This is a genomic window from Candidatus Paceibacterota bacterium (assembly GCA_035452965.1).
Lineage (GTDB): Bacteria > Verrucomicrobiota > Verrucomicrobiia > Limisphaerales > UBA8199 > UBA8199.
Window position 1 is genome coordinate 1 of record DAOTCE010000010.1, and the last position, 114829, is coordinate 114829.

General features: G+C 62.7%; 104 protein-coding genes, 1 tRNA gene and 1 pseudogene (1 of these 106 cut by a window edge). 45 read left to right on the plus strand and 61 right to left on the minus strand.

All coding sequences use genetic code 11. The features are described from left to right. Window positions 1-549 (minus strand): beta-propeller fold lactonase family protein (locus tag P5205_10095; GenBank protein ID HSA10706.1); only part of this gene is annotated, 549 nt, incomplete at its 3' end. A 132-nt stretch (window positions 550-681) separates the two neighbouring features. On the opposite strand from P5205_10095, the gene P5205_10100 reads away from it, so the two are divergent. Continuing rightward, a complete protein-coding gene (locus tag P5205_10100; protein ID HSA10707.1) occupies window positions 682-1818 on the plus strand; it encodes an N-acetyltransferase in 1137 nt (378 codons plus the stop codon). A gap of 131 nt (window positions 1819-1949) precedes the next feature. Further along, on the plus strand, window positions 1950-2537 hold the full coding sequence (locus tag P5205_10105) for a LysM peptidoglycan-binding domain-containing protein (GenBank protein HSA10708.1): 588 nt from the start codon (window positions 1950-1952) through the stop codon (window positions 2535-2537). A gap of 25 nt (window positions 2538-2562) precedes the next feature. Here the strand turns inward: P5205_10105 and P5205_10110 are convergent, their stop codons facing one another. Genes P5205_10110 through P5205_10125 form a run of 4 tightly spaced genes read right to left on the minus strand, consistent with a single transcriptional unit; the run spans window position 2563 to window position 5192 of the window. Next, a complete protein-coding gene (locus tag P5205_10110) occupies window positions 2563-3366 on the minus strand; it encodes an undecaprenyl-diphosphate phosphatase (protein HSA10709.1) in 804 nt (267 codons plus the stop codon). Between the two features lie 54 nt (window positions 3367-3420). Beyond that, a complete protein-coding gene (locus P5205_10115; GenBank protein HSA10710.1) occupies window positions 3421-3828 on the minus strand; it encodes a hypothetical protein in 408 nt (135 codons plus the stop codon). 12 nt (window positions 3829-3840) lie between these two features. Beyond that, on the minus strand, window positions 3841-4143 hold the full coding sequence (locus P5205_10120; protein ID HSA10711.1) for a hypothetical protein: 303 nt from the start codon (window positions 4141-4143) through the stop codon (window positions 3841-3843). Next, complete coding sequence (locus P5205_10125; protein HSA10712.1) at window positions 4131-5192, minus strand: response regulator; 1062 nt, start codon at window positions 5190-5192, stop codon at window positions 4131-4133. Before P5205_10125 ends, P5205_10120 begins: the two co-directional genes overlap by 13 nt. Window positions 5193-5740: 548 nt before the next feature. On the opposite strand from P5205_10125, the gene P5205_10130 reads away from it, so the two are divergent. From P5205_10130 to P5205_10140, 3 genes are read left to right on the plus strand one after another with little or no spacing between them, the layout of a single operon-like run. Beyond that, window positions 5741-7405 (plus strand): roadblock/LC7 domain-containing protein, encoded by a 1665-nt coding sequence (locus P5205_10130; GenBank protein HSA10713.1) that lies wholly within the window; start codon window positions 5741-5743, stop codon window positions 7403-7405. A gap of 4 nt (window positions 7406-7409) precedes the next feature. After that, window positions 7410-8024 (plus strand): ADP-ribosylation factor-like protein, encoded by a 615-nt coding sequence (locus P5205_10135; GenBank protein HSA10714.1) that lies wholly within the window; start codon window positions 7410-7412, stop codon window positions 8022-8024. Between the two features lies 1 nt (window position 8025). Beyond that, complete coding sequence (locus P5205_10140) at window positions 8026-8505, plus strand: roadblock/LC7 domain-containing protein (GenBank protein ID HSA10715.1); 480 nt, start codon at window positions 8026-8028, stop codon at window positions 8503-8505. Window positions 8506-9092: 587 nt separating this feature from the next. Here the strand turns inward: P5205_10140 and P5205_10145 are convergent. After that, window positions 9093-9758: pseudogene (locus tag P5205_10145) on the minus strand (DUF3387 domain-containing protein). Between the two features lie 559 nt (window positions 9759-10317). Here P5205_10145 and P5205_10150 point away from each other — a divergent pair. The 4 genes from P5205_10150 to P5205_10165 all read left to right on the plus strand — a co-directional run bounded on the left by P5205_10150 (window position 10318) and on the right by P5205_10165 (window position 13185). Continuing rightward, the gene (locus P5205_10150) at window positions 10318-10986 is read left to right on the plus strand and encodes a hypothetical protein (GenBank protein HSA10716.1); all 669 of its coding nucleotides are present in this window, start codon (window positions 10318-10320) and stop codon (window positions 10984-10986) included. Between the two features lie 85 nt (window positions 10987-11071). Then, window positions 11072-12019 (plus strand): DUF308 domain-containing protein, encoded by a 948-nt coding sequence (locus tag P5205_10155; GenBank protein ID HSA10717.1) that lies wholly within the window; start codon window positions 11072-11074, stop codon window positions 12017-12019. A gap of 17 nt (window positions 12020-12036) precedes the next feature. Beyond that, on the plus strand, window positions 12037-12366 hold the full coding sequence (locus tag P5205_10160; GenBank protein HSA10718.1) for a hypothetical protein: 330 nt from the start codon (window positions 12037-12039) through the stop codon (window positions 12364-12366). A 150-nt stretch (window positions 12367-12516) separates the two neighbouring features. Continuing rightward, a complete protein-coding gene (locus P5205_10165) occupies window positions 12517-13185 on the plus strand; it encodes a hypothetical protein (GenBank protein HSA10719.1) in 669 nt (222 codons plus the stop codon). Window positions 13186-13592: 407 nt separating this feature from the next. Here the strand turns inward: P5205_10165 and P5205_10170 are convergent, their stop codons facing one another. From P5205_10170 to P5205_10180, 3 genes are all read right to left on the minus strand, one after another. Next, window positions 13593-14318 (minus strand): GntR family transcriptional regulator, encoded by a 726-nt coding sequence (locus tag P5205_10170; GenBank protein ID HSA10720.1) that lies wholly within the window; start codon window positions 14316-14318, stop codon window positions 13593-13595. Window positions 14319-14388: 70 nt separating this feature from the next. Further along, a complete protein-coding gene (locus P5205_10175; protein HSA10721.1) occupies window positions 14389-17205 on the minus strand; it encodes an ATP-dependent DNA helicase in 2817 nt (938 codons plus the stop codon). Window positions 17206-17235: 30 nt separating this feature from the next. After that, window positions 17236-17916, minus strand: coding sequence for a DapH/DapD/GlmU-related protein (locus P5205_10180; protein ID HSA10722.1), 681 nt, complete (start codon window positions 17914-17916; stop codon window positions 17236-17238). A 275-nt stretch (window positions 17917-18191) separates the two neighbouring features. Here P5205_10180 and dnaN point away from each other — a divergent pair, with 275 nt between their 5' ends. Next, window positions 18192-19301 (plus strand): DNA polymerase III subunit beta, encoded by a 1110-nt coding sequence (dnaN, locus tag P5205_10185; protein ID HSA10723.1) that lies wholly within the window; start codon window positions 18192-18194, stop codon window positions 19299-19301. A 92-nt stretch (window positions 19302-19393) separates the two neighbouring features. On the opposite strand, the gene P5205_10190 is transcribed toward dnaN, so the two are convergent. The 4 genes from P5205_10190 to P5205_10205 form a co-directional block, all read right to left on the minus strand. Next, entirely contained in the window at window positions 19394-20197 is an 804-nt protein-coding gene (locus P5205_10190) for a PEP-CTERM sorting domain-containing protein (protein HSA10724.1), read from the minus strand. Window positions 20198-20730: 533 nt separating this feature from the next. Further along, window positions 20731-22452: an arginine--tRNA ligase gene (gene argS, locus P5205_10195; GenBank protein ID HSA10725.1), complete on the minus strand. Its 1722-nt coding sequence runs from the start codon at window positions 22450-22452 to the stop codon at window positions 20731-20733. Between the two features lie 113 nt (window positions 22453-22565). Further along, window positions 22566-23030 carry a PTS sugar transporter subunit IIA gene (locus P5205_10200; GenBank protein HSA10726.1) on the minus strand — a complete coding sequence of 155 codons (465 nt, stop codon included), beginning with the start codon at window positions 23028-23030 and terminating at the stop codon, window positions 22566-22568. A gap of 122 nt (window positions 23031-23152) precedes the next feature. Continuing rightward, entirely contained in the window at window positions 23153-23806 is a 654-nt protein-coding gene (locus P5205_10205) for a hypothetical protein (protein HSA10727.1), read from the minus strand. A gap of 92 nt (window positions 23807-23898) precedes the next feature. On the opposite strand from P5205_10205, the gene pyrE reads away from it, so the two are divergent. Both pyrE and P5205_10215 read left to right on the plus strand, forming a co-directional pair. Next, complete coding sequence (pyrE, locus tag P5205_10210) at window positions 23899-24465, plus strand: orotate phosphoribosyltransferase (GenBank protein ID HSA10728.1); 567 nt, start codon at window positions 23899-23901, stop codon at window positions 24463-24465. A gap of 326 nt (window positions 24466-24791) precedes the next feature. Next, window positions 24792-25019 (plus strand): hypothetical protein, encoded by a 228-nt coding sequence (locus P5205_10215; protein ID HSA10729.1) that lies wholly within the window; start codon window positions 24792-24794, stop codon window positions 25017-25019. Window positions 25020-25271: 252 nt separating this feature from the next. On the opposite strand, the gene P5205_10220 is transcribed toward P5205_10215, so the two are convergent. Then, window positions 25272-26156 (minus strand): TIM barrel protein, encoded by an 885-nt coding sequence (locus tag P5205_10220; GenBank protein ID HSA10730.1) that lies wholly within the window; start codon window positions 26154-26156, stop codon window positions 25272-25274. Between the two features lie 335 nt (window positions 26157-26491). Here P5205_10220 and P5205_10225 point away from each other — a divergent pair, with 335 nt between their 5' ends. From P5205_10225 to P5205_10260, 8 genes are all read left to right on the plus strand, one after another. Beyond that, the gene (locus P5205_10225; GenBank protein HSA10731.1) at window positions 26492-27634 is read left to right on the plus strand and encodes a hypothetical protein; all 1143 of its coding nucleotides are present in this window, start codon (window positions 26492-26494) and stop codon (window positions 27632-27634) included. Window positions 27635-27640: 6 nt separating this feature from the next. Further along, window positions 27641-29521: an SPFH domain-containing protein gene (locus P5205_10230; GenBank protein HSA10732.1), complete on the plus strand. Its 1881-nt coding sequence runs from the start codon at window positions 27641-27643 to the stop codon at window positions 29519-29521. A gap of 5 nt (window positions 29522-29526) precedes the next feature. Further along, entirely contained in the window at window positions 29527-30438 is a 912-nt protein-coding gene (locus tag P5205_10235) for a protease modulator HflC (protein HSA10733.1), read from the plus strand. A gap of 7 nt (window positions 30439-30445) precedes the next feature. Further along, window positions 30446-31543, plus strand: a complete 1098-nt coding sequence (locus P5205_10240) for a protease modulator HflK (GenBank protein HSA10734.1) — start codon at window positions 30446-30448, stop codon at window positions 31541-31543. Window positions 31544-31579: 36 nt separating this feature from the next. Beyond that, the gene (locus tag P5205_10245) at window positions 31580-33601 is read left to right on the plus strand and encodes a cation-translocating P-type ATPase (protein HSA10735.1); all 2022 of its coding nucleotides are present in this window, start codon (window positions 31580-31582) and stop codon (window positions 33599-33601) included. A gap of 80 nt (window positions 33602-33681) precedes the next feature. Continuing rightward, window positions 33682-34881, plus strand: a complete 1200-nt coding sequence (locus tag P5205_10250) for an ABC transporter ATP-binding protein (GenBank protein ID HSA10736.1) — start codon at window positions 33682-33684, stop codon at window positions 34879-34881. Between the two features lie 31 nt (window positions 34882-34912). Next, entirely contained in the window at window positions 34913-36292 is a 1380-nt protein-coding gene (locus P5205_10255) for a hypothetical protein (protein HSA10737.1), read from the plus strand. Then, the gene (locus P5205_10260) at window positions 36289-37812 is read left to right on the plus strand and encodes a hypothetical protein (GenBank protein HSA10738.1); all 1524 of its coding nucleotides are present in this window, start codon (window positions 36289-36291) and stop codon (window positions 37810-37812) included. The genes P5205_10255 and P5205_10260 overlap by 4 nt, the downstream gene beginning before the upstream one ends. 67 nt (window positions 37813-37879) lie before the next feature. Here P5205_10260 and lepB read toward each other — a convergent pair whose 3' ends face one another. From lepB to P5205_10280, 4 genes are all read right to left on the minus strand, one after another. Next, the gene (gene lepB, locus P5205_10265; GenBank protein HSA10739.1) at window positions 37880-38488 is read right to left on the minus strand and encodes a signal peptidase I; all 609 of its coding nucleotides are present in this window, start codon (window positions 38486-38488) and stop codon (window positions 37880-37882) included. Window positions 38489-38745: 257 nt separating this feature from the next. Beyond that, the gene (locus tag P5205_10270; GenBank protein ID HSA10740.1) at window positions 38746-39048 is read right to left on the minus strand and encodes a hypothetical protein; all 303 of its coding nucleotides are present in this window, start codon (window positions 39046-39048) and stop codon (window positions 38746-38748) included. Between the two features lie 179 nt (window positions 39049-39227). Next, entirely contained in the window at window positions 39228-39386 is a 159-nt protein-coding gene (locus tag P5205_10275) for a YqaE/Pmp3 family membrane protein (protein ID HSA10741.1), read from the minus strand. Between the two features lie 383 nt (window positions 39387-39769). After that, window positions 39770-39846 (minus strand) — tRNA-Asp (locus P5205_10280). A gap of 307 nt (window positions 39847-40153) precedes the next feature. Here P5205_10280 and P5205_10285 point away from each other — a divergent pair. From P5205_10285 to P5205_10305, 5 genes are read left to right on the plus strand one after another with little or no spacing between them, the layout of a single operon-like run. Beyond that, window positions 40154-40948, plus strand: coding sequence for a segregation/condensation protein A (locus P5205_10285; protein ID HSA10742.1), 795 nt, complete (start codon window positions 40154-40156; stop codon window positions 40946-40948). A 10-nt stretch (window positions 40949-40958) separates the two neighbouring features. After that, window positions 40959-41690, plus strand: coding sequence for an SMC-Scp complex subunit ScpB (gene scpB, locus P5205_10290; GenBank protein HSA10743.1), 732 nt, complete (start codon window positions 40959-40961; stop codon window positions 41688-41690). A 22-nt stretch (window positions 41691-41712) separates the two neighbouring features. Next, entirely contained in the window at window positions 41713-42774 is a 1062-nt protein-coding gene (gene pheA, locus P5205_10295) for a prephenate dehydratase (GenBank protein HSA10744.1), read from the plus strand. A 52-nt stretch (window positions 42775-42826) separates the two neighbouring features. Continuing rightward, a complete protein-coding gene (locus tag P5205_10300; GenBank protein ID HSA10745.1) occupies window positions 42827-43798 on the plus strand; it encodes a KpsF/GutQ family sugar-phosphate isomerase in 972 nt (323 codons plus the stop codon). Between the two features lie 43 nt (window positions 43799-43841). Next, entirely contained in the window at window positions 43842-44612 is a 771-nt protein-coding gene (locus tag P5205_10305; GenBank protein ID HSA10746.1) for a prolyl oligopeptidase family serine peptidase, read from the plus strand. A gap of 21 nt (window positions 44613-44633) precedes the next feature. Here the strand turns inward: P5205_10305 and trpS are convergent, their stop codons facing one another. After that, window positions 44634-45599, minus strand: a complete 966-nt coding sequence (gene trpS, locus P5205_10310; GenBank protein ID HSA10747.1) for a tryptophan--tRNA ligase — start codon at window positions 45597-45599, stop codon at window positions 44634-44636. 557 nt (window positions 45600-46156) lie between these two features. On the opposite strand from trpS, the gene P5205_10315 reads away from it, so the two are divergent. Continuing rightward, window positions 46157-47161, plus strand: a complete 1005-nt coding sequence (locus P5205_10315; protein ID HSA10748.1) for an aspartate-semialdehyde dehydrogenase — start codon at window positions 46157-46159, stop codon at window positions 47159-47161. A 1-nt stretch (window position 47162) separates the two neighbouring features. Here the strand turns inward: P5205_10315 and P5205_10320 are convergent, their stop codons facing one another. The 4 genes from P5205_10320 to P5205_10335 all read right to left on the minus strand — a co-directional run bounded on the left by P5205_10320 (window position 47163) and on the right by P5205_10335 (window position 50479). Continuing rightward, complete coding sequence (locus P5205_10320) at window positions 47163-47588, minus strand: biopolymer transporter ExbD (protein ID HSA10749.1); 426 nt, start codon at window positions 47586-47588, stop codon at window positions 47163-47165. Between the two features lie 32 nt (window positions 47589-47620). Beyond that, complete coding sequence (locus tag P5205_10325) at window positions 47621-48232, minus strand: MotA/TolQ/ExbB proton channel family protein (GenBank protein ID HSA10750.1); 612 nt, start codon at window positions 48230-48232, stop codon at window positions 47621-47623. A gap of 5 nt (window positions 48233-48237) precedes the next feature. Beyond that, complete coding sequence (locus tag P5205_10330) at window positions 48238-49233, minus strand: hypothetical protein (protein HSA10751.1); 996 nt, start codon at window positions 49231-49233, stop codon at window positions 48238-48240. Window positions 49234-49315: 82 nt separating this feature from the next. Beyond that, the gene (locus P5205_10335) at window positions 49316-50479 is read right to left on the minus strand and encodes a HEAT repeat domain-containing protein (GenBank protein HSA10752.1); all 1164 of its coding nucleotides are present in this window, start codon (window positions 50477-50479) and stop codon (window positions 49316-49318) included. Between the two features lie 221 nt (window positions 50480-50700). Between P5205_10335 and P5205_10340 the strand changes: the two genes are divergently transcribed. The 4 genes from P5205_10340 to P5205_10355 all read left to right on the plus strand — a co-directional run bounded on the left by P5205_10340 (window position 50701) and on the right by P5205_10355 (window position 55352). Then, window positions 50701-51606 carry a sugar phosphate isomerase/epimerase gene (locus P5205_10340; protein HSA10753.1) on the plus strand — a complete coding sequence of 302 codons (906 nt, stop codon included), beginning with the start codon at window positions 50701-50703 and terminating at the stop codon, window positions 51604-51606. A gap of 200 nt (window positions 51607-51806) precedes the next feature. Continuing rightward, window positions 51807-53351 (plus strand): sialate O-acetylesterase, encoded by a 1545-nt coding sequence (locus P5205_10345; protein ID HSA10754.1) that lies wholly within the window; start codon window positions 51807-51809, stop codon window positions 53349-53351. A 34-nt stretch (window positions 53352-53385) separates the two neighbouring features. Next, window positions 53386-54489, plus strand: a complete 1104-nt coding sequence (locus tag P5205_10350) for a DegT/DnrJ/EryC1/StrS family aminotransferase (protein ID HSA10755.1) — start codon at window positions 53386-53388, stop codon at window positions 54487-54489. Next, the gene (locus P5205_10355; protein HSA10756.1) at window positions 54474-55352 is read left to right on the plus strand and encodes an NAD-dependent epimerase/dehydratase family protein; all 879 of its coding nucleotides are present in this window, start codon (window positions 54474-54476) and stop codon (window positions 55350-55352) included. The genes P5205_10350 and P5205_10355 overlap by 16 nt, the downstream gene beginning before the upstream one ends. Window positions 55353-55413: 61 nt before the next feature. On the opposite strand, the gene P5205_10360 is transcribed toward P5205_10355, so the two are convergent. The 4 genes from P5205_10360 to P5205_10375 all read right to left on the minus strand — a co-directional run bounded on the left by P5205_10360 (window position 55414) and on the right by P5205_10375 (window position 64330). Further along, complete coding sequence (locus P5205_10360; GenBank protein HSA10757.1) at window positions 55414-57489, minus strand: immunoglobulin domain-containing protein; 2076 nt, start codon at window positions 57487-57489, stop codon at window positions 55414-55416. A 361-nt stretch (window positions 57490-57850) separates the two neighbouring features. Continuing rightward, window positions 57851-61015, minus strand: a complete 3165-nt coding sequence (locus tag P5205_10365; protein HSA10758.1) for a hypothetical protein — start codon at window positions 61013-61015, stop codon at window positions 57851-57853. A gap of 130 nt (window positions 61016-61145) precedes the next feature. Further along, complete coding sequence (locus P5205_10370) at window positions 61146-61958, minus strand: DUF1559 domain-containing protein (GenBank protein HSA10759.1); 813 nt, start codon at window positions 61956-61958, stop codon at window positions 61146-61148. Window positions 61959-62134: 176 nt separating this feature from the next. Beyond that, window positions 62135-64330 carry an immunoglobulin domain-containing protein gene (locus P5205_10375; GenBank protein ID HSA10760.1) on the minus strand — a complete coding sequence of 732 codons (2196 nt, stop codon included), beginning with the start codon at window positions 64328-64330 and terminating at the stop codon, window positions 62135-62137. 786 nt (window positions 64331-65116) lie between these two features. Here P5205_10375 and P5205_10380 point away from each other — a divergent pair. Then, window positions 65117-66271, plus strand: a complete 1155-nt coding sequence (locus P5205_10380; GenBank protein ID HSA10761.1) for a hypothetical protein — start codon at window positions 65117-65119, stop codon at window positions 66269-66271. A 73-nt stretch (window positions 66272-66344) separates the two neighbouring features. On the opposite strand, the gene P5205_10385 is transcribed toward P5205_10380, so the two are convergent. The 15 genes from P5205_10385 to P5205_10455 all read right to left on the minus strand — a co-directional run bounded on the left by P5205_10385 (window position 66345) and on the right by P5205_10455 (window position 82634). Then, window positions 66345-67574, minus strand: a complete 1230-nt coding sequence (locus P5205_10385; GenBank protein ID HSA10762.1) for a hypothetical protein — start codon at window positions 67572-67574, stop codon at window positions 66345-66347. A gap of 88 nt (window positions 67575-67662) precedes the next feature. Next, window positions 67663-69513 (minus strand): malto-oligosyltrehalose trehalohydrolase, encoded by a 1851-nt coding sequence (gene treZ / locus P5205_10390; GenBank protein ID HSA10763.1) that lies wholly within the window; start codon window positions 69511-69513, stop codon window positions 67663-67665. Further along, window positions 69510-72878: a maltose alpha-D-glucosyltransferase gene (gene treS, locus P5205_10395; protein ID HSA10764.1), complete on the minus strand. Its 3369-nt coding sequence runs from the start codon at window positions 72876-72878 to the stop codon at window positions 69510-69512. The genes treZ and treS overlap by 4 nt, the downstream gene beginning before the upstream one ends. Before the next feature lie 5 nt (window positions 72879-72883). Beyond that, window positions 72884-75130: a bifunctional alpha,alpha-trehalose-phosphate synthase (UDP-forming)/trehalose-phosphatase gene (locus tag P5205_10400; protein HSA10765.1), complete on the minus strand. Its 2247-nt coding sequence runs from the start codon at window positions 75128-75130 to the stop codon at window positions 72884-72886. Between the two features lie 238 nt (window positions 75131-75368). Next, complete coding sequence (locus P5205_10405) at window positions 75369-75716, minus strand: DUF883 domain-containing protein (GenBank protein ID HSA10766.1); 348 nt, start codon at window positions 75714-75716, stop codon at window positions 75369-75371. A gap of 192 nt (window positions 75717-75908) precedes the next feature. Further along, on the minus strand, window positions 75909-77015 hold the full coding sequence (arsB, locus tag P5205_10410; protein ID HSA10767.1) for an ACR3 family arsenite efflux transporter: 1107 nt from the start codon (window positions 77013-77015) through the stop codon (window positions 75909-75911). A gap of 7 nt (window positions 77016-77022) precedes the next feature. Continuing rightward, window positions 77023-77469 (minus strand): arsenate reductase ArsC, encoded by a 447-nt coding sequence (locus tag P5205_10415; GenBank protein ID HSA10768.1) that lies wholly within the window; start codon window positions 77467-77469, stop codon window positions 77023-77025. 15 nt (window positions 77470-77484) lie between these two features. After that, a complete protein-coding gene (locus P5205_10420) occupies window positions 77485-77886 on the minus strand; it encodes a putative zinc-binding protein (protein HSA10769.1) in 402 nt (133 codons plus the stop codon). Between the two features lie 20 nt (window positions 77887-77906). Then, a complete protein-coding gene (locus P5205_10425; GenBank protein HSA10770.1) occupies window positions 77907-78605 on the minus strand; it encodes a cytochrome c biogenesis protein CcdA in 699 nt (232 codons plus the stop codon). A gap of 8 nt (window positions 78606-78613) precedes the next feature. Beyond that, window positions 78614-79036 carry a thioredoxin family protein gene (locus P5205_10430; GenBank protein HSA10771.1) on the minus strand — a complete coding sequence of 141 codons (423 nt, stop codon included), beginning with the start codon at window positions 79034-79036 and terminating at the stop codon, window positions 78614-78616. A gap of 35 nt (window positions 79037-79071) precedes the next feature. Next, a complete protein-coding gene (locus P5205_10435) occupies window positions 79072-79332 on the minus strand; it encodes a thioredoxin family protein (protein HSA10772.1) in 261 nt (86 codons plus the stop codon). Between the two features lie 23 nt (window positions 79333-79355). After that, a complete protein-coding gene (locus P5205_10440) occupies window positions 79356-80684 on the minus strand; it encodes a permease (protein ID HSA10773.1) in 1329 nt (442 codons plus the stop codon). Between the two features lie 98 nt (window positions 80685-80782). Next, the gene (gene arsM / locus P5205_10445) at window positions 80783-81655 is read right to left on the minus strand and encodes an arsenite methyltransferase (GenBank protein HSA10774.1); all 873 of its coding nucleotides are present in this window, start codon (window positions 81653-81655) and stop codon (window positions 80783-80785) included. A gap of 8 nt (window positions 81656-81663) precedes the next feature. Continuing rightward, the gene (locus P5205_10450) at window positions 81664-82143 is read right to left on the minus strand and encodes a C-GCAxxG-C-C family protein (GenBank protein HSA10775.1); all 480 of its coding nucleotides are present in this window, start codon (window positions 82141-82143) and stop codon (window positions 81664-81666) included. A gap of 125 nt (window positions 82144-82268) precedes the next feature. Beyond that, window positions 82269-82634 (minus strand): metalloregulator ArsR/SmtB family transcription factor, encoded by a 366-nt coding sequence (locus P5205_10455; protein HSA10776.1) that lies wholly within the window; start codon window positions 82632-82634, stop codon window positions 82269-82271. Between the two features lie 536 nt (window positions 82635-83170). Here P5205_10455 and P5205_10460 point away from each other — a divergent pair. Then, window positions 83171-83596 carry a DUF2784 domain-containing protein gene (locus P5205_10460; GenBank protein HSA10777.1) on the plus strand — a complete coding sequence of 142 codons (426 nt, stop codon included), beginning with the start codon at window positions 83171-83173 and terminating at the stop codon, window positions 83594-83596. Between the two features lie 36 nt (window positions 83597-83632). Here P5205_10460 and P5205_10465 read toward each other — a convergent pair whose 3' ends face one another. From P5205_10465 to P5205_10475, 3 genes are all read right to left on the minus strand, one after another. Continuing rightward, entirely contained in the window at window positions 83633-84214 is a 582-nt protein-coding gene (locus P5205_10465; GenBank protein ID HSA10778.1) for a hypothetical protein, read from the minus strand. Between the two features lie 8 nt (window positions 84215-84222). Next, window positions 84223-85176, minus strand: a complete 954-nt coding sequence (locus P5205_10470) for an SDR family NAD(P)-dependent oxidoreductase (GenBank protein HSA10779.1) — start codon at window positions 85174-85176, stop codon at window positions 84223-84225. A 197-nt stretch (window positions 85177-85373) separates the two neighbouring features. Beyond that, window positions 85374-85550: a hypothetical protein gene (locus P5205_10475; GenBank protein ID HSA10780.1), complete on the minus strand. Its 177-nt coding sequence runs from the start codon at window positions 85548-85550 to the stop codon at window positions 85374-85376. 212 nt (window positions 85551-85762) lie between these two features. On the opposite strand from P5205_10475, the gene P5205_10480 reads away from it, so the two are divergent. Further along, the gene (locus P5205_10480; protein ID HSA10781.1) at window positions 85763-86953 is read left to right on the plus strand and encodes a sialidase family protein; all 1191 of its coding nucleotides are present in this window, start codon (window positions 85763-85765) and stop codon (window positions 86951-86953) included. Window positions 86954-87405: 452 nt separating this feature from the next. Here P5205_10480 and P5205_10485 read toward each other — a convergent pair whose 3' ends face one another. From P5205_10485 to acs, 8 genes are all read right to left on the minus strand, one after another. Continuing rightward, complete coding sequence (locus P5205_10485; protein ID HSA10782.1) at window positions 87406-88464, minus strand: hypothetical protein; 1059 nt, start codon at window positions 88462-88464, stop codon at window positions 87406-87408. Window positions 88465-88517: 53 nt separating this feature from the next. Continuing rightward, window positions 88518-88739 carry a type II toxin-antitoxin system HicA family toxin gene (locus tag P5205_10490; GenBank protein ID HSA10783.1) on the minus strand — a complete coding sequence of 74 codons (222 nt, stop codon included), beginning with the start codon at window positions 88737-88739 and terminating at the stop codon, window positions 88518-88520. Then, window positions 88736-88954 carry a type II toxin-antitoxin system HicB family antitoxin gene (locus P5205_10495; protein ID HSA10784.1) on the minus strand — a complete coding sequence of 73 codons (219 nt, stop codon included), beginning with the start codon at window positions 88952-88954 and terminating at the stop codon, window positions 88736-88738. The genes P5205_10490 and P5205_10495 overlap by 4 nt, the downstream gene beginning before the upstream one ends. 39 nt (window positions 88955-88993) lie before the next feature. Then, window positions 88994-89479, minus strand: coding sequence for a hypothetical protein (locus P5205_10500; protein ID HSA10785.1), 486 nt, complete (start codon window positions 89477-89479; stop codon window positions 88994-88996). Window positions 89480-89745: 266 nt separating this feature from the next. Continuing rightward, window positions 89746-91026 carry a hypothetical protein gene (locus tag P5205_10505; GenBank protein HSA10786.1) on the minus strand — a complete coding sequence of 427 codons (1281 nt, stop codon included), beginning with the start codon at window positions 91024-91026 and terminating at the stop codon, window positions 89746-89748. Between the two features lie 360 nt (window positions 91027-91386). Further along, window positions 91387-92241 carry an MnmC family methyltransferase gene (locus P5205_10510; GenBank protein HSA10787.1) on the minus strand — a complete coding sequence of 285 codons (855 nt, stop codon included), beginning with the start codon at window positions 92239-92241 and terminating at the stop codon, window positions 91387-91389. Window positions 92242-92312: 71 nt separating this feature from the next. After that, on the minus strand, window positions 92313-93518 hold the full coding sequence (locus P5205_10515) for a dipeptidase (protein ID HSA10788.1): 1206 nt from the start codon (window positions 93516-93518) through the stop codon (window positions 92313-92315). Window positions 93519-93652: 134 nt separating this feature from the next. Beyond that, entirely contained in the window at window positions 93653-95659 is a 2007-nt protein-coding gene (gene acs / locus P5205_10520) for an acetate--CoA ligase (protein ID HSA10789.1), read from the minus strand. A gap of 154 nt (window positions 95660-95813) precedes the next feature. On the opposite strand from acs, the gene P5205_10525 reads away from it, so the two are divergent. From P5205_10525 to P5205_10570, 10 genes are all read left to right on the plus strand, one after another. After that, complete coding sequence (locus P5205_10525; GenBank protein HSA10790.1) at window positions 95814-97145, plus strand: NAD(P)/FAD-dependent oxidoreductase; 1332 nt, start codon at window positions 95814-95816, stop codon at window positions 97143-97145. 99 nt (window positions 97146-97244) lie between these two features. Further along, a complete protein-coding gene (locus tag P5205_10530; protein HSA10791.1) occupies window positions 97245-98126 on the plus strand; it encodes a YicC family protein in 882 nt (293 codons plus the stop codon). Further along, the gene (gene gmk, locus P5205_10535) at window positions 98126-98818 is read left to right on the plus strand and encodes a guanylate kinase (GenBank protein HSA10792.1); all 693 of its coding nucleotides are present in this window, start codon (window positions 98126-98128) and stop codon (window positions 98816-98818) included. Before P5205_10530 ends, gmk begins: the two co-directional genes overlap by 1 nt. Before the next feature lie 5 nt (window positions 98819-98823). Beyond that, window positions 98824-99399 (plus strand): flavoprotein, encoded by a 576-nt coding sequence (locus tag P5205_10540; protein ID HSA10793.1) that lies wholly within the window; start codon window positions 98824-98826, stop codon window positions 99397-99399. A 44-nt stretch (window positions 99400-99443) separates the two neighbouring features. Continuing rightward, window positions 99444-101090, plus strand: coding sequence for a HAMP domain-containing sensor histidine kinase (locus P5205_10545; GenBank protein HSA10794.1), 1647 nt, complete (start codon window positions 99444-99446; stop codon window positions 101088-101090). Window positions 101091-101196: 106 nt separating this feature from the next. Continuing rightward, on the plus strand, window positions 101197-102627 hold the full coding sequence (locus tag P5205_10550) for a sigma-54 dependent transcriptional regulator (protein ID HSA10795.1): 1431 nt from the start codon (window positions 101197-101199) through the stop codon (window positions 102625-102627). After that, window positions 102624-103004 (plus strand): hypothetical protein, encoded by a 381-nt coding sequence (locus tag P5205_10555; protein ID HSA10796.1) that lies wholly within the window; start codon window positions 102624-102626, stop codon window positions 103002-103004. Before P5205_10550 ends, P5205_10555 begins: the two co-directional genes overlap by 4 nt. A 3-nt stretch (window positions 103005-103007) precedes the next feature. Then, window positions 103008-103874: a presqualene diphosphate synthase HpnD gene (gene hpnD / locus P5205_10560; protein HSA10797.1), complete on the plus strand. Its 867-nt coding sequence runs from the start codon at window positions 103008-103010 to the stop codon at window positions 103872-103874. Next, the gene (gene hpnK, locus P5205_10565; protein ID HSA10798.1) at window positions 103864-104712 is read left to right on the plus strand and encodes a hopanoid biosynthesis-associated protein HpnK; all 849 of its coding nucleotides are present in this window, start codon (window positions 103864-103866) and stop codon (window positions 104710-104712) included. Before hpnD ends, hpnK begins: the two co-directional genes overlap by 11 nt. A 1-nt stretch (window position 104713) precedes the next feature. Further along, window positions 104714-105148 carry an EamA family transporter gene (locus tag P5205_10570; protein HSA10799.1) on the plus strand — a complete coding sequence of 145 codons (435 nt, stop codon included), beginning with the start codon at window positions 104714-104716 and terminating at the stop codon, window positions 105146-105148. Here P5205_10570 and P5205_10575 read toward each other — a convergent pair. Genes P5205_10575 through P5205_10585 form a run of 3 tightly spaced genes read right to left on the minus strand, consistent with a single transcriptional unit; the run spans window position 105135 to window position 107721 of the window. Continuing rightward, window positions 105135-105782, minus strand: a complete 648-nt coding sequence (locus P5205_10575) for a hypothetical protein (protein ID HSA10800.1) — start codon at window positions 105780-105782, stop codon at window positions 105135-105137. The two genes, P5205_10570 and P5205_10575, sit on opposite strands and share 14 nt — an antisense overlap. Continuing rightward, on the minus strand, window positions 105779-106498 hold the full coding sequence (locus tag P5205_10580; GenBank protein HSA10801.1) for a ribonuclease H-like domain-containing protein: 720 nt from the start codon (window positions 106496-106498) through the stop codon (window positions 105779-105781). The genes P5205_10575 and P5205_10580 overlap by 4 nt, the downstream gene beginning before the upstream one ends. Continuing rightward, window positions 106498-107721, minus strand: coding sequence for a 2,3-bisphosphoglycerate-independent phosphoglycerate mutase (locus P5205_10585; GenBank protein HSA10802.1), 1224 nt, complete (start codon window positions 107719-107721; stop codon window positions 106498-106500). Before P5205_10585 ends, P5205_10580 begins: the two co-directional genes overlap by 1 nt. Window positions 107722-107813: 92 nt before the next feature. Between P5205_10585 and P5205_10590 the strand changes: the two genes are divergently transcribed. Next, window positions 107814-108965 (plus strand): ABC transporter ATP-binding protein, encoded by a 1152-nt coding sequence (locus P5205_10590; GenBank protein HSA10803.1) that lies wholly within the window; start codon window positions 107814-107816, stop codon window positions 108963-108965. Between the two features lie 35 nt (window positions 108966-109000). Here P5205_10590 and P5205_10595 read toward each other — a convergent pair whose 3' ends face one another. Beyond that, window positions 109001-109336, minus strand: coding sequence for an isoamylase early set domain-containing protein (locus P5205_10595; protein ID HSA10804.1), 336 nt, complete (start codon window positions 109334-109336; stop codon window positions 109001-109003). Between the two features lie 557 nt (window positions 109337-109893). On the opposite strand from P5205_10595, the gene P5205_10600 reads away from it, so the two are divergent. Then, on the plus strand, window positions 109894-110568 hold the full coding sequence (locus P5205_10600) for a YdcF family protein (GenBank protein HSA10805.1): 675 nt from the start codon (window positions 109894-109896) through the stop codon (window positions 110566-110568). 18 nt (window positions 110569-110586) lie between these two features. Here P5205_10600 and P5205_10605 read toward each other — a convergent pair whose 3' ends face one another. The 4 genes from P5205_10605 to sufC all read right to left on the minus strand — a co-directional run. Beyond that, entirely contained in the window at window positions 110587-112347 is a 1761-nt protein-coding gene (locus P5205_10605; protein ID HSA10806.1) for a GAF domain-containing protein, read from the minus strand. Next, window positions 112344-113471: an LptF/LptG family permease gene (locus P5205_10610; protein HSA10807.1), complete on the minus strand. Its 1128-nt coding sequence runs from the start codon at window positions 113469-113471 to the stop codon at window positions 112344-112346. Before P5205_10610 ends, P5205_10605 begins: the two co-directional genes overlap by 4 nt. A 207-nt stretch (window positions 113472-113678) precedes the next feature. Further along, entirely contained in the window at window positions 113679-114155 is a 477-nt protein-coding gene (locus tag P5205_10615; GenBank protein ID HSA10808.1) for a hypothetical protein, read from the minus strand. 184 nt (window positions 114156-114339) lie between these two features. Beyond that, window positions 114340-114829: the 3' portion of a Fe-S cluster assembly ATPase SufC gene (gene sufC / locus P5205_10620; GenBank protein HSA10809.1), read on the minus strand. It continues 269 nt past the right edge of the window; only the last 490 of its 759 coding nucleotides appear in the window; the start codon falls outside the window, past its right edge; it ends in the stop codon at window positions 114340-114342.

Consider the following 114829-nt stretch of genomic DNA (forward strand, 5'->3'; position numbering starts at 1 on the left):
AGGCCCGGCCTGGCGCTGGGGGTTCACGCTCGACCCTTGGTGTTGAATGACCGTTTGGGGCTCGGCCAACAGCCCCGTTTTCCGGATCGGCAGGGCAGCGATGCTGCCGCTGCCGTAATTGGCGACAAGGAGACATTGGCCGGATTGGTCCACAGCCAGATGACAAGGGCCCGCTCCACCCGAGGGTTGCTGATTCAGTAAGTTGAGTTGGCCGCCTGGCCGGTCAATGCTGTAGGCGCGGACCGTGCCCCCGCGCTTGCCTCCCGGGGCACTCGTTTCACCCACCGCATAGAGAAAGCGCCGGCTGGGATGCAGCGCCAGGAAACTGGGGTTGGGCGTTTCCGCCGCCAACACCGGGGCGGCGAGTTGGCCGGTGGCGGGATTGAAGCCCGCCACGTAAATACCTTTGCTCTGGGCGCCGGTGTAGGTGCCGATATAGACTAGCAGGGCGCCGGGAGCCGAAATCTTGCCGGCAAGCATGGCGGGAGTGTAGAAAAATCCAGCGGTGAGCACAGGCCAAATGAAAGAGAGGCGCAACAACAATTTCATGAGGGCAGAGAACACGATTCACGGGCATTTTCAACTCGGAAAGGGAAGGCTGTTGGTTTGATCCAGGCACCGGATTGCGTCACGTTCCACGCCGGCTGGCATCGGCTTGTCGGTTCAGCTACGCTGTCGCGCATGAGCAATGAGATTCAGATTGTGCCGCTCTCCCGGAATCCGCGGGACGTGCGACGCTTCCTGATGGTTAGCTATGGCATTTACCAAGATGATCCCAATTGGGTTGCCCCGCTGCTGGCCGATCTCAAGCAAGTGTTCAGTGACGCCAACCCTTTGTTCGCGCATGCCGTGATGCAGCTTTGGGTGGCCACTCGGGGTGGACAGGATGTGGGGCGCATTGCCGGCATCATTGATCACAACTACACCCGGGCGACGAAAGACCCGGCTGCGTTCTTTGGGTTCTTTGAATCGGCAGACGATGCAGCGGTCAGCCGCAGGCTATTTGAAACGGTTGCCGGATGGGCCCATCAAGCGGGGTTGCCGCGCCTGCTGGGGCCGATGAATCCCACCTCCAACGAAGAGTGCGGCTTGTTAATCAAGGGGTTTGATTCGCCGCCGGTCATCATGATGACCTACAATCCGCGCTACTATGTGCCGTTGGTGGAGGCCGCGGGCTTCTCCAAAGCCAAGGATTTGCTGGCGTTTCACATGGACTTGGCAAAGATCCCGATGGATCGCCTTAGCCGCATTGCCGCTAAGATCAAACAACGCAATCCGAACCTCGTCTTTCGGCCAGTCCGTCGCAAGACGTTGCAGGCGGACCTCGCGAAGGTAAAGGAGGTATATAACGCCGCCTGGGAGGATAACTGGGGCTTCGTGCCGATGACGGACGCAGAGGTGGATTTCATAGCCGCCCGCTTGAAGCCGCTGCTGATGGAAGGCTTGGTCTGGCTTGCCGAGGCAGGCCCGGAGCCGGTTGGATTCCTGTTAGCCATGCCGGATTACAATGTGGCGATCCAGCCTCTGCGTGGACGCCTCCTGACACCGAAGGTGTTCGGGTTCCTTCCCTATCTGTTTGGCTGGAAGTGCCCGCCCCGGACCCGGGTGATCACTTTGGGCATGAAGGAGAAGTATCGCTCCAAAGGGCTCGAATCGGCCCTGTTAATCGAAGGACTCAAAACAGGCATCGCGGCCGGCGTTCGCGAATCAGAGGCTTCCTGGATTCTGGAGGACAACGTGCTGATGTGCCGCGTGCTGGAGGCCATTGGCGGCCGAGTTTACAAGACCTACCGCCTCTACACTCGGGCGTTAACCTGATCCGTCTTGAGCCGATGGGTTGGGGCATAGCTGGCTATGGAACGTCCGCCCGCGGCAAGCCGGGCGTCCACCTTCTGTGCTGGCTCACTTTGCCCCTTGAACTTGGCCGAACCGCTTCCTATTTTCGGCGCATGAAACGGATTTGCTTACTGTTGGTGACACTGGCGTTGTGCGCCTCGCCCACTCTGCGCGCCCAGGATGCGGCGACGGAAGAACGTTTGAACAAGCTCAGTGGGAAAGTGGAAGACCTGATCGCCGCGCAGGAGGTCGCGAGGAAGCAAATCACCGATCTGGCCAGGGAATTAAATAGCCTGCGCGAGCAGTCCGCCAAACCCAGCACCACCTACGCCCGGCCAGAGGACTTGAACAGCCTGGCCGAGAAGGTCAGAGAAGTGGACCGCAAGCGGATGGAGGACGCCGAGAGGACACACGCCGAACTTCTGAGGCTCCGCAGAGTGTTGGAGGCACCGATAAGCACCCCCAGAAAGAGCACAAGCATCAAGTCGCCCAAAGACAGCACGGCCACCTCCCCAGTACCAGCGACATCCGACGGGGGTTTCGAATACATTATTAAGCCCGGGGATACCCTGGACGCCATTGTGCAGGCTTACAAGGAGAAGAACATCAAGGTCACGGTGAACCAGATAGTAAATGCTAACCCGGGGTTGAAGCCAGAGCGCATGCGGGTGGGACAGAAGATCTTCATCCCGGCGCCATAGCCATCAGCGCCCGGTTTTCAAGGGGTCAGCTCCAATCGCAATACACTCCAATTGCGATCAGGAGGGATAGGCCAATCCGGTACCAACCGAACGCGGTGAAGGTGTGTGTCTGCACATAACGCAGCAGCCATTTCACCGCGATGAAAGAGACGACGGCCGAGACGAGAAATCCGAGCAGCAACAGTCCCCAATGTTCCGGAGCCGCGCCGGGCGGCGGGTGGTGCAACGCCTTGAATATCTTCAGGCCGCCCGCCGCCAGCATGGTTGGGATTCCCACGATAAAACAGAATTCTGTCGCCGCGGGCCGCGCCAGGCCGAGCAACAGGCACAGCAGAATGGTCGTGCCTGAGCGCGACGCCCCAGGGAAGACGGCTGCTACAACCTGGCCGAATCCGACCGCAACAGCGACAGCCCAAGTCACCTCGTCCTGGAGGGTCTTGCGGCGCAACCAAACCTCGATGAGGACGAAACCAACGCCGCCGACCAGCAAAGCCCAGGCCACCGGCCGAAGTTCTTCCGGTAGCGTGAACCCCATCTTCTCCAGCAAGTAGCCAGGACCGCCCGTTAACAAACAGGCCAGTGCGAGCTTCAGGGCATAGTCTCGCGTGGCCCGCTCGCGCCAGCGGAACAGGAACTGGTGAAAGCGTTTATGAAACAGGGGGATCACCGCCAGCACCGCGCCGGACTGGATGACGACATTGAAGAGGTCGCTTTGTCGGATATGCAGCCAGTGCTCGGCGATCAGCAGGTGGCCGGTGGATGACACCGGCAGGAATTCCGTAATCCCTTCCACAATTCCCAACAGAATGACCGCAATCCAGTCTGGCATCGTGGGGTTAGACGACAAACCGCAGCCTAAGACAAGCCCAAAAGCAGGCGGGCGCTACTTCTTCTTCTTGCCGAACACGTTGCCGAGGGCAGACTTGGATGATTCCCCGCGCTGACGGGCCTTGAGCAGGCCGAGAATGGCGTGCCAGCTGATGTAGATCCGGTGCCACTGACTCTCCAGATTGCGCAGCGCGCCTTCGTTGATATCGCTGAGGTAGCGCAGCGATGGCGCCTCGGCAATCAGGGCGTGGATCTCCTCCCGGGTTGGGGAGGGGACTTCCACGGCCGCCAGGATCAACTCCAGTTCCTGCACCAGGACACTCTTGGTCTCCAGAAACTGGCTGTCTTCCTCCGGGCTGAATTTCTTGCCGCGCGCCAGGTTCACGAAGTTGTTGAACTGTTTCCAACACTCGATGTAGTTCTCCACTTGGTCCACCAGCTGATCCAGTCTTTGATTGCTCATACGATGGTGAGATTAACTTTGGGGCGAGGAAGGTGTCTTGGGGGTGAGGTAAACAATTAAGCCGCCCCGCAGCTCGCGAGCGGCAATCTTGAGGCTGGGATAGGTGATAACCAATTCGGCGAGAGGAAGTTGTGCCGCGGCTGCCTCGCCGAACGCCGCCTGGACTTTCCGGGCGATATCTTTCAGTGCGCTGGCCGGAAAGCTCGACGGCAGCGTGCTCGTCAGCACGCAGCCTAAGCGGTCCACCGTAAAGCTGCCGGAGGGCAGGCGCAGCACGCTGGGCGCGGGTTTGGTGAAGAGACTCAGCAGACCCATATCGCCAGGACTTTCTTCATCAACTCCCGCACCTGGCCTGAAGCCAGGGAAGGTCTCCAGCCGACACAAAACTCGGTTTCTTCCTGGCAAGCCAGGGTGACATGACGCTGCGGACCGAATCCCTCGACCTGGTCCAGCGGGCCTGCACCCAACCGATCCCCGAGTGAGCGGAAGCGCTCCAGGCTCTGCCGTGCCCACGCCGCCATGCGCTCCGGGTTCTCGAGTCCCCGCGCGAGTTCGTGGCCGCCGTGACCGGGCCTCATCGTCAGCACGAATTCAAGACCTTCGATTTGTGACAGTTGCGCCAGTGGGGACACAGCGGTCTCGGGCGCGTCCGCCGGCGTCACCCCGCCGCGCGATTCGTCCAGGACCTGCGCTGTTTCCAGCAGCAGGGCGTTGTAAGGCTTGAAAACCGTGCGGGGGCGGTTTGGTTCAGCGGGCAATATCTCGAAGTTGCCCGCTTTCCAGGACAGGATTCTCTGGAACGCTTCTTCCCCGCGCAGGTCGGCCGCTTCGGCGTCGAGCAGCTCGCCGCTCTGGATCCAGATCATGCCGGTCTGTGTGCCATTGGTGATCCGCAGCACGGACGAGCTCTGCGAAATGCACTCCAACTGAATGATGTCCATGAGGCTCTTGCTTTGCACCCCACGAAAGCCGGCCTCGTCCTCGCGGCCGAGCAAAGACTCGATGCACGTCGCGAACATTCTGGTTTCCTGCTCAGTAGAGGGCTTGTACCAGAAAAGGTCCGCGCCCAGGGCGTAGGCGCGGGAGCGTAACTGCTCGTCCAGTTCCGCCGTGAGCGCCACGGTGCGCATTTGCGGATACTTGCGGCGCACGATTGCCAGGACCTGCAGGCCGTCCATCTTCGGCATTCTCAGATCGCAAATCAGCAAATCGAACGGTTCCGCTTCCAACTTCGCCAGGGCGTGCGCTCCGGAGGACGCGCTCTGGATCTCAGGCCGGCTGGCCAACTGTGCCAGGAGGTCCCGGTACAAGTCCAGCAGGTCCGGGTTATCGTCCGTCAATAAGATCTTAGGGCGCCTAGCCATCGCTTCCTGCGTCAATCGCTACTTCCGTGCCGTTGTAAACTCAAGCTTGAAAAGCCAACAATATCCACCCCGGACAACAGCAAGGCCTATTCCCCATTGGCGCGAAACCTGAAGTTTCCTTGGTTCTCTGTGCGCCGGGGCCCCGGTTGCCAAGGGAGACAAGGAAACGGGGCGGGCGGGCGGAACACTCGCCCAATACCCAATAACCGGCATTAATAGGACAACTAGTCCATTGATGAGACAATCCCAGCACCAGTTTCGACCGCTTTCGCGCCCTGCGACCTGTTGAATGCTATCGAAGTCCAAGGATGGGAACGCCGCGCCCACTTTCGCGGTGGTGGTGGCATAGAAACTGCGCAAATCGCCTCCAGAAGCAGTTCAACCGGAATCAGAGACATGAATCGTGCGCCATCGAGCACCCAGGGCGGCTTGCCGTCCGTAACGCCCCGGCCACTGGCAGAACTCCTGCCGGACCGAGATCCGTCGGGCATCTCGCTTTGCGCCGGGGTTGAAACGGCGGACGTAACGTAAGTGCACTGACTCACTTCATGAAGTTCAACATCTTTAATCCCTTCGGCAATCTTCTCCGGAAGCTGGTTGAGGCCCCCGAACAGGCTCCGCCTGTGGAGGAGCCCCCGGTTGCCCCTGCGCCCAAGCGCTCGATCGTCATGGCGCCGCGGCCGGAGCCGTTCCCGTCCGCAAACAACCGCCACCATCAAAACGGCCGCGGAGTAGAACTTCCCTTGCAGCCCATCTTTGCCAGCCTGCCGCAGGAACTGCAGGGCCGGCTGGTGCAACCGGATGCCGGCGGCCTGACGATTTCAATCCCGCTGGAGAAGATCCTCGCTCAGCTCTCGCGCGGAGCGGTGCATATCTCCTTCGGCGAAATCCGGCAGGCGGCGCCCGACTTCTTCACTCCGGAAAATGATCGGGATCGAGTGGCCGTTCTGCTGCCCCTGGGGGAAATCCTCTCCCGGCTGAATCCCGCACTCATAAATCGCCGGCGCACGCAGAAGCAGATTGAAGTCCCTGCTGATATCGCCAGTCCTTTCGACCCGGGCAGCCGCAGTCTCATCTACTCGGTGGGACCGAGCAAACCACCCTCCGTCCCGGCACCTGGTCCCATGCCGCCTCCGCGCCAGGTTGCCGTTCCGGCGCCGAAGCCGGCCCCGGCGCCGGCCCGCGCGGGAATGACGTTCGTTCCCCCGCCCGCGCCCCCGACCGCCACACCGCCCCTGGCTCCCGCGACGACCTTTACCCTGCGCACCCCGCAGGAACCGGCCCCCAGTCCGACGCCCGTGGTTGTCCCTGCCCCCGCGGCCCCGGCGCCGATTCCATTCAGGCCCGCGGCCGATCCCAACCCCCTGTTGATCAACCTGACCTCGCTGGCCGAAGGTTGGCCCGAAGCTGTCCGCCAGGAACTGGTTCAACTGAATCTGGTGGATGCGCGCGTCGCTCTGCCGACTGAAATAGTCGAGCGCGCGCTCAAACAGGGCCGCGTCGTGTTCACCTGGCGAACCTTGCGTTCCTGGATCAAGCCTGCGCCTCTGCCCTCGCTTTCCGCCCATGACAGCGCCGCGCTGGAACTGCCGCTGAAAGTGGTGGCGCCCCTGTTCCTGGCCCGGAGGCAGGAGACCGGCAAAGCTCAGCAGAAGGTTGACATTGACAAGGACATTCCCGATGTGTTCTTCGGATTTCCTCAGCCGGCGTCCGACCTCGCCGCGGCCGGCCTGGGGGTCAGCACGTCGCCCCCCAAGCCGCAGGACACCAACTTCTACGTTTGGGACGACACCACCGACCGGGCGCGAGTCCAAGAGGACGAAACGAAGCGTGGCCCCACCCCAGGAACCAAGTTTGTCGCCAAGTACGCCACCCCCAATGAGGTCGTCTCGCGCGCAGCGGTGCTGGATGGAGTGACCGGCGTGCTCATTGCCCTGCCCGACGGTCTGATGGTGGCCAGCCGGCTGTCGCCCGACCTCAATGGCGATACCCTGGCAGCCTTCCTGCCCCAAATCTTTGGCAAGATCACGCAATGCACCAAGGAACTGCGCATGGGCGAACTCAACAACGTTGGGTTCACGGTCGGCAACGTTCCCTGGAAGATCTTCCGTGTGAACGCCATCTTCTTTGCCGCTTTCGGCCGCCCCGGCGAACCGCTGCCCACCGCGCAATTGTCCGCCCTCGCCGCCGAACTGGACCACAAACCGAAATAACTTTATGGCCATCATCAATCAAGCAACCAAAGAACTGCAGGTCAAAATCGTCTATTACGGCCCCGCCATGGGCGGCAAGACGACCAACCTCGTCCAGGTCCACGACCACGTGCAGACCGCGGCCGGCAACAAAGGCAAGCTCGTCTCCCTGGCGACCAGCTCCGACCGCACCCTCTTCTTCGACTTCCTGCCGATCGAAGCCATGTCCATCAAAGGCTTCAAGACCAAGTTCCAGCTCTACACGGTCCCCGGCCAGGTCATCTACAACACCACCCGCCAGCTGGTGCTGCGTGGTGTGGACGGCATCATCTTCGTCGCCGATTCCCAATACGAGAAGATGGCCGAAAACGTGGAGAGCTTCGCCAACCTGGAAGACAACCTCAAGTCCCTGCGGCTCAACTTCGCCGAAATCCCCTACGTTCTCCAGTACAATAAGCGCGACCTCCCCAACGTTGCCCCCATCCAGTACATGGAGTTCCTCCTGAACAACCGGGACATCCAGGTCCCCTCCTTCAGCGCCACCGCGCACAAATGCGAAGGCGTCTTCGAGGCGCTCAACATGATCACCCGCATGTTGCTGCACAAATTTGTCAGCCAGGGAACTCCGCAGTACGCATGACATGGCTTCGCTGCCTCAACTCATCGAGGAAGACATCGAGCGGCTCGACGACGAGCTGCGCGAACTGCTCGGCAAGAGCGACGCTACCACCGCGCTGATTATCGACAAAGGCGGCTTCCTGATCGCCAGCCAGGGCGACGCAAGGCAGTTTGACGTCACCACCATCGCCGCGCTGGCGTCCGGAGCCTACATGGCCACGCAAACCATTGCCGGGCTCGTCCACGAACCCAACTTCAACAGCGTCTATCAGCAGGGCGAAAAATTCAGCATGTTCGTCGTCTGCGTGGATGAGAACTGCCTCCTGCTTGTGGTCTTCAAAGCCCAGGTCAGCGTTGGCGCCGTGAAATACTTTGCCGCCCCCGCTGTGAAACGCATCGCCCTCCAATTGCAGCTTGCCCAGGAGCGCAACCCGGAAGGCGGGCTCGACCTCTCCGAACTCAATCTGGCCGACCCCAGCGACGTCTTTAAGCGCAAGGCCTGACCCGCCCACCCCCGGGCTCCCGGCAACACCCGCGGACCTCTCCGTATCCGCACCGTATCCGCACCGTATCCACACCGTAGGTTCAATGGCACAACCTGCTGTGGTCCAGCTACTTGCGCCAATTCACGACGCCGACCCGCACATCGGCTGCGCAACAACGGTTCCGGCAGCCGACGCACCGCCTGCGCCGACCGCGACACCGATAGCAATGCCTCCGCGCCGCCCGGCAAGGCCAAATGCGCGCCCCACGCCGATTAACCTCGAACGCCAGGGGCGGCTCAGACACCGGGCGAAGGGATGAAGGCGGCTGACTTTTAGAGCGTGTTTGAAAAATGAGCGTTCGGGAGGGCAAGCGTCCCCGCGAGCCCTGACTTCTCCCCTCTCCCCACGAGATTTGGGCTCACGAGCACGTTCGCCCTCCCCCAGGCGAATTTGCAAACACACCCTTGATCATTAATGGTTGAGCAAGCAGGAATATGAAGGCGCGCGCGAGCGGGATGCCGGAAGAGGCGTATTGGGAGACGCGGTTTGATGTGTGACTGATTGACGTTGCGACCCGGCAACGCCGCGGGGGACGGCGCGGGGACTCAACCGGCCCAATCGGCGCAGAGGAGTTCGGCCTGGGCCAGGACGGTCTGGGTGGCTTGTTCCTGCTTGTCCGGCGGGTAGTCGTAGTTGCGGAGAATGCGCTTCACCATGGCGCGGATTTTGGCGCGGACGGCTTCCTTGATGGTCCAGTCTATGGTGACGCTCTTGCGCACGCCTTTGACGAGGTCGCGGGCGATGGCTTTGAGGGTCGCATCGCCCAGCTCGGCGACCGCGCTGTCGTTGGTGCCGAGGGCGTCGTAGAAAGCCATTTCGGCTTCATTGAGCCCGAATGAGTTCGCCGAGCCGGCGTTTGTCCACTTCGGGCCGGGCGTAGTTCTTGGGCAGGACGCCTTTGAGGACCGGGTTTTCCCGCTCGATGAGGTCCATGGCGTCGTCAATGAGCTGGCCAATTTCGGGTTTCTTGGCGGACTTGTGGATTTCTCCTGCCAGCGAGCTTTCAGGGGCACCCAGAAGATGTTCTGGCCGGTGTATTCGTCGCGGTCCTCAAGGACGTAGCCGCGCTGGGACTCCTTTTTGACGAAGTATTCGCTCTTCGGGTTGGCGGTCTCGCGGAGGAGCCATTGGCGTCGCTCCTCGTAGGAGTCGGAGACGTATTTCAGGAAGATGAGGCCGAGAACGACGTGTTTGTATTCGGCGGCGTCCATGGCGCCGCGGAGGGTGTCGGCGGCTTTCCAGAGTTTCTCCTCGTACCCGATGTTGGCCTGGGTGTCGCCGTTGCGGGCGTTGGGCCTGGTGGGCTTGGCGTTAGTCATTGGCAGCGGGGGTGGGAAGCGGGTTGGTGTCCGCAGAGGACGCCTTATGGCCAAAGGTTAATGTCGCGACTGTGCCACCCATGACGTTAAGTCGCGCAATGATGGGATGGGGCGGGGAAAGTTGAAAGGGGAAAGTCGTTGGAGGAGGTGATGCTGGCCCGCCGCCGCGTGGCTTCGGCGCGGCAAGCGCAGTGAATAAGTCGGTGAATAAGTTTCTGTCCGCAGTTTTACGGGTAGGACAGCCTTTGTCCAACCCCCTCGTGTAAGGTTCCAGCATAATGAAAACTGGAAGCCTGCAAATCCGAAACGCTGGCTTGTTCGAGCACCCTCACACCAGACGGCACACTGGCAGGGAGAAAGTATTCCCGGAAAGGCCGGCACGTCATTGCCCTCGATAATCTAATCAGCACGCCGCCGGTCGCGGCGCCAATAGTGTTGTTCCCCACCGGAGATGAGAGAGAGTCTTCCAGGCAGGCTGCTGATCGCGCTTCTCCAGGCGCCGGCGGAGAAGATGGCGGCCATTGAGGAGATTCTCTACGCGGGAAAAGCCGGGATTCGAAGCGCGGAGGACGCCAGCGTGGCCCCGCGTTTTGCCTTCCGCAGAGCGGGCAGCCATTGGCGGGTGGTGTTTGCCGGGAATGCGGAGTTTTACATTGAGGACACGCTCGGGGCGCGCTACCTGGACTACCTGCTGCACCATCCGAACGAGCCTGTATCCGCTTTCGACCTGGAGGTCGCGATCCGGCCGGAAAAGGCGGGAGCGCGAGCGAAGGATTCGATTCAGGAGCAGACGGACCCGGAGGCGGCGAGGAGGTATTTGCGGGAGCTGAGCCGGCTGCGGGCGGAGCGCGAGGAGGACGCCGATAATGGCAGGCAGACTGAGGCTGAGCACAAGGCTAAAGAGATCGCGGCTCTGGAGGAGGCGCTTCGTGGCGGCGGCCTGGCTGGTGATGCCGGGGAGCGAGCCCGCAGCAATGTGAACAAGGCCCTGGCGCTGGTCCGCCGCCGATTGGCGCGAGGAGACAAGGCGGAAAGAGAGTTCGGCGCGCACGTCGGGCAGTTCGTAAGTGTCGGATACCAGTGCGTGTATGCGGCGCCGGGCGGCGGGTGCTGGGAGTGATTCCGCGGAAGAAGCGATCTGGGCAGCCAAAATACCCAAATGGGTAGCCTCACTACCCACCCAAGGAGTGGAAACGTAAGACATTATGAAAACAAAATCGCCAGCACGAACACGCCGGGCCGCGGACAAAGTCCAAGCGTCGGAGCGGGAACGACGGATCAACGCCGGGTGGCTCCGGCTCTGGAAAACCGTCTATCCCAGCATCCCGCCGCCCGTGGAAGTCCCAAAGCCGGCCCGCGGCGACAGCCGCGAAGCGCGGCGAGAGTCCAAGGTTCGGCGTTCGCCGGCAGAGCGCCCGGCCGCCATGGGTTACCTCTCACGATTCCTGTGCGCCGGGTTCGCCCTGACGCTCCTGGCCGCCGGTTGTGCCAGCCGCCCGCTCAAGGGCGGCAAAGCCGTCCTGACCCGGAAACCCGCGGGCCTTATCGAGCAGACGCTGGTGCAGTCCGAAAACCCGGCTCAGTCCACAAAGCAGGACCAGGCAAGCGTCAAGGTGCGGTCCTACACCGTGCCTGCGGGCTCGCGGTGGGAGGCGCCGCCCCTGGAGACGCCCGCGCCGGGCGTTGCCCTCACAAACGTCCAGGCCGTGGTGTTGAGCGCGCCGATGCCGGTGGTCGAGCGGGAGGAATCCCGCGCCCGCACGGAACTGGGCGCCGCGCAGAAAGACACCGCCCGGGAAATGGGCGCCAAGCTCGCCAGTCTCAAGGGCATTGTTTGGGTCGGGGCGGCACTCTTCGTGGCGGGCCTGGCGTCGCTCGTCTGGCCGCCGCTCAAGGCAGTCGTCGCCAGCGTGACGACCAGCGCGGCGCTGATGCTGGGCGGCCTGGCGCTCATGGTTCTGCCCACAATGGTGGCCGGCAATGAGCCGCTGATCCTGGGTGTGGTCGCCCTGGCCGTCGGCGGCTGGGCGCTGGCCCATCGTCACGGCTGCCTGCGGGGCATGGTGGCCGCCACCGGCACGGCGCGAACCACTGCTCCGCGCTCCGGGGATGGGGCTGCCGCAACGCCCGGCACCGGCACCGCGAACTCCTAATCCCATTTCACCTCCCTATGAGCACAAATCTCCATTCCCCAATCTCCGTTCCGCGCAGCATCTCCGGCGAGGGCTGGGCGGCCATCGCCGGCGCGGCCGGCTCGGCGTTCCTGCTGGCCAGGAAGCTCCTCGGCCCCAGGCCCGCCAAGCCGGAGCCAATGAGCCGGGCCGACTTCTACGCCGAGAGGCTCGACCTCCGCGAACGACTGCACGCCAACCACCTGGCCCTGCTGGAGAAGCTCGACGCTAATCACCGGGAGCTGCTGGCCGCTCTGGAGCGGCAGGGCGTCCGCATCAGCGCCCTTGAAGCGGGTGTCGCCCGCCTGGAAGAGCGCTCGAGGAAGTAGCCATGCCGCCCCTTGACCAAACGGGTCATGGCCATAGCGGCGCCGTGCAGAAGATTTTTGGCGCGCGCAGTTACGTTGGTCCGCGGCGGCTGGCCGCCGGGGGACCACGCGCGCCGTTCACAAAACACAACAGTAGTAAGGAATAGAATTATGAAGATAAAAGACGTTCCCCAAGTGGGAAAACTGGGCCTCACTGTGACCTGGCCGGGCCGCTATGGCCTGATCCGGAGACTGCTGGTGACTCCCCGCAACCCCCGCACCTCCGCGCAGCAGGTGATCCGGCAGAACCTGGCCACCCAGGCCGCTGCCTATGACCAGTTGACCGACGCGCAGCAGGAGGCGTGGATCGCCACCGCGGCGCAAATGCAGAGCAAGCCGACGCTGGGCCAGAGCGGCCCGCTCACCGGCCTGCAACTGTTCACCAAGCTGAACTGCGCTCTCCTGGCCATCGGCGCCCAACCCGTCACGACGCCTCCGGCAAAACCGTTGCTGGAGATCCTGCCGATTGACGGTTTGGAGATCACCAATGCCGCCGGAGTTGTCACCCTCCAGCTGCATACCACCGGCTCCCCGCCGGACGGCACGATGCTGCGCGCCTGCGCCCCGCTCAAGAGCGGCGCCCGGCGCGGTGACAATTACCGCCTCCTGGGCACACTGGGCAGCCCGTCGGGCAACTCCATCGCCATCACGAGCGCCTACACCACTCGCTTTGGCGTGCCCGCCGTGGGCAGCCGCGTGTTCGTGAGCGTGAATGCCAACATTGACGGATACCAGGGTATCCCGTTGGTGTTCTCCGCGCGAGTGCCCGCCGCGGCCTAGGATCAGTCCACCGGGAAACGTGGTCTGAACCAGTGGCAATCCCATCCCTCTCACTCCGAGGGGGAGGGTGCCCTGCAGGGCGGGTGAGGAGTTCACGGTAACAACATCGGGCCCCCAGAGCTGATACGGCCTGGGGGCCCCTTCATCGCCCTTCCATTAACTTTACCTTGGGCCGCGCTCGATGAGCGCGCCCTGACCTCCAAATCACTATGAAACTTATTCCTCCTGCCGACGAGCGTGGCCGCTGCGCGCTCAAACTTCGCCTGGAAAGACAACTCCGCCAAATGTTCGGTGGCTGCTGGCGCGTGGATATCATTCCCGGCCGCTACGGCTGGTACGCGCGCGCTGTGCCGCTGCGCCGCCGGGCGAAGCGGGCTCGGGCCGGCACAGATCAGAAAGAGCGGACGTTACCGCACAGCCTTGGCGGCGAAGCGGTACATGTCGCCCCGATATACGGCGTTCTCCATCTCGACAATCATGTCCTTGGCGCAGAATGAGGCCCCTTCAACCCGGAACGCGGGAATGGGCCGTTCCACCCGGAAGACCTTGAGCCATTCGCCATCCAGCACCACGGCGCTGAGCATCTGGTTGATCTCCGTCAGGTGGATGCCGTAATGCTTCGCGAAGACCTCGTAGAGCGACTGCTCCAGGTTGCGGCGCTGGATATCGGGGCAGAGGGTCAGTGAGATGTAACGCGTCTCCTGCATCATGGGGATGCCATCCGCCAACCGGAGGCGCTCGATCTCACAGAACGGCCCTTTGAGGGTGAACTGGCGCCCATTGATGGTCTGCGTATGGTTCCCTTCGCGCAGGTGGAAGCCAACAAGCCTGGTCGCCGGCTTGCGCCCGGCCTCGATCATGTTCCGCGTGAACCCGAATATGCGGTTGATGGCGCGCAGCACCGGGAAATCGCGAACGAAGGTGCCCTTGCCTTTGACGCGGGTAACCCAGCCTTCCTTCTCCAGCTCGTGCAGGACCTTGCGCGCGGTCGTGTTGCTGACGCGATAGCGCGCGATGATCTCGTTCTCCGAGGCCACGGGCGCGCCGGGCGCCAGCTCGCCCCGTTGTATGGCGCCGACGATCTTGCGGCGGATTTGAAAGTACTTGGGTGGACTGTATTTATCCGGAGCCACAGCGTTGAATCTCGTTATCCACGGCCATTAACCGCCGGGCGCGGCCGCTTGTCAAGGCGCGCCCCGAGGCTTACACGACCTCCACGGGGCACTTGGGCAGCGCGGCCACGAAGGCCTGGCCGTATTGCTTGGTGAGGATGCGGTTATCGAGGGCCACAATGATTCCCTGGTCGGTCCTGGTGCGAATGAGGCGGCCGACGCCCTGGCGAAACTTGAGAATGGCCTCCGGCAGCGAGAACTCGCGGAAGGAATCGCCCCCGCGGGCTTCGATGGCCTCGATCCGCGCTTCGATCAGCGGATGGTCCGGCACCGCGAAGGGCAGGCGGGTGATGATGACATTCGACAAGGCCTCGCCCGGCACGTCCACGCCCTGCCAGAAGCTGTCCGTGCCGAAGAGCACGGAGTCCACATCATCCTTGAACCTCTCCAGCATGACCGAGCGCGGGGTGCCCGTGCCCTGGACAAAGCAGGCGATGCCAACCCGGTCGAAGAACGGCTGCATCAGCTCGGCGACTTCCTGCATGAGCTTGAAGTTGGTGAACAGGACGAAGGCCTTGCCGTGGGTGAGCTTGACGAAATGCTCGATCCAGTGGATCAGGGCGTCGCGGTAGCCGTCGGCGCGCGGGTCGGGCATCTTGCCGACCACGTAGAGCTTCATCTGGCGCTCGTAATCGAAGGGCGTGCCAACCTGGAGCAGGGTGGCGGCTTCGGCGCCGACGCGATGGGCGAAGTAGAGTAGGGCAGGCGTCCCGCCTGCCTCCTGTTCCTTCACGAGCCCTGACTTTGAAGTTCTGATGGGCAGGCGGGACGCCTGCCCTACGCTCAGTCGGTATTCGCCGGCGCTCAGACCCGCTTTGGCGGGATTCTGCTGGATGTAAACAGCATACTTCTCCAGTTGGGCCGGATTGCGGACGATGCAGTCGAAGGATTCGTCTTGCCAGACTTTGCCTTTGCGCCCAAGGACCTCATTCAGCTTGTGAGCCGTAAATGATTTCCAGGAGTGCAGGATATCCTTCAGGAGATGGCCTTGCACCGGCTGGACCAGCACGTGCACATGGTTGGGCATGACGACGTAGCCTCGCAGGACGTAGCGCTCGCCTTCAAAGCAGCGCAGCGCTTGCTCAACTACTGCCGCTCGGTCCGGGTCGCGCAGCCAACAGGCGCCGTGCCCGGCGTCGAGCCACTGGTGGAAGCGTTCAGTGAAGCGCGCGTGGTAATCGGCCCGCTGCTCCCGGCTATGCGGTTCAGGATTGCGGCGATGCCAATCGTCGAGTTCCGCCTCCCATTGGCGCGCTTTGTCCTGTGGGATCGAGTCGCCCAGCCTGAAGGTGACAAAGTAAGTGCATCCCTCCTGCCGCCAGTGTGGAAGGTGCCGCGAGTAGATTCCGACCGGGGCTTCAGGGTCGAACGGAGCGAAAAGTAGGGCAGGCGTCCCGCCTGCCTTCTTCGGGATGGGCGTCTCCGCTGGTGCAGGCAGGCGGGACGCCTGCCCTACTTTAGTCGCCAAGGTGGCGCTGGTCATGATGATGGACGTGTCGCTGTCAAAAAGGCGGCGGCGCAGGTAATCGGCCACGTCAATCGGTGCGGCATTCAGCGCCAACGCCTTTTGCGCCCGCCCGCCGCGCTCGACCCAATACACAGAGTCCTGGGCGCTCTGGTTGAGAAACACCGCTATGGCTTCGCGCAGCTCCGCCAGCCGGCGGTTGCATTCCATGAGCTCATCCCCGATCTCCTTGTCCTCGCTGAGCTTGATCAGCTCGCTGACCGCCTCGCGCACGCGCTGGATGGGGAGGGTGACGCTGTCCTGCACCAGCTCAGGCTGGCGGATCCGCAGCTCGCTCCACTCCCGCCGGCGCGAGAGCGCCGCCGCCCCGCCGCCGAAGCTGCGCTTCCTGGCCTCCTGCTGCAGCTCGTCGCAGGCGCTTTCCACGTGGGCGAAAAAGCCGTCGGCCGCCTTGAGGAGGTCGGCGACGAGCTTGACCGCGGCGCCCTTGCGCAAGGTGGCGAGGAGACCCTTCTCGGTGCGGGGATTCCAAAGGCGGTGCAAGGCATAACGGACCTGGCCGCTGGACACACTCAGCCCGATGTGCCGGGAGGCCACATGCTCCATGTGGTGCGCCTCGTCGAAGATGACGAAGTCATTGCGAAACAGAATGCCGCCCTCCATTTCCTCCTCCAGGCCCCCGAGCAGCGTGAAGAACAGGGTGTGGTTGAGCACGACCACGTCCGAGGAGAGGATGCGGTTGCGCGCGCGCTGGAAGAAGCAAATGCCGTGTTCCTTCCCGAAATCGGACGGATACCCGCAGAGCTTGGGCGCGCACAGGCCGCGCTCGGAACAGACCTGGTCCCACACCTTCGGATCGGGCTCCACCTCGAAGTCCGAGAGGCTGCCGTCGGTGGTGGTCCTGGACCATTCGTGAATCCGCCGCAGCTCCTCACTCTCTGACGAGGTGAAAAGGTTGCCGGCCTGCTGGATGGCTTTGTGGAGGCGCCGGGTGCAGAGGTAATTGGCCCGCCCTTTCAGCATCGTGAAGCTGAATTTCACCGGGAGAATCTGCTCGAGCATGGGCAGGTCTTTCTCCGTGAGTTGCTCTTGCAGGTTAATAGTGTGTGTGCAGACCACCGCCTTCTTCCGGTGCGCCACGGCATACAGGATCGCCGGCACCAGGTAAGCCAGGCTCTTGCCGACACCCGTGCCGGCCTCGACCGCCAGGTGCTCGCCCTTTTCCAATGCCTGCGCCACGGCCACCGCCATTTCCTGCTGCTGCGGGCGAAACTCGAAGTTCCGGGACCGGGACAGGATGCCGTTGGGCGAGAATATCTCAGCGGTCTGCTGGACGAGGTCAATGCCGGACCCGGCCGGCTGGGGCTCAATGGTGCTGATCATTCGGAAGGAGGGCCCGGGGAACGCCCGCTGCTACCGTGGCCGGCGCACCACCACTTCCTGCGGCGCCTGGTTCTTCACGATCATGTTGGCCGGCAGGATGCCGCGCCAACTGGTGTTCGGATAGATGACCGAGCCGCGGCCGATGATGCTGCCGGGATTAAGCACAGCGTTGCAGCCGATGTCGGTGCGGTCGCCCACCAACGCGCCGAACTTGCGCAAGCCGGTGTCATAAGGGCGGCCATTTATGTCCACGGTAACGTTCTCGGACACGAGTTTGACGTTGGAAATGGCCACTCCGGCGCCCAAATGAGCCCGGTAACCGAGGATGGAGTCGCCGATATAGTTGAAATGCGGAGCGACTACGTCGTTGAACAGGAGGGAGTTCTTCACCTCGCAGGCATTGCCCACGATACAGTTGTCCCCGATGATCACCTGCTCGCGGATATAAGCGTTGTGGCGGATTTGGCAGTTGCGCCCAATAACGGCCGGCCCTCTGATCATGGCGCCGGACTCCACCAGCGTGCCTTCGCCAATGAACACCTGCTCGCCAATATGGGCCGTCCCAACCGAGCGATGGTGCAAACCGGGACAAAGGTTCGCCTCCAGGTAAGCCTGAATACGCTTCAGCGCGTCCCAGGCATATTCGCACCCGTCGAAGACGGCCGCATGCGCCGTCTGGGTGAGGTCGAACAAGTCCGCTGGCTTGAACATGCTGGCAACTTAGGCGAAAGCGCTGGAGCCGCAAATCATTTTGTCAACCACGTGGACAAGTTGCCCAACATTCAGTGGAACGAATGTGAACAGCCTGCGAGTAATGTGAACAACCAGACGAATCGCCTCTTTTTCACTGGCTTTGGCTGCCGCTTTCAGGTTTCCTGCTTGCATAAGTCATTGCCGTGACCTTGACTACGAGGGTTGTTTGCCTTATTCACAGCCTTTAATACGGATAGTATTTCAGGTACAAGAACAGATATATTAAGCACGCGATGAATCTAACGATCTCGAAGGAGCAAATCATTAACGGGCTGCAGGCCGTGCAGAACGTGGTGAGCACGCGCACCACGCTCCCGATACTGTCCAACGTGCTGTTGCGAGCCGAGGGCGAACGGCTGGAGTTCACTGCGACCGATCTGGATGTGACTGTCGCTTGCAGCGTCGAAGCCAAGGTGAAGAAGACAGGGGCTTCAACGGTTCCGGTTAAGAAGCTCTTTGGCATTGTGCGCGAATTGACCAACATGGAGATTGACCTGGAGGTGGACGAGAAGAACATCTGCACCATCCGGTCCGGCCCGTCATTCTACAAGATCAACGGCCTCAACGCGGACGAATTCCCGCCGCTGCCAAAGTTCAAGGAGGACAAAAAGGTCGTTTTGCCCCAGGAAACGCTCAAAGCCATGATGCGCAAGACCTCCTTTGCCATCTCCTATGACGAATCACGTTACGTCCTGAACGGCATTTACCTGAGTTTGAAGGACCACAAGATGACCATGGTGGCGACCGATGGGCGGCGCCTCGCCCTGGTTGACGAAGACCTGGATGTCGGGGAAAAAAGCCAAGGCGAGTTCATTGTCCCGGCCAAGACCGTCAACGAGCTGAACCGCCTGCTGCAGGAGAAGGGCGACGCTGAGATCCGCTACGCGGAGAACCAAGCCTCATTCAGCCTGAAAGATGAGAAAGGCGCCGCAATTCTGATTATCTCCAAGCTGATTGAGGGCAATTACCCCAACTACCGGCAGGTTATTCCGGCGGCAACCAAGGAGCGGGTGTCGCTGGCGCGGGAGGAATTCCTGCACGCGTTGCGGCGGGCCGAGATCATGACCAGCGAGAAGTCCAACTCGGTCAAATTGAGTTTCGGGAAGAACAAGCTGGAAATCACGGCCAATTCACCGGAAGTGGGCGAGGCCAAGGAGACCCTGGCGATCAACTACAAGGGACCGGAGATGGCCATTGCGTTCAATCCCAAATACCTCATTGACCCGCTGAACGCCTTGCCTAACGACGAGATCTTCCTGGAGCTCATTGACGAGCTCAGCCCGGGCGTGGTCAAAATCAACGGCCCCTTCCTCTACGTCGTGATGCCGATGCGGTTAAGCTGAGGCAAGGTAACGCGGGTTGATAGCAGCCCGAAAAGATGATAACGAAAAAGGCGCAGCTCCCGCTGCGCCTTTGCAGTTGTTGGAATAGCTGCCTACTTGCGGCGGCGGAGAACGGCTGAAGCCAGCAAAGCAAAGCCGCCCATCAGCGAAAGGCTTGTCGGTTCGGGGACTGGGGTAAAGGTGGTCACCTCCGAAAACGTCTTGCTCGCATTGAGGTCGTCAAGCGTCAGCGTTGGAGCATTCCCCGCGGTTCCTTGACGTAAATTGAGGGCAGCAATGTTCTCATTCTCTGGTGAGACGGTAGTCCAGTTCTTGGTCACGTATGCAGTGTTGTTGAGTTCCACGGCTAGGTCACTGAAGGGATTCACATATAAAGCACCCGTATCGTTTAGGGCACCAGCGACATTGTGATATGCCATAACCACACGGTAAGGAGCGTTAAAGCTCAACTCGGTCGTTCCGTAGACGGGAGTCCCACCTGTGCCAGAGGTTTCCACCCAGCCAAGGACATATCCTGAGCCGGAAGACTTCACGAAGAGGCGATCAAAGAACAAGCTGGTATTTCCAACGGTCGGTGTAAAATGCAGGAAATAGTCACCTGTGGCCTGGGCGGCTGAAACGTTGAGCGACAGACCGATGTAAAAGTTCTCTCCGTCGGCAAGCGTTGTTATACCACCAGGGAGCGCTGAGTAAGCATCCTGTCCGTTCGTAGTTAATGGCACCTGACCTGAGGAAACCTGTATCGGATTTACGACTGAAGTGCCGGTTATCGTCCAGCCCCCCTGGCCGAGCAGAGCACCATCAGGGAAGCTAAAAGTGTCCGAGAAAACGGGCGTTGCTTGGACAGCAACATTCACTGTCAGCAATACACAGCAAGAGCAAAGGATTTTCTTCATAGCTTAGATACGTTGGTTTTTGAACATCAACCTTTTCATTAAGGGCCGCCGTCAGAGTTATTGCAAGCAAAAAGTTATTTAATTCTTATTCACGGGGGCATCTCATCTTCTCGCAGGGGCGCCAACATTCCTGCCACCAACCCTACCGCTTCTCGGCCCCTGAGCCGACCGGACCATCGTCGCTGCTTCCCTTCCTTGGCAGGACCAGCCTATCCTTCAGTCTGAGTGCGATAGCCTGGATTGCGCCTGACACACCCGTCAGACACCGACCCGAGCCCAGCGATACCCCGGTGTGTATCCCATGGGGACCGCTCCCCATGGGATACACACGGGGGTCGCACCGTGGTCTGGCATGGGCTACACCGTGCAGGCGCGCCGCACTGTCCACTTTTGAGACAGTTGGGGAAGGGTGACAACCAAGGATCGGTGCGCTTTGTTCTGCGCAGCCTGCTGCGGTCGAATCTCGGAGAGACGGAAATGTCGGCGTTCCTCTGCAACAAACTGGGACGCGCCCCTTATTCACTAATTCACAATCACATCTGCTCGAGCGTCTCAATGCCCAGCACCTCCAGACCCTGTTTTAAGACGCGCCCGGTCAGATCGCAGAGGACCAGGCGGCTGGTGCGCTGTTCGGCTTCAGACTTGAGCACAGGACAGTTTTCGTAGAAAGCCGTGAAGTGCCCTGCCAGTTCGTAAAGGTAATTACAGAGGAAGTTGGGCCGGTAATCGTCGGCGACGGCTTCGAGGACGAGGCCGAAATTCAGCATGTGCCTGGCAAGAGCGAGCTCCTCGGGCGCGCTGAGAAGCAGGGGGCCAGGCGAGGCGCTTTGTTCCACATTGCCCTTTCGGAAGATGCTGCGGATGCGGGCATAGGCGTATTGGAGGTAAGGGGCGGTGTTGCCGTTGAGCGCCAGAAGTTTGTCCCAACTGAACACGTAATCCCCCTGGCGGTTGGGAAGAAGATCGGCGTATTTGAGCGCGCCAAGGCCGACCACCCGGGCGATTTCACGGCGCTCGGCTTCGGGAAGTGCGGGGTTCTTGGCGGAGACGGCTGTTAATGCCCGTTCCTGGGCTTCGTCGAGGAGGTTGGTGAGCTTGACCGTCTCGCCGGATCGCGTCTTAAAGGGCTTGCCGTCGTCGCCCAGGATGGAGCCGAACCAGACATGGGCGAGCTTGGTCCTGGCTTCAGGATGCCAGCGGCGGAAGGCGGCGAAGAGTTGCTGGAAATGAAGCTGCTGCCGTGCATCGGTGACATAGACGACCTCGTCCGGATGCCAGGTTTCGAGGCGATACGCCAGGGTGGCGAGGTCGGTCGTGGTGTAGTTGAAGGCCCCATCACTCTTTTGGATCAAAGCGGGGTGCTCCTTCAGCTGGGGGATGTCGTCAAAGAAGACAGCCAGCGCGCCCTCGCTCTGGCGGGCGATGCCCTTGTCGCGTAGCTCCTGCACCAGGGGCTGGAGGCGCGGATGGTAAAAGCTCTCGCCGAGGGTGTGGTCAAATCGCACGCCGAGGCGCTCGTAAATGGCGTCGAACTGAGCGCGGGACAGGGCGATCATTTCGCGCCAGATGCGGAGGTTCTCCTCGTCGCCCTGCTGCAATTTGACCAATTCGCGGCGGGCTTCATCGAGGGCGGCGGGATGGTCTTTGCACTCGGCGGCGGCCTGTTTGTAGAGGCGCTCCATCTCTGAGATGGGGTCGGCTTTTAGCGCGGCGGCGTTCAGGCCGCGCTTCCAGCCGGCCAGCAGCATGCCAAATTGAGTGCCCCAGTCGCCGAGGTGATTGTCGGTAACCACCTTGTGGCCCAGCAGGCGGAGGGTGCGCGCCAGGGCATCGCCCAGAATGGTCGAGCGGATGTGGCCGACGTGCATCGCCTTGGCGACGTTGGGGGAGCTGAAATCAACGACAATGGTGCGCGGCTGCGAGGCGGGCTGGAAGAACAGCGGTTCGCCGCGGGCGGCGGCCTCCAGAGGCTGGGCCAGTGCGGCGGGTTTGAGACGGAAGTTAAGGAAGCCCGCGCCGGCAACGTCCACGGATTCACAGATGTCGCCGACCTGGAGCTTGGGGAGAACATCGGACGCCAGTTGGCGCGGGTTCATCCTCCGGGCCTTGGCGAGCGACATGAGGGCATTGGTCTGGTAATCGCCAAACTTCGGGTCGGGGCAGGGGCGGACAAGGACCGTGGCAAGGTCGGCGTCGGGCAAGAGGGTGTGGACCGCCTGCTGGAGGCGCTGCTCGATAAGTTTGCAAGGCAACACGGGTTGGGACAGCGAGAGAGGTTACAAGGTTGGGGAATTACCGGGGTGCCAGGCTGGAATGGCGCAAGCGTGGGCCGCGCCATGCCCGGCCAGCCCGGAGAGAGGCAAGCCCGCTAATGCTTGCTCTCGTGGCGGATGGTTTTGAGCATGGCGTCCGCATCGGGGGCTTGCTCGAGGGCCTGACGAAACTCTGCTTTGTGCAGAAGCTTGGCGATGTTGGCCAGCGTGTGAAGATGCTTCTGGAACTGGCCTTGCGGCACGAGGAAGAGCATGACAAGCCGCACGGGCTGATTGTCGAGGGCGTCGAAGTTCACTCCTTTGCCAGAACGACCCAGTGCGCCAACCACCTCCTCGATCAGATCAGTGGACGCGTGCGGGATCCCGATGCCAAACCCGATGCCGGTGCTCATGGAGGATTCGCGCTTTTTAACCACGGCGACGATGGCCTCGCGATGCTCGGGGCGGATCTTGGCGGTCGCCACCAGATTATCAATCAGCTCATCAATGGCCTCCCAACGGGTGGTGGCCTGCAGATCAGTGATGATCTGCTCTTTACTTAGAATGTCGCCTAGTTCCATAGCTACGAACTCAGTCCGTTTGCCCATTTCGCCTGAAGCGGGCTTACAATTCAAGTGGGAATTCGCCGTGAATTCGCCTTCACCCAACGCCGCGAGATCGGGCTCCCGCGCGCAACGGGGCTTCAGATTACTCCCGTGAGGCGATGGAGCACCTCCGCGGTGCAATCCCACCACCAACGGAACGCAGTCGGCACGCCCAGCTTTGGCACCAGCAGCGGAATGCCCACCAGCAACACAACCACGTTCCCAAGGAAAATTACGGCCGCGGAGAACAGGTAACCCTGGTCGCTAATGTCGGATTGGCTGTGTTTGAGGATGTGCCAGGTCAGTGTGACGTGGAAAGCATAAGCGGCTCCGAGCAGCAGATGAAACCAAACGAGGTAATGCTGCCAGTTCCATAGCCAATGCCCGCCGAGAAAGACCAGCATGACCAGGACCGCATACACGGGAAAGAAGTAAGGCGCCAGCGCGATGGCGAAATTGCTCCTGGTAACGACCACGTGGCCGCCGCTGGCTGAGGCCCGGAACCTTTTGACTCTGCCGCCGAACAGCCAGGTCCACAGGACGTGGGTGAATTCATGCCCGAGGATATAAACCCACATCGGCTTGGGCAGCAGAACATAGATAGTTCCCCAGCTTGCAGCCCCGGCCAGGAAGGGCACCCAGGTGGTATCGGCGTCACCAGTGGCCCGCAGAACCAGCCATAAGGCCCACGCGGCGCCGACGCACACCGGCAACAACAGAATCGCAACGATGGTCTTGCACCATTTCGGCACGCGCGCAATTCAACCACAGACCAACCCAAATGAACACGGCTAAGAAATCACTTTGCACTTTGCAGGCTGACCGCGCCTTTTACCATCCGGGCATGACTGGAAACGAAGTTCTGCAAATCTTCCGTGACAGCGGCGCGCTGCTGGAAGGGCATTTCGTCCTGCGCAGCGGACTCCACAGCCGGCGGTACTTTCAGTGCGCGCTGGCCTTGCAGCAAATGCCTGTCGTCGAGCGACTTGGCGGCGAACTGGCGCGGAAGGCGGGCTCGCTGGGCGCGGCGACCGTCGTCTCGCCGGCGATGGGCGGCCTGGTGCTGGGCCAGGAAGTGGCGCGCCAGCTTGGGCTTCGCTTCATCTTCGTGGAGAAGGAACAGGGCAAGCTGGCGCTGCGGCGCGGTTTCAAGATTGCGGCCGGCGAGAAAATCCTGGTCGTGGAGGATGTGATCACCAAAGGCGGGCGAGTTCAGGAGACCCTGGACATCGTGCGCGCTCATGGCGGGCAGGTTGTGGGAATTGCCATGGCCGTGGACCGTTCCGGCGGCGCGGTCAAGTTCGGCGTCCCGATGTTCAGCCTGGTTTCCATGGAAGTGGAAGCATTCGACCCCAGCCGGCTGCCCCCCGATCTGGCGGCTATTCCCGCTGTCAAACCGGGCAGCGTGTAGCCAGCGGGCCCGGAGCACTTGCAACAGCTTGACGAATGAGCGATATTAGATCGGTTCTGGCGGACGTGACGTCTCGACGGAGTCCCCTCCAACTCCGTCAACTTCGCGGGGTCTCCCCGACTCCGCCCCCTCCCTGGCGTCCGCCGCCAGGACCCCTTGGTTGCTGGAAGCGTTATTTTCACGCAAGCTGAGTGAAATTCATGTCGCCCAGCAAGTCGGAACATTTGAAACGGCCCGTTTTTGGCCCAAAACAGGCCTAAAACAGCACTGGCACTGGCGATGCTTTAGGAATTTGCAGCGGAACTGCGCAAAACTTTCAGATTCGCATGAGAACACTTTTGCGGAACAAGTTGACCGGGCTTTACTTCCAGGGTCCTGACAAATGGACCAGCGACCCAGTGGAAGCACTTGATTTCAAGATGATTGATCGGGCGATCAAGTTCATCGAGACCTGGCGGCTGCGGGACATGGAGCTGGCCTTTGGCTTCAAAGGCATGAGGCGTGTGACGGGAGTTCCAGTCGAGAAGATCGCCCTCAAGTACTCAGAGGGATAAAAAAACCCCACCATTGCCGTGTAGGACCTTGCTGCGGAACCTGGTTGCAACATTTGGAACAAGCGGGCTGCTTTCGACTTCCAGTAAAGGCATGCCGGCCACAACCTCAGCTTCAAGTTCCTCTTAAGCGTTCAACTTACGGTTCGAGTTCTTGGTCGCTGATCACGCGCAGGGCAGGGTAAATCCTGCTCCGAGCCTGTTAAAGAACACACTTTCCTATGGCCGCAGCATCCGTGCCATTCTCAACTGCAATTACCACTTGCGGGCCGTGCCGTAACCACGAACGAAACCGATGCACTGGCCGACCTCGGGCGTGGAATTGTCCCAGTGGTGTTCGTACTCAATGGAAATATTACCGGCGAATCGCTGGGCCTGGAGTTCATTGAGCAGCGCGGGCACGTCGGCAACTCCGCTGCCAAAGGGCACATCGTGGGCGCCGGGCCCCATTTCGTTCAAGTCTTTCAGGTGGCTGCTGACAATCCGCCCTTTGAGAATGCGCAGGCAATCCACCGGGTTGAGATGCGAGCGAACCCAATGGCCGCTGTCGGCGCAGGCGCCGATGCGCGCGTCGCGGTCCTTAACCAGAGACAGGACGTAATTAGGGTCCCACATGCGGTAATTGGGGTTGTTGGGCTGCTTGGGGTGGTTGTGGAACGCGACTTTAATGTCATATTCTTTGACAAGCTTCTCGATGGTGTCGATTGCGTCCACCGATTCGGTTGTGATGGCGCACAGGCCCAGTTTTTTGGCGAATTCAAAAATCTTGCGCGCTTCGGCTTCGTCTTTGGGCATGCCCACCACGCCGTAGTTGACCGCCGTGACCTTGGCCGCGGCGAGCTTGGCCTTGACCTTCTCAATCGTCTCGCCCGCCGCATTGTGATCCCACTTCACATTAGGCTCCTCCTTGCTGAGTTTCTGCCCGGGGTAGAACTCGATGACCCGGCCACCCGCCTGGGCGGTCTTCTCAATCGCTTCAAACACCGTGAACCGATTGAAGGTATACGCCTGGCAGCCAATAAAGAACCCGCCAATCTTGCAGTCTTCGGGAATCTGGTTCCCCGCGCGCAGCGTGAGGGGCGCGGCGATACCAGTAACCATGCAGCACAAACCGAGTAGTAGAAGTTGCTTTAGTCTCATAGGCACACAATTAAGTCCCGCCCGACTGGGAACGCAATGCCAATCGAAGGCGACCCCCACCACACCTTCAGCCCAAACTAGGTCTCCCACCCAAACCCCTCCGTATCCTAACCGTATCCACACCGTATCCACACCGTAGGTTCAAGTGCGTAACACATTGGTTTCGTTTCATTTACACCAAAGGGCCTCCAATGACCGCCAACAGCCCGGGATTCGCCAGGTGTGCAGCCAAACGCACAGTTTTCAGGCGGCCGGAAGCAGGGCACTATGCGCCGGACCTAAAACAAGTTGTTTTAATGCGCCTGTTGACTAGATTGGCAGGTCCAACCATGTAGATGCGGCAGTTTGTCACCATAGCGACCAACGCGTTTATGGAACTGGTCCGGCAGCCGGTGTTCCTGCTGCTGATGACCAGTTCCGCGGTATTTGAGATCTTCCTGGCCACGCCCTACTACTTTGCCTTCGGAGACGAGCCCCGGTTGGTCAAAAACAGCACGCTGGCCCTGATGCTGCTGGCGGGCCTGCTGGGCGCGGTTCTGTGCGCTTCGGCCTCCCTGGCGCGGGAGATTCGCACTGGCACCGCCCTGGCCGTCCTGTCCAAGCCGGTCGGCCGCGCCCGGTTCCTGCTCGCCAAGTACACCGGCCTGATCTCGGCGCTGGCAGTGCTGACCTACGTGAACCTGGTGGCTGCGCTGCTGGCAAGCCGGATGGCCTTCGACGCTTACGGTTCGACCGACCTGTTCGCCTGGGGCCTCTTTGCGCTGGCCCTGGTGGTGGCCTATGCGCTGGGCGGCTTCAGCAACTTCTTCCTCCGGCGGCCGTTTGTTTCGGACGCCGTCTTCAGCCTGGTGGTGATGGTGACGGTGGCCTTTGTGGTGATTAACTTCTTCGATCAGCACGGCGAACCGCGCGCGTTCGGCACCAATGTGGATTGGCGGCTCATTCCGGCGTCGGTGCTCATTCTCTTTGCGCTCTGGATCCTGGCCAGCATCGCGCTGGCCTGCTCGACGCGGCTGGACATCATCCCCACCCTGGCAATCTGCTCGTCGGTCTTTCTCCTCGGCATCATGTCCGACTACCTTCTGGGCCGGCGGGCGGTGCCGGTTTGGCAGCAGGATGTGACAGAGGAGCTGCGCAGCCCCCGTTGGACGCTGAGCCAGAAAGCCCTGCTCAAGGAAACCAGTGTCAAATACGACCAGGATAAAGATGGCAAACTGGAGCCGGCCGAGCGGGCAGCCATCAGCGTCGAAGACCAGGCGCGGCTGCGGCGCGCGGGCATGGGAAGCGCGTGGTGGGCCTCGGCGCTTTACACGGTAACGCCGAATTGGCAGCTTTTCTGGCTGGCGGATGCTTTCGAGGAAGGCCGAAGCACCTTCCATTGGAGTTATGTGGGCAAGGCGTTTGCCTACATGGCGGCGTATGTCGGAGCGGTGCTGGTGCTGGCGGTGCTGTTATTTGAGCAACGCGAACTGAGTTAATCCTTCATGGACAAGACCATACAGAAGAACGGGCTGATCAACCTCCTGGTGCTGCTGGGGGTGGGCGTGGCGGCGCTGGCCGTGGCGCGCTACGCCAATTCGCTGGGCGGCCAGGTCGGCAGCCTGTACCTCGGCCTCGGCGTGCTGGTGGCGGCGGTGAGCTGGTTCCAAATGCACCTCGAGCAACGCGAGCGCCTGGAGAAGCTGGAACTGGAGGAGCTGGCCAAGGGCCGCAGCGGATCGGCGCTGTTTGAAGCCAAGGACGCGGAACTGTTCCCGGCCCAACGCTCGCGCGAGCAGTTCGAGCGGTTCTTCGTGCCGGGGTTCACGGTGCTGCTGTTCGTGCTGCAGGCCGGTGGCGCCTTTCTTCTCTGGCGCTGGCTGTCCCGCGCCACCACGGTTACCGAGGTGCGGCAGCCCATCACGGGGCTGGCGTTGTTCGGCCTCTTCGCGCTGGTGCTCTTTCTGCTGGGGCGGTTCTCCGCCACCGTGGCCCGGCTGGAACATCACCGGTTGCTGCGGCCCGGGGCGAGTTACCTGCTCTGCAACGCCGTCCTGTGCCTGGTGGTGGCATTGGGGCTGGTCGCGGTTTGGGCCGGATTCCCGAAAGCCGACCTCTATGTCGCGCACGCCCTCTGCGCCCTGCTGGCGCTGCTTGCCCTCGAAACCCTGATCCAATTAGTGCTGGAAATCTACCGCCCGCGCCTCAAGGGCAAAGTCGGGCGCCCGCTCTACGAGAGCCGCCTTGTCGGCCTGCTGGGCCAGCCCGAGGGCCTCGTCACCACGGCCGCGCAGGCCCTCGATTACCAGTTCGGCTTCAAGGTCTCCGAAACCTGGTTCTACCGCTTCTTCGCCAAAGCCCTCGGCTGGATCATTCTGCTGCAAGTGGGTGCGCTGCTCCTGTCCACCGCTGTGGTGTTTATTGACGCCGGCGAACAGGCGTTGCTGGAACGGCTGGGCAAGCTCGTCGAAAGCCGTTCCCCGCTTGGCCCCGGCGCGCATCTCAAGTGGCCGTGGCCCATCGACCGGGTTTACCGCTTCCGCACTGAGCAGATTCAAACCTTTACCGTGGGATTTGCCCCGGGCACGGAGATCGAGCGAGAGCGCTACCTGCTCTGGAGCCGTGGCCACAAGGCGGAAACCAATTTCCTGGTGGCCAACCGCGAGCAACTCACGCAGGCCGTCACCAACCTGGTCACCGGCAAACGAACGCCGCCGGTAAGCCTGCTGACGGTAGGTGTGCCGGTGCACTTCGAGGTCACCAACCTGGTGCAGTGGGCCTACAACCACGAAAACGCCCCCGCGCTTCTGGAAGACCTCAGCACGCGCGAAGTGGTGCGTTACCTCGTGGGGGTGGATATGGGCGAAATCATGTCCCGGGGCCGGGAAGAAGCGGGCCGCGCCCTCCGCAGCCGCATCCAGACCGCCGCCGATGGGCGTCGCCTGGGCGCCCGCATCGTCTCTGTGGGCGTCGGCGACCTGCATCCCCCCGTAAATGTCGTGCCGGAATACGAGAAAGTCGTCTCCGCAAATCAAACCAAACAGGCCAAAATTCTCGCCGCCCGCGCGGACGATATCCGCACCAACGCCCTGGCGCTCGCCCAGGCGGTCACCCTCACCAATACCGCCAGCGCCGAGCGGTTGGCGCGTGAAGTTGGCGCGCTGGCCGAGGCCGCCCTTTTCACCAACCAGATTCCCGCGTTCAAGGCGGCTCCGTCGGTCTATCCCGAGCGCGCCTACCTGCAAACATTCGTCCGGGCCACCGCCAACGCCCGCAAGTACGTCCTGCTCACCACCAACACGCAGGATGTCATCGTCTTCGACCTGCAGGAATCCGTCGCGGAGAGCCTGCTCAACCTGAAAGTCCCCGCTCCCAAGCCCCAATAGTTGCCATGAAACGTAATCCACTGACTCTGATCATCGGCCTGCTGCTGATCGTCATTTTCGGCTTCCTCCTCTTCACCTTCCAGGTCCGCACCACGGACGTCGCCGTGGTGACCACCTTCGGCAAGCCCACCCGCCCCATCACCGAGCCAAACCTCTACTGCAAGTGGCCCTGGCCCATCCAGAGGGTTTGGACTTTCGACCGCCGGGTGCAGAATTTCGAGGACCGTCTGACGGAAGGGCTGACCCTGGACCACTTCAACCTCCTCACCTCCGTATATGTGGGCTGGCGCGTATCCGACCCGGCGACCTTCTTCCCCCGCTTCGCCGGCAGCGCTAAACCCATGGCGGCGGCGGAAGCGCTGCTGGACCAATGGCTGGGCAACGCCAAAACCGCCGCCGTCGGCCGGCATCCCCTGTCTGACTTCGTCTCCACCACCGACGACGGCGCCGCGTTCCTCGCCATCGAAAACGAAATCCTGCAGACCATCCAATCCCAGATCCTCACCAACAACCTCGGTCTGCAAGTCGAGTTCCTTGGCCTCAAGCGCCTCCAGCTGCCCGAAAGCGTCAGTCAGTCGGTGTTTGACCGCATGACCTCCGAGCGCAAGGTCCTGGCGGACGGTTTTCAATACGAAGGCGAGGCCGAAGCCCAGCGCATCCGCTCCGAAGCTGAGCGCCGGGCGGCCGAAGTGCTCTCCAACGCCAAAGCCCGGGCGACCGGAATCGAAGGCGAAGGCGAGGCCGAGGCCGCGAAATCGCTCAAGGTTTTTCAGCAGAATCCCGAGCTGGCCAGCTTCATCTTCCGCCTTTCGGCCCTGGAGGACTCGCTCAAGCAGCGCTCGACGCTCATCTTCGACCAGCGCACCTCTCCCTTTAACCTCTTCGGGACCGGTTCAACCAACCTGCTCACCAAGTAACCTGGCCATGAACGACCACCCGCATACACACGACCAGCCGCCCGCTCCGGAGCTGCCGCCGGAAACGCCGGTGGACGCTGGCTCGCAGGCGCTGGCCGAAGCGTTGCGGAGCAGCTTCGCCATCGTTAAGGTCCTGATGGTTCTGCTGGCGCTGCTGTTCCTCGCCTCGGGCATGTTTACCGTGGGACCGCAGGAACGGGCGATCCTCCTGCGGTTCGGCAAACCGGTGGGCCAGGGCGAAGCGGCCCTGCTGCTCCCGGGGCTTCACTGGTCCCTGCCCTATCCCATTGATGAAGTCATCAAAGTCTCCATCTCCGGCGTGCAGCAGGTTAGCTCCACCGTCGGCTGGTACGCGGTGACACCCGAGCAAATGCTGGCCGGCGTGGAACCGCAGGCGGGCGCCACGCTCAATCCCGTTGAGGATGGCTACGCCCTCACCGCCGATGCCAATATCATCCATACGCGCGCCACCCTCACCTATCGCATCAAAGACCCGATTCAATACGTCTTCAGCTTCGTCAACGCCTCCAACGCCGTGCAGAACGCCCTGGACAACTCGCTGCTCTTCGCCACCGCGCGCTTCAAAGTGGATGACATCCTCACCCGCGACATCGCCGGCTTCCAGGAGGCCGTGCGCCGCCGCGCCACGCAATTGGCCGACCTGCAGAACCTGGGCATCGTCATCGAGCAATGCGCTGTCCAGAGTGTCCCGCCGCGGCAGTTGAAGGATGCCTTCGCCAGTGTCCTCAAGGCGGAGGTGATGCGCAGCAAGGTGCTGAACGAAGCGCGCAGCGCGGAAAACCAGCTCACCAATAAAGCCAGCGCCGATGCGGAATCGCTCGTCAATCTTGCCCAGTCCTACCGCACGAATCTTGTGAGCAGCATCGCCGCCCAGGCCGAGGTGTTCCAGAAACTCCTGCCTGAATACCAGCGCTATCCCGGCCTGTTCGTTGAGCAACGCCTCACCGAAACCATGGGCCGGGTGCTGACCAATGCCCAGGACAAAATCTTCCTGGCGGACAGCCCCCGTGGCAAATCCCGCGAACTGCGGCTATTGTTAAACCGTGAAGTCCAGCGACCGATTGTCGAAGAGCCGAAACCGTAACGCGAGCGCAACGCCGACACTTTAACTCCTAAGGCCATGCAAGTTACCTCTCTGTTAAGCCGGCACGAGCACGAGCATGAACACGAACACGGTGAATCGTGCGCGACGTGCGGCCACGATCACGAGCACGCGCCGGTGCGGCTCTGGCAGACGCTGGTGGGCGTCGTATTCGTCCTCAACGCGTTTCTCGTGGACTGGCTCTTCGAGCAGGGCCACACCGTGGCCAGCGTCAGCGGCCTGATCGGCGCCGTCATCCTCGGCTATCCCATTGTCTGGACCGCCATCAAGGACATCCGCGCCGGCATCCTCAGCATCAACGAACTGGTGGCCATCGCGGTCCTGGCAGCGTTTGCCACCGGCGATTACAAGACGGCGGGTGTCGTTGCCTTCTTCATGCTGCTGGGCGAGATCATCGAAACCCGCACCGCCGAAGGCGCGCGCGCCTCCATCGAGCACCTCATCAAGCTCACCCCCACCAAAGCCCGCCGCATCACCCCGCAGGGTGAGGAGGAGGTCGCCGCCAAAGACCTGGCCGTGGGCGATGTGATCCGCATCCGCCCCGGCGACAACGTGGCGGCGGACGGCGTCATCCTCAAAGGCCAGGGCTCCTTCAACCAGGCCACGATCACCGGCGAATCCTTGCCGGCGGACAAGAAGCCGGGCGACGAGGTTTTCGCCGGAACGCAAAACCTCACCGGCGTGCTGGAAATCAAAGTCAGCCGCGCGGGCACCGACACGACGCTGGGCCGCGTGCGCGAGCTGATCCTCTCCGCGGAGAAGACCAAGCTCCCGATCATGAAGATCGTGGACCAATACATGGGTTTCTACACCCCGCTGGTGCTCGTCATCGCGGCGCTGGTCTGGGCCTTCACGCGCCAGCTGGACAACGTCATCTCAGTCATCATCTTCAGTTGCCCCTGCGCGTTCATCCTGGCGACCCCTACCGCGATGGTGGCCGCGCTTTCGGCCGCCGCGCGGCTCGGGATCCTTATCAAGAACGTCGCCGACATCGAGCTGGCGGCGAAGGTCAACGCCTTCGTCTTCGACAAGACCGGCACTCTCACCACCGGTGAACTGGCGGTAAGCCGCCTGGCGCCGCTCGACGGCATCACCCCTGCGGAGTTGCTGCGCGTCGCGGCTTCCGCCGAGCGCTACAGCAACCACCCCACGGCCAAGGCGTTGGCGCAGTTGGCCGGCGAAGCCGGCGTGCCGCTGGCGGAGCCGAAGGATTTTACCGAGACCGCGGGACGCGGCGTGAAGGCGGAAGTCGGGGGCGCCCGGGTGGTGGTGGGCCGGGCACAATGGCTGCGGGACAACGGTGTGCAGGGGGATTTCCTCAAGTCGGTGGACCTCAACGAAACCGAAGGCTGGAGCCTCATCTTTGTGGCCCGGGACAGCCAGTGCATTGGCTGGGTGGGTTTGCAGGATCAGACCCGCGCGGATGCCCGCGAGTCGCTGGTCGAACTGAAGGCCAGTGGCGTGCGGCGCATCGCGATGGTCTCCGGCGACCGCCAGCCCGTGGCCACCCGCGTGGCGCGCGAAATCGGTTGCGAGGAAGCCCGCGGCGAATGCCTTCCCCAGAATAAGGTCGACTTTGTGCGCGGCGTGAAAGCCAAGGGCTACAAGGTGGCGGTAGTGGGCGACGGTGTGAACGACGCTCCCGCGCTGGCCGCCGGCGACATCGGCATCGCGATGGGAGCGGCGGGCAGCGAGGTGGCCATCCATAGCGCCACCATTGCGCTGATGAACAACGACCTCCGACGGCTGCCGTTCCTGGTGAAACTCTCGCGCAGCACTCGCACGGTCATCAACCAGAACTTCCTGTTCGGGCTGGCGTTTATCATCGGGGGCATGACGCTCTCGGCGCTGAGCTACGTGCCGCCCGTGGTAGCCGCGGTGATGCACACCGGGGGCTCGCTGATTGTGGTATTCAACAGCGCCCGTCTCGTGCGCAAGGGCGAGGAACTGGAGCATTATCAACCGGCAGCGGCGGCGCCCCGGGCCGAACGTCCGGCCGGGCCGGAGCCCAGGGCCGACCTGGCGCCCGGGATGGCGTGAGAAGAATCCCCCACTCCAAACCCGCGGATCTGCCCGAGTTGCGACACCGGGAGGCCGCAGTGATTTGAATGAGCATGGCCATGACTGACAAAGACCCGCGCTCCAACGGCGAAGTAGTCGTTTCCGTTCGCGGCCTGATCAAGGTCTTCAAGGACTTCTGGGGCCGGCCCAAGGCCCGCGCGGTGGATAATGTGGACTTCGACGTGCGGCGCGGCGAGGTGTTCGGCCTGCTGGGCCCAAACGGTTCCGGCAAATCCACCACCGTGAAGTTGATCCTGGGGCTGCTGTACCCGACGAAGGGCCACATCAACGTTTTCGGCCGCTCACCCCGCCACGTGGCAACGAAGGCGCGCATCGGCTACCTGCCGGAGGAGTCTTATCTTTACCGCTACCTCAATTCCCACGAGACGCTGGATTTCTTCGGCAACCTCTTCCGGCTGCCCGGGAATGATCGCAAGGACCGGGCGGAGCAGTTGCTCGAGATGGTCGGCTTGAGCCAGGCCCGCATGCGGGCGGTGGGCGAGTTCTCCAAGGGCATGCAGCGCCGCATCGGCCTGGCGCAGGCGCTCATCAATGATCCGGATCTGGTGATCCTGGATGAGCCGACTTCCGGCCTCGATCCCATCGGCTGCCGCGAGGTGAAAGATCTGATTCTGGCCCTGGCGCGCCGCGGCAAGACAGTCATCCTGAGCAGCCACCTGCTGGCCGACGTGGAGGACGTGTGCGACCGCGTGGTCATTTACTACGGGGGCAAGATCCAGGCCATGGGCCCGTTGCGGGAGTTGCTGGCCACGCCCGACGCGATTCGCATCACTACTCCCGCCCTCCCCCGCGAGACCATGGAGCGCGTGCTGGGCATCATCCGCCAGGACGTCGCGGAGGATAGAGTCACCATTGACACACCCACTCAGAACCTGGAGCGCTACTTTCTGGACGTGGTGCGGACGGCGCGTCAGGCTGCGGCGGAGACTTCCGGCGCGATGTCCGGCGCCCGGGTGGCCGCTTACCTGCGCGGCGAGGCCACCGCCAAGCTGGCACCGGACAAGATCCTGGAGCGGCTCGCCGCCCCGCAAGCCGCCGCGCCAAAGCCTGCCGCAGCATCCGAGCCGCTCGAAACGGTTGACCAGCAAAAGCTGGCGTCTTTGACAAGACCAGCGGAGCCGCTGACCCCGACTCCCGGGGCCGCGCCTGCGCCTGCGCCCGCGCCAACGCCGAGCGAGGAGGAATTGCGCAAGGCTGAAGCGAAGCTGGCGTTGTTGGTGAAGAAAGAGAAACAGTAGCCTGTGGCCGCGGCCTAAGCTCGTTCTACCCATGCAACCTCTGCTTGCCATCGCCGGGTTGACCTGGAAAGCCGCCTTCCGGTTCCGGTTGTTCCTGGTCGTGGCGATTCTGTTGCTGGGCAGCGTGGTGGGCCTGCCTTTATTGATCAAAGATGACGGCACCGCGCGCGGATTCACACAGATTTTGCTGACCTACACGCTGGGCACCATCTCCGCCCTGCTCGGGCTGTCCACGCTCTGGCTGGCCTGCGGCACCTTGGCGCGTGACATCGAGGATTGCACCATCCAGGTGGTCGCCGCCAAACCGATCACCCGGTGGCAAATCTGGCTGGGCAAATGGCTGGGCATCCTGTCTCTGAATGCCGCCTTGCTTGCCTTGTCTGGCGCCAGCGTCTATGGATTGCTCCTGTGGCGCGCAACCCGCCTGCCGGCCGGCCAGCAGAAGATTCTGCGCGACGAGGTGCTCGTGGCTCGCGGCTCGGCCAAACCGCCCAGCCTGGACAAGCAAATCGCGGCCGAGGCCGACCAGTTGCTCCGGGAACAACTGCAGAAATACCCGGACCTGCGGGCCAATATTCCCCAGGCCAGGAAGGAAATTCTGGAACAGGTCAAGGCCGAGTACCAGGTGGTGCCCCCGGCGTACGCGCATGTCTGGGAAGTGGATTTGAGCGCGGCCAAAGGCATCGAGCGCGGCCAGACGATTCACCTGCGCATCAAGTTCAACGCCGCGGACAGGAACATGTCCGGCACTTTTAACGGCGGCTTGTGGGTCGGTGTGCCGGGCAAGACGCCCTTGAGTTCCCGGGAGGTGACGAGCCTGGCGACGGACACCTTTCATGAGTTCGAGATTCCCGCCAATTACGACGACCGGGGCATCCTGACGGTAGCCTTCGGCAACGCGAACAACACGGCGCTCCTGTTCCCGCTTGAGGATGGCATGGAGGTGCTCTACCGCCAGGGCAGCTTTGGGCTTAACTTCGCGCGCGGGCTGGGAATTATCTTCTGCTGGATGATTCTGCTGGCCACGCTCGGGCTGGCCTCGGCCAGCTTCCTCTCCTTCCCGGTGGCGGCCTTCCTGTCCCTGGCCGTCCTGGGCTTGGCGCTCTCAAGCGGGACCATTGCCAATGTGGTGGAGGAGGGGACCTTGATGGGCTTCAACGAAGAGACCAGCAAGTTTGGCCATTCGCCCTTGGACGCCGTTGCCATCCCCGTGTTTCGGGCGGTGCTCAGCCTGATCAACCTGGCCAAGGACTTCTCCCCCATTGATTCGCTCAGCACCGGCCGCAGCGTCCCCTGGACAGAGCTGGGTCGGGCGTTTGGCCAAATCGTGCTGCTGCTGGGTGGAATCATCGGATCAGCGGGCGTCTTCATCTTCACCCGTCGCGAATTGGCGACGGCTCAGGCCCAATGAGCGGCAAACTCAAACAGTCCCTGCTGCTCCTGCTCGCCGCCATGCTGCTGGTGGGGGCTGGCTTCATGCAGCAGTCGCTCAACCACGACCGCGACCGGCTGGGCCTGACGCGCGTTCAGCCGCTGGATAACGCGCCGCCTGTCCTCGCCTTCACCACCGTTGCGCTGGGCGGCTTTCGCGGGCTGATTTCCAACGCGCTGTGGATGCGCGCCACCGATCTGCAAGACGAGGACAAGTTCTTCGAGATGGCTCAACTGGCGGATTGGATCACAAAGCTGGAACCTCATTTCGTGCACGTCTGGCTCGTGCAGGCCTGGAACATGGCTTACAACATTTCCGTGAAGTTCAAGGCCTCCAGCCCCGGCGAATACCCCGACCGCTGGCGCTGGGTCAAGGCCGGCATCGAACTCTTGCGCGACGACGGGCTCCGCTACAACCCGAACGAGACGCTGATCTACCGCGAGCTGGCTTGGTTCTTTCAGCACAAGCTCGGCCAGAACCTCGATGACGCGAGCATGTACTACAAACAGCACTGGGCCAACGAGATGGCCAAAGTCTTCGACAAGAAGGCGCCAAACCTGGAGGAGCTGATCCATCCCCAGACCGACGACCAGCGGGCGCGCGCCCGGCTGCTGCGCGAGACCTACAAAATGGACCCGGAGTACATGCGGGAATTGGACAAGGAATACGGGCCGCTGGAATGGCGGTTGCCGGAGGCGCACGCGATATACTGGGCGGCCCTGGGACTGAAGAAGGCGAGGGAGAATCCCACCAAGGTCAAGGAAGACGACCTGATTACTCTGCGCCGGGTCATTTATCAATCCATGATGCTGAGTTTCCACCGCGGGCGGCTGGTGACTAACCCGTACGTGAACTCATTCGAGTTCGGCCCGAACCTGGACATCATCCCCAAAGTGAACCTGGCCTACGAGCGGGCGGCCGAGGAGGATAAGAACAACCGCGACCACATTCTGAAGGCGCACCGGAATTTCCTGCGCGACGCCGCTTATTTCCTCTACGAATACAATCGCCTGGCCGACGCGGCCGAATGGTACCGCTACCTGTCCACCAAGTACCCGGACAAACCGTTGCTCACCGGTGATACCAACTCCCTGCCCGGCCGGATGACCCTGGATCAGTATGCCGTGGCCCGAGTGCAGGAGGACGTGAGCGACAGCGGAGGTCACGACCGGACCCAGGGGGTCATTGAAGGGTTGCTGGTCAATTCCTACCGGAACATGGCACTGAATGAAGACGCTCCCGCGGCCGGTTACAGGCTGCTGGCGCAAAAGGTCTGGGAGGCCTACCAAAGCACGATGCCCAAAGAGCGGATGCAGGCGATAGGCTTGCGGCCCTTCGAAGAAATTGACCGGGAAATCCGCGGCCGCATGCTCGATCCCCGCGAAGGCACGCCGTTCGAATTCCGGGCGGTTCTGCGCACCAAGCTGGGAGAACCTCCGGAGCCGCCTCCGTCTCCCGCGGCAACCAATGAGCCTCCAGCAAGAGTATCGAGCCAGTAAGGCTGGGCGGTGCTGAGAGCTGCTGTTGCGGCGGATTGATCCCTGGCCCAGCTTGGCTAGGTGTGGATCAGCGTGCGGCAAGCCCGCCCCACGTTGGCCGCATCAGTGTGGTTCCGTAATCCGGCAGTGTGTAGGCCGTTACATACGCGCCGACGAAATTGTCGGGCAACGGAACACGCCGCTTGATCTGCTTGCGCAGCACCGCGCCGTATGCGCGGCTGTCCGAGCTAAAGAACCGGTTGTCGCCCAGCACGAAATACTCTCCTTCCCCAAGCACAAAGACCGCCCCTCGTCGCGCTCGCTCGCGGGGGAACGTGTAGCTGTGTTTGGGCAGGTAAGGCTCCACCAGTAGCTGCCGGTTAATGAACACGCGCCCTCGCCAGAGTTGAACCGTTTCGCCCGGCAACCCAACGATGCGCTTCAGCGCCTCGTCCTCCTGGCCATCGTCGAGGATGACAACGTCCCCGCGCTCAAGCGGTGTCGAAATGGGCGTCCCATAGAGATGCGTCCCCGGAGGATAATAGGGCTCCATGCTCGAGCCCTCCACCACATACACGGAGCCGACAAAGACCCGGCCAGCGCCCACTCCCAGCGCCACAGCCAAGACGCCCCCGATCAACGTGCGGCAAGAGCGGCTTTCCCACAATTTCTGCATCAAGTGGCGAAGGTGCGCCATATTTTGTACTCGGTGTCTCGTAATAAGTCAGTGGTTGCCGGAGTAACTGCGCTATGTTCAAGGCGCATCCCGGTTTTGCTGATCAAGTTCCTTGGGTGCTGCAGATTTGCTGCCAACTGCAGTTCAAGCGCGCAGGCGAGGATACAAAGTGCAGGGGCCTTCAATCCCCGCTGCGCTGCCAACGAAGATCCCTCCGCGGAGATGAACCTGGATTAGTCGCAGATAACGAAGCCAACGCCCGGCGCTGATGGCCGGCTCTAACCGTAGGCGTATTCGGCTATAAGGTACATCAGGCCGTCTGCCGCGATGAGCAGGTAAAAATACTCGAACTGCGCCCCGCTTTTCAGCTTGAACTGGGCTGGCCTCCCCGCAATCCCCCAAAGCTCATTCGGGACCACAGCCCCACCCGCCTTTTCAATCGCCCATTGCCATTGACGATTGTCCTGCTCGATCCTCTCCAGCTTGAACGTGGCCACAATGTTGGTGACAGCCTGCGCATGGTACTGCGCCACGACGTAGCCGCCACGCGAAGAGAGCGGGGCTTGGGTGCGATTAGGCACGATTCTGATGTCCCGGTCGGCCAAGTGGCCTACCAACTCCTTTGGAAGTCCATTGTCAAAACTGCACCCGCCCACGAGCAAACCGGCTGCCACCAGATAACACTTGAACTTGCTTACGACAGAATCGCCACTCACGAAGCCCCCCGCCCTCGCTGGAGCCAACGGCAATCTTGATGCGACTACTTCAAGATCAGGTAGAGTGCATGGAGTAAGCCGGGAACCCAGAAGAAAAGACAGAGAACTATGTTGATGATTGTATCCTTGGCCGACTTGGTCTTCAGATAAACCGCCAGCGGCGGGAGCAGAATTGCGAGAATAATCAGAACCAGTTTACTCATTTTGCTGTGCCCTTTCTGGCGCCAGAGTCTTACGGCTGGCTTCCGAAGTCAAGGGCTGGGGCGGATTTCCAGGCAACCCCGCTGGCGATTCATCGTCTCGCACTCCCCATGGGATACGCACCGCAGCACCACCATGATGTCACCGTGGCCCCGAGCCAGAGGTGCAGGGATCAGCGGGGACTGGAGAAGACAGGCAGCCAGCATCGCCGTGCCAAATGTGGAGAGTGCGCTGGTTGGAGGTAGTGAGGGCCTATCCGCTTCTGGCCGGGGAGCAATGATGACCATGTATTCCCTGTGTCTTGGCTATCCGGGGGTGTGCGGGTGAAAGCCGCCGTTAGCACTTCCCGGAATTCGGTGATGAACCGAAATATAAAGGTTGAGTATGGCGGGAGCGGCGGGGCTCGAACCCGTAACCTCTGCCGTGACAGGGCAGCGCTCTAACCAATTGAGCTACGCCCCCGCTAGGGGCAGAAGAACCTAGAGAAAACCTCTGTTCGCGTCAAGCGCATCCAAACGAATTGTTCGGGCAGCAGACGCCAAGGAGGTGGGGGTGGGGAACCCCGCTGAAGAAACGTGCTGCCACCCGAACACGGTAAACGTATGCCAGCTGCCCTCAACCTGTCAACCGACAAGTATGCGGAATCTCCCCTTCCCGGGGCGCGCCGGCCAGGTCCTGCCGGCCCGGCTGAGGCAGTTATGACGTTGCCAAGCCGGGCGCCGACGCCTATGCTTCGAAGTCCCGGCGCCAGGCAGCACCGTTGGTCAACATGGCTGAATATAAGGTCAAATTCGAGGTTTTCGAAGGGCCGCTCGACTTGCTTCTTTATTTGATAAAGAAGGAGGAGGTGGACATTTACGAGGTGAACCTCACTCGCCTGGCGACCCAGTTTGTCGAGTACATCGAGACGATGCGCATGCTGGACCTGGAGATTGCCGGCGAGTTCCTGGTAATGGCGGCCACCCTGATGTACATCAAGAGCCGCGAGCTGCTGCCCGTGGACCAGCAGGCGCAAATTGAAGGGGAGGAGGAGGGGGAAGACCCGCGCTGGGAGTTGATCCGGCAATTGGTCGAATACAAGAAATTCAAGGACGCCGCCGCGCAGCTCCAGGTGCTCGAAGCCCGGCAGGAAGACATCTTCCCGCGCGTCCCCGTCAAATTGGATTTCGAGGCGGGGCCGCCGCCGCGCGCGGAGGCTTCGGTCTTCGACCTGGTCAACGCCGTCAATGTCATCCTTAAACGCTTCAGCCAGCGCGAAGACCTGCGGGACATCTTCGAGGATAAATGGTCGGTCAGCGAGAAGATCGAGCACCTGATGCGGTTGCTGAGTGAGCGGCCGAGCGTAAGGTTCTCGGAGTTGTTTGCAGGCGTGACCAGCCGTTCGGAAGTGGTGGTCACCTTCCTCGCCTTGCTCGAGTTGATCCGACTCAAGCAGATTACCGCGATTCAGCTCGAGCCGTTCGGCGAGATTGATATCTGCCGGACCCCACCCGCCCCGGGCTCGCCCGCGCCGATCCCGGGCCCAGCCCCGCATCCGCAACCGGCGGACGCCCCCTCTGCCTAGATTCGCAAGCATGGACCTGAAATTCATTCTGGAAGCGCTCCTGTTCTCCGCGCAGAAACCGCTGACCCTCAAAGAAGTGCGCGAGGTGCTCACCGCCGCGGTCGAACACGCCGAGGGCGACGAAACCGCCCGGGCCCTCAAGAAGGTCAAGGACAGCGATTTGACCCTGGCGCTCGAGCAGTTGGCCGACGACCATGAACAGGCCCGGCGCAGTTACCGGCTCACCTGTGTGGCCGGGGCCTGGCAGTTCGTCACTCAGCCGGAATATGCTCCCTGGCTCAAAGCGCTGGTCGGCCGCAAAGTCCGTCCGCCCCGCCTTTCCCAGCCGGCGTTGGAGACCCTCGCTATCATTGCCTACCGCCAGCCGCTCACCCGCGCCGAGATCGAGCAGGTGCGCGGTGTGAATGTGGATGGGGTGATGCAAACCCTTCTCGAGCGCGGACTGGTCGAGCAGGTGGGGCGCGCCGAGGTGGTGGGCCGGCCGATGACCTACGGCACAACCGGCCTGTTCCTCGAGTACTTCGGCCTGCGCAGTTTGGAGGATTTGCCCGCTGCGGACGAACTGCGGCGCATGGTAATTGAGAAGCCGCCGGCGCCAGTCACCGCTGACCCCGGTCTAGCCACCGTGCCCCCGGAACAACTGGCTCTGGCGACCGAGGAACAGAAGACCGAAGCCCCGGCAGCCGAATCCGCAGGCCCGGCCGAATCGGCAGAGCCGCCGCCGGAAGGCCAGCCAGGCTGAAACCGATCGGCCCCTTCCAGCTATGAACATCCCCGAACATCGCAAGGCCATTGACAAGTTTGACGCCCAAATCGTCAAGCTGCTGAATGAGCGAACCAGGCACGTGCTGGCCATCGGCGAATTCAAACGCAAATCGGGCGAGGAGATCTACGCTCCGCATCGGGAGCGGGCGGTCCTGCAGCGGATCTGCCGCAAGAACCAGGGGCCGCTGACCAATGAATCCCTGCGAGCGATCTACCGCGAAGTCATGTCCAGCGCCCTGTCGTTGGAGAAATCGCTGACAGTTGCTTACCTGGGGCCGGAAGCCACGTTTACCCACCAGGCCGCCATTCAACGCTTCGGCGCCAGCCTGCGCTACGCGCCGCAAAAGACGATAACCGACGTCTTCACCGAGGTCAGCAAACGCCGCGCCGACTACGGCGTAGTCCCGGTGGAGAATACCACTGAGGGTGCCGTGACACACACGCTGGACATGTTCGTGGACAGCGACCTGAAGATCGTCGCGCAGATCGTCCTGCCGGTGCAGCACTGCCTGCTGGCCAACTGCCCGCGCTCGCAGATCCGGAAGCTCTACGCCCATCCGCAATCGCTCGGCCAGTGCCGCGCCTGGGTGCAGGCCAACTTGCCGCGCGTCGAGATCGTCGAGAGCTCCTCCAACGCTCGCTCCGCCGAGCTGGCCGCGAAGGAGAAACACACGGCTGCCATTGCCGGGCTCCTGGCCGCCGAATGGTACGACGTGGACGTGCTGGACCACGACATCCAGGACAACGTTGCCAACGCCACCCGGTTTCTCGTGTTGGGCCGCCAATGCGCCCCCGCCACCGGCAAAGACCGCACCAGCCTGATGTTCAGCCTGGTGGACCGGGTGGGCGCGCTCTACAGCGCCCTGGTGGCCTTTCGCCGCTACCGGGTCAACATGACCAAGATCGAATCCCGGCCCAGCAAACGCAAGGCTTGGGAATACATCTTCTTCGTGGATTGCGAGGGACACATGGAGGACCGCCGGCTGGCCAAGGCCATCGCGCTCCTCGGCGAGCACTGCAGCTACGTCAAAGTCCTTGGCTCCTTCCCGGATTCGGAGTGAGCGTGGTTCATTCCTGATTGATACCCGGCTTCGTTGCGGGCATGCTCGGCGCGTGAATCACCTGGCTCAAGCCCGGAAAGTGTTCGATATCGAACTGGCGGCGCTCCGAGCCGTCCGCGCGCGGCTCGACGACGCGTTTACCGCAGCGGTCGAGCTGGTGGTCGAAACCTTGCGCCGGCACGGCAAGGTCGTCGTCGTCGGCATCGGCAAATCCGGTCATGTGGGGCAGAAGATTTCCGCCACCCTCACCAGCACCGGGTCCACCAGCGTCGTGTTGAACAGCGTAGATGCGCTGCATGGCGACCTGGGCATCGTCAACGACGGCGACGCGATTCTGGCGCTAAGTTACTCCGGCGAATCGGAGGAGTTGTTGAACCTGCTGCCCGCGCTCAAGCGGTTCCTGGTGAAAATTATAGTGGTGACCGGCGCGCCGAAGTCGTCGCTGGCTCGCCATGGCGACCTGGTGTTGAATGTGCGCGTGCCCCGGGAAGCCTGCCCCTTCAATCTCGCGCCCACCGCCAGCACGACCGCGATGCTGGCCATGGGCGATGCGCTCGCGATGGCGGTGCTGCAGGCGCGCGGTTTCAAGCGGCAGGACTTCGCCAAGTTCCACCCCGGAGGCGCTATTGGCCGCGCAATGCTGTCACGAGTGGCCGACATTATGCGGAGCGGCCCGCGCAATGCCGTCGCCGCAGAAGGACTGACCGTCAAAGAAGCGTTGTTGGTCATGACCCGGGCGAAGTCTGGCAGCCTGAGCGTGGTCAATGAACAAGGCAAACTGGTGGGAGTGTTCACCGATGGCGATTTCCGCCGGCATATGGCCAATAATGAAGACCTGCTGGCGCAGCCGCTAAAGAGCGTCATGACCCGCAACCCGGTTTGCATCCGGGAGGACGCCCTGGCGGTGGAAGCCCTGAAAGTCTTCCACGAGCGTAACATAGACGATTTGATTGTGGTGACCGCGAAGCGCGAGCCGGTTGGCCTGGTGGATTCCCAGGACCTGCCGAAATTCAAGCTGATGTAGGCCGGCCGAGCTGCCCGGCTGGCAATGGAATGAGACACTCTTTATGCAAGACACAATACTACTCGCCGTCGCCGCGAGTTTGCTGGCGATGACTGCCCAGACCCCGGCCCAACCCATGATGGCTGCGGCCCGCCCGCCGGCCCAAACGGCCAGGCAGTTTCGTTTCCACAAGACGCTGGACGTGAAGGTGGACTACCTGCTGTTCCTGCCCAAAGGCTACGACGCCAAGGCGGAGAAGCGTTACCCGCTGATCTACTTCCTGCATGGCGCGGGCGAGCGTGGCACCAACATCTGGAAGGTCGCCACGCACGGGCCGGGGAAGTACGCCGCCGCGCACCCGGATTTCCCCTTTCTCATCGTTTCCCCGCAGTGCCCGGCAAACCAGGTTTGGTCCAAGGACGTGCTGCTGGGGTTGCTGGACGAAATCACAGGCAAGTACTCTGTGGATACAAGCCGGATCTATCTGACCGGCCTGAGCATGGGCGGCTACGGCACGTGGGACTTGGGCCTCACCCACCCGGACAAGTTTGCGGCCATCGTGCCGATATGCGGCGGCGGCCAGATGATCGCCGTTATCCTGTCCGGCCGCGACAAAGGGCCGGTCTTCAAGACCCTCGGCGTGTGGGCCTTTCACGGCGGCAAAGATGCGGTTGTGCCGCTCGAAGAATCACAGCGCATGGTGGACGCACTGAAGAAGGCAGGCGTGCAGGACGTGAAATTTACCGTCTATCCGGAGGCCGGACACAATTCTTGGACCGAGACTTACGACAAACCGGAGCTGTACGACTGGCTGCTCCAACACCAGCGGCAGTAGGAACGGAAGGCAGCGCGAGACCTACTTGAGCCCGCTGGCGACCTTCGCCCGCTCCAACACCTTCTGCGCCACGGCGCGCGCCCGGACCGCCCCGTCCGCCAGAACTTGGTGGACATAATCAAGGTTTGCCGCCAGTTCGGCGCGTTTGGCGCGGGGCGCGGCGAAGTGGTTCCAATAGTGGTCGAATAGCGCCTTCTTCAGGTCGCCATAGCCCAACCCGCCGGTGCGCAGGCGGTCCTCATAATCCTGAGCTGCTTCCGGCGGGGCAACAAGCTTCAGTATCTGGATGGCCAGATTCTGGTCGGCATCGGGTTTGGGCTCCTGGGGCGTGCGGCTGTCCATCTTGATGCTCATCACCTTTTTGCGGAGCGCCTTCTCGTCGCCGAAGATGTCTATGGTGTTGCCGTAGCTCTTGCTCATCTTCTCGCCGTCGAGGCCGGGCACCTTCGCGGTGGCCGCGCGGATTTGCGGCTCGGGAATCACAAACGTCTCGCCGTATTGCTCGTTGAACTTGATGGCGATGTCGCGCGTGACTTCCACGTGCTGTTTCTGGTCCTGTCCCACTGGCACCACATTCGAGTCATACATCAGGATGTCCGCCGCCATTAGCACCGGGTAGGCGAACAGGCCAAAGTTGAACGAGATGCCCTTGGCCACCTTGTCCTTGTAGGAATGGCAGCGCTCCAGCAAGCCCATCGGCGTCACCGTCCCCAGGATCCAGGTCAACTCCGGCACTTCCGGCACATCCGACTGGCGGAAGAACACCGTTCGCTTCGGGTCCAGGCCGCAGGCGAGAAAGTCCAGCGCCACATCCAGCGTGTTGCGGCGCCGCTCCGCCGGGTCCACCAGCGAGGTCATTGAGTGGAAATCGGCGATGAAGTAGAACGCCTGGCCCTTCTCCTGAAGTTCGATGGCGGGCTTCATCATCCCGAAGTAATTCCCGAGATGCAACGTGCCTGAAGGCTGTATGCCCGATAAAATGCGCATCCGGCGAGCTTAAGCCAGAATTCGAAGCGCAGGAAAGCAGGAAAACGGGTTCATTGGCAATCCCTCCGTCTGGCAGGGCGCTTTCGCTGCTATTTTGGTCCCACGCCATTGTTGGCTTGCGGCTGGCTGGATGATGGCTTGTTAGTGCGGTCGGGCTACGGTGTGTATCCCATGGGGAGCGCTCCCCATGGGATACACACCGTAGCACCACCATGCCGTCACCATAACCCCAAGCGAAAGGTGCCGAAGTCAGCGGGGACTGGGGAAGGCAGGTGAGCAACATCACTGTCCAAAAACTGGACAGTGCATGGGATAGATTGCGGGGGCCCGTCCGGTTCTGTGCGGGTCAAAACCGTCGCAGGCACTTACCGGAAATCCGTAATGAACCGGAAAACGGGGCGCAAAAACGGTTAACCCCGGACCGTGAACCGGGTAATTTGGCGGGGCATTGCTGTCAACGGATAGTCGAGCTTCATGCACCCCAGGCTGGGGGGCACCAGCCTATCAGCGGCACGTTGACACAACTCCGGGTGCGCCGGTATATTCTGGCCCTTTATATGAACCGGAATCCGCATGTGGCTGTGGTTGGCGCGACGGGCGCTGTCGGCCTTGAGATGATCAAGACGCTGGAAAAGCGTGACTTTCCGCTAGGTAAGCTGACGTTGCTAGCGTCTACCCGCTCGGTGGGCAGGAAGCTCACTTACCGCGGCCAGGAGATCACGGTCAAGGAGCTGAAGAAGGATTCGTTCGGCGGCATTGACATCGCGCTGTTCAGCGCGGGCGGCGGCATTTCGAGGGAATACGCGCCCGTTGCCGCCCAGGCCGGCTGCGTGGTCGTTGACAACTCCAGCGCCTTCCGCATGGACGACAGCGTCCCGCTGGTGATTCCCGAGATCAACGCCGCCGACGTGAGGTTGCACAAGGGCATCATCGCCAACCCGAATTGCACCACCGCCATCGCGCTTATGGCGCTGTATCCGCTGCACGCGGCGTTTGGCTGCAAGCGCATCTTTGCTTCCAGCTACCAGGCGGTGTCCGGCACAGGCGCCAAAGCCATCGTCGAGTTGGAGCGCCAGGTGGACCAGATCGTGAAGCGGCAGCCTGTGACGCGCGAAGTGTATCCACACCAGATCGCTTTCAACGTGCTGCCGCACGTGGACTCGTTCCTGCCGAGCGGCTACACCAGGGAAGAGATGAAGATGGAGAACGAGAGCCGCAAGATCATGCATCATCCGACTTTCAAGGCGAGCGTGACTTGCGTGCGTGTGCCGGTCTATCGGGCACACTCGATCGCCGTCAGCGCCGAGTTCGAGAAGGCGGTGACGGTCGAGGCGGCGCTGGCTGTGCTCCGGAAGGCGCCAGGGCTGGATGTGGTTGACAACCCCGCCCAGTGCGAATACCCGCTGCCGCTCTACCAGTCGGACAAATACAACTGCGCCGTCGGCCGCCTCCGCCAGGACTGCGCGCTGGACAACGGGTTGTGCTTTTGGGTGGCGGGCGACCAGCTCCTCAAAGGCGCCGCGCTCAATGCCGTCCAGATCGCCGAAGAGCTGATGAAGTAGCTCAGGGTTTCCCGGGTTCCTTGGTGTAGGCGTTGACGGTCTTGATCCGCGCCTCCTTGGCGACGTCCATCACCTTAACGATCTGGCCGAAAGGGGCCATCTTGTCCGCGCTGAGCGCCAGCTTCAAGTCGGGCGTCCGGGCGACATCGGCCAGCAGTTTCTCCTTCAGGCGTTCGATGGTCACCGGCGTATTATCCGTGTCGTAGCGGAGGTTGCCTTTGGGGTCAATACTGACAAGTTTGGGCGGGGACTCGCTGGCGCCGGACTTCTGGGCCTGGGCGGATTCGGGCAGCGCAAGCTTGAGGGCGGGCTGCTGCTTGAAGGTGGTCGTGACCATCAGGAAGATCAGCAGGACGATCAGGATATCAATCAAGGCGACGATAATGACCGCGGGAGGCTGGCGGCGCTGGCGTTTGTAGAACTGCATGACCCTGTTTCGTGTTGTGTATTTGCGAACCTTCAGGCCTTGGTCTTCTGCCCCTGGATCTCCTCGCGGTACTGGCGGCGGAGGAACTCAGCGCACAGCGACTCCATCTCGATGGCCAGCGATTCAACCTTCTTGCTGTAGTAACTCCAAAAGACGAGCGAAGGGATGGCAATGAGCAGTCCGAAGAGGGTGGCGCGGAGGATGAGGGAGATGCCTTTGGCCAGTTCGGCGGGATCAATCTGGCCGGCCTGGCCGACGTTGCCGAAGGCGGTCATCATGCCGAGGATGGTGCCGACCAACCCGAGCAGCGGGGCAATGCCGACGATGATTTCGAGCACGACCAGGCCGCGTTCGAGGCGGGCGACCTCGTGCCGGGCGCGGCTCTGCAGGGCATCAACGGTTTCCACCTTGGGCCAGTCCAGGTGGTCGGAGGCGGTCAACAGCAATTGGCTGATGGGGGATTTGTGCTGCTGGCAGACGCGGCGGAGGCTGGGGACGTCTTCGGGCGATCGGCAGGCTTCGACCGCGGCTTCCACGGCCGACGGCACGACGCGCCGCCAGCGCAGGGCGATGCCGCGCTCGACGATGAAGGTCAAACCCACCACCGAGGTCACAAAGAGCAACACGTAAACGACTGGTTCCATAGGGATCAATTGTAATAGAAGGTAAACTGGATATTCCGCACGTTACCCAGCGTGCGGCGCATGTCGCTGGGCCAGGTCGCGAACGGCGCCGGGTCGAGCACAGCCTTTTGGCAGATCAACCCGAGCACTTCACCGGCGGTGTTGTCGGCGACGTTCATATCGGAGATGCGCCCATCATAGTGCAAGCGGAACTGGAGCACCACCTTGCCGCGGCTGTCGGAGGCATAGTCGCGCTGGTCGAGGAGGGTGAACCAGCGCTGCGAAACGGCCTCGACCAGCGCGGCGTCATAGGCGCCGAAGGGGGTGGCCTTGGTGTCCAGCGAAGCCATTTGGTGGCGGCGGTTGACTCCGCCGTCCTGTTTCATCTTCTGGCCGGGTACGCGGCTGTCCTGGAGGCGCGCGAGAGCTTCCTTGATGGTGCGCGGGCGGGCGGGCTTGGCTTCGTTGGCATCGCCCTCCGTCGCGCGTGGAGTTGGGGAAGGCTTGGCCATGGTCAGGTCGCCGGGGATATAGGCGGGCTTGGGCTTAATCTCCGGCTGCGGCTTCTGGGCCGTTTGCGCCGGGCGCGCGGGTTGCAGGGGGGTGAACTTCTCGCGCGGGACGTCTTCAGTCCTGGGGACTTGGGTTTGCTGGCCGGTGATCTTGGGAATCACGGTGATCTTGTTCGCTTCAGGGTTGGCGGCGCGGGAGTTCTTGTCGGAGTAGAACTTAGCCTCTTTGGGCGGCTCGGCGGTGGCCTGGGCAGGGCTTACGTTCACGAACATCAACGGGGGCTCCTGCCGCTGAGCCAACGGACGCGGCGTTTCCTTCTTCCTGATGAGATCGGCGATTGCCTTGGGCGGCTGCAGCCAGGCGGGCCAATGCAGGTTCCGCCACACCTGATATTTCTGACCGGCGTGGTAGCCGCCGTAAATCACCAGGTGGCACATCAGCGAGATGGCAAAGGCCCAGGCCAGCCGAGACGTTTCGGCCTGCTCCAGTCGCAAGGACCATCTGGCCATTCCGGCAATTGACATGCGAGATTAGTGTGCCGCACGGTGGCGGTAGCGGCAACTGTTTAGAGGGCGGGCGGCGGCCCGGCCATTACTCGGGCAAACCGGCGAGACTCAAGGGCGTGGGCTGGTCCGCAGGAGCGCGCACCTTGGCCAGGACCTGCTCGGCAGCGGAGCGGACCCAGCCCCGCGGATCATTGAGCGCGGGTTCGAGTTGCGCGGCGGCGCGCCGCGCTGCGTCGGTGTACATCCAGTTCGGGTCAATCTGGTTGAGGGCCATGGCCGCGATATCGCGGACGGAGCGCTCGTCATCCGTGAGCGCTAGGACGAGCGCTTCAATGGCCGAGGGCTGACCCAGGGTGCACAGGGCCTTGGCCACCGCGCACCGCACGTCGTTGTCGGGATCGCGCAAGAGCGGCAGCAGAGCTTCGGCTGCCTGAGGATCGTCCACACGGCCGAGGAACTGCACGGCGTTGAGCCGGACCTCAAAGTTCTGGTCCGTCAGCAGGCGCAGAAATTCAGGCACGAACGCCGGGTCGGCGCGCCGGCCAAGCTCTTCCGCGGCGGCCAGCCTGACGCAGGACACCGGGTCGTGCAACAGGGCCAGCAACTCCAGGTTCACCTGGGCGCTGGGGTCTTTGCTGAGGGCATGGATCGCCGAGACGCGTACGGTGGGGTCTTCATCCCTCAGGGCTGCCAGGAGGGGGAGAGTGGTATCGGCGCCGGCGACGTGCTCCAGTGCTTCCGCGGCGGCCCGGCGCCCGAAGCTGGTGTCGTGCGAGAGCTCGGTGACCAGGGCTTTCACCCCGGCCTGGCCGGCGAAAGCAGCGGCGTGAGTGTGACCGAAGGCGACATCCATGAGGGCCTGCTCTTCGGCGCAGGAGGGTCTCCAGCCGAGGGTGCGCAGGGCGTTGGCGGCGGCAGTCCGGACCCCGGCAGAGGCGTCTTCCAGCATTCTGGCAAGGGAGGGGGCGGCACTGGCATCTCCCAGCCGGCCCAGACCCGCGGCGGCGGCCTGGCGGACATCGTGGCTGGGGTCCTGGAGGGCCGCGATCAGGGCGGCGAGGGAGTCGCTGTGCTTGATCCCGGCGAGCCCCCTGACGGCGGCAAGGCGCACCTCTGCCTGCTCGTCACCCAGTCCGGCGATCAGGAGTTCCCGCGCGCGCGCATTCCCACTAGCGCCCAGAGTCTCGAGGGCTTTCCGCCGCACCTCGGGGCTGTTCGATTTCACCCGTAATGTATTCCACCACGCCATAACCGCATTCCTGCCGTGTTCTTCAGGCTGCCGGGAGAGGACAGAGTGTCTCAGCTTCGTACACTCTTTCCGCCGATTGCCGACAGAGCGGCCATTGCTGTGCATCGCTCCCCCGCCCATGGCGGGGAAGTGCTCTCGGCCGCCGCCTGCCTCAGAGCGTCTGGCATGCCAACGACAGGATTCTGCTTGTGCCGGCCTCGCGGATACCGCCCAATACAGACATGAATCGCCGACAATTTGTGCAGTCCACCGCGCTGGCCGCTGCTGGAGCTTTGCTTCCCCTCAACCTCCTGCCCGCCGCCGAACAGCCGAAGGGAGTAAAGTGGCCCATTGGCTGTTTCAACCGGCCCTGGCTCGGGCCCCAGGACAAGCCTTGGGGCTATGACGCCGCGTTGGACGGGATCAAGGCGGCGGGTTACAAGCTCACCGGTTTGCTCACTCGCCCGGGGAAGGAAGAGCCTTTGCTCGGCTCTGACGCAACCCCCGAGTATCTCGCCAGCCTGAAGCAGCGGATTGCCGCGCGCGGCCTGGCCGTGAACATCGGCGCGCTACGCATCAAGTTCGACCTGCCGTTCGCCGAGCAAGTCAAGGACACGCGCCGGCAGATTGACAACGGGAAGACGATGGGTGTCGAATTCCTGCTCACGTTCGGCGCCAACAACCCCCGGCAGTACGACGATTATTACAAGCTGATGCAAGACGCCGCGGCGTACGCCCAGGAGCGCGGCATGAAGGTGGTCATGAAGCCGCACGGAGGCGCGAGCGGCGCGGCCGAGGAGATCAAGCGCTGCCTGGCGAAAGTTAACCACCCGAACTTCAAGATCTGGTTCGACGCCGGGAATATCATTCACTACACGGGCAAGGACCCGTTGGGAGAGCTCAAGCTCATCGCCCCGCAGGTTACCGGCTTCTGCGCGAAGGACTGCGGGCAGCAGCGCGGCTCGGTCTGGCTCCAGTTCGGAACGGGCAAGGTGGATTTCCGGGCGCTGTTTGTGGAGCTGAAGCAGGCGGGCTTCAATGGGCCCTTGATGGTGGAGTGCTGCGCGCTGGGTGACACGCCGGAGATCGTGACGGCCAACGCGCGCAAGAACCGGGAGTACCTGGAGAACGTGCTGGCGACGTTGTAGGGCGAAGGAATGAAGTGATGATGAATCACTTCCACGACACGCTGGGGCGTTGAGGTTTCCGGATGGCTTGACTTCGACGCGCCCATGGCTGTGGTCTGCGAAACTACCCGCTCCTGCTTCCCATTTGGTTCGAGGTTGGAGGTTCATTTGGGTTTCTTCTGGCCTCCGCCGGTGGCACCTCTTAGGCTGCGGAGCCACACATGAAGACTTCATTCCTGAAGCAAACCCTGCGAGTCCTTACGATCACCGCCTTGCTGGCAGCCGCGGCTTCCGCCGCGTGTGCCGAGGTGAAGCTTAACAGCCTGTTCTCCGACGGGGCCGTGCTGCAACAAGGAGTAGCCGTGCCGGTCTGGGGCACGGCCAGGGACGGCGAGCGGGTCACGGTCAAGTTCCAGCGACAGACCTTGTCCACGACGGCTAAGGACGGCCGCTGGTTGGTAAAGCTCAAACCCCTGAAGGCCGGCGGGCCCTACACACTGAGTGTGGCCGGGGAAGACAACACCGTGATCGTCTCGAACGTGCTCGTGGGCGAAGTCTGGGTCGGTAGCGGGCAATCAAACATGGCCTTTCAACTGTCACGCGCCGCCAACGCGGAAGCGGCCATCGCGGGCGCCACAGACCCGCAACTGCGGCTGTTCACTGTCCCGCGCAACGCGACCGATAACCCGCTCTCCGACGCCCCAGGCGCCTGGGTGGAATCTTCGCCCGAAACAGCGGCGCAGTTTTCCGCTGTCGCCTGGTTCTTCGGCCGCGACTTGCGTCGCGCGCTGAAGGTGCCGGTCGGGTTAATTAACTCATCGGTCGGCGGCACGCCGGCGGAAGCGTGGACTTCCCGGGCGGCGCTCGAAGCGGACCCTGATCTAAAGCAGATTCTGGAGCGCTACGCGGAGAGTGTCCGCACACACGACCCCGCGGCCGCGGCCGCGAGACATAACCGGGCTCGTGCGCAGCACAAGGCCGCCGTGGCCAGGGCGAAAGCAGCCGGCGAGCGTGCGCCTCAGGCCCCGCGCGCCCCGCGGGACCCGCGCCAGTACCAGGGCCGACCGTGCGCCCTGTACAACGGCATGATTGCCCCCTTGCAGCCTTACGCTATTGCCGGCGTGATCTGGTACCAGGGCGAGGCCAACGCGGGCCGGGCCGAGGAATACCGCGGCTTGTTTCCCGCCATGATTCAGGATTGGCGGCGGACGTGGGGGCAGGGCGCTTTTCCGTTCCTCTTTGTGCAAATCGCGCCGCATGAGCGGATGACGCCGGAGATTCGCGAGGCGCAGTTGCTGAGTTGGCAGAAGGTTCGGCGCAGTGGGATGGCCGTCATCACAGACATTGGCAACGAGACCGATATCCATCCTACGAAGAAGGAACCGGTGGGCGCGCGCCTGGCCCTGGCCGCCCGCGCCATTGCCTACGGTGAGAAGATCACTTACTCCGGTCCGGTCTATAAGGCAATGAAAGTAGAAGACACCCGCGCGGTCCTGAGCTTTGGTCACGTGGGCGGCGGCTTGGTGGCAGAGGGCGGTGAGTTGAAGGGATTCACGATCGCCGGGGCCGACGGCAACTTTGTCCCCGCGGCGGCCGTTATCGAGGCGGACAAAGTCGTTGTATCCAGCCCGTCTGTGGCAAAGCCCGCGGCGGTTCGTTACGGCTGGGCCAACACCCCCGATGTCAACCTATTCAACCGGGAAGGGCTGCCGGCCACGCCATTCCGGACGGATGTTAAGTCAGCAGGAGCGAATAACGGTCATTGACAGGGGCAATAGGTTTAAGACGATTAGGACATCTATGGATAATGGGAAAATACAATTCGTGGACTTGGTCGCTCAGTATCAGCAAATCAAGTCGGAGGTAGAGGTGGCGATGGGAAAGATTTGCGGGCGGGGGGATTTCGTGCTGGGCGAGGATGTGAAGTTGTTTGAGCAGGAGTTTGCCGCCTTCTGCAAGGCGCCTCACTGCGTGGCAGTGGCCAACGGCACCGACGCGCTGCGGCTGGCGCTCCTGGCGTGCGACGTGGGCCCGGGGGACGAGGTCATCACTTGCACCCACACCTTTATCGCCACGGTCTTCGCGATTCACCAGGCGGGCGCCAAGCCGGTGCTGGTGGACTGCGACCCGCAGTATTACACGATTGACCCGGCGCAGGTGGAGCGGGCCATCACGCCGCGCACCAAGGCGATCATCCCGGTGCACCTTTACGGCCAGGCGGCGGACATGGACCCCATCCTGGAGATTGCGCGCAAGCACAAGCTGCGAGTGATTGAAGACGCTTGCCAGGCGCACGGGGCCGAATACAAGGGCCGGCGCTGCGGGACGATGGGGGATATTGCGGCGTTCAGCTTTTACCCGGGCAAGAACCTGGGCGCGTACGGCGACGGCGGGGCCGTGACCACGACCCGGGCGGACCTGGCGGAGCAGGTCTGGTTGTTGCGCAACCACGGGCAGAAGGTGAAATACGAGCACCTTATCAAGGGCACGAACAGCCGGCTGGACACAATGCAGGCGGCGGTGCTGCGGATCAAACTGCGCCGGTTGGAGCAATGGAATGAATCGCGCCGCAAAGCGGCCGCCAGGTACGACCAACTGCTCGCGGGCTCCAGCCTGGTGATTCCCAAGACAGCGCCCTACTCAAAGCCCGTCTATCACCTTTACGTCGTGCAGGTGCCGGACCGGCAGAAACAGCAGGCGGCATTCGATGCGGCGAACGTGTCGCACGGGATTCATTATCCGATTCCCGTGCACTTGCAGCCGGCCTTTGCCGAGCTTGGTTATAAGCCGGGCACCTTCCCGGTCACCGAGGCGCTGGTGGCGAAGATTATTTCGCTGCCGATGTTCCCCGAGATCACCGACAGCCAGATTGGACGGGTGGCCAGCGCGTGCCTGAAGGCCTGAGCAAAGTCTGCGCCCTGACCGGCGCCCAGGGCTTTGTGGGGGGGCGGCTCAAGGCCCGGCTTGAACGCGCGGGCTGGCGCGTCATCTCCTGGACGCGGCAGCCGCCGCCTGGCAGCGACGCGGTCGCTTTTCACCTCGGCGCCGCGGTTGATTCCAATTTGCTCAAGGGAGTCCACGCTCTGGTGCACTGCGCGTATGATTTCGGACCCCGGCGCTGGGAGGAAATCGCCGCGATTAACGTAGCCGGCTCCCAGACACTCCTGGGCGCGGCTCGGAGCGCGGGCGTGAAGACCGTGGTGTTCATTTCGACCCTGAGCGCGTTTGCCGGCTGCCGGTCCCTCTATGGCCAGGCCAAGCTCCAGATCGAGGAACTGGCCCAAGCTATGGGGGCTTTCATCATCCGACCCGGGCTGGTGTATAGCGACAATCCGGGAGGGATGTTTGGCCGCCTGGCAAGCCAGGTGCGCAAGGGGCGCCTCGTGCCAGTCTTGTGGGGAGGGAAGCAGACACAGTACCTGGTGCACGAAGAGGACCTCGGACGCATTGTCGAGAGTTGCCTGGACGGGGGTGTGAGGCCGGGGGTTGGGCCGATCGCCGTTGCCCACGAGCAAGGCTGGGAGCTCAAGGAGATTCTGGCTCAGATTGCGCGGGCGCTCGGAAAGCAGGTCTCCTTTGTGCCCGTCCCCTGGCGGATCGTCTGGCTCGCCCTCAAATCCCTGGAGCTTGCCGGCGCGCGGCCCAACTTCCGCAGCGACAGCCTGATCAGCATGGTCTATCAGAACCCGGCACCGGCTTTCGATTTGCTCAAGTCGCTCGGCTTCCAGTGCCGGCCATTCCAACTCGTTCCCAGCATGTTGGAGTAGCGGAGTGCGGGAGTGGTGTGGTGTTCCACGACTCTATCTCTCCTCCTGGTTCGCTGGCGGTTTATTCGCTCTTGATGCGATAAAAGGCCGCCTGGCCTGATCCTGTTGGCACACTGAACGATCCCGGTGTGGCGCTGTTGGTGGCCACCCGCGTCCAACTGCTCAGCGGGGCGTCGGCGTCGGGCGAGTGCAAGAGCACAAACCGAGAGCCCCCGCCGCCGCCATAGGTCAGTGTGCTGCCGTTGATGCTATTGATGGAGGTTGGGGCCGGCGTGGACGAGCCAAGCGGATCAGCATAAACGCGCACGAGGTCGAAGCGCAGGGTGCCGCCAGGGGTATAGCTGCCAGCCGTTCCGACATAGCTCGGGTTGGCAAGGCTCTCGAACTCGCTGACAATGCGGAAGGCGAAGGCGGGATTGTTGTTAACCTCCGGGATGGCCGAGAGTTCGCGGGAGAGAGGCACAAAGACTTCGCCGTTGGTCATGGTGTTGAAATCCAGGTCGGTGAAGGTCGTGCCATCGGTGGTGTATTGGAGGCGGGTGTATTTGCTGCCGGAATTGCTGTGACGTTGGCTCCAAGAGAGGTAGATGTTCTGATGCCCGAGGGTGCTGACGTTGAACTGCACGCCGGCCAACTTGTTGTCGGTGCCCTGAGCTGGATAAGTCGTGGTGTTCCAAGCCTGGTTGGTACCGGTCAGGGTGTGATCCGAAGCCGCGCCGGCGGCGAAAGTGGCCGTGACCCCGTTCAGGAGGATCGCGGTGCCGGTGCCGATGATTGGGGGCGGAGAACCGAAGGGAGCGTTGGTGTCGTTGAAATCCCACAGGGCGAGGGTGACGCCGGGCAACACGGTGACGGTGAGGTTAATGGGGGCGCTGGCCACGCCGGCGCCGAGGCTATTGGTTACCCGGCAGGTGTAGCTGCCCTGGTCGGGCGCCTTGAGATTGTAGAGAGACAGCGCGCTGCCGGTTGCTCCCGCAATCGGCGTGCCGCCGAAGAACCATTGGTAAGTGAGCGGCGGAGTGCCCTTGGCGGTGACGGTGAAAGTGACGCTCTCGCCGCCCAGGCGTGCCTGGTTCGCCGACTGCGACTGGATGGCGGGATCAACGACCGTCAAAGTCGCGGCCGGGCTGGTCGCGGACCCGGCCGAGTTGGCGACGATGACATCATAACTGCCCGCGTTGCCCGCGAGCACGCCGGTGAGGATGAGCGTCGGGGTGGTGGCGCCCGAGATGTTGCCTGTGTTACTGAGGGGAATGCCGTTTTTGCGCCACTGGTAGGAGAGTGAGATCGAAGGGGAGCCGTCACTCGTGGCGGTCAGGGTGACGGTCGTGCCGGCTTTGTTGGTCTGTGCCAGCGGCGACACCAGAGCATAGGTAGGAGCGCTCGTCGAAATGGTCCCACCGCTGAAGTTGACCATCAGGTCGTCAATAGCTACCGCATGATCGGTGCCGGAGTCGTCTATATCCCGCCAGCGCAGGAAGATTTCTGACCCCGCTGGGACTGCGACACCGTTCAGAAGGACTCCAGCGAACACCTGCCGATTAGCTGGAGCATTTCCATCGAGCGCGCCGGTGGTGCCGCCGACATTCGGCGTAACGAAGTTCAAGTCAGTGAAAGGTGTCCAGGAATCGGTCGCCCCCGGCTCGGGATTAGTGATTGGGGTGGCGCTCACGCGGTAGGAGAAGGCGAGTGGTTGCTCGGCGGAGCTACCGATTTTACGCCACTGCTCGCCCGTGTAGGTGATCGTGATGCTGGAGATGTCTGAGCCGGTGTCGTTAACAAACCGCACGCCATACGCCAGCGCGCTCGAGGTGCTCGACGCGATGGACCCCAGCGCGCGCTCAGTGCTGCCGCTCGCGCCGCAGCTGTACATCTGCGCCTTGGTGCCGGTGCCGGTGCTGGCAGCGTAGGTCAGCGCCACAGCAGTGGGGTTGTTAGTCCAGGCATACCAGCCCGTGAGGGTGGTGTTGTCCACCCACGGGTTGTCCGCGCCCGAGTTGGCCAGCGAATCAAACGTCTGGGAGTAGGAACCGCCGGGCAGGGAGATGATGGAGATTTGGGCCGATGCCGTGTAAATGAACGAGCCTGCGTTGAGCAGTGCCGCCGTCAGGATAACAAGGAGTAGGGTTCTCTTCATAGTATGCGACCTGGCTTCCTCTTTCCGGCCCGGCAACCGGGGCCAGAAGGGCGCGTTTGTGTTTGATGTTGTATTCGAGCCGGTCCACAGCAACGAACCGCCTGCCGCCAGCTCGATCAGGGTTAACTGTTGTCACACAAATTGCGGGGTGTTCTATCTGCGGTCAATCTGAATTGCCGAATCCGCCGCAGTAGATTTCAGCGAAGTAAGGCCGGCCACGCTACAAAGCCGCTCAGGATGAGGCCTGGGCGTGGTGAAGCGACTTCGGATTGGTAGCTCACCAGTCTATCTCTGGCTCACAAAAAAGGACCCGGTTTTTCGACCGGGTCCTCTGATCTGAAGTTCGTTGCCTAACGAGGGCCTATTCGCTCTTGATACTGTAGAACTTCTTCGTCTCGCCCGCAGTAATGGTGAACGAACCAGGCGTGCCAGTTTGAGTCTGTGCGCGCGTCCAAGTATTGAGCGGCGCATCGAGACTAGTGGACTCCAGCAGCACGAACTGCGAGCCGGAGCCGCCCGTGTAGCTGATGGTGGTGGCAGTGATTCCGATGATTGTCACCGAGGTCACCGATGTCGAGGCCAGCGGCGCGTCTTCCGCAGTAATGACGACCGGGGTGGCATCGCCGCCAACGGGATTGACCGTGGTGGCGCCGGAAGGCCAGATCCCGTCGCTGTCGGTATCGGCGACGAGCAGGCTGCCATCGGCGAGCTTGCGCTGCTCGATGCATTGGACACCATTCGCATTGCTGTTGGGGATAATTGTGCCCCAGGCGCCGGAGATTCCATCCACCGAGCCGCTGTAGAAGGAGACGTAGGAAGCACCGGTGTTTTCGGCAACGCCGTCGCTCTCCGCGAACGTGGCCGCCAGCGGCCGGCCGCTGCCGGCAGCGTTATCATAGAGCACGACGAAGTTCTTGTCCGTGGCGGACGAATTGCCCCAGATGCCGGTGCCGGTGTTGGCATCCGTGCCAAAGGGCAGTACGGTAGCGTAGCTCGGGGTCGTCAGCCGCATGTTCACGGAGGTGCCCTCGGCGCCGTCGTTCATCATGATCCGCATGTACAGCTGATTGCCGGTGGTGGCAAACCGGGTGTTGCCGGAAGGCTCCGTTATAAACCAGCCCGTGTAGTTGCCGTTGGCGTCCGTGGTGAATGTGCCATACCCCCCGGCCGTGCTCAGGCTGGGACTGGTCGTGCGCACGAAACTGCCGGACGCGGTGGCGAAGATCATGTTGCCGGCGCCCGCGGTGGTGGCGCTGTCGCTGCTCACGACGCATTGGTTGTAATAGCGGTAGGTGGCGTTGGCGGCCAGATTCGCCAGCGACAGGCAGAAGGCATACGGCAGGCGCTTAGTGTTGCTGCTGCCGCTGGCAATGCCTTGAATATACTGGGGCATGATGACTTCGGTCATCGTCGGCTCCGCCCGGGCCACGATGGTGCTGCTGATCCCGTCGGTCAGCATGCCGCCAGAGGCCTTCAAGGTAAACTCGCCCACCGTGTCGTACGCGAGCCCGGAGAAGGTCTTTATGCCGGACGACAGGCTCTGCGGACTGTTGCCGCTCAAATTACCGGTGCCGGTGTTCAGGGTAATAGTTACCGAGGCAAGGTTGTCACGGTCCCTATTGCCATTGGCATCCTGCGCCTGGACTGTGACGGAGAAGGGCATGTTCGCGACTACGAAGGCCGGCACGATCGTAAACACCAGCCGCGTGGCCGTCACGGAGATCGCGTTTTGGGACTGGTCCGAGCTGAGTGCCGCGGTGGTAACGGCATTGCCTGATACTGTCACGTCACCGCCCGCCAGGGCGAACTGGAACTTGTCATTGTCGAACAGCGCGCCGGGTGTGCTCTGGAGCGAGATGCGCAGCGCCAGCGTCTTGGAGTCGCCATCCGCCACCGCCACGTTCAGACCCGAGAACGCAATGCCGGTGGCCGAGATTGTGCCGGCGCCCACAGTGCTCTCGCCATCAAACAGCTCGGCGGCTAGAACCGTGGTGGACCAGTCGGCGACTTCGTTGTTGGCGCCTTGCGTGAAGGCCAGACCGGTGATGGTGCCGGCCCCGGAATTTCCGGACGGGTTGCTGAACGTAACCTGCCAGACCTGCGCCCCCTGGCTGGTGGTGGGGATCGTCGCATCGTTCACCATCGAGTCTATGGTGAAGGATTCCCCGTAGGCTGTGGCCATGGTCATGTCATCCGCCGAAATAGTCTGCTGATTGCCGGCGGCGCTGCCCTGGCAGGTGAGCGTGGCGGTCACGGCGCTGCCAGCGGCAATGCTCGCCGTGATCGTGCGCCCCCCAACCGCTCCCGCCGCAACGTCCGCAATCACCAGGTAACGCCGGGTGTCGTTGAAACCAGCTTGCCCCGAAATGCTGAAGCTGATCGGGTTCGCCAGCGCCTGCCCGCTGCCGGAGACCACGCTGTCGCCGGCGTTATACGTGCCGGAGTTGTCCGCATCATACGCCACGCGGAAGTTGCTCAGGTCCGACGCCGTCGCCGTGCCGGCGGTGGTCAGGCTCAGGCCGGTGAAATCAATGCTCCCGGGCGGCTGCAGGCGGAAGCCGGCCAGCACCACATCGTTTGCGCCGGCGGTAATGATTCCCGCCGGGGGCGCGCCGGTATTGTCAACGTAAACGACCGTCGCGACCGGCAGCTCATTGCCGTATTCAAAGTCATCAAGGTAGATCGTCCCGGCATTCCCGGCAAAGCTCTCCCCATAGAACATGAACGAGTCAATGTTGGCATCATCGGCCAACTGTGCCTTGGCCAGGTCATCGCCTACCAGGCTGCCGTTGACCCACATGTCCACCTTATAGGGGGCCAGACTCTGGCTGCCACTCCGGGCATAGTTTTGCGCGGCGGCGGAGTTGTTGCCATAGATCTCGACACTATACACCGTGTCTTTTGAGAAGCTGTCAGGCAGGGCGGCCCAACTGCTGCCACTCCGGTAGGTCTCTGTGATAGTCGTATCCGCCCCGAACGACCAGCGAATGCCCGTGAATATCTGCGCTCCCGTAAACCCGACGTTGTCGGAAAGACTCGCGCCGTCTCCGGCAAAGAAATACCAGTTCCCGGAGGTTGCTGTCCCCGACATCTTCACGGTGAACTTGACGTAGAAGGTCGTGTTGGGCGTCGAGTAATCGTAGATGGAGAACTTGTTCACGGACCCGCCGGTTGGAGCGACGATGCGAAGCTCCGTTTCGCTGCCAACGGCGGTGTCGCCCGGGTTCTCCAGGTTGAAACTGCCCGCTCCTGTTCCGACGCGCACTCGCGCCGTTCCGCCGTCGGTGGGCGGGGCGGGCAGAAATGTCGTGCTGGCGCCCGACGTGTGGCTGCCAGTCCCGGTGCCGAAGTCGTAGGTCCAGACCGTTGCCCCGGCGGGCAGGGCCACCGCCAGCAACGTGAGCAAGAGCGCGAGTTTCAAGGCCAGGGGGAAGGACCGCCGGCCGGCGGGAGTAGTTGGACCCGGGATCGCGGCCGCCGTGGCGAGCCGCCCGGAGAATACGGTGTTGTTCCTGTTCGTTTTCATAGGAGGTCTACTTGTGGCTTGCGGTTTGTATGACGGGCCTCATCCCTAGGCGGGGACAGGCTCGTGAGCTGGTGGACTGGAGTGAAAGGGCGTAACTGTGCGTGGACATCGGAACCACCGTCCCTGGTACCTACGGGTTCTTCCGGCGCCAGGGATCGTTCCAGATGATGTCCGGGTTGCGGACTTCGTTGCCGGCGGCGCCGTTGGTCACATAGCGGATTTTGAAGTATTTGGCATGGCCATCGAGGAAGTTGATCACCCCGCCCAGCTCGTGCCGGGAGGCGGAGTTGCGCCAGCGGTTGGCCGGGTTGACGGAGTTGTACTGGGGCGAGGAGTTGACGATTTCCCTCGGGCTAAAAACGCAGTCGAACAGCATCACCGTGGCGGACGGGTCCTTGAAGTCCACAATCTTGCGCATCCGCGGATAGTCAACATTGGCCGTTTCCGTCTGTTTCTTGAGGTCAATGTTCACCTCATAGCTGAAGAAGCCGTGCGCACCGTTGCCTGAGACCGTGGCCACCTCGTCGGCGGTCATCTTGGCGCTCGGGCAGTGCCAGATCTTGCCCTTGCCGCCCGGGAACGGCAGCTTGGCCATCATGTTGCCGCCGGGGGCGTCGGCATACTCCGCCAGCGTCCTCTCCGCCACAAACGGCGGCAGCAGGTTGAACCACGCGTTCAGGTCTTTCTCGGCGCCGTCGGCGCCGGGATACACCCCAGCGCGATCCATCCCGTCGCGCGGCATGCCGTCCTTGTTGTCTCCCGCGTAGAGGTGCATCGCCAGGCCCCACTGCCGCAGGTTCGAAACGCAATTGGCGCGTTGCGCCTTGGACTTGGCCTTGGCCAGCGCCGGCAGCAGCATCGCCGCCAGGATGGCGATAATCGCAATCACCACCAGCAACTCAATCAAGGTGAATGCCCTCACTTGCTTGGTTTCTCGCTTCATAACTTCAGGTATGGCACATTACGCTTTCCAGCCTCTTAAATCTACGTCCGCACTGCTAAACGGCGCAAGCGTTACTTTTCCACAATTTGTCCGCCGCGATGCCGCTCCACGTGTGCAAAACGGGCCGGGTCTTGCGACCCGGCCCCGCATTCAAGTTGCGCCTCACCGGCCCCGCCCTACTCGCTCTTGATGCTGTAGAACTTCTGCGTCCCGCTTGCGGTGATGGAGAACGATCCCGGCGTGCCCGGGTTGATCTGCGCCGTGCGCGTCCAGGTGTTCAGCGGCGCGGCCACACTCGTGGATTCATACAGCACAAACTGCGAGCCCGAGCCGCCGCTGTATTGGATCTCCGTGGGTGTGATGCCGATGATGGTCACCGGCGTGGGGGCTGCAGCCGCGGTGGTGATGTCCTCGTAGCGGGTGGGAATGATCTGGAAGCCCGCGCTCCGGTCGGGAGCTGTGCTGCCCAGGAAGTAGCTCATGGGCGCCGTGATGTTGACCGGCCCGGTCGGGATCGCCTGGCCTGAGAAAGCCGGTGTCACCGCCGCGTTGAAGAAGACTGTGAACCGGTCGCCGCTGGCGTTGGTGACCTGCAGGGTTTGCTGGCCGGTTCCGAAAGTGCCGGGGGCGCTAACGAAGTAAACGTTGGTCAGCGTCACCCGCGAGCCGATGTAGCTGCGCACCACGTTCGAGACCCCGCCGTAGCCGACGCCGTTGGTGAAGGTCAGCGGCAGCACATAGGGCGTGGGCAGCGGGTTGTTGTGGCTGTTGGTGATCAGCATGTTGGACGGATCGCCCGAGTTGATGTTGATCTGCAACTGGCTGTTGAAGTGCGCCAGCGTTCCGATGGCCGTGACGCTGTCCCCCACCGCCGGCCGGTCCGCCCCGTGCCCCGGCCAAAACACGCCGATGCCGCCCGTGGCGTCCTGGATCATGATGGACATGTTCGCCGCGCCCGTCAGGTTGGTATAAACTGTCACCACGCCGGTCACCGACCACAGCGCGGTGGTGTTGGTCGGCAGATAGAAGGTGTCGTCCACATGGCCCTTCAGATCGTAGATCGTGGTGGTGGGCACCGCGCTGGCGGAGACTACCGCGTTCGAGCCAATCCTCGTGCCGTATTCGTTCGAGACATCGCAGCGGTAGGTGCCCAGCGTCCCGTTGCCGCTTTGCAGGTTGGCGATGGTCAGCGTCGCCGTGCCGTCGCCGCTGACGTTGGCATTGGCTTCGGAAGCAACCGTGTTGCCGTTGTGATACCAGGCGTAGCTTAGGGTCCCGGGACCGGTCGCCCCGCAATACAGGGAGACGGTCTGGCCGTAGTAGGCGTTAGTGCTCACTGGCTGCTGGGTGATGGTGGGCGGCACCGGCGCCGAACTCACATTCACAATCGCCCCGCTGCTGGTGGCAAACTCACCGTGCGGAGTCGTAACGACAACGGTGTAGGTTCCGCTGTCGCCGGAGGTCGCGCTGGAGCGAATGAAGATGGGGGAGTTGCCGTTCTCATTGCTGACGTCCGAGCCGTTCTGCTTCCACTGGTAGGTCAGGTTCCGGAGCCCCTGGCCATTGGCCACCGCCACGAGGGTGAAACCCTGGTTTTCAAAGACATTGGTGCCGGCCGGCTGGTAAACGACCTGAGGCGCAAAGGCATTGGTCGCCCACACGCTCTGCGCCGCTTCGTCGAAGGTGGTGGCGACGCAGAGGTTGCTGATGACTCCGACCCACGCCCCGGAGCTGGGCTGCCGGAAGGCAAAGGCGACAGGAGCGGGAGGATTTGCGACGGCATCGCTCGTAACCAGAGCGGTTTCAAAGGAATCAATCGGGTTGACCCAGAGCGCGGCTGCGGCTGATGCAATCCCGTTGACCTCGCCCGTGGTCGGATTCCAGCCGACCACCACCTGATAGTCAACATTGGTGGCGAGATCAACCGGGTATGTCTGGTTGGGGGTGCCGGCGGCACCAGCAATACCCAGCCGCCAGGTTCCCGGCTGGGTCCCCGCCAGGTAAAACGCCCTGCACTGAAAAGCAGTGCTCGCATTCTTAAAGTGCGCGAAGTATTGCGAGGACGTCGGCAGAGTAGCGCACCTGACGGTGAAACTGGCGTAGAGTATCTGCACTCCGTTGGTGTAAGCGCACCCCTCTGTCGTGCATAGCAGCCGGTTAACGTCGGCGGCCAGCGCGCCTGAGTTCTGCAGCTTCTGCCCGGATATAGTCGCGCCGGTGGCGGCACCGCTATGGTTGGCCCAGTTGCCGCCGGCGACATCAACGATATACCCGTCGGCATAGTTGAAGCCTTCATAATAGATCACGTCGGCGGAGACGCTGACCAGGGCGAGACAGGAGAGTAAGGAGGCTAGTAGGATTTTTTTCATCATGTTGTGCTGTTTGTTGTTTTGCCCAGCATTAGCCCACATCTCTCGTTCGCCGGGGGACTGCCAGCGACATCTTCCGGACTTCGTGCCAGGCGTTCCGTTAGGTCTGATCATACCATCACGCTTTCGGCCTGGAGACGCAAGCCATTTCTGCCTGCGACTTATTCACAAACTAGTGACATTATGGCAATAATCCTGGGGACTTCCCGTTCTGGCACCAGCCTCCTTACGCCACCACTTTCGCCAGCTCCCTTGAGGTTCAGAGTTCGAGGTTGGATGCTCGATGTTCTCTCTCCGTCTTCTACTCTCAATCGGTCTCCCCGGCCGCCGTCCCGCCTACTGGCTCCGACTTTCCCCCAAGGCTGAGGCACCCCCCACGCCCAAGCCAGCCACAGCGATGAGACGGTGACAATCCGGCGGGACTACGGTGTGGTTCCCATGGGGGTCGGGCCCCATGGGAACCACACCGGGATACAACGGGTGTCACAGCGTTGTCACACCGGGGCGGCAACTCGGTCCAGGAATATGGAATTGGATCCCGGTAGAGGTAACTAAGGGCGCAGAATCCGCACAAGCCACTGTTCTTATGGCACTTACACTATTACCACCAGCAAACGCCAGGTTTATGGAAGTGGCAGGCCCTTAAGTTCGGCGGTCTGATGGGGAAACCGCTGGCGAGTGTGCCATCCTGGCACACTTGGGCTGCTCCCTAGAGCCCGTTCCCAGCCTGCCCCCGTCTTGGACTTTGCCCGGGCGGTGGGGTATCTTCTGGTTGCTATGATTGCGTCCATGGACCAAGCCAAAACCCCTGAGCGCAAGGTCCCCGCGCCGAGAATCAGGCAATATACCGGGGAGGTCGTCTATATCTACGCGTTTGATGTGGCGTACGATATGACCCGCCAGCCGGTGCGGGAGTTGCTGGGCCAGCCCGTGGCGCAGTTTGTTGTGGACGCGAGCAAACCGAGCCCGCGCGAGCGTTTTTTCTACCAACCCGGAATGGTCCGCCTGCCGCCGATGGAGCGCATCGGTCCGCACGGGCAGGTGCGCGTTGGGCGGGTCATCAAGCTCCTGCCAGTCGGCGCCATCAGCATCTGTGTTCACGTGCCCTTTGCGGTCGAGCACGTCGAGGATCTCGTTGGTTATCACGACCTCCAGTTCAGCAACGGCTCGCTCAGTGAGGAGGTGCGGCGCTTGGCGGAAGAAGTGCGCGGTGAGCTGGCAGCCCACTACGTCCAGCCCGTGCGCCAGCTTGAGGAGGAAGAGGCCTACACCGTTTTCTGCATCGAATCCCCGATGCTCAACCCGGAAGGCGCGGCGGTGAGCGCGGAGGCCTGGTGGCGCGCGCACCGCCGGGCCGTGGCTTCGCTGCTGACTCAGGAGCCCGACGCCGACCACCTGTCCAAACAGGAGGCCGAAGAATCCACCGGCCGCTTCCTCAGCTATTACGAGCGCGACCTCGTGGTGATAGACTGGGATGCGGCGTTGATTATTGACGAGCCACAGAACTTCGCGGAGACGCTCTACGTGATGGAGCTGGCCAATGTGCAACTGGCCGAGCTCGAGGCCTACGACCGTATCCTGGACGATTCGCTGGACCGGGCGTATCGCGACCTCAACGCCCGTCCGCCCCGGGGCCGCGCCGGTATCTTGCGGGAGCTGCGGGAAATCCGGATTGACCTGGCGCGTTTCAGCGATGAGCTGTCGAACATCACCAAGTTCTTTGGGGACTGGCACCTGGCCCGCATCTACGAGAACATCTCGGCGCGGTTTCATCTGGCCGACTGGCATCGCACTATTGACAAGAAGCTGCAGACGCTCGACGACCTGTACGAAATCCTCAATCAGGATCGCACCAACCGCTACATGATCATCCTGGAGCTGGCAATTGTCCTGCTATTCGTGATTGACCTGGTGATCCTGGTGCTCGGGATCCACGGACCTTGAACCGGCCGGGGGCCGGCGCGGCGACAGCGAATGGGCCGGGTGTCCCAATCGCACGCAGCTTGGTGAGGGGAGCCTATTTGCTCGCGGCAGCAGGCAGCAGGAAGAGCCGGGCGTCGCCGGCATCGAGCGAGATTTGCAGGCCGGGCATGTCGGGGCTGTCGTCTGCAACGGGCGCCGCCTGGCCGGTAACCGGGCTGACTTCCAGCACGGCGGCGTGCGGGGCGTCGAATTCAACTGTGGGCCAGGCGCTGTAGGCGAAATGGTAGTTCTGCAACAGAGCGGCCCGGCGGCCGTCGGCGTGGGCGAACGCGCCCAGCAGATAGTCGCCGGGGGTCAGGGAGCGGATGGGGCTGCCCTGGAGGGCCGCAGCGTGATCGCTCTTGGGCCGGACGCGGTAAACGCCTGTGCTGGTGAGCTGCATCAGCGTGGGGCCGAGTTGTTTGAGCCTGCTGTTGAGGCGGCGGGCTTCCTCATAATGACGGGTGCGCTTGCCGTCGCGGCGGATGATGGCGCCGCCTTTGGGAAACTCGTCGCCGGGGGGCGTCCAGTAACAGAAGTACATCACCCCTTTGGCGCCGTAGGCCAGTGAGGCATTGATCTGCCAGCGGAGCTGGGCTTCGGTCGGGTCGGTGTGCGGCCCGTAGGGCATGGTATTGAAGAAATTCCAGAACGGGATGTTCCCGGCAAGGGATTGCTGGCGCATGTCCTCGAGGTTCTGGCAGTAGCCGTCCCGCCCGTCGGCTTCGGGCGAAAACCTCGGGTAGTGGTCCATGCTCAGCACGTCGGGGCGAACTTCGCGCAAAAAGCGGGCGACGTGCTCGGCGTAATTGCTGGTGCCCAGCGCCCAGGCGGGGGCGTAGTTGGGGAAGAGGTTGATGTAGGCAAGTTTGCCGGGCCGGGCCAGGCGCAGCGCATCTACCGTCTTGCGCAAATCTGGAAACGCGCCGGGGCCAGGTTCGTCGCTGAGTGAGTAACCCCAGCAGGCCGGGCCGTCGGGCAAACGATCCGGGGGCAAGCCGGCCATGGAGACGATGGTCTTGAGCCCCTGCTTCTCGCAGAGACGGATTTGATTCGACACCGCCGCGGGAGTCGTCGCGCCGAAGTTGCCGATTATGAAAGTAAAGTTGGCCTCCGCGATCTCGGCAAACCGCGCGTCGGTCTGCTCGTTGGCAGGCGGGTCCACCCAAAACCCCACCGCGAACCGGTCCTGGATGAAGCGCGGGTCGGCGGCAGCGGCATGGCCCAGTTGCGTAATCACAGCCAGGACGGTTGCCGTGAGGAAGTAGTAAGTGCGATTAAACATGGGCGAGAGATTAGCAGCCTGCGGTGATTTGCAAAGAGCGGGCTTGCTGGTTCGAGCGTTGGGACTTCAAGGCGCTGGAAGCTACGTGTTACCCGGGGGCCCCGGATCGGAGCGCCAGCGCGGATTTTGCCGGCAGGGGCAATCTTATCCTGCCGTTGGAAAACAACTCCTTCGGGACAAGACTTCCGGGGCCGTCCCACCTGCCGTCGGCTGAGTTCAGCAGCGCGAGCCACCGGCCGGGCGAGGCACTCGCCGTTACGGTAGCGAGGCGGTCTGAATAGTTGAAAGCCAGCAGGAACCGGGCGCCGCCGCTCGAATAGCTTACCAGCAAGACTCGATCGGACCGAAGCGCGCGCACTTTGATTGGGTATGTTGCGGTGGTGGTCAGAGCGGGCAAGGTCCTGCGCAACCGCATCAACTCCCGGTAAAACGCGCGCAGCAGGCGGTGCGTTCGCTTCTTCCGCAACGCATGATTGAGTTTCGAGCTTTCGAAGGTGGCCCGGTCCTGCGGGTCTGGCGGTCTTCCCCGCCACCCGAAGGCCGCCAACTCCGCCCGCCGCCCGGCGCGCACGGTCTGAATGACCGGCGCGCTGCTGTGGCTGATGAAGTAATGGAAGGGCGCCAGTTCGCCATACTCCTCACCCATGAACAGCAGTGGAATGAAGGGCGACAAGAGCACATTGGCGGCAGCCAGTTTACGGGCCTCGAAGGGTATCAACGTTGCCAGCCGCTCTCCACGGAGCCGATTGCCCGCCTGGTCATGGTTCTGGCTGTACACCACGAATGATTGGACCGCCTGACTTACCTTGCTGGAGCTACCCCCGCGTTTCCGTGCGCCCCGGAAGCGGCTCTTGGTGGTTCTGGCCGCCCTCCAAACTCTGGCAAACTGGGCTGCGCCACCGAAGCGCGCGTAGTAACCTGTTTGCTCGCGCGTAAGCAATACGTGGAGGCAGTGATGAAAATCGTCCCTCCACTCCGCGTCCAAGCCCACGCCAGCCGGTGCGCCTGCGGGAATACGGCGCACGATGTCCAAACCACCTTCGCCGATGAGATGGAAGGGGCGTTTGAGTGTGTCCGCCTGCCGGTGGCAGGCTTGCGCCAATTCACCCAAGAAGGGCGAGGCAGATGAATCGCGAATCGCGTGGATTGCATCGAGCCGCAGGGAGTCAATGTGGAATTCCGTTTGCCAATACAGCGCGTTCTCGATGAAGAAGCGGCGCACGTCAGCGCCGGGCCGGCCCGCAAAATCCAGCGCTTGGCCCCAGGGTGTGGAATGGGATTCCATGAAGTAGGGCCCAAACTCGCTGAGGTGATTTCCCTCGGGCCCCAGGTGGTTGTAAACCACATCCAGCACGACAGCCAGGCCGGCCCGATGGGCGGCATTGACCAGCCGTTTAAGACCTGCCGGCCCGCCGTAGGAGTTCTGCGCCGCATACGGGAAGACGCCGTCATAGCCCCAGTTTCGGCTGCCGGTAAACTGCGCTACCGGCATCAGCTCCAGGGCCGTGACACCCAAATCTCTCAGTTCAGCCAAATGCGGGATGGCAGCCTCAAAGGTCCCCTCCGTCGTGAACGTTCCCACATGCAACTCATACAGAACATAGTCCTTCAACCGCACACCCGCCCACTTCTCATCCGTCCAGGGGAATGCGGGAGCGACAAGCGCCGACGCGCCATGCACACCGTCCGGCTGGTAGCGCGAGGCTGGATCGGGAAACGCGTGCCGTCCGTCCAGGCGGTACAGATAGCGGGTCCCGGGCGTTGCGTCCTCGACTACCGTCGCATGGTAACCGCCGTCGTGCCGGGTGAGACGCGCCACCTCCCGCTTCGGCTTTGACAGCAGCACCTCCACGCGCTCGACGCGGGGCGCCCAGACGAGAAAGCGCCAGCGCCTGCCGCCGAGATAGGTCGCGCCCAGCGTCACCCGCGTCCATTTCATAGCGCCGGGCGCGCGTGGAGCAACTGCAGAATCCCCTCGCAGGCGGGCCTAACCAGCGCCAGTCGCCGGGTGAGGTGATCGCCCAGTTCCTCCACGGTGCGGTGGAGCAGATGAATCTCCAATAAGGGTTGAAGCTCCTCGTCCCGGGCGGGCAGGAGCGGCGAGCGGCCCAGCGCAGCGAGATAACCGTTCAAGAATGCGACACTGGTCCAAAGTCGCCAGCAAGCGGCCCAGCGCTCGGGCCTGTCCCTGGTGCTGGCGTCCAGCCGGCCCAACTCGGCCTGCCGGGCGAGCGCAGTATCCGCGGCATAGCGGAACGAGCAGAGCATCCCGGTCACATCGCGCAGCACCAGGCGCTTGATGCGGCGTTCACTGACGGGCTGGCCCGGCTCACCTTCAAAATCCACGATCATGAAGTCCTTGCCAGTATGCAGGATCTGCTTCAGCCCATAATCGCCATGGCAACGGATTCGCGCCGCGCTGACGCGCAGCGCCAGCAGGGCCTGACAACGCTTGAGAATCGCCGGTTCCTGCTCAAGCACCCGGTTCGCGGGCGGTAGCGCGGCCGCCGGCAGCCGGGACAGGTTATCCCGCAATCTCAGCAGATTGTGCCGGGTCGTGTTGCGCATGGTCTGATACAGGCCGCGCTGGTAGTACGAGGTCCAGGGTTCCGGTGCGAACTCCGGGGCATTCGGTTCAGAGGCGAGGGCCTGATGCAGCTCGGCGGTCCGCACACCGAGCAACCGGGCGGATTCAAGATACGTGCCGATCAACTCCGGCACTTCAGCGGGAATACCCTGCCGGGCGAGTTGAACAAGCGGCTTGTTGGCGGGGGGGAATCTCCTGCCTTCGGTGGACAGGGAAAGCACCCGCTCGTAATAGCGATCCAGGGCGCGCAACGTGTATTCCCAGCCGCTCTCGGCTTTGGGGAGCCAGCTATGAACCGCTGCCAGGCCTAGCCGCTCGCCGTCGGCGCGATGGTATTCCAACGCACCCGCCAAAGGCGGCGCGTGCGGGAAGCCCCGGTCGGTGAAGAAACGCCCCAGCTCGAGTTCGGGGTTAATGCCCCAGTGCAACCGGCGGAACAACTTCAAGACGAATCGTTCGCCGTACCGGATGGACGTGTGGCGCTGGGAGGCCTTGAGCGAGGTGCTTTCCAGGGCCGCGGCCACCCGGCGCGACACGGTGCGCAACAGCGGCCCGCGCCAGGCCACCACGTTGCCTTCCCGGCCCTTGAGCCGGCGGCGGCGGGCGATGAGATCCAGCAGGCCAATGTCGAAGCCGCGCAGGCCCAGCGCGTCATACAGCACCCCGCGTTGCTTCGATTGTGCGAGGGTAACTACGGCGACGACACGCTGGGGTTCGTCGCGGCGCAGGCGTGCCGCTTCACTGCCCGCGGCAAAGGCCAGCGGCACCAAATACCACTCCGCATCAGCGCCGGCATATTCCACTTGCCAAAGTGTCAGAAAGGACATGACCGGTCCCAGCGGCACAGCCTCCGCCTCTTTTAGTGTGGCGGACTTGACGGCTTTCGCCGCCGGCGGGAACCATTTCATCGCGCGCAGGAACGGGACAAACGCCTTTTCCAGGGCGGACCTCAAGCGCTCGGACAGGACCTCTTCCCAGTGCTTTGCGACCGTGATTTCGGCGCGCGCCTCGGGCGGCCCAGGCTTGGCCCGCGCGCTACCGGCAAGCGACGGCTCCAACGAGAACCAGTAAAAGCCGTGCGGGCCGAGGGTCAAGAGGAAAGGCAGCTCCCCAATGGTCGGGAACGGCGTGCGGCCAAACAACTCGACCGGAGTGCGCCGCTTGAAAACCGAGAGGTCCAATTGAACCGGCTGGGGATATCGCGAGAGGTTCGCCACCACCAACAAGATCTCCCGCTCATGGCGCAAAATGTAAGCGAGAACCTTGCGGTTCTGCGGCGCGAGGAATTCGACTCGCCCCTCCCCCAGGGCGCGCCAGCCTTTGCGGAGGGCCAGCACTCGGCGCATCCACCACAGTAGGGAATGGGGATTGCGGAGCTGCGCGTCCACGTTCACCGCTTCATAATGATATTCGGGGTCCAGGGTGATGGGCAGATACAGCCTCTGCGGGTTTGCGCGTGAAAACCCCGCGTTCTGGTCCGCGCTCCACTGCATCGGTGTGCGCACGCCGTTGCGGTCGCCCAGGTAGATGTTGTCCCCCATTCCGATCTCGTCCCCATAGTAGAGCACCGGCGTTCCCGGCAGCGACAGCAGCAACCCATTCAACAGCTCGATCCGCTTGCGGTCGTTGCCCAGCAGCGGTGCCAGCCGCCGGCGGATCCCGAGGTTGAGCCGCGCCTGGTGGACATGCGCATACATGCGATACATGTAGTCACGCTCCTCGTCGGTGACCATTTCGAGGGTCAGCTCATCGTGATTGCGCAGGAATAACGCCCACTGGCTGGTCTCCGGTATGGGAGGGGTTTGCTCCAGGATGTCCACGATCGGCGTGCGGTCTTCCATTCGCACCGCCATGAACAGGCGCGGCATGAGCGGGAAGTGATAGGCCATGTGACATTCGTCGCCCCGACCCTGGCCGAAATAGGTCACCGCATCCTCCGGCCATTGGTTGGCCTCGGCCAGCAGCATCCGGTCCTCATACCGCTCGTCCACATGCACGCGCAGCCGCTTCAAGAAGGCATGCGTTTGCGGCAGGTTCTCACAGTTGGTGGCGTCCTGCTCGTAGAGGTAGGGCACCGCGTCCAACCGCAGCCCGTCCACACCCAGGTCGAGCCAGAAGTCCAGCGCCTTGATGATCGCCTCGTGCACGTCGGGGCTGTCGTAGTTGAGGTCGGGCTGGTGGGAGAAGAACCGGTGCCAGTAGTAGGCCCCCGCAACGTGGTCCCAGGTCCAGTTCGAGGTTTCCACGTCCTTGAAGATGATCCGCGCCTCTTGGTAGCGGTCAGTCGTGCTGCTCCAGGTGTAGAAGTCTCGCCAACGGCTCCCGGGCGCCGCGTGCCGCGCCCGCTGAAACCACTGGTGTTGATCGGAGGTGTGGTTCAAGACCAACTCAGTGATGACCCGCAGCCCGCGCTGATGCGCCTCGCGCAGGAAGACTTGGAAATCTTTCAGCGTGCCGTATTGTGGGTGGACAGCGCAGTAGTCGGCGATGTCGTAGCCGTCATCCTTCAGTGGGGAGGGGTAAAATGGCAGCAGCCAGACTGCCGTTACTCCCAGGTCCTTCAAATAGTCCAGCTTTTCCGTCAGGCCCTGAAAGTCGCCGCAGCCGTCACCGTTGCCGTCGTGAAATGAGCGGACATGCACTTCGTAGATGACCCCGCTTTTGTACCAGAGCGGGTCGGGGGCCAGCCCTTCGCGGTTGCGGTTGCGGTCAGCCATGACAGTCACGGTTTCTGCCCGTTCGACGCGGCGCGTTCCGTGACCTGGGATGCCAGGCTCACTTCGCGGAGCACCCGCCGCACGGCTGTGTGGGTGCTTAAGTAGTATCGTGCCGCGGTGTTCGCCAAGCCCACTCGCACTGAGAAAGCGGTTTCCGGCAGCGCCCGAAACAGGTCTTCATCCGTCCAATCGTCGCCTATCGCGAGAATGAAATCCGCGCCCAGTCCTGCCAGCCACTCCGTCGCGGCGCTTCCCTTGCTTACCCCGGTGCTGCGCACCTCCAGGACCTTGTTGCCCTCGAGCACTTGAACGTCAATATTGCGCGTGAATCCGGCCAGGGCATCGAGCAGTTCGCGCGCCCGGCGCGACGCCTGGTCCGGGTCCGCGCGGCGGTAGTGCCACGCCAGCGAGAACTCCTTCTCCTCCAGCAACGCCCCCGGCAAACGATCCACGTAAACTTGGAGTATGGGGCGCACCCGTTCTTTCCACTCCGTGGTGATCACCTTGAGCATCCGCCACTCGCCGCCTTTGGGCCGCAGCCAGACGCCATGCTCGGCAATCAAACCCACCGGCAAAGCCCCAAACCACTCTTCCAGGTCGCGTCGTGGCCGGCCGCTCACAATTATCACCTCATTAGCCGCTACCGCATCCAGCGCGGCCAGCAGGTCCATCACTTCCTGGTCCGGCAGCGCCAGCTGCGGGTCCTCCATGAAAGGCACCAGGGTGCCGTCGTAATCCAGCAACAGGGCCCGCCGGGCGGCCGAGCGGTATTGCTGGATAACCTCGGCCAGCACCCGGCCGCTCAACGCCCGCGCCCGCCGCGCCGCCTCCGTCTTTTGAGTGGAAACCAGGGCCTGGACGAAGTCCTCCGCCCACCTCACCACGTTGTAGCGGCGCAGCCGGTCCTGGAGCAGGCGATTGCGCCGCACCTGTTCCTCCACCGGCATGCCCAGCGCCTGCTCCAGCGCCTGCGCAAAGTCGCCGCTATGAAGCGGATTGATAATCAGCGCCTCGCCCATCTCCTTCGCCGCCCCGGCCATCTCACTCAGGATGAGCACGCCCGTCTGATCGGGGCGCGAGGCTACGAACTCTTTAGCGACCAGGTTCATTCCATCCCGCACCGGGGTGATCAAGGCAACGTCGCAGGCGCGGTACATCGGCACAAGCTCTTCAAACCCAACGTTGCGAAACTGGTAAACCAGGGGCGTCCAATGGACATTCCCATAGGCCCCGATAATTCGTCCCACGGTTTGCTCCAGCTCCTGTTTCATAGCCTGGTAGCTCTCCACGCCAATCCGCGACGGCGCTACCGACACCACGAACACCACCTTCCCATGCCACTGTGGGTTGCGCTTGAGGAAGCAGTCGTAGCCGCGCAGCCGGTTGATCAGACCTTTGGTGTAATCCAGCCGGTCCACCGAGAAGATCACCTTCTGGCCGACGCATTTAGCCCGCAGTTCCGCCACGCGCGAGTCCGTTTCCGGCGAGGCCGCCGCCCGCGCGAAGCGCTCGTAATCAATCCCCATCGGAAATGTGTCCACCTTGACCACGCGCTCCCGCAACGTCAGGCTGCCAAGCTGGTGCTCGTAGCCGACCGACCGCAGCACGCTCGTCAGAAAGTCGCGCGTGTAGTCGTAGGTGTGGAACCCCACCAGGCTTGCGCCCAGCAGTCCCTCGACAATCTCCACCCGCCAGCTTCTTGGCAACAGCCGAAACACCTCGTACGACGGGAAGGGGATATGCAGGAAGAACCCGATCGGCAGGTCTGGAAACCGCTCCCGCACCATCCCGGGCACCAGCATGAGCTGGTAGTCATGGACCCACAGCAAGTCGTCCGGCCGCAGCACCTTCAGCGTCGCTTCGGCAAAAACGCGGTTTACCTGCTTGTACTCTTCCCAGTAATCCTCCTCGTAGTGCGTCAGGTCCGGGAAATAGTGAAACAGCGGCCAGAGGGTCTTGTTGCAGAACCCGTGATAAAACCGGTCCATCTGGTCCTCCGGCAGAAAGACCGGCAGGGCCTTGAACTCCTGTTCCGCGTAAGCCTTCACTGCCGGTTCGTCCTCGGGCGCCACGGTCGCCCCGGGCCAACCCAGCCAAACAAACTCCGGCCGCTCCTCGAAACCCGCGGTCCCGCGCTCCAGGTAGCTCCAGACGCCCGTGGTCAGGCCTCCGGAACTCACAGTGAACTGCAGGTTGCCGTCCGCTTTGGTCGCGGTGAACGGCAGCCGGTTGGAGACAATGACCAGGCGCATGGATTCAAACGGGCTCAGCCGCCTGGCTTGCTAATTTCCTCTTCGGACTGCTCATGGTAACAGCATCTTACTTCTGTTGTGGTGCTCCCGCTACTTCCAATGGCCAACGGGATTGTTTCTGGCCGAATAACCGTCCCCTCGCGCGACAACTCCGCCGTCCCGCCAAACCGGAATCGCAAACACCGCGCCCCTCATCCGCGCTCAAGCCTGGCGGCTGAAGCGGGATGGCCGGGATGGATCAATCTTGCGGGGGCCGGCGGGCGACCAGCACGCCAATCAGCAAGCCGACGCCGAAGGCCACACCGACGGAATGGTAAGGATGCTCGCGGACGACAACATCGGCCTTCTTCGCCGCGGCCTTGGCGGCCACGACCGCCTGCTGCTGCAGCGCCTCGCTGGTGGCTTTCGCGCGCTCCAACGCCGCTCCCAGGCGCGTCCGGGCATCCTTGGCCTTCTCGGTCAGATCACCGGCGGTGGCTTTGAGCAAGGTCTCGGAATCGCGCACTAATACCCGCAAGTCTTCCAGCACGCGTTCGCGCGCCAGGTCGCTGTGAGCACGTTCAATGTTGGCAAAGTGTGTTTCCATACGTTCGACCTCGTCTCTCTCGCTGATTGAATTGCGTCAGCCATCGCACCAAGGCAGGTTCACACGAAACAACAAAGCTTTCAAGTGCTTTGGCGCAGAGAGTTCGCCGGGGGGTAATAGGGGGCATCTTCGAGGCAGTTCCTGAACCCCACGGTGCCCGGTGCGTCGTTGGCCATGAAATCTCCGGCCTCGTCAGCAATTCACGCTCACTCGTCTCCCATACCATCCCCGCGTCCGGTTGCACACGTTGCACACCGACAACATCACCGGCACCTCCACCAGCACCCCCACCACCGTCGCCAGGGCCGCCGGGGAGTCTGCGCCAAACAACGTGATCGCCACCGCCACGGCCAGTTCAAAGAAGTTGCTTGCCCCGATCAGCGCCCCGGGGGAGGCGACATTGTGCTCCACCCGAAACCAGCGCATCAGAAAATACGTCAACCCCGAATTGAAATACACCTGCACGATAATCGGCACCGCGATCAGCAGCACTGCCACCCACCGGCTGGTCAGGTTCTTCGACTGAAAGGCGAAAATCAGCACCAGCGTCAGCAGCAGCGTCCCAATCATCACCGGGTGGAACTTCCGCAGGAACTTCTCCTCAAACCACTGCTTCCCGCGCGACTTGAGCAGCGCGGTGCGCGTCAGCCACCCGGCAGCCAGCGGAATCACGATGAATACCACCACCGAGGTGATGAGCACCATGGCCGGGACCACCACCTGTGCCACTCCGCACAGGAACATCACAATCGGCGCGAAGGCCACCAGCATGATCAGGTCATTCACCGCCACCTGCACCAGCGTGTAGGCCGGGTCGCCCTCGGTTAGGTACGACCACACGAACACCATCGCCGTGCACGGCGCCGCCGCTAGGATGATCAGGCCCGCCGTGTAGCCGCGCGCCGTCTCCGGGTCAATCCACCCCGCGAACAGCTTCTGCATGAACACCCACGCCAGGAATGCCATCCCGAACGGCTTCACCAGCCAGTTTACGAATAGCGTCACCATCAGCCCCTTGGGCTTGCGCGCGATCCCTCCAATCACCCCGAAATCCACCTTCAGCATCATCGGGTAGATCATCAGCCACAACAACACCCCGATCGGCACGTTCACCTGCGAGCCCTGCCCGAACTCCAGCCGGCTTAACGCTTCCGTCACATCCGGCAGCGCCCGCCCCAGCGCCACCCCGACGACCATGCACAGGAACACCCAGACCGTCAGATAACGTTCGAAGAACGCCAGCCGCTTCGGTGCTGGCTGGGCCAGTTCGCCGGTCGTCGCAGTCACGGAATTGCTCATACGCCTCTCACTGCTCGACTGCCGCCGCGCCGAACGCCCCAGGCAAAGTCTCAACGAATTTGCGGATTTCATCCCTCACACGGCGATACACCGCCAACTTCCCCTCGCCGTCGGGCAGCTGCTTTGTCAGTTCCGGCGGGTCCTCAAACTCCGCCTGAACCTGCTTCGTCCTCCCCGGGAAGACCGGGCAATTCTCACTGGCGTGCCCGCACACCGTCACCACGTAATCGAATTGCACCGGGCCGAGGTCAGCAAGTGTCTTGGAGTAGTGCTTCGAAATGTCCACGCCGGATTCCGCCATCACTCTCACCGCGTGCGGGTTCATGCCGTGCGGCTCAATTCCGGCGGAGTAAGCCTCGATCACATTTCCCTTCAAATGCCGCGCCCAACCCTCCGCCATCTGGCTTCGGCACGAATTCCCCGTGCAGAGGAATAGCACTTTCAACTTGGCCATGGGCGCTTGCTCAATTCAGCACAGTTCATTAGCGCATGCCAGCAATCCCGCGGCTTGGTCCGCCACCTGCCGGATCCGGGCGGCCGTCACTCGTGTCTTCCCTTTTTCAAATCCCATTTCCGCGAGCTTCAGATGCTGGAAATCCTTGAACCCGGCCAGTTCCATTGTTTTGCGGGCGCATTCCTCTTTGCACCCGTCAACCACCAGTATTTTGGCCGCGGCCTTTGCGTTGGCCATAATCCCTTCGACTCGCCCGCCGATGCCCGCCAGGCAATACATCTTCCCTGTCCCGTCCTTGGCCATCTGGCGCGCGGTCCGGTCGGCCAGACCCCCGACATCGGACGCGCCCGAGCAGGGAAAAACCAGTTTTGGTGCCGTGGTGCAACTGCATTGAGTTTGAGCGTTCTGTGTATTCATGGGTCTTTGCTAACTTGAGGTTAAGGTGCGGAGTAAATCAGCCAGATGCCGCCAAGGAGCACCAGCACGCCACAGACGCACTTAACAACGGTGACGCCCTTGGATTGCTCGTTCCAGTTCAGGAAGCGCTGCACCAACTCCGTGGATGTGCCGGCCGCCACGATCACCGCGCAATGCCCGATGCCGTAGGACAGCAGCAGCGACGCGCCGTAGAACGCGCTCGTCTTCGCCGCCCGGAATACCACACCCAAAATCGGCGCCATGAACGCGAACGTGCAAGGGCCAAGCGCGACGCCGAAAATCAGCCCCAGCAGGAACGCCGCCACCAACCCTTTGCGCTTCATTCCAACCTGTCCTGGTCCCGACCACGGCATCGGGATGAGGCCCACCAAGTGCAGCCCCACCACCAGAAAGATCGCCGCCACGAAGTAGTTTCCCCATCGCCCCACGTCCCCCATCATCCGTCCCGCCGCCGCCGTGACCGCCCCAATGGCCGCAATCGTCACCAGGATCCCCACCGCAAATAGCGTCGCGATCCCGCTCGCCCGCGCGGTGCTCACCCGCCCCTGCCCGCTGATGAACCCGACAATCAGTGGGATGCTCGCCAAATGGCACGGGCTGAGAACAACGCTAAGCACGCCCCACACCGCTGACGCCACCAGCGCCACCAGCGGGGCACCTTCAACGGCGTGCGACAACGCAGAAAGGAACTGCTCCATTTGGCTTATTATTTTTTCGCTTCTACCTTCCCATCGGACTTCAGCCCCGCTTTGGATTTCGAGGTTCGGTCCGTGGATTTAAGCTCAACCCCCAGTTCCTTCCATTTCGCCAGTATGTCCTGTTTCCCTAGGAAACCCTCATGCCGGAAGCGTTCCTTCCCCGAAACGTCGAAGAAGATTTGTGTGGGGATAAGCTTGATCCTGTACGTTTTCGCCTCCCTGGGATTCTTCCATACGTCAATAAACTCGACGTCCAACTGCCCCGCATACTCCTTTTTGAGGTCTTTGAGGATTGGGGCCATCATCTTGCAGGAAACACATTTGCCCGCTCCCAAGTCCACCAGTTTTGGAAGCTTCGCCGGCTCCGCCGCCCATGCCGCCGCCCACCATACACCAACAAATGCTATCAGGATCTTAATAGGTGACTTCATAACTCATCCGCACTTCACGCATCACGCTTCGTCCGTCATACGACCGTCTTCCCGGCCTCCACCGTCTGCGCAAGCATCACCTTGATCTCGTTGACGCTTGGCACCTTGCCGGCCGCTTTGACCGTGCCATTCACCACCAGCGCCGGTGTCATCATCACACCTAGCGCCACGATTTGCTTCAGGTCCGTGACTTTGTTGATGTCGGCGGCAACGCCCAGTTCTTTCACGGCCAGTTCCGTGAATTGCGCCAGGGTCTTGCACTTCGCGCAGCCCGGTCCAATAACGAGTATTTGCATAAGCTAATTCCTTTCGTTTGAGGTTAAAACAATGCTCCGTAAAGCAGCCCGGTGGCTGTCGCCATTACGATGACCAGCGACACATACACCACCGTCTTCTTCGTGCCCATGGTGCTGCGCAGCACCAGCATGCTGGGCAGCGAAAGCGCCGGGCCAGCCAGCAGCAACGCCAGCGCCGGCCCTTTGCCCATCCCGGACCCGATCAGGCCTTGCAGGATTGGCACCTCCGTCAACGTTGCGAAATACATGAACGCTCCGACTACGGACGAGAATAAGTTCGCTAGGAACGAATTGCCGCCGACCGATTGGCTCACCCAGTCCGACGGAATCAATCCCTCGTGCCCGGGTCGCCCCAGCAGAATGCCCGACAGGAACACCCCGCCGATCAGCAGCGGGAAAATCTGTTTGCCCAGCGCCCAGGTCGCATCCAGCCACTCGCGGCCATCGCCGGGATGCCGCGCGCTCAGCACCACCAACCCCGCGCAGCCGACGACGAACGGAATCAGCGGTTCATGCGGAAAGGCGAAGCTCAAGATGGCCACCGGTGCCGCCGCCAGCGCCAGTTCCTTCCACTTGAAACCAAACCACAGCCCCAAACACGCCCCCAAACCCGCCGCGAACGCGCCCGCCACCGGCCACTTCCACGCGTAAATGCTCGCCCATAAGCCCACCGGCTCCGCCGGCTTGCTCCAGTTCGCGAACACCAGGAAGCCCACCATCGAGGCGAAAAACAGCACGTTCTGCCACAGCGGCCGCCGGACCTCCACCTCGGGCATGAGCGCCGCGGCTTCCGCTTTGGCCTGTTCCTCACGCCGGAAGATCAGGTGCATCGCGATACCCACTATCACACTGAACGCCACCGCGCCCACCGCCCGCGCCGCCCCCAGTTCCAGCCCGAGCACTCGCGCCGTCAGCACGACGGCCAGCACGTTGATGGCCGGCCCTGAATACAGGAACGCCGTCGCCGGGCCCAGTCCCGCCCCCCGCATCCAAATGCCCCCGAACAGCGGCAGGACTGTGCAGGAGCACACCGCCAGGATGGTCCCGGACACCGACGCCACGCCGTAAGCCAGCGCCTTGTTCGCCTTGGGCCCCAGGTAGCGCATCACCGACGCCTGGCTCACAAACGCGCTGATACCCCCCGCGATGAACAACGCCGGCACCAGGCACAGCAGCACGTGCTCCTGCGCATACCACTTCGCCAGATCCAGCCCCTCCTTCAGCGCGTTGTCAAACCGCGGCACCCCCACCGGCAGAAAGAACAGGAACACAAACACGGCGGTGAACGCGCCTAATACCTTCAGTTCCCGGCTCAGCAGTCCGCCGTTCGTGTTTAGGGTAATTCCGTTCATTTGCGCGCGTGCGGGCGTTTACGAACCGGCGCTCAAGGGCGACTTGGCGGCCTGCACCTTGCGAATCACGAGGATAGGTCTCTTGCTCATTTCAGACCTCACCCGCAGCACTTGCACGCCGGCTTTTTCGCCGTCACCTCCAGGCTGGTGATGTAGTCACCGGGCTTGGCTCCGGCAGGCAGGCTGGCGATGATTTTCTGATAGAGCGGATCTTGCCAGTCCACCATGCCGTCAATGTATCCAGACTTCGGGGTCAAACCGATGTCGGTCAGGCCAGCATCTTCAGCCATGCGCTCGGTCTCAGTTACCAGCACCGCCCCGGCCACGCAGCCCACCAGCGCCTCCACGCTATCACGAATCGCGGGGGGCAGCGGTTTGAGCAATGCCAGGTCCGAAACGGCCACCCGCCCCCCCGGTTTCAACACCCGCGCGATTTCCCGCCATACCTGCGGCTTGTCCGGTGACAGGTTGATCACGCAGTTGGAAATCACGACGTCCACGCTGTTGTCTGGCACTGGCAGGTGCTCGATCTCGCCCAGCCGGAACTCGACGTTATCTAGGCCCGTGGTCTGGCGGTAGGAGCCCGTGTTCTTGCGGGCCTTCGCCAGCATCTCGGCGGTCATATCCACGCCGATGGCCCGCCCTTTCCGTCCAACTTTCTTGCCGGCGATGAACACGTCGAATCCCCCGCCCGCCCCCAGATCCAGCACCACCTCTCCCGGCCGCAGTGCGGCCAGGGCGTTCGGATTGCCGCATGACAAACCCAAGTTTGCGCCTTCGGGCAATGCCGCCAACTCCCGCGCGCTGTAGCCGATGTGCTTGGCCAGTTCCTCCGAGGCCGCCGGCGGCGAGCCGCAACAGGTCGGCGTTGTCCCGCAGCACGACCCGCCGCTCCCGGCGATCTTGCCGTAACCTTCCCGCACTGCCGCGCGCACAGCTTCCGCGTCTTTGGTTGCTTTGATCTTCTTCATAACCAGAGTCACACTTTGGTTTCCCCGTTGAGCGAGATTTCTGGCGTGGCCAGCAACTCATCCAGCACCTCAACGACAGTCCGGACGCAGCCGGCGCAGGTCTTGCGCAACAGGTCCTCATCCCGGAAATACTGCTGCCCTTCCGCCGTCCGCAGGTCGCACCCTCCCAGCAGGACGTGGCACAGGCACGATCCGTGCCGCTGCTCAAAGCGCGCCATCAGATCGAGCGTCTTCTGATAAGTTTGGTCCGTGGCCGAACGGTCCTGCTGTCCGCCGCGCCCGTATTTCAGACCCAGCGCCAGAATCCCGCCGGTGATCGCGCCGCAGACCTCGCCCCGCCTTCCCATTCCCGCGCCCAAACCAGTAGCCACCTTCAACGCGGTGTCTCCATCCAGTCCCAATTCCGGGGCATAGGCGTAGAAGACCGATTGCGCGCAGTTGTAGCCCGCCAGGAACTTCTCCATCGCTGCTTCATTCTTTGTCTTCATAACCCGTTCCGCTGGTTTGATTCAGTTGGCTGCTCCAGCCCGCCTCAGCTTCCCCGCTCCCAGCGGGGCGGGCGGTGGCTCCACGAACCGCCGGATCTCATCACACACCTGTAGATCAGCCACCCTCATTTTCCGCAAAGTCGCTTGCACAGCAGTGCTGTATCCATCGCCAGGACTTTCTTCAGCCGCTTCGTGTCCGCGGCGGCCCGCTCACTCCGCGCCAGCGACCGCCGCACCCACGCCACGGCCTCGCGCGCCGCCGCCGGCGCCCCTTTGCCGGGCAGCGAGTAATACATCCACCGGCCATCCTTCCGGGCATTAACCAGCCCGGCTTGAAACAGGATGGACAGGTGCTTAGAGACGGTGGACACCGCCAGCCCGAGTAGCTCGGTGATCTGGCACACGCACAACTCGCCCCGCTGCAATGCCAGCAGCATTCGCAGCCGGTTCTCATCCGCCAGGGCCTTCGTAATGTTCAGGAAGCTCTGCATACTTCTATATTTCGCCAATAGACGAAGTATGCCACCCCCGCCCCGCGCTGTCAACCCCGGCGCCCGGGCGGCGCGGGGCCCGGGGTGCCGCGGGCATTCTGCGGCGCGCCGGCAAGGGACTTGTCGCGGCCGTCCCGCCGGCGGGCTGGGTCCGGGCCGCCGAAGACAGAAAGGCAGGCGGAACCGCGAACGATTGGCCTCGAACCTTGAGCCCGGGAGCGGAAGGGGGGCCGGTTAGCGCGCCGAACCGGGGCAAGGGCCCTGTAACCACTACTGGTGACATGACGGGATTGGGGATTCTGGTATGGTGGTAGCGTCAGTGATGCAAAAACGCAGTAGTCAGACCGTGTGTAACTGACAGGCGTAAATCTGCGGCGCCGCATCAAAGTAAGATTTAAAGTTGTTCTCAGTGTAGAATGTGGCAAGAAGGCCGGAATTAGTTCCGGCTTTTTTGTTGTACTGAAGGCTGGCCGGAAGTTCGGGGAGGTGTCCGGGGGCGGATTGTCAAGCGGCGCGGGGTGCGGCATTGTCGGCTTATGACGCTATTGCAGCGGCTCTGGCTTGCGCTGGCTGATTTGGCCCTGGTGGTCCACGCCACCTTTGTCGCATTCGTGGTCGTGGGATTGGTGGTGATTTGGGTGGGGCGATTTCGGGGCTGGGCGTTCGTGCGCAACTTCTGGTTTCGCGCAGGGCACCTCGCGGCCATCGGCGTGGTTGCAGTGGAATCAGTGGGGGGGTGTGCGTGCCCTCTGACCACGTGGGAAAACCGGTTGCGGCTGATGGCGGGTAGTCAGGAGCACTACGCCGGGTCTTTCATTCAGCACTGGCTCCACCGGGTGATCTTCTTCGAATTTGACCAGTGGATTTTCTCGGTTGCCTATGCGGCGTTCTTTCTGGCGGTGGTCTTGAGCTTCTGGTTGATCCCCCCACGCTGGCCGAGGGCCGGCCAACGGCCAACGTAGCGCCCGGGCATTTCTTTGGGATAAGACGCCAGGTGCTTACGCCGTGCTCTTGGCGCGGCGCATCGAGCGGAGGATCTTCAGGCCGAAACGTTCATCGGGTGTCAGCACCCGGCCATGGGCTTTGAGTTCGCGCAGGGCGGCGAGGGTCATGCAGAAGTCCACCGCGCTCAGGGGGCGGCCTCGGACAACTCGGTTTTGCCAGCGTTTGGGGTCGGAAATTTCCTCGATCGGCTCATCGGCCCCCGGGAAGAATGAGATCAGCCACTCGTCCCGGCGGACGTAGCCGTCCGTCTCGGTCTTGGGCTCGAACCACGGATCGCACAGCAGCAGGCACAGGGAACGGCCCGCGTTGGCGCCGAGGCGGTAGAAGACAAGCCGCGCGTCCAGCTCGGCGAAATGATGGTAGGTGACCTTGGCGGCGTCGGGCGGTTGGGGGGTGAACTGGGTCTGAAAGCCGAGTTTAACGCGGGCGGGGGTGCCGGGGTCCTTCTCGAAACACAGGTTCTCTTCGAGAATCCAAAGGAGATCAGTCGAAAGGCCGCGTTGGGTCAGGAGGGTCTTCCACGTAGCCAGAGCATCCTCGAAGGGTGGACGCTGGTAGTTGCGGGGCATATCCATAGCCTTTATTAGAGCCGGTTGCGCGTGAACCAGTCAACAAAAAGAGGGATGCCCTCTTCGATCTTCACGCGAGGATGATAACCCAGTCGGGCCCGGGCTTTGGAGACGTCCGCGCAGGTGATGGGCACGTCGCCGGGCTGCACCGGCTGGCGGTCGAGGATGGCCTGCTTGTCCAGGGCATTCTCGATCAATTGGATGAGGCGGTCCAGGCGCACGGTTTGCGACTCGCCCAGGTTGAAGATCTCGTAGCCGAACTCCTGCTGTGTGCAAGCGATTACGCCGTCGAGAATGTCGTTGATGTAAGTGTGATCGCGCGCGGCCGAGCCGTCGCCGAAGACGGGGATGGGCGCGCCGGCGCTGATGAGGCGGGTGAATTTGTGGATGGCCAAGTCGGGCCGCTGGCGCGGGCCGTACACCGTAAAGAACCGCAGCATCACGATGTCCATGCCATAGACATGGTGATAGACGTGGCCGAGCGCCTCGCAGGCCAGCTTGCTGGCGGCGTAGGGGGATATGGCGGAGAAAATCGGGTCGCTCTCGGAGAAGGGGACCTTGGAATTGACGCCGTAAACCGAGGAAGAGGACGCGATGGTGATCTTCTTGACGCGGTTAAGGCGCGCGGCTTCCAGGAGGTTGACGGTGCCTTCGACGTTGACGCGCTGATAGAGGGCGGGTTCCTCGAGGCTGGGCCGCACCCCGGCGCGCGCGGCGAGGTGAATGATCTGATCAAACGCGACGCAGCCGAGCAAGTCGTCGAGCGCCGGGCGGTTGGTCAGGTCGCCCTGGACGAACTCGAAGGTCTGCGCCAGGGATTGGAGGTCGCGCAGATTGCGCTGTTTAAGCCGTGGGTCGTAAAAGGGGTTGAGGTCATCGAACGCCCAGACGGCGTGTCCGGAACGGAGCAGCCGCTCGCAGACATGTGAGCCGATAAAGCCGGCGCCGCCCGTGACCAGGAAATTCACGCCGGGACGCTAGCAGAAGGGGAAAGGACTTGTCGAGCGTCTTCAGTGCCGGGCGCTTTCCCCCGACCCGGCAAGGCTGGCAGACAAAGACATGGCACAACTTCCCAGTTGCGACATGCCTCTGGTTTTCAAACCCGGACGTTTCGGTGAAACGTCCCTGCCAAACCGACAAACCTACCGCAGCCGCGGATTGCGGCTTAGCGTTTGCGCTTGGTCTTGCTCTTGCCTTCGGCCTTGCTCTTGCGCTTCAGGTCCGCGCCATGGGCGCGCTTGTAGGTTTGGATATCTTTGATGCGGCCCTTTGCGTCTCTGACGGCGTAAAGTTTCTTGCCTTTGCTGCTGCGATGAGTGGTGCGTTTTGCTTTGGTTGCCATAGTTTCTTCCAAGTGTTTGTTGCTGCCGGCCCGAACGAATCCAACAACTCGCCCCGGCCAACTACGCCGGAGCCTACTAATGCCAAAGAAATGGCGCAACAAATTTATCGCCACAATCATCGCCAGCGATGCGCGCTGAACCTCGTGGGATTAAACTGGACTTTCGCTGGCCCCCGCCTATCACTGATGCCAGTGCCGCAACCACCTATCTCATGAATCAACAACTCCAGTCCGCTGTGAATCGCCGACAGTTCATCCGTGCCGCCGCCCTTGTCACGGCCTCAGTCGCAGCAGGGGTGCGCCGCACAGCCAACGCCGCGCCCGGCATCGAAGTTCTCGAGACCCGGGTCATCAGCCACACGCCCCAATACTATCACGGCTGGCCGACAGTTGCGCGCCGGCGCAGCGGCCAGTTGTTGCTCGTTTGCTCGGGCGGTCGCCAGCAGCACGTTTGCCCCTTTGGCCGTGTTGAGTTGATGGTTTCGTCCGACGAAGGGCGGACCTGGGGTTGGCCACAAGTGCTCCTGGACAGCGCCATTGACGACCGGGATGCCGGAGTGCTGGAGACGGCTCGGGGTTCGATCCTGGTCACCACATTCACCTCGCTGGCCTACGAGGAGACCCTCGAAAAAGCGCGCACGCGCAAGGCCGGGGAGCAGGGATCGTGGCCGCTTGAGCGCCTGGACGCGTGGCAAGCGGCGCATCAACGTCTCACCGCGGCACAACGCCGCGCCGAATTGGGCCAGTGGATGATCCGCTCGACCGACGGCGGGGTGACCTGGTCGGTTCGTTACCCCACCATCGTAAACAGCCCGCACGGACCCATCCAACTTGCGGATGGCCGGCTGCTCTATGCCGGCAAAGAACTCTGGACCGCCAAAAAGCGCGTCGGGGTGTGCGAGTCGCTCGACGACGGGCAGACCTGGCGCTGGCTGGCGGAGATTGCGCCCCGTCCCGGCGATGACGCCGGGCAATACCACGAACTGCACGCCGTCGAGACCGGCGACGAACGTATCCTGGTTCATATCCGAAATCACAATTCGGCCAACGAGGGTGAAACCCTCCAGACCGAGTCCACTGATGGCGGCAAGAGCTGGTCGGTGCCGCGCACGATCGGCGTGTGGGGCCTTCCTTCGCATCTGCTCCGGTTGCGCGGCGGCGACCTAGTCATGACTTACGGGCACCGCCGCCCTCCCCTGGGCAACCAGGCCCGCCTCAGCCGCGATCACGGGCGCACCTGGTCGGAGCCGGTGATTATCTCCGGAGACGGTGCCTCGGGCGACTTGGGTTATCCAAGCACGGTCGAGCTTGAAGACAAGTCGCTGCTCAGCGTTTGGTACGAGGCTATGCGGGGTCTGCCGCACGCGGTGCTGCGCCAGGCGCGCTGGCGGCTGAGGAGTTAGTGCGCTTGCCCCGACCGGGCCGGCGCAATGGCCCTCCCGTTAACCCCTTGGCAGCGCAGTCCATTAACACCGTCCCCCATTCCTGAACCGAATAGCCACCCCGGTGCGGCAACGCTGTCACACCCGTGATATCCCGGTGTGTATCCCATGGGGAGCGCTCCCCATGGGATACACACCGTAGTCCCGCCGGTTTGGCGCCGTCTCAACGCCGTAGACGGCTTAGGTAAGGGGTGCCTCTGGCTTGGGGGACTGGCGGAGCCGGTAGCAGGGGCGTCAGTGGGCAGGCAAGACCGGATACACCCGGCTTGTGGCGCAGGTCTTGAGCCCGGCTGCGCGGTGACACAATTCTAAACGAGACTGGCCAGGTTGGATTCTGGGCTGTGGGCAGGCAATACGTTAGTGGATATGCGAGATCACGCGCCATAGAGGCGGTTGGCCGCCTCCCTGTCTCCTCATTCCGCTGACTTCAACCGCATTCTCTCCGGCTTCCCCCGGTTGTTCCTGAGGGTCTCCGAAATACGACCCAGTCGGATCTTGCGTTCACCCACGGGAACCACGGCGAGGTTATGCAGGGTGAAGGTGGTTTCAATGGCATAGAGCAACTCGCTCCTGGTCAGGGGTGTTTCAACGTGGAAGTAGATTGGCACCTGGTCGAAGTTCGTGGACGCCAACGCCGTCTTGTTTGCCAGCCGGGCGTAAAGCTCAAGCAAGCGCTGCGGGGACCGTTTGTTCGGCTCCGTTATGTGCATGAAATCATACACGGCCTTTTTCAACCGCACGAGTTCCTGTTCCAGACGCTCGATATCAGTCAGTGGCTTTGAAGGGATAGGCAAGCCTGGAGGGCCTGAGTCTATTACTGCCGGCACCTCCTTTGGGTCGAACAATTTTGCGTCTGACTCCGGTTTAGGGGCGCGCGTTTCCGCGCGCTGCGGAATCGGCGCGACTTGCACAAACTTGGCACCATCATCCACCACGGAGATGCCATTCAGCGCCAGGACGGTTTCTAAAGCATAGAGGGCTTCTTCCCGAGTGAGGGGACAGGTGGATTTAAGGCGGATCACAGGTCCGCGGAGGGTTGCCGAGCGCAGAATCGTCCGCTGGCGCAACGCCGCATAGATATCCAGGACTGAGCGCAAGTCAGCCCCCGAAAAGTCAATCGTTCCCGTCGGAAACGCTTCTTGGTCCTTTTGTGCCGTTGCCGTCGCAAGTGCAGCGCCACGCAGAGGCGCATTGGTCATTAAATCGCGCGCCGATTTGGGAAAGAGGCGGACAAAGTGGGGACCGTCCTGGACGACCTCAGTGCCCTTCTCAGAAAGTGCTCGCTCGATCGCCGCTATGGCATTGGTCCTGTCGTTCAGCGGGTCTGGCACCAGGGAATACGACGGGGCCGACACGGCCGAGGACAGCAGGACAGTCTTGCCGGTCAGGCTCCCGTAAACGTCCAGTGTGTCTGCGCCGGCGGCGAGCGGTGCTAGCAAACATACGATGTTCAACACTGAGCTGGCAGTCATGGTTCTGTAGGAGTGACGGCGCGTGATTGAAACACCCTCACCGAGTCGTCTAGTTACAACAGCCCTTCCAACTCTTCTCTGCTCAGATCGGTATCCCTGAGAATCTGGCCCAGCAAGCCTGGTCCGATGGTTTCACCCGCATGGACTGGCACGACGGTCGCCCGCCCGTCTGCGTGACGTAAGAAATGATGGCTGCCCTTAATCCGAACAAGGGCGAAACCCGCCTTCTGTAAGGCCCGGATGAGTTCACGCCCTCGAACGCGAAGGCGACTCATACCTCTACGGCAACGCGCTGAACGCCAATGAATTCAGAGGGCTTGGTCGAGGCACCCCGCTCGACCTCCAGACAAAGCTCAATCGCCTCACGAATCCGGGAAAGCAGCTTGTCCAGCGATCGCGCCTGCGTGTGGCAACCTTTCAAGCTTGGAACGCTAGCCACATAATAACCTTCCGCATCACGCTCGATCACCACGTTGAATTCCCGTCTCATGCCAGGAATGTGGCAGAACATCGCGCGTTTGGCCAGTTGTTAATCAGGCCTGCGTACCCGATCATGCGCATGGGGTGCTCCAGCCGGGGCTCGCGGCAACGGAAGCTCGGCCTGGATCTCTCTCCAGCGGGGCGAGCGGCCGACAATATCACTCCTGAGCGGCTGAAGCCAGCCAACAGGCAGAACACGCGCCGCCAGCGCCCGACCCCACGGGTGCCGCCACAGCCCCAGCCTTTCGCAAACACGCATGAATCTCAGGTTGAGCGGCTCGGGCAGGTAATTGAAGCGCAGCCGAAAGGCGTCCGCGCCCGATGGCAGCAAAAGGACCACTTCTCTCTCCTCGCACGGCCTCAGATGATCAAACTGGCACTGGTTCTTCGCCTCGGCCCAGCAGCCGGCCACGTTGGCTTCGACGGTTGCCCACTCGCGCGCAAAATGGAGCGCCTCACCACTGCGGTTGCTGATGCTCAGCGCGACGAACCAGGCCTCTGCTCCAACATCGTCCAGCACACCACTGGGTTCCATACTCATCAGCTTCAACTCGATCGGGCGCGTCGCCGGCCGAGACGAGGCAGCCCACATTCCAACCGCGCACGCTGCAGAAACCGCTACCCAGATGAACCTCCGCGCGCTCATGGCTGGAAGGTAGGCTGCTCACGCGCGCCGGGCAAGCTCGCCGCCGTCCCAGACAACCACACCCTTCTGTTCAACTGTTCAACTCATTTAACTACTTCAACTCCTTTAACTTCCCTCCCTTTGCTCCTTCGCGCCTTTGTGGTTCGGTTCGCTCGTTACTCCGCCGGCCACTGCTCGGTCAGCACGGACTTGCCGCGTGGCACGCCGAAGCTGCGCGTATCACTGATCGTGGTAGGGCCGGGCAGCTTCGGGCGGAAGCAGGTTGGGGGAATGCCGCGCAACCACTTCTTCAGCGTCAAACGATAGCGCGTGTAGGGGCGCAGCTCAGGCTTCCCGCGCGTCTCCACGCGATACGTCTCCAACACCGCCGCAGACGGAACCCACACACCTTCAAACTCTTGGGTGTCCGTTACCCGGTAGATGATATTCGTGAAGCCGGCATCGAACGGCGGTGCTCTCTTTGCGTTCTGAAAGGGTGGCGCGGTCTTGGTTTCGCCGTCGTCCCGACAGGTGACGGCAACGGGGAGGAACGGGAATGCCGGTTGGAGCGTCCACTGAGCGGGAATCGTGAACGGCCTGGGGAAGTAATCGTCGTTCTCGAACAGGCCGAGGGTGAGCGGTGGTTCAATCAGCCCGTTCGTCACGCTGCGCAGGTAATGGCCCGACGCAAACATCAGCCAGACGGGTCCCATTTCATGCGCGAACAAGCTGTGAACCACCTGCTGATGGTGATAGATCCACGCGGTGGCTACGTTCCGGCTCGCGCGGACCCCGGGCGCATTCTGCGGGCTCGATAGGTTCATCCGGCTCAGATAGCAGAGCGTCTTCCCGTCGAACCCGGCCTCGTGATACAGGACGGCGCTCTCCTTCGCAGGCTCAAGGCGCAGCAGGTAACAGGAATTGCTGACCACCACGCTGAAGTTCATCATTCTGCTCACCACCGGGGGAAAGCCCGGGCGTTTGCTGACGTCCTCAGCCGCCCAGGAGTTATGGTACTCAACGCTCCCTTCGGCCACGAACTGGGTAGCGGCGGCTTGGGATCGGCCCGCACCGCTTTCCGCCCTCACGAGATTGTCGTCGAGCGCCTCGGCCAGTTGCTTGAGCTTCTCCAGTGGCGCGCCCATGCCCTCAACCGTTATCAGGTAGTTGCCCCGCCTGAAGGCAATATCTTTGTGCATCCCGTCTCGCTGGTAGAAACGGGTTTCCTCGCCCGCGTTGGGCAGGCTGCCCGGCGCATCCCTGGTATCCTTGTCCTTTCCCCAAGCGTCTCCAATGTCCTCTCGGCTCCGGTATCGCCGCATCCGCACCAGGACGGTGTTGGAGCCGGAGAAGTAACGCAAAACCGCGTAGGCTTCGCACCCTCCCTTCCCAACCGTGTTGCGCGCCACCTGCAGCCATCCCTTGCCCTCATTGCAGACCTCATTGATGGGACTCAACGGGTCAACCATCACGACAAGACGATTCGAGGTTCACCCCAGTCCAAGCTGCGGGATCGTAGGCGCAATTTGGTCAAGGCTGATTGGCTGGGCTGCCCAGAGGCTTCCCGCAGTCACGAGCGCTCCAGTCAACAGAATGAGCATCCTCTGCATAGGATTCTTGCTCCTTCCGGCCGGTTTGAAGGTGGGCTGGAAACACTGAATTCGCCAGGCTTCGACGTTTCTCACCACGCGACCAAGCTTCGGGCGAAGGGTGCGGGCAGTCAACCGGAAACTGACCACCCCCAACCGGGCGTCTGACCTGAGACTTGGCCCGTGGCGGCGGCGACAACCACGCCCCCGCAGCCTGGATCGCCAGGCTCAGAACTGGGGATGCTGCCGCAGTATTTCCCAAGTCGTGGCGGACAGTCGCTTCTGGCAATACACCGGCTCGCGCAGCGGCTCCGCGCTGGTCGAACGGTGCGCCCGCTGCAGCCACCGGCGGTCGAGCGGTTCGGCGATCAGGTCGGGCGTGTTCGCCGCCACCGTCGTTTCCTCCTTCTCGCCCGTGGCGTGGCCGACGCCGACATAGAAGCCCGCGAGCAGGAGTGTGACCCGCAGCATGGTGCTGCGCGAGTAGGTCGGCAGGGCGCAGGGGCGGTCCGGCGCGAGCAGGCGAAACAGGTTGGAGAATACGGGCAGCGTCCACATGGCCGCGTTGGTGGCCGGGGAGAAGGCGTCGAACATGATGACGTGCGGCTTGGCGAGCTTGCGGGTAGCGGGCTGGGTCAGCAGGGTGGGGAAGTCCGCCAGGTGCATCTCCCATTTCACCGTCTGCGCGCCGTCCTGGAAGGCGCAGTGCCGGTCGCATAACAGCCGTGCCAGGTGCAGCTCGTAGCCGCGCAGGTAGCCGAGGGCTTCCACGTGCTTCAGGGCAAAGGCCAGCGGCTCCAGCGTGTGATCGAAGCTCAGCAGGTGGATAGCGCAGGGGATGTCCCGCGTTGCCCGCAAGGCGGTGAGAGCATTGGCCGCGGCACCCAGCCCGACATCCCAGAGCACGAATTCCCCATGGTGCGCCTTGACACGCTCGGCCAGGCCGAGTTGCCGCACGTAAAGCGCCTCGGCCTCCGCCACCGGCCCCACGACGGGGTGAAAGGTCTCGTGGTGTGCCAGCGAATGGACGCTGTGCGCGCCGTTGGCCAGCTTGACGATCCGGTATGGGGCGGTGGATTCCACGAGGCGTGGTCCGTGTTGCGTGTGGCGTGTTGCGTGTTCCGTCTCCACGCACCACACACCACGCAACATGGTCAGCGGTTCAGCCGGGTTGAGACCTTCTCGGCCTCGCGCATGACCCGCAGCAGGTTCAGCCCCGCCACCTTCTTGACGTCCTTCGCGCCGTAGCCGCGCCGTAGCAGCTCCGCCAACAGGGCCGGGTAACAGGAGACATCCTCCAGGCCGTCCAGCGCTCCGGTGAATCCTTCGAAATCCGACCCGATGCCGATATGGTCTATGCCCGCCACCTTGCGCACGTGGTCAATATGATCGGCCACGTCGCTGATGCCGGCCTCGTGGGGCGAGGGATGCGCCCGGCGCCATTCGGCCAGGGCCTGCTTGTAGTCGGTCGAGTCCTCAGGGTAGAGCTTGGCCAGCCGCGCCTTCTCGGCCTCCGACGCCTCCATGGCCAGGCGTCCACGCTCGGTCAGGTAGCCGGGCAGGAAGCAGATCATGACCACCCCGCCGTTGCTGGCCGTGAGCTTGAGCACATCGTCCGGGACATTGCGGGGCGAGTTGCAGAGGGCCCGCACCGACGAGTGCGAGAAGATCACCGGTGCCCGGCTGACTTTCAGCGCCGCGCGCATGGTGTCGTCGGTGACGTGCGACAGGTCCACCAGCATGCCGAGCCGGTTGAGTTCGCGCACGACGTCCTCGCCGAACGGGGTCAGACCGTGGTGCTGGGGCTTGTCGCCGGCGGCATCGGCCCAATCGGTGTTCTTGGTATGCGTCAGCGTGAGGTAACGCGCGCCCAGGGCCTGTGCCATCCGCAGCACAGCCAGCGAGTTGTTGATGCAGTGCCCGCCTTCAATGCCGATGAGCGAGGCGATCTTGCCCCGGCGATGGATGCGCTGGACGTCCGTCGCCGTGAGCGCCAGTTCGAAGGTCTCGCTCCAGTGCGCCACCATGCGGCGGGTGACATCTATCTGCTCGAACATCGCCTGGACCGGCACCGGCCCGCCGGGCTCGGGCCGCACAAACACCGCCCAGAACAGGGCGCCGACGCAGCCCTGGCGCAGGCGGGGGATGTCGGTAACCAGCGGCGGCTTGAGCTTGCTGGTGTCCCGCGCCAGATCAATAGCCGCGAGATCGTTCTTATACTTGCGGTATTGCCACGGCAGGTCGTTGTGGCCGTCAATGAGCGGCGCCTCGCGCAGCAGGTGCCGCACCTTCGCCAGAGTGACGGCGTCCGGCTTGGGTGCTGGTGTCTGGTCGGCGGCGGCGGCGCTGGCTGCGATCATAGAGAAGATGACAGCTCCGATTCTGGAGCAGGAATTCATGCAGCGGCCAGCTTGAGGCCTGGCTCCCTCGGGGTCAAGCCGTGGCGCATGCCACTGCACAGCTTGTTACGCAGCAGCCCTCGTGGGCGCCCGGCTCATTCCTCGGCATGGCTCAACCGCGCGAGCACGCCCAGGTCTTCCAGCGTCGTGGTGTCGCCCTTGATTTCGGTGCCCGCGGCAATTTGCTTAAGGAGGCGGCGCATGATCTTGCCCGAGCGCGTCTTGGGCAGCACCTCGGCAAAGCGAATGTCATCGGGTTTGGCTACCGGGCCAATTTCTTTGGCCACATGCTGGCGCAGTTCTTCGCGCAACGCGCCATCCGTGTGCACGCCGCTTTTCACCGTCACGAAGGCCACCAGCGCCTGCCCTTTCATGGCATCCGTCCGGCCCACCACGGCTGCCTCAGCCACTTTCTGATGGCTGACAAGCGCACTCTCGACCTCGGCGGTGCCGATACGATGTCCGGCCACGTTGAGGACGTCGTCTATGCGGCCGACAATCCAGTAGTAACCGTCCTTGTCCTGCCGGCTGCCGTCGCCGGTGAAGTAGCTGTGTTCCACTTCTCCCCAATACACCTGCTGGTATCGGTGCGGGTCGCCCCACAGGCCGCGCAGCATCGCCGGCCACGGTTTGCGGATCACCAGCTTGCCGCCGGAATTGGGTGGCACCGGCCGGCCGTAGTCGTCCACCACCTCCGGCACGATGCCGAAGAAGGGCAGCGTCGCCGAACCCGGCTTGGTCGGGGTGGCGCCAGGCAGGGGGGTGATCAGGATTCCACCGGTCTCGGTCTGCCACCAGGTATCCACAATGGGGCAGCGGTTGCCGCCGATGTGCTCACGGTACCAGATCCAGGCCTCGGGATTGATAGGCTCCCCGACGGTGCCCAGCAACCGCAGCGAGCTAAGGTCATGCTTCCGCGGCCACTCGACGCCCCACTTCATAAACGCGCGGATGGCGGTCGGCGCCGTATAAAGGATGGTCACGCCATACTTCTCGACGATGCGCCAGAAGCGGTCCGGCTCCGGGTAATTGGGAGCGCCTTCATACATGAGGCTGGTGGCCCCATTCGCCAGCGGCCCATAAACCACATAGCTGTGGCCGGTAACCCAGCCCACATCGGCGGTGCACCAAAACACGTCTTCATCGCGCAGATCGAACACATACCTCGTGGTTAACTTGGAGTAGAGCAGGTAGCCGGCAGTGGTGTGCAGGATGCCCTTGGGCTTGCCGGTAGAGCCGCTGGTGTAGAGAATGAAGAGCGGCGCCTCGCTGTCCATCTTCTCCGCCGGGCAATGCGCATCCACTTGCTCCAGCTCCTGGTGCCACCACACGTCGCGCCCCTCTTGGATCTGCACCTCATTGCTGGCGCGGCGGAGCACGATGACCTTCTCGATGGACTTGGCCAGCAGTCCGCCCCGGGCATCTTCGAGCGTGAGCGCCTCGTCCACATTCTGCTTGAGCGGCACGACGGCGCCGCGCCGGAACCCGCCGTCTGCGGTGACGACCAGCTTGGCCTGGGAGTCCTGGATACGATCGGCCACGGACTGCGCGCTGAACCCGCCAAATACGACCGAGTGCACCGCGCCGATGCGCGCACAGGCAAGCATGGCGATGGCAGCCTCCGGCACCATCGGCAGGTAGATCAGAACCCGGTCCCCCGCTTTGATGCCGTTGCGCTTGAGCACGTTGGCGAAGCGGCAAACCTCGTGGTGAAGCTGTTTGTAAGTGAGCGTGCGCTCCTCGCCCGGCTTGCCTGGCGCGGCGGGCTCGCCCTCCCAGATCAGAGCGGCTTTATTGGCTGTGGCCGTTCCCAGGTGCCGGTCCAGGCAGTTGTCGCTGACGTTGATCTGGCCGCCGGCGAACCACTTGGCAAACGGCTCCTGCCATTGCAGCACCTTCGTCCAGCGCTTGAACCACACTAGTTCTTCCTTGGCCCGCTTGGCCCAGAACCGTTCCGGCGCGGCGATAGATTCTTTGTAGAGCTTGCGATACTGGGCCAGCGACTTTAGACGGGCGCGGCGCGAGAACTCTTTGGGCGGCGGGAAAACTCGTTCTTCCTGGAGGACAGACTCAATGCGCGCAAGCACGTTGTTGACAGCCATAACAGATCAGCGGTTCGCTGCGTTATTCTAATGGCCCAACCCGCACTCGTCAACATAACAAACCATACTATTAATTAATTCCGCAAATGAAGCATTACCCTGGCTAAACCGCGGCCGGGTATTGCATCTGCCGCGGGATGGCTGAGAGTATGCCATGGCGGCAGACAGAAAGACTCACATCGTCGTCCTCGGCGCGGGCTTCGGCGGGCTGACTTTCTGCCAGCGTTTCCGTCATGCTTCGGCGCGAGTGACTGTGGTAGACCGCACCAACCACCATCTATTTCAACCCTTGCTCTACCAGGTTGCTACCGCGGGTCTCTCGGCGCCGGAAATCGCGCAGCCGATCCGCTCCATCCTCTCCGCTCGGCCCGAGGTTACGGTCTTGCTGGATCAAGTGGCAGGGGTTGATCTGGGCAACCAGGAGGTTGTCCTGGAGAGAAGCACCCTGCGTTACGATTATCTCGTGCTGGCGCTGGGCAGCCAGACGAGCTACTTCGGGCATCCAGAGTGGGAGGTATTTGCTCCCGGGTTGAAGTCACTGGAAGACGCCTTGTTTATCCGCAGCCGCGTCTTGCTGGCATTTGAGAAAGCCGAAAACGCGGCCGAGGCGGCGAGACGAGAGGCGCTGCTCACAGTGGTCATCGTTGGTGGAGGTCCCACGGGTGTAGAACTGGCGGGGGCGTTTGCCGAGCTGGCGCGCACTGTTCTGAAGCGCGATTTCCGCCGCATTGATCCGACGCACGCCCGCATCATCTTGATCGAAGCTGGTCCATTGGTTCTGGGGCACCTGCCGTCGGATTTGGCCGAAAGCGCCCGGCGGCAATTGGAGCGCCTGGGGGTGCAGGTCCGAACCTCGACCAGGGTCACCGCCATCCAACTAGGCGAGCTGACGTTGAATACCGGAGAGACTCTCCGCGCGGAGAACATAATTTGGGCCGCCGGCGTGGCGGCCATGCCTCTCACAAAACAGCTCGGCGTGGAGTTGGACCGCGACGGCCGGGTGAAAGTGAATCCCGACTTGAGCCTGCCCGGTCACCCGGAAGTGTTCGCCATTGGCGACATGGCTTTGGTGCTTGGCGAAAACGGCCAGCCGGTGCCCGGCGTTTCGCCTGCCGCCATGCAAATGGCTCGGCACGTTGCACGGATAGTGGTGGATGAGTTGGATTTGGGAATCGGGCGTGCGCCACGGCCTCCGTTCAAATACTGGGACCGCGGCACGATGGCTACGATCGGCCGGTCGGCGGCGGTAGCCTGGATCGGCAGGCTCCACTTCTCGGGGTGGATTGCCTGGCTGACATGGCTGTTCGTGCACCTGGTCTTCCTGATCGGCTTCCGCAACAGGCTCGCCGTGCTCCTCCAGTGGGCCTATTCGTATTTCGCTTACAAGCGCGGCGCGCGCATCATTGCCAGCCTGCCGGCCGAGCCGACCCATGCCCGCGCGCCGCGGGCTTGCCGAGCATCAACACCCAGCGCGGGAGCGGGCTGACCAGCAACTGCTCCAGGCTCTCCGGGGCAACGGCCGGGAGCCGTCGCGGGTACAGAAATGATTGGCCTGCCGGGCCGGGATTCCTCATACTGCGAGCGGATGAAATCAATGACGGGTTACGGGCGCGGGGATTGTTCGAAGGACGGCTTCAAGGTCACTGTGGAGCTCAGCTCGGTGAATCGGAAGCAGACGGAGATCTCTGTGAATCTGCCGCGGGGCCTGGAATTGCTGGAGGCGCAGATCCGCGACGTGATTAACCGCCATGTGGCGCGGGGCCGGCTGACAGTGCGGGTGTCGCTCCACACGGGGGCGAACCAGAAGTCGGCGCGGGTCCTGTTGAACCTGCCGCTGGCCCGGGCCTATGCGCGCGAGCTGAACCGGCTCTCGAAACAGCTCCGACTGCCGGGACCGGTGACACTGCGCCACGTGGCGCAGGCGCCTGGGGTGGTTCAGACTCCTGAAGACCTGGCGGTGGAGGAAGATTTCTGGCCGGCGGTGGAGAAGGCGCTCAAGCAAGCGCTTTCTCGGCTGGTCAAAATGCGGGAACGGGAAGGGGCGCACCTGGCGCAGGACCTCGCCAAGCGAATCAAGGTGATGCGCAAAGCGGCGGCGCAAGTGGCCAAGCAGAGCCCGACGGTCGCGGAGAGGTATCGCCAGCACCTGATCGAGCGGATCAGAAGCGCCGGGCTGGAAGCGCCGGCAGCGGAGGACGAGCGGCTGCTTAAAGAGGTGGTTTACTTTGCCGACCGTTCGGACATCTCCGAGGAGCTGACGCGGCTGCAAAGCCATTTCAAGCAGTTCGAGGACGGACGGCGCTCGCAGGAACCGGTCGGCCGAATGCTGGATTTTCTGGCGCAGGAGATGAATCGCGAGATCAACACGATCGGCTCGAAAGCCAACGACAGCCTGATTTCACGCGAGGTGGTGACGCTCAAAGCGGAGTTGGAAAAGTTCCGCGAGCAGGCGCAGAATGTGGAGTGATGAAAGCCCAGAGCCGAGAACTGAAAAAAGGTGCTGAGCGTGAAGCGGCAGGCGCCGAAAGCGCGGCCAAACCCGCGCCGGCTCCCGGCTCGCTGCTGGTGGTGATTTCCGCGCCGTCCGGCGGGGGCAAGACGACGCTGTGCAACCAATTGCTCTCGGCCCGGCCGCTGATGACGCGGGCGGTAACCTGCACAACGCGCCCTCCCCGCAAAGGGGAGCAGGACGGGGTGGACTATTACTTCCTGGACGCGGCCTCGTTCCTCAAGCGGGTGCAGGCGGGCAATTTCCTCGAGCATGCAACGGTTTACGGACACAGCTACGGCATCCTCAAGGCGGAGGTGCTGGGCAAACTGCGGCAGGGCTGGGATGTGTTGCTGAACGTGGACGTGCAGGGGGCGGCCACGATCCGCGAGAAGGCGCAAGAGGACGCGGAACTCAAACGGGCGCTGGTGTCGGTGTTCCTGACGCCGCCCTCGATGGAGATCGTGGAAGGTCGCTTGCGCAATCGCGCGACGGATACGGAGCCAGTCATCCAGAAACGCCTGAGCGTGGCGCGGCAGGAGATCGCGCAGTGGAAGAACTTCGATTACCTGCTGCTGAGCAGCACCATTCCGGAAGACTTGCGGCGGATGCTGGCGATCGTGGAGGCGGAGAAAATGCGGTCGGCGCGCGTGCAGGCGCCGGAATTCTGAACCAAATGAGCGCGGCAAAAAACATCGTGTTGGGCGTGACTGGATCAATCGCGGCCTGCAAGGCCGCCGAGCTGGCGAGCCTGCTGACGAAACAAGGCTGCCACGTGCGAGTGGTGATGACGGCCGATGCCCTCCGCTTCGTCACAGCGGTGACTTTCAAGACGCTGTCGCGGCACCCGGTGGTGACGGACCTCTACGACGACGACCAGGGCTGGCAGCCGGCGCACATCAAGCTGGCCGACGAGGCAGACTTGCTGCTCATCGCCCCCGCCACGGCGCAAACGATTGCCAAGCTCGCGCTGGGTCTGGCCGGCGACGCCCTGAGTTGCGTGGCGCTGGCGCTGAACTCGCAAGCCAGGATCTTGGTGGCCCCCGCAATGAACGGAAAGATGTGGCTGCATCCGGCTACACAGAAGAACGTCGCGACGCTCAAGGCGCGCGGCGTGGAGTTTATCGGCCCGGAGAAAGGGCTGCTGTCGTGCGGATATGAAGGGATAGGGCGGCTATGGCCAGTGGCGAAGGTGGCCGAGTGCGCGCTGACGTTGCTCCGCCAGCGCAAGCCGGCCAGGCGGCGGGGCTGAACCCGTCCGGAGCGCGCGTCCTATCCGCTGGGATCTGCTTGATTATGAACGTCGGTCTCTGGCAACGCGTTAGAAACTACAGCTTCGAGGAACTGGTCCTGGCCCTGTTGCGGCTCCCGGGCCGGGCAGTGGAGCTGTTGAAGATCCCGACGCCCGACGCGGTCAAGCTGATAGACCGCATCACCACGATGGAGCGCGACCTCATCCTGCCCATCAAAGCCGCCGGGATTGCCATGCTCCTCTACTCGTTCTATTTCAGGCGGTCCTGGATTGGGGAAAAGGAACTGGGGACCCTGGAAATCACCGTCGAAGCCACGCAGTACTTCCTATGGATTTACATCGCTGCCAACGCGGTGGTTGCCGGGCTTCTGCTGGCCATGCGTCGGGTGCCCTTGCTGCTGGTCCAATGGGCGGTCTTCGCCATGAGCCTGGCGGATGGCATCTTCCTGGCGGCGTTGGTCGTGGTGACCGGCGGCTACGACAGCATCCTCTACTGGCTCTTTCTCGGGCTGGTGGTGCGCGGCGCGGTGAGTGTTCCGCGCGCGACTTCCCAACTCCTGCTCAACTTCACGCTGACGGTCTGCTACGTGATGGCCGGAGTTATCAACATTTACATCAACCAGTCGCTGGAGGCCGAGGCCCAGGCCTGGGCAGCCGCGCAACGAATGCCCAGCTACCAGAGATCCTCCAACGCGCCACCCGGCAGTCCAGCCTTTACACGGCCCCCCAGGCAGCCTCGCCCCGCGCTTCCAGGGGAGAGCGGTGAAACGGCATTGACCGAGCCCCGGCACTACTCGACTCCCCGCCCGTCCGAAGGCCTCGACGAGGCGGCGCTTGAGCATCTGAGGCTTTCCTCCCCGTCGGAGAACCAGGCGCAGACGCTGACGCTGCGCCTGGCGTTGCTCTTGCTGATGACGGTCTGCTGCTACGGGGTGCAAGTGTTGCTGGAGCGGCAGCGGCGGGCGGTGGAGGAGGCGCATGAATTTGCCATGCGGGAGGGCCAATTGCGGTCTGCCGGCCGCGTCGCGGCCGAATTTACCCATCAGATGAAGAATCCCCTTGCCATCATCAACAACGCCGCCTACTCGGTGCGGCGGGCGCTCAAGCAAGGCAAGCCGATCTCGGAGGAACAGATCCGAATCATCCAGGAGGAGGTTGAGCACTCGGACCGCATTATCACGCAGATCATGGGGTATGCCCAGTTGAGCGAGGGCCACGTCGAAAAGCTTAACGTGGTTGAGGAGCTGGACCATGCCATCGCCCAGGTGTTTCCGCCCGCGGCGGGTTACCCGGTCCGCATCCGCCGCAATTATGCCGGGGAGTATCCTCCCCTGTTCATGCAGCGCCGCCACCTGGTGGATACATTCATGAACCTGCTGCAGAACGCGCGGGAGGCGCTCGGCGCCGGAGGGGGGACGATTACCGTCAGCGCCGAGTGCCACAGCGATTACTCGGTGGAGATCTCAATCCGCGATGACGGCCCCGGCATTCCGGCGGACAAGCAGGAGAAGATTTTTGAGGCCTATTACACCACCAAAGAGAAAGGCACGGGCCTGGGCCTGGCCACGATCAAGCACAACGTGGAACTCTACGGCGGCAGTGTGCGGGTGGAATCTGCTCTTGGAAAGGGAGCGCAATTCATCCTAATATTCCCCGCGAAGGCCTTGATTAAGCTGGCCAGACAGCATTGAAACCGTCCTTGGACAAGCACGGAAAGGTGATTCGCGCGCGCGCGAAGATCCTACCTTTGCTTGTTGCCCGCGCCGTTCCCAACCCGCTCGCCTCTGAGGTGCCCCTATGAGTATCCGGCTGCCGCCCGTGCTCGTGGTGGACGATGAGAAGAACATGCGCCTGTCGCTCAAGACCGTGCTGGCGGATGAACGGTACTCGGTGCGGGCGATAGAATCCGCCGAGGAGGCCCTTGGCCTGCTGGAGCGCGAAGAGTTCTTCATGCTGATCACCGACGCCCGGTTAGGTGGGATGAGCGGTTACGAATTGCTCGGCAAGGCCCGTGCGCAATGGCCGGACCTGCCGGTGGTGATGATCACCGCCTACGCGACACCGAAGCTCGCCGTCGAAGCCATCAAAGCCGGAGCAATTGATTACCTGGCCAAGCCTTTTGCTCCCGAGGAACTGCTGCACGCCGTGGCGCGCTGCGCGGAACGCTACCGCTTGTTGCGGGAGAATGCATCGTTGCGCGCCAGCACGGTCGAAACGTGGCGGCTGGATCAGATCGTGGGCGAATGCCCCAGAATGGCCGAGCTGCGGCAGCTCATTCAGACCGTTGCCCCGACCGATGCTCGCGTGCTGGTGCTCGGCGAGAGCGGCACGGGCAAGGAATTGGTGGCCGGCGCGCTCCACAGCTTGAGCCAGCGGGCTCAGTCCACCTACGTGCGCATCAACTGCGCGGCCATCCCCGAGACGTTGCTGGAGAGCGAGCTGTTCGGGCACGAGAAGGGGGCTTTCACCGGCGCCCTGAAACAGAAGCCCGGCCGCGTCGAAGAAGCCGATGGCGGCACGATCTTCCTGGACGAAATCGCCGACATGAGCCGGCCCTTGCAGGCCAAGCTGCTCCGGTTCCTGGAGGACGGCACCTTCATGCGCGTGGGCGGCACCCAGGAACTTCAGGTCAACGTCCGCCTGATCGCCGCCACGAACCGTGACATTGTCGAGGCGATCCGGCAGGACCAGTTCCGGGAGGACCTTTTTCACCGGCTTAACGTGGTGCAGTTTCGCCTGCCGCCCTTGCGGGACCGGGGTGACGACGTGCTCATTCTCGCTGAGTACTTCCTGCGGAACTTCGGCGTTTCAATGAACAAGAAGACCCGCGCGATTTCCCGCGCCGCGCGGCAGAAACTGCTCTCGCACCACTGGCCCGGCAACGTGCGCGAGCTGCGCAATGTGATCGAACGCGCCCTGATCCTGGAGACCGGCACGGAAATCCATCCGGGCAGCCTGCCGGATTTCCAGTTGGAGGGCCGCTTGCACAAGGTCTCCGCCCCCAAGCTGACGGGACCCGAGTCGCTTGACGAGCGCATGGCCAACCTGGAGCGGGAACTCATCACCGCCATACTGGAGCAGAACCACTTCAGCCTGACCCGCACCGCCGATCAGTTGAAAATCAGCCGGCATGCGTTGCGGTATCGCATGCAGCGCTTGAACATCGCCACGGGGACCGATGCCGACGAGGACACCCCCCCCCAGGAAGGCAAGGCTAACTTCCCATGAGCACCTTCTCAATCATGTTGGCCGACGAGACGACCGAGGCTGTGTATTCCGCCTGGCAGATAGCGGGCCCCGGTACCCGTAATGCGTTTGTTATCTTCGGCTCGATGGCCTTGGTCACGGCGCTGGTGCTGCTTTGGGCGATCTTTCTCCGCAAACGTCGTCGTCATCGTCGCTCGCATCACCACAGCCACGAGCACGCAGCCGAGCCAGCCGGCAGCCGCCAGCTCCCTGTTGAGGAAGGCGCCTCGCTGCCGCTGCAACACCATCGCAGACGGAGGCGCCCGCGGCGCAGGCGACATTCACGCAATCCCACACTCGCTGAAACCGGGGGTCTCCCGCCCATCCGCCCGGCAAACTCGCCCGAACCCCAGCCCTGACTCATGCGCGAGAGCCAGGCGATTACGCGGAAGAGCGCGTCCAATCTGGCGCTGGCGTTTGTATTGCTGCCCAGGATCAAGCGCGACGGGATGTCCGCGCTCTATGCCTTCTGCCGCGAGGTGGATGATGTGGCCGACAATGAAAGCACGCCGGTGGCAGAGCGCCGGGAGCAACTGGCCGCCTGGCGCGCCGATGTGCGCCGTGCCTGCGGGACCGAAACACCGCAGTTCCCGGTCAACCGCGAGTTGCAGCCGGTCATTCGGCGGCATCATCTGCCCTTTGAGCACTTTGACGCCCTCCTGCAAGGCGTGGAGATGGACCTCGACATCAAACGCTATCAGGACTACGAACAACTGGATCTCTACTGCTATCGCGTCGCGTCGGTTGTCGGCCTGCTGAGCATCGAAGTGTTCGGCTACCGGAATCCAGCCTGCCGGGACTACGCCGTTTGCCTGGGCAAGGCGCTCCAACTGACCAACATCCTCCGCGACGTGCGCTCCGACGCCCAGCGCGGGCGCATCTACCTGCCGATGTCCGAGTTGGGCCGGTTCAAAGTGTCGCCCGAGGAAATCCTGCGGCTGGAATACTCGCCGCGCTTCTTCGAGCTGGCCGCCAGCGTTGCCGCGCGTGCGCGCCATTTCTATGGGCAGGCGCGCGAGACCCTTCCCGCTCCCGACCGCCGCTCGATGGCAGCCGCCGAACTCATGGGCGCGGTCTATTGGCGACTACTGGACAAGCTGGCGCGGCGGCGTTTCAACGTCTTTGGCCCCGACGTCACTCGCCTGAGCAAAAGTGAGAAGGGGCTGCTGATCATGCGCACCTGGTGCCGGTGTATCTCCGGCGCCGGGGCGCCGAATTATGGCGCCTAGGCGGTCGAATGCGGGGCCCGGGCATCGCCGCCTGATCGTCACCGCGGACGACTTCGGGCGTTCCGCTTCCATCAACCAGGCGGTCATCCGCGCCCACCGCGAAGGCATCCTCACCGCCGCCAGCCTGATGGTCAACGAGCCTGCCTGCGAGGAGGCGGTGGCACTGGCCCGCGAGAATCCCACCCTGGGCGTGGGGCTGCACCTGTCCCTGCTGTGCGGCCATTCCGCGCTGCCGCCCGCGCAGATCCCGGGACTGACCAATGCCGACGGTGAATTCAGTGGCAATCCCGCCGGCGTCGGCTGCCGCTACTTTTTTCAGCGCAGTTTGCGCGAGCCTTTGCGACGGGAGATCCATGCCCAGTTTGAAAGGTTCCGCGCAACCCGCCTGCCGCTTGACCACGTCAACGGCCATTTGCACCTGCACCTGCATCCCACCGTGTTCCGCATCTTGACGGCCGACGCCGCGCAGCTCGGCATCAAGCGTTTGCGCCTGACCTTTGATCCGTTCCGCTTGAACCTGCACCTTGCCTCCGGTCGCCTCGCCAATCGGGCGCTTCACGCCATCATCTTTCATCTGCTATCCGCGCGCGCCCGTTCCGCCCTGGCCCGGCTCGGCCTTCGGCACACCAACGCCGTCTTCGGCCTGCTGCAAAACGGGCGTGTGGATGAAGCCTACGTCACGCGCCTGCTCCCACAGCTTCCGGCCGGTGATTCGGAGCTTTACTCTCACCCCTCGCTGGATGAATTTAGGAATGAGTTCGACGCCCTGATCTCTCCTCGCGTGCGGGAACAGGTTCATCAACTGGGCATCAAGCTGATTCGCTACCAGGATCTGTAATATGGCCAAACTGCTCCTCATTCTCCTTATCGGGCTGGTCTTTGAAGCGGCCGGCGTGGTCTTCCTCAAGAAGGGGATCACTCAGGTCGGCGAGGTCCGGCAAATCTGCGCCGCGGAGATCTTCCGCGTCGTCAAAGCTGGCATCACCAATCCCAGCGTGCTGCTGGGCGTCTTCTTTGAAGCGCTGTTCTTCGTCTGCCTGCTGATCCTGATGGCCGAGAGCGACATCAGCTTCCTGTGGCCGCTGACGGCGCTCAGCTTTGTCTTGACCACCTTCGCCGCGCTCATTTTCCTGGGCGAGAAGGTCTCCTCCATCCGTTGGGCGGGCGTGGTGTTCATCGTAATCGGCGCCGCGCTCATCAGCTACAGCGGGCACGCCAAGCCAAAACCCCCGCCGCCGTCCGCCTCCCGGGTGCCGGGGGCTACACCGCCGTAATCTTGGCCAGAACCTCCGCGAGCCTCCCGGCTGCCGCCAGGGATTGCTTCTGCAGATATAGCAACGACCTGAATTTTCCCGGCGACTTTGCCAGGGCCGCGGCCAGCTTGCCGTAGTGCATCCGCTGCTCCGCCGTCATCAACCGGTTGAAGTCCAGCGGCAGATCTTCGCCGGCCGGGTCCAGTATCACCCGCACGGTCGCGCAGGGAATGCTTTGCTCCCGGCACACGGCGCAGATGCTCGCCGATTCCATCTCCACCGCATCCGCCCCGGTGGCTTCGCGCAGCCGCCGCTTTTCCTCCGCGGTTGCCGCCACTCGATCCGCGCAGTGGAATCGTGCCGGCTTCGCCCCCGCCGCCAGCAGCGCCGGCGACAAGCCGGTTTCCGAGCCGGCGGCGAACAGGACCGTTCCCGTCGCCAACCCCGGTCGCAACCCTCCGGCGAACCCGCAGGTCAGCACCAGGTGCGGGCGTTCCTCCCCTAGCGCGCCCCGAAACGCCCGTTCGGCGTTGCGCTTGCCTATGCCCACCAGGGTGATTCCGACGTTCTTCCGCTTACCCGCCAACCGCTGGAAGGCCCGCGCCTCCTCCTTCACCGCAAAGCACACCAGCACTTTTCGGGTTCCGGCCTTCACTTAATCCCCGCCAGCCGCTCTTTCCATATGTGGTAGAGCAGCACGGTGGCCTTCACGTCTCCCAGACAATACTCCGCGATTTCCCGGTGGCGGCCCTCCGCCACCATTGTGTTCATGTCCGAGCCGGTCACGCCGTGGCTCTTGGGCGACTCGATGCCGAACGCCTTGCAATAGAAGTCCAGGTTGAACCGGCGCGCCGCGCCCTCGCGCCCGCTGACATTGTAGAACGTTAACTGCTCCGCCAGGTCGCAGTGCGGGTCGGTCTGAAAGCGGTAGCCCAGCCAGTCCTTGCGCGTGATGGGCACGTTGAGCAGGGCCGAGCGCAGGTAAATGAACGGCACGTCGAACCCGCGCCCGTTGAACGTGACAATCGTCTCGTAATGCTTCGCCACGTCCCAGAAGGCCGTCAGCAGCTCGACCTCGTCCACGCACGCCATGAACTCCACCGGCCCCGCCTCGTCCGCTTCCTCCTCATAGTCCTCCGCGGTAAACAGCACCTGGCCGCGCGAGGTGTCGGCATTCAACATCGCCACACAGACGACCTGGGCCGTGAGGGGCCACAGGCTGAACTGCTTCTGGATTTCCGCCCGTCGCGCCGTTCGTGCCGGCTCCTCGGTGATCTTCTCGCACTCCCGGAATAGGTATTCCTGCTGCGCTTCGTCGAACTGCTCCAGCGGCAGTGCGGAAGTCTCGATGTCGAAGACCAGCCTGGCCATTAGGCGCCGAACTTGTCCAGCATCCTGGCGTTCGCCTGCATGAGGCGAATCAGGTGCTTGGCTTTGAACACCCCCAGGGAGCCGCTGTTCGCGCCGGTCTCCGTGAAGCGCTCCAGCTTGTCCGAGCCCGAGCAGGCGGAATGCAGCATCACCGGCTCCGGATGCCAGGAATGGCCCTTCATGACGCACGGCGTCGAGTGATCGCCGGTGATGGCCAGCACGTCCGGCTTCTTGCGCAGCAAAATCGGCAGCGCGGCGTCGAGCTCCTCAATCGCCTTCTTCTTTGCGGCGAAGTTGCCGTCCTCGCCGTACATGTCCGTGTACTTGAAGTGGATGAAGAAATAGTCGTAGTTGTTGTACTCGGCAAGATACCGCTCGAACTGTTCGGCGATCGTTTGAGCGCCTTCCAGCTTGGTCATGCCGACCAACTGCGCCAGGCCCTTATACATCGGATAGACCGCAATGCAGGCCGGCCGCAGCCCATACCGTTCCTGGAACAGCGGAATCTCCGGCTGATGCGCAATCCCGCGCATGAGGAAGCCGTTGGCCGGTTTCTTCTGGGCAATCACGGGCAATGCGGCCTTGAAGAACTCCGCCACGAGCTTGGCGGCTTTCTTGGCCTTGGCGGATTTGGGATTCACCGGCCCGGCCTTGGGTACCGGCAGGCCCTCGCGATGCGGGTCGGCGTCGGTCAGCGGTCCCTCCAGCCCCGTGCCCCGGAACACCACCACGAACCGATGGCCCTTACCGGCCTTGATGATCACTTCCGCGTCGCCCACCTTCTTCACCTTTTGCGCCAGCAGCGCGCACAGCTCTTCGCACACCTGCGTGTCAATGCGCCCCGCGCGCCGGTCGGTGACAATGCCTTTCGGGTCGAGCGTGCAGAAATTGGCCCGCGCTGCCACGTCGCCCGCGCGCAACTCTAGGCCCAGGCCCAGTGCCTCGATGACACCGCGGCCCACCTGGAAATCCAGCGGATCGTAGCCAAACAGCCCCAGGTGTCCCGGCCCGCTGCCCGGCGTAATGCCCGGCGCAATTGGGATCATGCGTCCCTGCGCCGAGTCTTTGGCCAGCGCATCGAGGTTGGGGGTGACCGCCGCTTCGAGCGGGGTCAGGTAGCCTTGCTCGCGCGTGGCCAGGTCGCCCACGCCGTCCAGGACCACCAGCGCCAGCTTGGCGTTGGTCTTGAGAGTCAATTCAGAGTAAAGGGTATCCAGGTTCATATACAACTTGGCCGCATGATGGGAGGAACGCGCCAACACCGTCAACGCGATTCGGCCTCGACTTTCGACAGGTGCCTTTCAACACTCCCCGCATGGCACAGGTTGTCCTGGAGCATCTCACCAAAGTCTTCAAGGGGCCGGCGGGCGAAAGGGTTCGCGCCGTGGACAACACCTGTCTGAGCGTTGAGGACAAGGAACTCCTGGTGCTGGTCGGGCCCTCGGGCTGCGGCAAGACCACCACCCTGCGCTTGATCGCCGGCCTGGAGGAACCTACCGCGGGCGCCATCTCGATCGGCGGCCAGGTCGTCAACCGTCTTCCCCCAAAGGACCGCGACGTGGCGATGGTCTTCCAGAATTCCGCCCTCTATCCCCACATGTCGGTGTATGACAATATGGCCTTCGGCTTGAAGCTCCGGCGTTGCCCCCGCGCGGAGATTGACCAGCGTGTGCGGGACGCGGCGCAAACGCTCAATCTCACGGCCTGCCTCGACCGCAGACCGGCTACCCTTTCCGGTGGCCAGCGACAACGAGTCGCCCTCGGCCGCGCCCTGGTCCGGCGCCCGAGTCTGCTGCTGCTCGATGAGCCTCTCTCCAACCTCGACGCTCCAACCCGCCTCCAAATGCGTGCTGAGATCACCCGGCTCCAGCGCCGGCTCGGCGCGACAATGCTCTACGTCACCCACGACCAGATAGAGGCCCTGACGCTGGGCCAGCGCGTCGCCGTGATGAAGGACGGGGTCATCCAGCAAGTCGCCGCTCCCCTGGCGCTTTACGAGCAGCCTGCCAATCTCTTTGTCGCCGGGTTCATAGGTTCCCCGCCCATGAATTTCTTCGACGGCACGTTGCGGGAAGAAGGCACTGCGATCATGTTCCAGGAAGCCGCCCGCGGCCACGCTGCCGCCGCAAGACCAATCGCCCTCCCGCTCGATACCGCCCTCGCCCCACGCCTGCGAGAATACCTTGGCAAGCCGATCGTCTTAGGCATCCGGCCCGAGCGCATCCATTGTGGTTCCCTCCCGCCCAACACCCCGCCGGAGCGCACCTGCCAAGCCGTGGTTGAACTTGTCCAGCCGATGGGGGCAGAAACTTACCTTCACCTCGCCGGCCACACGCGCCCCATCGTTGCTCGCGTTCCTCCCGCTCACCTCGCCCACCCCAATGAAACCATCAGGCTCGTCTTCGACTCCCGTCACGTCCACCTCTTCGACGGCACCTTGAGGGACGGAGGCAGCGCGATTGTCTGAAACCTCCGGGACCTGCCGGCAGAGATGACCCTTCCCTAGACCACCAACACCGAGTTGGTGCTCCCAAAGGTGTTCTCGATGCACTCCTTGGCAGTCGGATCGTTCAACCATTCCCCATCCGCGACGAACCGATACTCGTACCTTCCCGCGGGCAACCACACGGTTGCTTTCCAGGTTCCTCCCGGGCCCGCGCTCATGGGCGTGCGGTCAACCCCCCAATCGTTGAATGTCCCCGCCACTGCCACCGATCTTGCCCGGGGCAGCTTTAAGGTGAATTCTACCGGCCTCTCCGCCGACAGTTGTTCAGGATGCGTGCCGATGAGGGCTGCGGGCCGCGCTGCCGTGGTCGCTCGGTTGTGTCTTGGCTGCATAAGTCTTGTTCTCGTTTGTTATCAATGGAACGGACTGTAAACGTCTGCCGAGTGGAGTGATATGGGGTATTCACCCCAGGTCCGCATGCCCCGGCGCGGCGAATACTGTGGTTGTCATCCGCACAGCCTGGAGGATCCAGCCAGAGCCGGATGGGTCCCCCCAACCCGTAACCCGTGCACTGTCCACATTTGGGACAGTTTTGCTGCCTACCTACCCTTTCCAGTCCCCGCTAACTCCGGCATCCTTGGCTGGGCAATACGGCGCTGACGCGGTGGTGCTACGGTGTGTATCCCATGGGGAGCGCTCCCCATGGGATACACACCGCAGACCCACCGCACTGGCTGGCCATCCGCAAGCCAAAACCAGCGTGTGACCGCCGTAACGGCGCCGTCATCCCTCCGGCGGGGGTGCTGGAGGTAAGGAGGGGAGTCCGAGACTGTTAACCGCCAGCGGGGTTCCCCAGAAATCCGGGAAAAAACATGCTTTGGCCAGCCTTTCTGCCGGACTCGACCTGCAACGGGCTTTGCGGTATAACACGGTTTTGCGCCAGACAACTATGGAACCAAACGAGGCCTGTTGGGGTTTGCTGCGCCGGCGGCAATGCCTGGTGCCAACGTGGCGCGGTTGGCTTGTCCTGGCGCTGAACGTCGCTGTCCTGGGCTGTATTGTCATCTGCGGCGCACACCGGTTCCTGGCAGTCACCGAGCCGGCTCCGGGCGGTGTGTTGGTGGTCGAGGGCTGGTCGCCCGACATTGTGCTGAGAATGGCCGTGGCGGAATTCAGACAGAACCACTACACGAAGCTTTGCGTCACCGGCCTTCCCGTGGAACAGGGGACACTGCTGACCGATTACACCAACTATGCACATGTCGGCGTCGCCGTTCTGTTGAAGCTCGGCTTGAGCACCAACGAAGTCCAGGCCTTGCCTTGTACCGATGTTCAGCGCGACCGCACTTACAACACGGCGGTTTGCTTGAAACACTGGTTGCGCGAGCAGGGTCTTGTGCGGACCCGGGTCAATCTGATCACCGTGGGCCCGCACGCCCGCCGCTCCCGTCTGGTGTTCGAGAAGGCGTTGGGCCGGGGCGTAACGGTTGGAATCCAGGCCGCTCCGGTCATTGGCTACGATCCAGCGCGCTGGTGGCAGTCCAGCGCCGGGGTGCGCCACGTGACCGGCGAACTCATCGCCTACGCTTACGCGCGCCTGCTCTTCCACCCACCCGCGGAATAAGGCCGCCAGCCGCCGGGGTCAGGGTTCGTGGTGAAGCTCGCTTTGGCGGGCCTGGAGCGGCAGGACCACGCTGACCGTCGTTCCATGACTTGGCCGCGACCGTATCTTCAAGCGCCCGCGGTGCGCCTCGACGATGCGGGCCACAATGGCCAAACCCAGCCCGGTACCCTTGTCCTTTGTCGTGCTCAGGACCGAGCTGAACGCGCGCCGCCGCTGGTCCTCGCTCATCCCCGGGCCGGTGTCCTGAAAGTCCACCGCCACGTGTGTCGGTTGCGGGGTGTTGCGCGGCACCCGCACCGCCCGCGCTTTGATGGTCAGCGCGCCGCCTTCCGGCATAGCCTCCGCCGCGTTGAGGATCAGGTTGAGAAACGCCTGCTCCAATTGCGTCGCCGCGCCCGGCACCGCGGGCAAATCGGGCTCGAACTGTTGCGTCCACCGGATGCGCTGGTGCTTGAGCTTGTGCCGGACCAGCAGCCCCAGTTCTTCGATCAACCGCCCCAGGTTCACCGGTTCCAACGTTGGCTCCGTCGTGCGGGCGAAATCCAGGATGCGCTCCACGATCCGGTTCAATTGTCCGAGCTTCTCGTCAATAATGCGCGCATCCTGAGCTCGCGGGTCCCCGGCGGGAAACTGCAGATCCAGCGAGTGGTAGAGCATCTTGAGCACCGTCAGCGGGTTGCGGATCTCGTGCGCCACTTCGGCCGCGAGCAGGCCCAGCGCCGAAAGCTTCTCATTTCGCCGCAAGTGCTCCTCCACATCCACCACCCGCTCGTAGAGGCGCGCCTTCTCAATGGCGATTGCCGACAACTCCGCCAGCGCCGACAGGATGCGAATCTCCTCGTTCGAGAAGGTGTAAGGAACGCCGCTATAGACGCTGAGCGTGCCGATCGCCTGCCCGCCGTAGAGCAGGGGCACGCTCAGGAGCGCCACCAGTCCCTCGTGTCGCGCCACCTCCACGCTCTGATAAAGGCTCGACACCTGGACGTTCTCGACTTGCAGCGGCTTCTTCCGCCGCACCACGATCCCCAGCAGGCTCTCCTCCACACTCAGCCGCGGTCGTTTGACATACGCCTCCCCGGCCCCGCAGCTGGCCCGCAGCTCGAGCCACTCGCGGCTTTCGTCCAACAGCATCAGCGACGCCAGCTTGACCCGCATCAGCGCGCACGCCTCGCGCGTGACGACGCGCAGCACATCCTCCAGGCCCAGCGAGGAATTAATGCTCTGGCTGACGCCGGCCAGCGATTCAAACAGGTGCGCCTTGAGCCGCAGTTGCTCATAGAGCCAGGTATTGTGAATCACCCGCGATGCCTGCACCGCCAGCGCCTCCAGCAACTCCTGATCTTCCGCGCTGAACGCCTCGACCCGGTCCGCGTCCACATTCAGCACCCCCCGGACTTCGCCCCGGACCTCCAACGGCACCGCGAGCTCCGAGCGCACTTCCCGGCGCAGCATGACATACCGCGGGTCCTTGGTCACATCTCCCACGCGCGCCGGCTTGCCCGTGCGCGCGACCCAGCCGGTGATACCCTGGCCGACGCGCAGCCTGAGAGCGGACGCATCGGGAGGCAATCCTTCGGACGCCTGGATTTCCAGCAGGCCGTTCGTCGGGTTGATCAGCACAACCGAGCCGCTGGCCGCGCTCATTTGGCGCACGGCTTGATGCAACATCAATCGCAGCGCCTCCTGCGGATCGAGCGTGGTATGGATGACGTTGCCAACCTGGTAGAGCAGGTTCAGCCGCTCGTAGCGCGCCTTGAGATTGGCCAACTCGCCGCTCATCTGACCCGGGCCGTCATCAGCAGGCCCGTCAGGGCAAACGACAAATTGGGGAACCACGCGGCCAGCCACGGCTCGATGCGCCCGCTGGTTCCCAGGGCCAGCCCAACCTGCTGCAACACAAAATAGATAAAACAGATCACGATGCTGCTGGCCACCCCCACATACACGTTGCGCCGCCCCCCGGCCACCCCGAACGGGATCGCGATCAGCACTACCACCACGCAGGTCCACGGGGCCGCCAGCCGCCCCTCCAGCTTTGTGTGCAGCCAATACCAGTCCGACCGCGCCGGACGGGGATGCAACCGCAGGTAATTCACAAGGTCCTTGATTGGCACGTCGGCCTTCTTGGCCGCGCGCAGCGTCATGCTCTCCCGGATCTTGATCTCACTGTTGATCTCCTCGAGCGTTTCCGTGAATTCAGGGACGACCAGCACGTTGGTCCGGAGCGACGGCACCGGGGGCGCGTTGGTATCCGCCGTTTCCTTGAGCACCAGCACGTTGTAAAAAGTCCACAAGCCGTCCACCCGCCGCGCCCGCTCGGCCCGCAGCTCCCAGGGTTTGGCGCCGTCGCGCTGGGTGGGATACACCCCCGGCTCGATCATCTCGCCGGTCTCGGAATTGAACACGCCAATGCGCCAGCGATGGCCGTCGCGCGTGTTCTCGAAGAACAGGTTGCGGTATTCATTCGGGCCCGGGGCGTTGGGGTCCGGCGCCTGGCGCCGTTTCAGAATCTCCTTCGTGCGCTCCTGGCTCTGCGGCACCCAGAACTCATTCGCCGCGAACAAGGCCAGGCTCGCCAGGAGACCCACCCCCAGGTACGGCAGCGACAGCCGCCACAAACTCACGCCCGCGGCGCGGATCGCGGTGATTTCCTGGTGACGCGCGTGGTTCGTCAGTGCGTAGAGCAGCGCCAGCAACAGCCCGATCGGCAGCACCAGCACCAGGAACTCCGGCAGGATCACCAGGTAATACTCCGCGATGTCCAGCGCCCTCAATCCCCGCTTCTGGAAACCGTCCAACTCGACAAACAAGTCAGAGGTGATCCAGAACAGCAGGAAGCCGCACAGGCAATACCCCAGCGGGGCGAACAGTTCGCGCAATAAATACCGGTCAAGCAGCCGCATTCCGCCGCAGCCTAGCTGCCGTTACCGCACAAGGCAAGTAGCGGCGCCCCGCGGAGCAGCCGGACGCTGGCCGTTGTGCGGCAGTGAGATTGGCGGGTCGCGCGCCGACCAGAATCGTTCCCACCCGCGCACCAGAACCGGCCCGTCGTGAATTTCTCCCAGCCCTTCCAGGCGCTGGCACCCGGGCAATCCCTTTCTCGCCGGGACCTATTTCTTTCCGCCCAGCGCGCCGCCCAGCGCCGAGGCTGCGTCTGGCCCGGCCGCCTTGGCGATGCCAGCCTGGATCTGCGCCACTAATCCATCCACCGCCTTCTGCTGTTCGGGCGTGAGCGAGGCCTTCAAGTTGCCCAGTTGCTGGACCGTGTTGAGTGCCTCCTGATATTTCTGGTTGTTTACCAGGCTCTTGGCTTTGTCAATCAGTGCCTGGACCTGAGCCGATGCCGCAGATACTGCGCCGGCAGCCTCGGCCACGGCTTGCGTTGCCGCCGTTTGCGCGGTCTGTTGTGCGTCGCTGACCGCCTGGCCGGCCGATTCCGTCACGGCCTTCACAGCGTCACTGGCCGTCGCCGGCTCGACAGCCGACTGGGGAGTTTCGCCCACCGGCGCCTCCTCTTTGCTGCAGCCACTGGCTAGAATGAGCGCTGCCCCCGCCGTCACTCCTAATAATGCATGCTTGATCTTCATCTGCTTCTTCCTTTCGTTTCCGTTATGGTTGGTTTGGTTTCAGCTTCCGGCGATGTCAAACTCACAACCTGCCCCGGCGTGTCCCGGCCTTATTCGCCAGGCGGCGCGCAGCACGGGCCGCTCGTATCAAAGGAAATCGCCGGTCAACCATACCCCTCTTGTTGGGCGGGGTCAACCGGCCAGGTCAAGCCGGCACCGCTTCTTCCTTGTTGATCCAGTCGTAGCCTTTCTCCTCCAATTCCAGCGCCAGCTTCTTGTCGCCCGTGCGGACAATCCGCCCATCCACCAGCACATGCACAAAGTCTGGCACGATGTAATTCAGCAGCCGCTGGTAGTGCGTGATCACTAGTTGCGCGTTGTCCCGCCGCCGCAGCTTGTTCACCCCGTTGGAGACGATCTTCAGCGCGTCAATATCCAGCCCGGAGTCCGTCTCATCCAGCACCGCCAGCCGCGGCTCCAGCACCGCCATCTGGAATATCTCGTTGCGCTTCTTCTCGCCGCCGGAGAAACCCTCGTTGACCGAGCGGCGCAGCAGATCCTCGTTCAGCTCCAGCAACTGTATCTTGTCCTTCACCAGTGTCAGAAACTCCATCGCGTCCAGTTCGCTCTGCCCCTTATGTTTGCGGATTTCATTCAACGCTGACTTCAGAAAATAGGTGCTGTTCACTCCGGGG

Excerpts from the sequence above, each read along its gene's own strand:
- P5205_10340 (HSA10753.1), top strand. The coding sequence starts at position 50,701 with ATGAATCGCCGACAATTTGTGCAGTCCACCGCGCTGGCCGCTGCTGGA.
- P5205_10275 (HSA10741.1), bottom strand. The coding sequence starts at position 39,386 with ATGAGTAAACTGGTTCTGATTATTCTCGCAATTCTGCTCCCGCCGCTG.
- P5205_10515 (HSA10788.1), bottom strand. The coding sequence starts at position 93,518 with ATGATCGCAGCCAGCGCCGCCGCCGCCGACCAGACACCAGCACCCAAG.
- P5205_10360 (HSA10757.1), bottom strand. The coding sequence starts at position 57,489 with ATGAAGAGAACCCTACTCCTTGTTATCCTGACGGCGGCACTGCTCAAC.
- P5205_10245 (HSA10735.1), top strand. The coding sequence starts at position 31,580 with ATGCAAGTTACCTCTCTGTTAAGCCGGCACGAGCACGAGCATGAACAC.
- P5205_10495 (HSA10784.1), bottom strand. The coding sequence starts at position 88,954 with ATGAGACGGGAATTCAACGTGGTGATCGAGCGTGATGCGGAAGGTTAT.
- P5205_10490 (HSA10783.1), bottom strand. The coding sequence starts at position 88,739 with ATGAGTCGCCTTCGCGTTCGAGGGCGTGAACTCATCCGGGCCTTACAG.
- P5205_10525 (HSA10790.1), top strand. The coding sequence starts at position 95,814 with ATGGCGGCAGACAGAAAGACTCACATCGTCGTCCTCGGCGCGGGCTTC.
- P5205_10330 (HSA10751.1), bottom strand. The coding sequence starts at position 49,233 with ATGGCCAGATGGTCCTTGCGACTGGAGCAGGCCGAAACGTCTCGGCTG.
- P5205_10610 (HSA10807.1), bottom strand. The coding sequence starts at position 113,471 with ATGCGGCTGCTTGACCGGTATTTATTGCGCGAACTGTTCGCCCCGCTG.
- P5205_10230 (HSA10732.1), top strand. The coding sequence starts at position 27,641 with ATGGACAAGACCATACAGAAGAACGGGCTGATCAACCTCCTGGTGCTG.
- P5205_10220 (HSA10730.1), bottom strand. The coding sequence starts at position 26,156 with ATGAGACTAAAGCAACTTCTACTACTCGGTTTGTGCTGCATGGTTACT.
- P5205_10100 (HSA10707.1), top strand. The coding sequence starts at position 682 with ATGAGCAATGAGATTCAGATTGTGCCGCTCTCCCGGAATCCGCGGGAC.
- P5205_10420 (HSA10769.1), bottom strand. The coding sequence starts at position 77,886 with ATGAATACACAGAACGCTCAAACTCAATGCAGTTGCACCACGGCACCA.
- P5205_10615 (HSA10808.1), bottom strand. The coding sequence starts at position 114,155 with ATGAAGATCAAGCATGCATTATTAGGAGTGACGGCGGGGGCAGCGCTC.
- gmk (HSA10792.1), top strand. The coding sequence starts at position 98,126 with ATGAAAGCCCAGAGCCGAGAACTGAAAAAAGGTGCTGAGCGTGAAGCG.
- P5205_10200 (HSA10726.1), bottom strand. The coding sequence starts at position 23,030 with ATGGAACTAGGCGACATTCTAAGTAAAGAGCAGATCATCACTGATCTG.
- P5205_10160 (HSA10718.1), top strand. The coding sequence starts at position 12,037 with ATGAGCACAAATCTCCATTCCCCAATCTCCGTTCCGCGCAGCATCTCC.
- P5205_10380 (HSA10761.1), top strand. The coding sequence starts at position 65,117 with ATGGACCAAGCCAAAACCCCTGAGCGCAAGGTCCCCGCGCCGAGAATC.
- P5205_10175 (HSA10721.1), bottom strand. The coding sequence starts at position 17,205 with ATGATCAGCACCATTGAGCCCCAGCCGGCCGGGTCCGGCATTGACCTC.
- P5205_10375 (HSA10760.1), bottom strand. The coding sequence starts at position 64,330 with ATGATGAAAAAAATCCTACTAGCCTCCTTACTCTCCTGTCTCGCCCTG.
- P5205_10590 (HSA10803.1), top strand. The coding sequence starts at position 107,814 with ATGGCACAGGTTGTCCTGGAGCATCTCACCAAAGTCTTCAAGGGGCCG.
- P5205_10240 (HSA10734.1), top strand. The coding sequence starts at position 30,446 with ATGAACGACCACCCGCATACACACGACCAGCCGCCCGCTCCGGAGCTG.
- P5205_10440 (HSA10773.1), bottom strand. The coding sequence starts at position 80,684 with ATGAACGGAATTACCCTAAACACGAACGGCGGACTGCTGAGCCGGGAA.
- P5205_10165 (HSA10719.1), top strand. The coding sequence starts at position 12,517 with ATGAAGATAAAAGACGTTCCCCAAGTGGGAAAACTGGGCCTCACTGTG.
- P5205_10450 (HSA10775.1), bottom strand. The coding sequence starts at position 82,143 with ATGAAGACAAAGAATGAAGCAGCGATGGAGAAGTTCCTGGCGGGCTAC.
- P5205_10260 (HSA10738.1), top strand. The coding sequence starts at position 36,289 with ATGAGCGGCAAACTCAAACAGTCCCTGCTGCTCCTGCTCGCCGCCATG.
- P5205_10540 (HSA10793.1), top strand. The coding sequence starts at position 98,824 with ATGAGCGCGGCAAAAAACATCGTGTTGGGCGTGACTGGATCAATCGCG.
- P5205_10605 (HSA10806.1), bottom strand. The coding sequence starts at position 112,347 with ATGAGCGGCGAGTTGGCCAATCTCAAGGCGCGCTACGAGCGGCTGAAC.
- P5205_10530 (HSA10791.1), top strand. The coding sequence starts at position 97,245 with ATGAAATCAATGACGGGTTACGGGCGCGGGGATTGTTCGAAGGACGGC.
- P5205_10325 (HSA10750.1), bottom strand. The coding sequence starts at position 48,232 with ATGGAACCAGTCGTTTACGTGTTGCTCTTTGTGACCTCGGTGGTGGGT.
- P5205_10235 (HSA10733.1), top strand. The coding sequence starts at position 29,527 with ATGAAACGTAATCCACTGACTCTGATCATCGGCCTGCTGCTGATCGTC.
- P5205_10285 (HSA10742.1), top strand. The coding sequence starts at position 40,154 with ATGGCTGAATATAAGGTCAAATTCGAGGTTTTCGAAGGGCCGCTCGAC.
- P5205_10455 (HSA10776.1), bottom strand. The coding sequence starts at position 82,634 with ATGCAGAGCTTCCTGAACATTACGAAGGCCCTGGCGGATGAGAACCGG.
- P5205_10215 (HSA10729.1), top strand. The coding sequence starts at position 24,792 with ATGAGAACACTTTTGCGGAACAAGTTGACCGGGCTTTACTTCCAGGGT.
- P5205_10580 (HSA10801.1), bottom strand. The coding sequence starts at position 106,498 with ATGGCCAGGCTGGTCTTCGACATCGAGACTTCCGCACTGCCGCTGGAG.
- P5205_10150 (HSA10716.1), top strand. The coding sequence starts at position 10,318 with ATGAGAGAGAGTCTTCCAGGCAGGCTGCTGATCGCGCTTCTCCAGGCG.
- P5205_10125 (HSA10712.1), bottom strand. The coding sequence starts at position 5,192 with ATGGCTAGGCGCCCTAAGATCTTATTGACGGACGATAACCCGGACCTG.
- P5205_10305 (HSA10746.1), top strand. The coding sequence starts at position 43,842 with ATGCAAGACACAATACTACTCGCCGTCGCCGCGAGTTTGCTGGCGATG.
- P5205_10585 (HSA10802.1), bottom strand. The coding sequence starts at position 107,721 with ATGAACCTGGATACCCTTTACTCTGAATTGACTCTCAAGACCAACGCC.
- P5205_10385 (HSA10762.1), bottom strand. The coding sequence starts at position 67,574 with ATGTTTAATCGCACTTACTACTTCCTCACGGCAACCGTCCTGGCTGTG.
- P5205_10550 (HSA10795.1), top strand. The coding sequence starts at position 101,197 with ATGAGTATCCGGCTGCCGCCCGTGCTCGTGGTGGACGATGAGAAGAAC.
- treZ (HSA10763.1), bottom strand. The coding sequence starts at position 69,513 with ATGAAATGGACGCGGGTGACGCTGGGCGCGACCTATCTCGGCGGCAGG.
- P5205_10135 (HSA10714.1), top strand. The coding sequence starts at position 7,410 with ATGGCCATCATCAATCAAGCAACCAAAGAACTGCAGGTCAAAATCGTC.
- P5205_10415 (HSA10768.1), bottom strand. The coding sequence starts at position 77,469 with ATGGCCAAGTTGAAAGTGCTATTCCTCTGCACGGGGAATTCGTGCCGA.
- arsM (HSA10774.1), bottom strand. The coding sequence starts at position 81,655 with ATGAAGAAGATCAAAGCAACCAAAGACGCGGAAGCTGTGCGCGCGGCA.
- P5205_10480 (HSA10781.1), top strand. The coding sequence starts at position 85,763 with ATGAATCAACAACTCCAGTCCGCTGTGAATCGCCGACAGTTCATCCGT.
- P5205_10315 (HSA10748.1), top strand. The coding sequence starts at position 46,157 with ATGAACCGGAATCCGCATGTGGCTGTGGTTGGCGCGACGGGCGCTGTC.
- P5205_10370 (HSA10759.1), bottom strand. The coding sequence starts at position 61,958 with ATGAAGCGAGAAACCAAGCAAGTGAGGGCATTCACCTTGATTGAGTTG.
- dnaN (HSA10723.1), top strand. The coding sequence starts at position 18,192 with ATGAATCTAACGATCTCGAAGGAGCAAATCATTAACGGGCTGCAGGCC.
- P5205_10115 (HSA10710.1), bottom strand. The coding sequence starts at position 3,828 with ATGAGCAATCAAAGACTGGATCAGCTGGTGGACCAAGTGGAGAACTAC.
- P5205_10460 (HSA10777.1), top strand. The coding sequence starts at position 83,171 with ATGACGCTATTGCAGCGGCTCTGGCTTGCGCTGGCTGATTTGGCCCTG.
- P5205_10225 (HSA10731.1), top strand. The coding sequence starts at position 26,492 with ATGCGGCAGTTTGTCACCATAGCGACCAACGCGTTTATGGAACTGGTC.
- P5205_10500 (HSA10785.1), bottom strand. The coding sequence starts at position 89,479 with ATGGAACCCAGTGGTGTGCTGGACGATGTTGGAGCAGAGGCCTGGTTC.
- P5205_10465 (HSA10778.1), bottom strand. The coding sequence starts at position 84,214 with ATGGATATGCCCCGCAACTACCAGCGTCCACCCTTCGAGGATGCTCTG.
- P5205_10250 (HSA10736.1), top strand. The coding sequence starts at position 33,682 with ATGACTGACAAAGACCCGCGCTCCAACGGCGAAGTAGTCGTTTCCGTT.
- hpnK (HSA10798.1), top strand. The coding sequence starts at position 103,864 with ATGGCGCCTAGGCGGTCGAATGCGGGGCCCGGGCATCGCCGCCTGATC.
- P5205_10335 (HSA10752.1), bottom strand. The coding sequence starts at position 50,479 with ATGGCGTGGTGGAATACATTACGGGTGAAATCGAACAGCCCCGAGGTG.
- P5205_10570 (HSA10799.1), top strand. The coding sequence starts at position 104,714 with ATGGCCAAACTGCTCCTCATTCTCCTTATCGGGCTGGTCTTTGAAGCG.
- scpB (HSA10743.1), top strand. The coding sequence starts at position 40,959 with ATGGACCTGAAATTCATTCTGGAAGCGCTCCTGTTCTCCGCGCAGAAA.
- P5205_10320 (HSA10749.1), bottom strand. The coding sequence starts at position 47,588 with ATGCAGTTCTACAAACGCCAGCGCCGCCAGCCTCCCGCGGTCATTATC.
- P5205_10190 (HSA10724.1), bottom strand. The coding sequence starts at position 20,197 with ATGAAGAAAATCCTTTGCTCTTGCTGTGTATTGCTGACAGTGAATGTT.
- P5205_10110 (HSA10709.1), bottom strand. The coding sequence starts at position 3,366 with ATGCCAGACTGGATTGCGGTCATTCTGTTGGGAATTGTGGAAGGGATT.
- P5205_10365 (HSA10758.1), bottom strand. The coding sequence starts at position 61,015 with ATGAAAACGAACAGGAACAACACCGTATTCTCCGGGCGGCTCGCCACG.
- P5205_10350 (HSA10755.1), top strand. The coding sequence starts at position 53,386 with ATGGATAATGGGAAAATACAATTCGTGGACTTGGTCGCTCAGTATCAG.
- P5205_10130 (HSA10713.1), top strand. The coding sequence starts at position 5,741 with ATGAAGTTCAACATCTTTAATCCCTTCGGCAATCTTCTCCGGAAGCTG.
- P5205_10435 (HSA10772.1), bottom strand. The coding sequence starts at position 79,332 with ATGCAAATACTCGTTATTGGACCGGGCTGCGCGAAGTGCAAGACCCTG.
- P5205_10345 (HSA10754.1), top strand. The coding sequence starts at position 51,807 with ATGAAGACTTCATTCCTGAAGCAAACCCTGCGAGTCCTTACGATCACC.
- acs (HSA10789.1), bottom strand. The coding sequence starts at position 95,659 with ATGGCTGTCAACAACGTGCTTGCGCGCATTGAGTCTGTCCTCCAGGAA.
- P5205_10105 (HSA10708.1), top strand. The coding sequence starts at position 1,950 with ATGAAACGGATTTGCTTACTGTTGGTGACACTGGCGTTGTGCGCCTCG.
- pyrE (HSA10728.1), top strand. The coding sequence starts at position 23,899 with ATGACTGGAAACGAAGTTCTGCAAATCTTCCGTGACAGCGGCGCGCTG.
- P5205_10180 (HSA10722.1), bottom strand. The coding sequence starts at position 17,916 with ATGTTCAAGCCAGCGGACTTGTTCGACCTCACCCAGACGGCGCATGCG.
- lepB (HSA10739.1), bottom strand. The coding sequence starts at position 38,488 with ATGGCGCACCTTCGCCACTTGATGCAGAAATTGTGGGAAAGCCGCTCT.
- arsB (HSA10767.1), bottom strand. The coding sequence starts at position 77,015 with ATGAGCAATTCCGTGACTGCGACGACCGGCGAACTGGCCCAGCCAGCA.
- P5205_10595 (HSA10804.1), bottom strand. The coding sequence starts at position 109,336 with ATGCAGCCAAGACACAACCGAGCGACCACGGCAGCGCGGCCCGCAGCC.
- P5205_10140 (HSA10715.1), top strand. The coding sequence starts at position 8,026 with ATGGCTTCGCTGCCTCAACTCATCGAGGAAGACATCGAGCGGCTCGAC.
- treS (HSA10764.1), bottom strand. The coding sequence starts at position 72,878 with ATGGCTGACCGCAACCGCAACCGCGAAGGGCTGGCCCCCGACCCGCTC.
- hpnD (HSA10797.1), top strand. The coding sequence starts at position 103,008 with ATGCGCGAGAGCCAGGCGATTACGCGGAAGAGCGCGTCCAATCTGGCG.
- P5205_10430 (HSA10771.1), bottom strand. The coding sequence starts at position 79,036 with ATGAAGTCACCTATTAAGATCCTGATAGCATTTGTTGGTGTATGGTGG.
- trpS (HSA10747.1), bottom strand. The coding sequence starts at position 45,599 with ATGCGCATTTTATCGGGCATACAGCCTTCAGGCACGTTGCATCTCGGG.
- P5205_10400 (HSA10765.1), bottom strand. The coding sequence starts at position 75,130 with ATGCGCCTGGTCATTGTCTCCAACCGGCTGCCGTTCACCGCGACCAAA.
- P5205_10555 (HSA10796.1), top strand. The coding sequence starts at position 102,624 with ATGAGCACCTTCTCAATCATGTTGGCCGACGAGACGACCGAGGCTGTG.
- P5205_10255 (HSA10737.1), top strand. The coding sequence starts at position 34,913 with ATGCAACCTCTGCTTGCCATCGCCGGGTTGACCTGGAAAGCCGCCTTC.
- P5205_10120 (HSA10711.1), bottom strand. The coding sequence starts at position 4,143 with ATGGGTCTGCTGAGTCTCTTCACCAAACCCGCGCCCAGCGTGCTGCGC.
- P5205_10545 (HSA10794.1), top strand. The coding sequence starts at position 99,444 with ATGAACGTCGGTCTCTGGCAACGCGTTAGAAACTACAGCTTCGAGGAA.
- P5205_10600 (HSA10805.1), top strand. The coding sequence starts at position 109,894 with ATGGAACCAAACGAGGCCTGTTGGGGTTTGCTGCGCCGGCGGCAATGC.
- P5205_10475 (HSA10780.1), bottom strand. The coding sequence starts at position 85,550 with ATGGCAACCAAAGCAAAACGCACCACTCATCGCAGCAGCAAAGGCAAG.
- P5205_10425 (HSA10770.1), bottom strand. The coding sequence starts at position 78,605 with ATGGAGCAGTTCCTTTCTGCGTTGTCGCACGCCGTTGAAGGTGCCCCG.
- P5205_10155 (HSA10717.1), top strand. The coding sequence starts at position 11,072 with ATGAAAACAAAATCGCCAGCACGAACACGCCGGGCCGCGGACAAAGTC.
- P5205_10485 (HSA10782.1), bottom strand. The coding sequence starts at position 88,464 with ATGACTGCCAGCTCAGTGTTGAACATCGTATGTTTGCTAGCACCGCTC.
- P5205_10405 (HSA10766.1), bottom strand. The coding sequence starts at position 75,716 with ATGGAAACACACTTTGCCAACATTGAACGTGCTCACAGCGACCTGGCG.
- pheA (HSA10744.1), top strand. The coding sequence starts at position 41,713 with ATGAACATCCCCGAACATCGCAAGGCCATTGACAAGTTTGACGCCCAA.